We start from the raw sequence: 112,784 nt of genomic DNA, 5'->3' as shown, positions 1-112,784 counted from the left end.
CTTCCTGCTGCACCTGCAGCTCCTCGTTGAGCTGCTGGGTTTCGGCCAGCACCTTCTGCAGTCGCTGGCGGTAACGCGCCGCTTCGATGGCCGAGCCGATGCTCGGGGCGATGCGTCGCAGCAGCTCGCTGTCCTGCTCGCGCAGCGGTCGCAGGAAGCCCAGTTCGATCACGCCATTGAGCAGGCCGCTATCTTCCACCGGCACGATCAGCACCGCGCGCGGTGTGGTGTCGCCCAGCGCCGAGGTCACCTTGAGATAGCCGGCCGGCAGGTCTTCGAGCGCCATCATCCGCCGCTCCAAGGCGGCCTGTCCGACCAGCCCCGTACCGACCTCGAGGCTACGCGCGCTCTGCAGATGTTCCGGGTCGTAGGCGTATTCGGCGACGCGCTGCAGCTTGCCGTCCTGTATCACGTACAGCGCGCCGACGGCGGCGTCGATGTAGCGCGAGAGGAAGTTCAGCACGCCCTGGCCCAGCGCCGGCAGCGCCAGTTCGCCGATGATCGACTCGCTCAGCTGGGTCTGGCCGGTGCGGTACCAGGCCTGCTTTTCCAGCGCCTCGGCATGCGCCTGCTGCTTGCGCAGCGATTCGGAGTAGGTCGCCGACAGCGTGGTCAGGTCACGGCGACCGAGAAAGACCAGCAGGCCGCTGAAGATCAGGCTGAACAGCAGGAAGCCACCGATCAGCGCCGTGGTGACGATTTCCGAGGTGTCGGTACGCTCGGCACGCAGCTGGCGCTCGGTGGCAATGAATTCGTTGAGCAGCGTGCGGCGCTGGTTGGTCAGGTCGAGGCCGCGGCGGGTGCGCACGTACTCGACGATCGACTCGCCGGCGCTACGCCGCGCGATCCCTTCTTCGGCAAAGGTGAGCCAGAGATGATGCGCCGCCTCGACCTTCTGGATGCGCGACAGCTGCAGCGGGTTGTTGCCGGCGTAGCGCTTGAGCGCGTCCAGCTCCTCCTCGATCTGCTCAAGGCCCTGGCGGTACGGATCGAGGAACGGCTTTTCGCCGGCGATCAGGTACCCACGCAGGCCGGTTTCCAGATCGGCGACCAGGCGCAGCGCTTCATGGGCGTGGGCCACCCCCTTGACCGACTGATCGACCCAGTGGCTGACGCTCAGCAGGTAATAGACGATGGCACTGAAGAAGAAGGCGCTGAGGAAGCCGAAGCCCAGGGGCACGGCCACGTTGCGATTGAGGATGCGCCTGAAATTGTTCTGATCGATGAAGGACTCGCTCATCTGGTTTCCTTTCCGTGTACCGGGGCAGGTCTGACGCAGCGCGGGGGGCATCACCTGCGGGCGATGGCGCTCGGTTTCCGGCGTTTTCTTGAGTGTTTCGCGCCTAATAGGTTCCGTAGCGCAGGAGGCGCGACTCTACACGGCCAGCGGAGGGAGTTCAAAAGCGGGCCCGGCCGAGCCGGGCTCTGAGCGATCAGCGGCGGGCGATGATCCAGACGGCGTGAATGATGCCCGGAATGTAACCCAGCAGCGTGAGCAGGATGTTCAGCCAGAAGGCACCGGCAAAACCGACCTGGAGAAAGACGCCAAGCGGTGGCAGCAGAATCGCGAAGATGATGCGGATAAGGTCCATCAGGGTCTCCGTCAGTCAGGAATTGGCCATTACGAGGCTCACTGAATCGACCTGATCGACGCCAACGGGTTCCTTCGTCAGCGGGGCAGACCCGCCGCCCTCAGGGCAGCGGGAACGAGTCCGAAGGCGACCGGATAAGCCGCCGAGGGCATCTGATGGATGCACAGAGGGGGAAGACGCAGCCACCACGGTGGCATCGTTGCGTCATGCCGCTTCGCCTTTTGAGCCAAGGGGCGGCGCCAGCTATCGCTTAGCCTGCTAACCATCTCAGACCAAAGGAGTAGCCGCCATTGGCCATTGGTCGATAGCCGAGCGATCCACTGGGGCAAGCGGCGAACTCGGCCGGGCCTGGGCGGGTCGTCTAAGCAGCTGCGGGCCACCGAAAGCGCCCGTTCATTGCAATGACCAGAGGACTTCCCATGCCAGAACCAACCGCGGTGATCTGTGGCGCGACTGCCGGTGTCGGCCGCGCCAGTGCCGAGGCCTTCGCCAGAGCCGGCTACCGCGTCGCGTTGATCGCGCGCGGCGAGCAGGGCCTGAGCGACACCCAGGCGCAGCTCGAAGCGCTGGGAGCCCGTGTGCTGGCGATCGCCGCCGATGTCGCCGATGCCCCGGCCTTGGAAGCGGCCGCCACGCGCGTCGAGGCCGAACTGGGTCCGATCGACGTCTGGGTAAACGCGGCGATGGCCACGGTGTTCGGCCCGTTCTCGGCACTCACCCCCGAAGAAATTCGCCGCGTCACCGAGGTGACCTACCTGGGCAGCGTGCACGGCACCCTGACCGCCCTGCGCCACATGCGCCCACGCAACCGCGGCACCATCGTGCAGGTCGGCTCGGCGCTGAGCTATCGCGCGATTCCGCTGCAGTCGGCCTACTGCGGGGCCAAGTTCGCCATCCGCGGCTTCATCGACTCGCTGCGCTGCGAGCTGATTCACGACCGCAGCGGCATTCGCTTGAGCATGGTGCAACTGCCGGCGCACAACACGCCGCAGTTCGACTGGGCACGCAACAAGGTCGGCTGGCGTGCACAGCCGGTGCCACCGATTCATACACCCGAGGTCGCCGCCCGTGCCGTTCTGCGGGCGGCCCGGGAAGCGCCGAGGGAATTGTGGGTCGGCACCGCCAGCCTGAAAGCGATCATCGGCACGCTGTTCATGCCCGGGCTGCTCGACCGCATGCTGGCCCGCCAGGCCTGGGACGGCCAGCTGATCCCCGAGCGTGAGCCCGAGGGCCGCCCCGACAACCTGTTCGAGCCCGTAGAGGGGCTGCACGCCACCGAGGGTCGCTTCGGCGACCAGGCGAAACCGCGGGCGATCGCCTTGAGCGCGGCGAGCGTCGGCAAGCTGGCGCTGGGCGCCGGCGCGCTGCTGGCGCTGGGTGCGGGTTGGGCGCTGGGCCGCCGCGGCCGCTGAGCCGGCTCAGCCCTGTGGCGGTCGTGGCGCACGTTTACGGCGGATGTTGATCCAGGAAAGCACGGCCAGCGCCAGCATGGCGCCGGTCATGTTGTAGTTGCCGATTGCCGCATAGCCGAGCGCGGCCAGCGAACAGGCGCCGAAGCCGATCCAGCGCACGGCAGCCATCATCCGCTCCACCGCCCGGCTGCGTGGCGCCGCCATCAGTGCGCACCACGCTGCATGCGCGCCAGCTCCTGCGCGTCATGGCTGCAGAACAGCGTGACCTCGTCGCGGTGCTCCAGCGACAGCGTCCACAGCCGGTGCTGATTGGCCAGCCGAGCGGTGCGATCGACCTCCATCATGCGCTGGTAGAAGCGCAGCCCCGGCGTGCAATGGCGCTCGTTGCGGCCGACCTCCTCGCGGAAGAAATAGGCGTCGCCGGCATGCAGTAACCAGCCGCTGTCGGTCTGCACGGCGACCCCGGCGTGACCATGGGTATGCCCCGTCAGCGGGATCAGCTGGATTTCCGGCGGCAGCCCGCGCAACTCGCGAACGGCCTGGAAGCCGAACCAGAGATCGCCGCCCGGCTCGTAGAACTGCCAGTGGCGCACCTCGTCCCACTGCCGGTGACGGTAGCGGCTGTGGCCGATGAAGCTGCGTGTCGCCCGGGCGGCATCCATCTCGCGCTGCAGCACGTGCACCTGGGCCTGCGGAAAATCCGACAGCCCCCCGGCGTGGTCGAAATCCAGGTGGGTGAGCACGATATGGCGCACGTCCTCGGCCGCGAAGCCGAGCCGGTGCAGCTGTTCCAGCGCGGTGTAGCGCGGCTCCAGGCGGATGTTGTTGAGCGCCCGGAAGAACGGACTGAGCCGCTCGCCGGGGCGCCGCATGTCTTCGGTGCCGAAACCGGTATCCACCAGCACCAGCCCGTGCTGGTCGGTTTCCAGCAGCAGGCAATGGCAGACCAGCTGCGCCGTCAGGCCCTTGCTGAAACCATCGAACAAGGCCCCGCCGAGCGGACACATGCAGCCACAGTTCAGGTGATGGATGCGCATGAAGACTCCTCGATCGGCATGCAGGCCGCGAAGGCCGGCCCTTACTGGTTCTGAGGTCACTGCCGCGACTGGAGTTCAGCCCGGTCGGCGGATACGCGGCGTCCTGCCTCGCCGCGCCGCGACGGCGGTGGTCTAAGCTGCCAGCAAGGGCACGACACTGTGCCGTGCCGCTGCCAGAGGACATCCGCCATGCCTCGCCATCCCGCCCGCTGGCTGCTGGTCCTGCTGCTCGCGCTCGCGGTCCAGAGCGCGAGTGCCGCCGATCCGGTGACGCTGCTGCGGGTCGATGGCGCCATCGGCCCGGCCAGCGCCGATTACATTCTGCGCGGCCTGCAACACGCCCGCGACGAGGGCGCACAGCTGGTGGTGCTGGAACTGGACACCCCCGGCGGGCTGGACACCTCCATGCGCGCCATCATCAAGGCGATTCTCGCCAGCCCCATTCCGGTGGCCACCTATGTCACCCCCAGCGGCGCCCGCGCCGCCAGCGCCGGCACCTACATGCTCTATGCCAGCCATGTCGCCGCGATGGCGCCGGGCACCAATCTCGGCGCGGCGACGCCGGTGCAGATCGGCGGCATGCCCGGTGCACCGCCGGAGCAGCCGAAGGGCGAGCGTGAAGACGACGCCAAGGCCTCCGGCGACGCCCTCGCCCGCAAGCAGGTGAACGATGCGGCGGCCTATATCCGCGGGCTGGCCCAGCTGCGCGAACGCAACGCCGAGTGGGCCGAGCAGGCGGTGCGCGAGGCGGTCAGCCTGTCGGCCAGCGAAGCCCTGAAACTCAAGGTGATCGATTACCTGGCGCGCGACGTGGCCGACCTACTGCGTCAGCTCGACGGCAAGACGCTGGCCACCATCGAGGGCGAGGTCAGGCTGCAGACGGCCGATGCGCGCCTGATCGAACACGCGCCGGACTGGAGGGTGCGCCTGCTGGCGGTGATCACCAACCCCAGCGTGGCGCTGATTCTGATGATGATCGGCATCTACGGGCTGATCCTCGAATTCTCCAATCCCGGCATGGGCGCCGGCGGCGTGCTGGGCGGCATTTGCCTGATCCTGGCGCTGTATGCGCTGCAGCTGCTGCCGGTGAACTACGCCGGGGTGGCGCTGATCCTGCTCGGCATCGCCTTCATGGTGGCCGAGGCCTTCCTGCCCAGTTTCGGTGTGCTCGGCATCGGCGGGGTCGCCGCGTTCGTCGCCGGCGCGGTGATTCTGATCGACACCGAGGTACCCGGCTTCGGCATTCCACTGTCGCTGATCGTGCCACTGGGCTTCGCCAGCGCGCTGCTGGTGTTCGCCATCGTCGCCATGGCACTGAAGGCGCGCCGCCAGCGGCTGGTCGGCGGTGATGCCGAGCTGATCGGCAGCCTGGCGCCGGTCACCGGCATCTCCGCGCAGGACCCGCACAGCGGCTGGGTGCATCTGCAGGGCGAGAACTGGCAGGTACGCAGCGCCACCCCGTTGCAGGTCGGCCAGCAGGTACGGGTGGTCGCCCGGGAGGGTCTGCAATTGAACGTCGCGGCACAGCCATCAAGCAATCGAGAGGAGCTGAACCATGGGTTATGAAATGAGTTTTCTGGTGCTGCTGGTGCTGGTCGTGGGGCTGCTCGCCTCGGCGTTCCGCATCCTGCGTGAGTACGAGCGCGGCGTGGTGTTCATGCTCGGGCGCTTCTGGAAGGTCAAGGGACCCGGCCTGATCATGATCATCCCTGGGCTGCAGCAGATGGTGCGGGTCGACCTGCGCACCCTGGTGCTGGACGTGCCGACTCAGGATGTGATCTCCCGTGACAACGTCTCGGTGAAGGTCAACGCAGTGGTGTACTACCGCGTGCTGGACGCGCAGAAGGCGATCATCCAGGTCGAGGACTATCACTCGGCCACCAGCCAGCTGGCGCAGACCACACTGCGCGCAGTGCTCGGCAAGCACGAACTGGACGACATGCTGGCCGAACGCGAGCAGCTCAACAATGACATCCAGCAAGTGCTCGATGCACAGACCGACGCCTGGGGGATCAAGGTGTCCAATGTCGAGATCAAGCACGTCGACCTCGACGAATCCATGGTCCGCGCCATCGCCCGCCAGGCCGAAGCGGAACGCGAGCGGCGCGCCAAGGTCATTCATGCAGAGGGCGAGCTGCAGGCTTCCGAGAAGCTGATGCAGGCCGCCGAAATGCTCGGCCGGCAATCGGGCGCCATGCAGCTGCGCTACATGCAGACGTTGAGCAACATCGCCGGTGACAAGAGCTCGACCATCGTTTTTCCGTTGCCCATCGAACTGCTGCAGGGCATCAAGAACCTCGACAGGAAATCCTGAGTGCATCCATCCGCCACGCTCCACCTGCCATGGCAGCCGCTGCGTCTGCTGCTGATCGCCCTGCTCGCCCTAACCCTGGGCGCCTGCGCGGCACTGTCCCCGCGCGACCCGCTCAACGTTCAGGTCGCCGGCATCCAGCCGCTGCAGGGCGAGGGCCTGGAGGCTCGCTTCCTGGTCAAGCTGCGCCTGCAGAACCCCAACGAGGGCGCCATCGACTACAGCGGCGTCGCCCTCGACCTGGAAGTCAACGGCCGACGGCTGGCCAGTGGCGTCAGCGACCAGCGTGGCACGGTGCCGCGCTTCGGCGAGAGCGTGCTCGAAGTACCGGTGACCATCTCGGCCTTTTCCGCGGCACGCCAGGCACTGGGCCTGGCCGAGAACATTGGCATCGACGCCGTGCCCTACGTGCTGCGCGGCAAGCTCGCCGGCGGCCTGTTCGGCACCCAGCGCTTCGTGGAGAAGGGCACCATCGATCTGTCCCCGGCACTGACGTCCCCCTATCGCCGCCCCTGAGTCATACGACCACATCACTAAAAACGCCACGATTCTCCGCCAACGGAGCGTTCGCTGGCGGCACCGTGCAAACCCAAGCCGCCAGCCAATTCCTCACTCTACCGCACGGATACCGGCGCACCGGCTTTTATCGCTCCGACCTTAGGCGACGTTGACAAGCCGCATGCCATCGCCATAATGCCTGCAGTCATATGACAACTGACGTCATTAGACTAGCCATGAAAAGGCACAGACCACCGCCCGCACGGTGGCCACACCGGGGCGGCCCATCAAGCAAGGGAGCACAACAATAATGACCCCACGCACCCCCTCGTCCGTCGCGCTGTTCGCTGGCGGCTGCATGACCCTCGCATCGCTCGGCTTCAGCACCGGCGTGCAAGCGGAAGGCTTCATCGACGATTCGACGCTGTCACTGAACCTGCGCAACTTCTATATCAACCGCAACTTCGTGAACCCCAACGCCCCGCTGAGCAAGGCGGAAGAGTGGACGCAGAGTTTCATCCTCAACTTCCAGTCCGGCTATACCCCCGGTCCGATAGGGTTCGGCGTGGATGCCCTGGGCCTGCTGTCGGTCAAGCTCGACGGCGGTGGCGGTACCTACGGCACCGGCCTGCTGCCGGTGCATGGCGCACCCGGCGATCGGCATCCGCCGGATGACTTCGGCCGCCTGGCGGTCGCGGCGAAGGCCAAGCTGTCCGAAACCGAAGTGCGTGTCGGCGAGTGGATGGTGGTACTGCCGATCCTGCGCTCGGACGACGGCCGATCGCTGCCGCAGACCTTCCAGGGCGGAATGATCACCTCCAAGGAGATCAAGGGCCTGACGCTCTACGGCGGGCAGATGCGGCAGAACAGCCCGCGCGACGACGGCAGCATGGACGATATGTTCTACGCCGGCGTCAGCTCCGACCGCTTCAACTTCGCCGGCGGCGAATACGAGCTTGGCGCCAAGACCAAGGTGGGCGCCTGGCATGCCCGTCTGGAAGACATCTACCAGCAGAACTATTTCCAGCTGCTGCACACCCAGCCGCTCGGCGAGGGCATGGCGCTGACCGCCAACCTCGGTTACTTCACCGGCAAGGAAGAAGGCAGCGCGCTGGCCGGTGACCTGGACAACAAGACCTACTCCGGCCTGTTCGGTCTGCAGGTGGGCGGCAATACCTTCTACGTCGGCTTGCAGAAAGTCAGCGGCGACAATGGCTGGATGCGCGTCAACGGCACCAGCGGCGGCACCCTGGCCAACGACTCGTTCAACTCCAGCTACGACAATGCCAACGAGCGCTCCTGGCAGCTGCGCCATGACTACAACTTCGCCGGCATGGGTATTCCGGGCCTGACCATCATGAACCGCTACATCAGCGGCGACCGCATCGAGGCTGGTGGCGTGGATGACGGCAAGGAATGGGGCCGCGAGTCGGAACTGGCCTACACGGTACAGAGCGGGCCGTTCAAGAGCCTCAACATCAAGTGGCGCAATTCCAGCATCCGTCGTGACTTCAGCACCAACGAGTTCGACGAGAACCGGCTGATCTTCAACTACCCGTTGTCCGTGCTGTAAGCGGTAGCGCTGTACGCAACCCTCCTCGCTCCGGTTGCGATCACTTTCTTTGGCCCGCCTAGGCGGGCCTTTTTTTGCCCGCCGCAGCGACCGTTGCGACTACCAGAGGCCCGACAACGCCGCGCCGGCGGCCAGCAGCGGCATCAGTGGCAGCACCCAGCGCGCGCGCCAGGCCAGCAGCAACGCCAGCAGAACCCCCGCGAGCATGACCAGGCAGAGCCAGATCACCGCGCCGATTTCGCCGCCCTGACTGGCGATGCACAACCACAGGGCGATGCCGAAGCAAACGGCCGCCATCGAACGCAGGATCACGGCTGCCGGTACGCGCCGGTCGGCGCGAAGCAGCTCGCTGCGATGTCGATTCATCCCCAGGCAGAGCAACATCATGCCCAGATAGCTCAACGCAAAAGCCGATAGCAGCATGCTCATGCCTCCTGTACGCGCGGCGAGCGGCGGCGTATGACGGCCGGTGTGCCTGCACCGTCCAGGCGCCATGCACAGGCGGCGCAGACCAGGCCGGCAGCGATCAGGAACAGATCCACCGAGGCCAGCGCCCAGTCGCCACGCCCGAGGCTGGCAAGCAAATGACCGCCAGTGGTCAGCCCGTTGACGAGCGGCAGGCCGAGAGCAAGCAGGGCGCCGAGCAGCAGCTGCCCGCGCAGCAGACGCCGCCCCTGCTGACGCCGCAGCACGGACCAGAGCGCGACCAGCAGCCAGGCGCCGGCGAACACCCAGCCTTCGGCGACCGCCCGCTCGGCGAAACCGGTCGGGATCAGCCGATTGCCCCACAGCAGCGCCAGACTGGCCAGCGGCAGCCCACCGAACACCGCGCCGTTCAGCGCCCGTACCCAGGGCAGGCTGCGGTCGCCGCGCTGCTCGCGCTTGGCGAGCCAGACCTGCAGCCCGCCGATCAGCATGGCGCAGCCGGCCAGCCCCATCAGCAGATACAGCAGACGCACCAGGGTGCCGCCGAACTGCGCCATGTGCAGGCCGGCCAGCCAGAGGTAGGCACGATAGCCGGTGGAGGCGTCCTGGCGGTTGAGCAGTTCGCCGCTGGTGGCGTCGTAGGTCAGGGTGTCCTGCGGCGAGGCGATGCGCGAACGATCACGGCGACGGATATCCACCACCGCCGAAGCATCGTCGGGATGATGCACGCTGACCCAGCCCACCTCGCCGCCACCCCACTGGCGCTGCGACTCGGCGATAAGCGCATCCAGCGAAACCGGTTTGCCGGCCGGCTGATGCAGCTCGTCGCGGTGATAGCTGCCCATCACCTCGCCAAAGTACTGCATGACATTGCCGGCGTAGCTCACCTGGGCCGCGGCCGGCATGTACGAGGCGACGAAGATCGCCACGCCGGTATAAGCCAGCACCAGATGGAACGGAAAGCCCACCACACCGAACAGGTTGTGCGCATCGAGCCAGGCGCGCTGGCCATTGGCCCGGGGCCGCAGGGTGAAGAAATCCTTGAAGATGCGCCGGTGGATGATCACGCCCGACACCAGCGCGACGAGCATGAACATGCCGGCCAGGCCGACGATGTACATGCCGACGTCACCGGCGTGGAGGTTGTAATGCAGCTTGAAGAAGAACTCGCCGCCAACGGTTTCCGCCATGGGCGTGGCCTGGCGACTGCGCGGGTCGAAGGCGACGTTGTGGATGGTCTCGGTGCCATCGACTTCCCAACCCAGCCGCCAGTAGGGCTCGCGCTCGGTGGGGCCGTGCATCCAGAACGCATGCAGCTCGTCGCTGACGTTCTGCTGCAGCCAGCCACGCACGTCGTCGGCGCCCAGGCTGGACGCCACGCCGTCGTGCAGCGCGGGGCGCATCCAGCGCGAGAGTTCCTTGTCGAAGCAGGCAATGGTGCCGGCGAAGATGATCACGAACAGCAACCAGCTCGGCAGCAAACCGCCCCAGGTATGCAGGCCGGCCATGCTTTGGCGCAACTTCATGGACGAACCCTCCAGTCGCCGGAAAGGAACGCGGCCAGGCACAGCACCGCGGTAACGCCGATGATCGGCAGCCAGATGCGGCCGGCGCTGCGCGCGGCGAACACATAGATCACCACGGCGGTCCAGACGGCGAAGCTGGCCAGACTGGAGAACACCACGCGATCTGGACGCGCCAGCGGCAGATAGACCGCGAGAAAGGCAGTCACCGCATAGGCCACCGCATAGCCGCCGACCAGCGCGGCGAGCACGCGGGAGGCGATGCCCCAGCGATTGTTGGATGCACTGCGACTCACTTGGAAGGTCCCTCCGTTGCAGGCCGGCTGACGGCGTTTGGCTCAGCGGCGATCAAAAGCTGTAGCTCGCCGTCGCTGTCAGGGTGCGACGGTTGCCGGTGAAGCAGTCGCCGCGTGACAGGCAGGTGGTGTAATAGGTTTCGTCTTCCAGGTTGGTGGCGTTGAGCGTGAGCGACCAGTCCTGGTAGGCGTAGCCGAGCATGGCGTCGAACAGCGTGGTCGACGGTGTCTTCAGGCTGTCGGTGCCATCCCAGCTGGCGCCGACGTAACGCACTCCGGCGCCGGCACTGAAACCGGGAATGCCGGCGATGCTGAAGCGATGCTGCGACCACAGCGAGGCCATGTGTTCCGGGACGCTGGCGATGCGCTTGCCCTGCTGGGCGACCGGTCCCTTGACCACTTCGCTGTCCAGGTAGGTGTAGGTGCCGATCAGGTCCCAGCTCCGGTTCATCTCCACCAGCCCTTCCAACTCCAGTCCCTTGACTCGCGCCTCGCCGGCCTGGATGGTGCTCAGCGGATTGGCCGGGTTGGGCATCTGCCGGTTCTTCTCACGCAGGTCGAACACCGCGGCGGTCAGCAGGGTGTTGCTGCCGACCGGCTGGTATTTCACGCCGAGTTCCCACTGCTCGCCCTCGAGCGGCTTGTAGGACTGCTGAGTGACGGTATCCAGTCCGATGATCGGGGTGAAGGACTCGCTGTAGCTGAGGTAGGGTGCCACCCCGTTGTCGAACAGATAGGTCAGGCCCACGCGGCCGGTCACCGCATCGTCCTTCTGCCGGGTGCCCTGCTCAACGCGAGTGTCAGCCCAGTCCTTGCGCAGGCCCAGAGTTGCCAGCCACTTGTCGAGACGAATCTGGTCCTGAACATAGAGGCCCTGCTGGGCAACGCGCTGCTGCGGGACATCGGAAAGCGTGATGCCGGACGGATCGAATGTGCCGTAGACCGGATCGTAAAGATCCAGCGGGGTGGCGGTTCCGCGAGCGGTCCTGCTATCGGTGACGGCGTGCCGGTAGTCCACACCGACGAGCGCGGTGTGCTGCAGCGGGCCGGTGTCGAAGCGCGATTCGGCCTGATGATCGGCGCTCCAGATGGTCACTTCCGGCTTGGAAATGGACCAGACGCGATTAACCGTGCGGTTGTCCGCATTGAGCACAGGCCCCCGCAGCAGGTCCCAGCCATACATGGTCTGGTAGCTGACCTTGCTCTTCTGCCAGCGCAGGTTCTGCCGCAGTGTCCAGGTGTCGTCGACACGCCAGGTCATCTGCGAGGTCAGGGCCTTCTGCTCGGTGTCGTACTCGTCGAATCCGGGCTCGCTGACGAAGCGCTCGCTGCCGATCTCGCCATAGGGTGCGCTGAGCACGGTGCCGCGGTGCGGCAGGAAGGAGCTGGTGGTGCCACCGTCGTCCTTCTGCACGTTGGCCATCAGTGTCCATTCGAACTGCTCGTTGGGGCGCCAGGTAAACGACGGCATGAACAACAGGCGGTTGTCCTTGGTGTGATCGACCTGAGTCTGGCTGTCGCGCTGAATCGCCACCACGCGATACAGCAGTGTGCCGTCGTCATCGAGCGGGCCAGTGCTGTCGAAGGCGATCTGCTTGCGGTCGAAACTGCCGTACTGCAGCTGCAGCTCATTCTTCTGTTCCGCCTGCGGACGCTTGCTGACCAGGCTGAGCAGACCGCCCACCGAACTCTGACCGTAGAGCATCGACGACGGCCCCTTGAGCACTTCGATACGCTCCAGGGTAAAGGGGTCGGTGCGGGTGTTGGTGTAGGAGCCGACGCTCTGCTGCAGGCCGTCCAGGAAGATGGTCGGCGACACGCCGCGCACCAGCGAGAAATCACCGCGACTGTCGAAGCCATAGGCCTCGCCACGCATGCCCGCCACGTAGCGCAGCGAGTCCTGGATGGTCAGCGAACCCTGGTCGCGGATGCGATCGGCGGTGATCACGCTGATCGACTGCGGCGTCTCGATGATCGGCGTGTCGGTCTTGGTCGCGCTGACGCTACGCTTGGCGACGTAGCCTTCCACCGGGCCGTTGCCCCGCTCGGTCTCGCGCGACGCGGTAATCTGCTGTGCCTCCAGCTCGACCGCCTCCTGCGCCTCGACGGCGAAGCAGGCAACCAGCACGGGCAGACCCAGCACCAGCGGGCGCAACGAAAACGGGGGCGAAGCGACGGCGAGACTCATGGCGTTCTTCCTTGCTGTGCATAGAAACGCGCATGATATTGATAAATGTTTTCATTTAGAAGATGTGTTTTGTCTGATCATGGCCGTGTCGGCTTCAACGGAGCGTCCTGCCTTCGCTGATGGCGGGCGCCGACAGTCGCAGCGCACTCATTCGGCCGCTGGCGCGACAAGCAGTCGGCAATGACGAATCAGGGTCTGCCCGGGTGCGAGGACCTCCAGCCCTTCCCCGCCACGACCGAGCGCGCCATTGGCGTGGGATACCGGCTCCACGGCGATGAAGCCCTGGGCAGCCGACGGGGTGTAGACGACCAGGTGCTGCAGCCCTGGACCTGCCTCGATCGCCAGGCTTAGCCGCTGTGCTGGCCAGCGGAGCCGGGCCTGACCATTCCAGCCGACAAAATTGTTGTCCAGCCCCGGCTCGTTCACGGCGCGCAGCTGGCTGAAATCCCAGCTAGCCGGGATCGTCGTCTGGCGCAGCGGCAACTGCTGCTCGTCGGCCAGCCAGACCGCCTCGGCAGCGAACTGCAGCTCGACACCGGCATGCCGCGGAAAGTACGGGTGCCAGCCGAGCCCCGCCGGCATTGGCCGGCTGTCGCGGTTGTGCAGCCGCAGCTCCAGTGCCAGACCCTCGTCCAACAGCTGCAGCCGCTGGCTGAGGTGGAAGGCGAACGGCCAGTCCGCGGCGTTCTCGTCCTGGCTCGGTTCGTGAGTCAGGCTCAGCAGAAGGTGATCGGCACCCTGCTCGTCCAGCTGCCAGACCCGCTTCCAGGCCACGCCATGGATCGGCAAGGCGTGATCGGCCGAGTTGCGGCGCAGGTGATGGGCGCTGCCGTCGAAGTCGAAACGGCCGGCGGCGATCCGGTTGGAATATGGCGCCAGCACGAAGCAGCCCGTGCGCCGCACCTGCTCGCTGCCGTCCCAGGGCCGCAGCAGGTCGAAGCCCTCGAAGGCGAAACGGGTGATCGCCCCGCCCAGCGTTGGGCAGACCGCGAGCTGGAAACCGCCACGGGCAAGGTGGAGTTCATCGAGGACCAGCATGTCGTCTCTCCTGGCAATGGCGTAACGCGCCGGCACATCCGCTTTCATGGAAGCGGCCCGACCGCGAAAGGGCCGGCAAAGCCAGTCAGACCGGCGTCACCAGCTGCCCCTCGGCGAGGAAGCGTTGCAGATTGGCCAGCACCAGGTCCTCCATCGCACCGCGGGTTTCCCGGGTGGCGCTGCCGATATGCGGCAGCAGGACCACGTTGTCCATGCCCAGCAGCGCCTCGGGCACCTGGGGTTCCTGGGCGAACACGTCCAGCGCCGCGCCGCCGAGGCGGCCGGCCTGCAGCGCGTCGACCAGCGCCGGCTCGTCCACCACGGAACCACGCGCGACATTCACCAGCAGCCCTTCCGGGCCGAGCGCCTCGAGCACGTCGCGGTCCACCAGGCCGCGGGTCTGAGGACCGCCAACGCAGGTCAGCAGCAGCACGTCGGCCCAGCGCGCCAGCTCCACCAGGCTGCCGGCATATTCGTAGGGGCAGTCGGTGAGCGGCCGACGGTTGTGGTAACGCACCGGCATGGCGAAGCCCTCGGCGCGGCGGGCCACCGCCAGGCCGATGCGGCCGAGCCCGAGAATGCCGAGACGGCTGCCGGTGACCCGGCGTGCCAGCGGCAGGTTGCCGTTCAGCCAGCCGCCGGCACGGACGAAGCGATCGGCGCAGCTCAGCTGCCGGCGGCCGTCGATGATCAGCCCCATGGCGAGGTCGGCGACACAGTCGTTGAGCACCTCCGGCGTGTTGCTGATGGCGATGCCACGGGCCTGCGCCGCCGGCACGTCGATGGGGTCGTAGCCGACGCCGAAGCTGACGATGGCCTTGAGCGCCGGCAGCCGCGCCATCAGCTCGGCCGAGCAGCCGAAGCGCGAACCAGTGACCACCACTTCGATCGCTTCGGCCACTTCATCCAGGCGCGCGGCGGTTTCGTCCTGCCACAGCGGCAGAATGTCGTAGCGGCTGGCCAGTTCACGATCGAGCCGCGCCGACAGCGGCGCGACCTGCAGCAGATAAGCCATGGTGTTCTCCTCGCTGGGCCGGTTCACAGCACCTTGCCCGGGTTCATCAGCCCCTTGGGGTCCAGGGTGTCTTTGAGTGCGCGCATCAGCGCCTGTTCGAGCGGGTTCTTGTAGTGCCGGGCGGCTTCGCGCTTGGCCTGGCCGAGGCCGTGCTCGGCGCTGATGCTGCCGTTCAGCGCCAGCGTGGCGTCGAACACCTGCCCGGTCAGCTGCGGCGACTGCGCCAGGAAAGCGGCATCCTCCATGCCCGGCGGCTTGCTCAGGTTGTAGTGCAGGTTGCCGTCGCCGACATGTCCGTAGCAGACGATCCGCACGCCGGGCAGAGCTTCCTGCAACCGGGCGCCGGTGCCGGCGATGAACGCCGGGATGCTGCTGATGGGCACGCTGATATCGTGCTTGAGGCTCGGCCCTTCATGGTTCTGCGCCTCGGATATGCCCTCGCGCAGCCGCCAGAGCGCGGCGGCCTGAGCCTGGCTGGAAGCGATCACCGCGTCCTGCAGCAGCCCCAGTTCGACGCCCTCGCCCAGCGCGACCTGCAATGTCTCGTCGAGGGCGGCAGCGGCGGCCGGGTCGCTCAACTCGACCAGCAGGTACCACGGATAGACCGTATCGAACGGATCGACGCTGCCGGGTTGATGACGCAGCACGAAGTCGAGGCTCTGCCGCGACATCAGCTCGAAGCCACTCAGGCGCTCACCGCAGCACCCGCGCAGGGTGCCGAGCAGCGCCACCGCCGACTCGGCATCGGCCAGCGCCGCCCAGGCGGTGGCCCGCCAGCGGATCGCCGGATAGAGCTTGAGCACCGCCGCGGTGATGATGCCCAGCGTGCCCTCCGCACCGATGAACAGCTGCTTGAGGTCGTAGCCGGTGTTGTCCTTGCGCAGCCCGCGCAGGCCGTTCCAGATCTGCCCGTCCGGCAGCACCACCTCGAGGCCAAGGGTCAGCTCGCGCATGTTGCCGTAGCGCAGCACGGCGGTGCCGCCGGCATTGGTCGCCAGATTGCCGCCGACCGTGCAGCTGCCTTCGGCGCCCAGCGATAGCGGGAACAGCCGGCCGGCCTCGGCGGCGGCTTGCTGCAGCCGGGCGAGAATCACCCCGGCCTCGACGGTGACGGTGTCGTTGTGCACGTCCAGCTCGCGGATGCGCTGCATGCGCGCCAGCGACAGCACCAGCTGCTCGCCCGAGGCATCCGGGATCGAGCCACCGCACAGGCCGGTATTGCCGCCCTGCGGCACCAGCGCCCCGCCGGCCTGCTGGCACAGGCGCACCGCCGCGGCGACCTCGTCGGTGCTGGCCGGGCGCAGTACCGCCGCGGCCTTGCCGCGGTAGGCGTTGCGCCAGTCGCTGAGATAGGGCGCCATGCGCTGCGGGTCGCGCAGCAGGCCGGCATCACCAAGCACGGCGTGCAGGCGCTGGAGCAGTGCGTCGTCCACGGCCGTCTCCTTCAGGTGATGGGCGCCGGGTTGAACAGCACCAGGTCATTGTGCAGGCGGTGCCGTTCGGCCCAGGTCTTGCGGCGGCCGCTGGCGACGTCCAGGTAGTAGTGGAACAGTTCCCAGCCGAGCGCCTCGATGCTCGCGCGGCCGGTGGCGATGCGCCCGGCGTCGATATCGATCAGGTCAGGCCAGCGCTCGGCCAGCTCGGTGCGCGTCGCCACCTTGACCACCGGCGCCATGGCCAGGCCGTAGGGCGTACCGCGGCCGGTGGTGAACACGTGCAGGTTCATCCCGGCGGCCAGCTGCAGCGTGCCGCAGACGAAGTCGGACGCCGGGGTGGCGCAGAAGATCAGGCCCTTTCGCTCGACGCGCTCGCCCGGCCCGACCACGCCGTTGATGGCGCCACTGCCGGATTTGACGATGGAGCCCAGGGACTTCTCGACGATGTTCGACAGCCCGCCCTTCTTGTTGCCCGGCGTGGTGTTGGCGCTGCGGTCGGCGGCGCCGCGCTCCAGGTAGCGGTCGTACCAGCCCATCTCGGCGATCAGCGCATCGGCGACCTCCGGCGTTTCGGCGCGGGCGGTGAGCATGTACACCGCATCGCGCACCTCGGTGTTCTCCGAGAACATCACCGTGGCCCCGGCACGCACCAGCAGGTCCGCCGCATAGCCCAGCGCCGGATTGGCGGTAATGCCGGAAAAGGCGTCGCTGCCGCCGCACTGCATGCCGAGGATCAGCTCGCTGGCCGGCACCGTTTCGCGGCGGCGCTGGTCGAGCTTCTTCAGCCGCGTTTCGGCCAGGGCCATGATCTGCTCGATCATCTCGCCGAAGCCGCTGTTCGACTCCTGCAGGCGGTACAGCCAGGGGTCGCGCAGGTCCACCGAGGGATCGCCCTCGTGCATCACCTGCTCGGCCTGCAGCTTCTCGCAGCCGAGGCTGATGACCAACGCTTCGCCGCCGAGGTTCGGGTTGCGCGCCAGGTTGCGCACGGTGCGGATGGGGATGTAGGCGTCACGGGCGTTGATCGCCACGCCGCAGCCGTAGCTGTGGGTCAGGGCGACCACGTCGTCGACGTTCGGGTATCTGGGCAGCAGCTCATCGCGGATGCGCTTGACCGCATGCTCCAGCACGCCGGTGACGCACTGCACCGTGGTGCTGATGCCGAGGATGTTGCGCGTGCCGACGGTGCCGTCGGCGTTGCGGTAGCCCTCGAACGTGTAGCCCTCGAGCGGGTCGAGACGGGCCGGCACAGCGGTGGCACGCGGCAGGCTGTCCAGCGGCGGTGCACTGGGCATCCGCAACTGGGTTTCCTTGACCCAGCTGCCACGGCGCAGGGGTTCGAGGGCATAACCGATGATCTGTCCGTAGCGGCGCACCGGCTCGCCTTCACCGATGTCCACCAGCGCGACCTTGTGGCTCTGCGGAACGGCCTCGACCGTGACCAGCCCGCCCTCGAACTGCGCACCGACCGGCACGCCGCCGTCATTGACCACCACGGCGACGTTGTCCGCCTCGTTCAGGCGGATGCAGCGCGGAGAATCCTGGTGGGGAATCAGTTGCACGGTTTCGCTCATGTCTGCTCCGGTTGGTCCGGTTGTTGTTCTGTTCGGCGATCGCCGAGGATGCCATGCATGGCCGACCTCGGACGGCGGACGGCCGAAGCCGCCCGCCGGAGCCCGCCTGGCGAGCGCGCCTCAGCGCACCATGCACGGCTTCTTGTTGTTGAAGGTCCAGTTGGGGATCAGGTACTGCATGGCGATGGCGTCATCGCGGGCACCCAGGCCTTTCTCCTGGTAGTGGGCATGCGCCTGCTCCAGGGCATCCCAGTCCAGCTCGACGCCCAGCCCCGGCTTCTGCGGCACCGCGACCTTGCCGCCGACGATCTTCAGCGGCTCACGGGTCAGGTGCTGGCCGTCCTGCCAGATCCAGTGGGTGTCGATGGCGGTGACGCGACCCGGCGCGGCGGCCGCCACGTGGGTGAACATCGCCAGGGAGATGTCGAAGTGGTTGTTCGAGTGCGAGCCCCAGGTCAGGCCGAAGTCGGCGCACATCTGCGCCACGCGCACCGAGCCGGCCATGGTCCAGAAGTGCGGGTCGGCCAGTGGGATGTCCACCGAGTGCAGGCACACCGCGTGGCTCATCTGCCGCCAGTCGGTGGCGATCATGTTGGTCGCGGTGGGCAGACCGGTGGCGCGGCGGAACTCGGCCATCACCTCGCGGCCGGAATAGCCGTTCTCGGCACCGCAGGGGTCTTCGGCATAGGCCAGCACGCCGTGCAGGTCGCGACACAGGCCGATGGCTTCGTCCAACGACCAGGCGCCGTTGGGGTCCAGGGTCACGCGGGCGTCGGGGAAGCGCTGGGCCAGGGCGCGGATCGCCTCGACTTCCTCTTCGCCGCGCAGTACGCCGCCCTTGAGCTTGAAGTCCTTGAAGCCGTAGCGCTCGTAGGCCGCCTCGGCCTGGCGGACGATGCGCTCCGGCGTCATGGCCTCCTCGTTGCGCACGCGAAACCAGGCGTCGTCGGCACTGGATTCGTCGCGGTAGCCGAGGTCGGTCCTGTTGCGATCGCCGATGAAGAACAGGTAGCCGAGCATTTCCACTTCGTCACGCTGCTGGCCTTCGCCGAGCAAGGCGGCGACCGGCACCTCGAGGTGCTGGCCGAGCAGGTCGAGCAGCGCCGACTCCAGCGCGGTGACGGCGTGAATGGCGATGCGCAGGTCGAAGGTCTGCAGGCCGCGGCCGCCGGCGTCACGGTCGGCGAAGGCGCGGCGCACCTTGCCGAGCAGCGCGTTGTACTGGCCGATCGGTTCGCCGACCAGCAGGGCACGCGCATCGTCGAGGGTCTGGCGGATGGCTTCGCCGCCCGGCACTTCGCCGACGCCGACGTGGCCGGCGCTGTCCTTGAGGATGAGGATGTTGCGGGTGAACCAGGGCCCATGGGCGCCGCTGAGGTTCATCAGCATGCTGTCCTGCCCGGCGACGGGCACGACGGTGAGTTCGGTGATGCGGGGGGTGCCCGACATGGCGGTGGTCATGGGTGTCCCTCTGTTGTTCTTGTGGGGATGCGGCGCCCACCGGGGGCGCCGTGACGCAGTCTTGCGGCCGGACCTTTCGGCCGGCTTTCAACATCAGCCGATATAGGTGGTCTTCACCGTGGTGTAGAACTCCTGGGCGTAGCGACCCTGTTCGCGCGGGCCATAGGACGAGCCTTTGCGGCCGCCGAACGGCACGTGGTAATCCACCCCGGCGGTGGGCAGGTTGATCATCACCATGCCGGCCTGGGCGTGGCGCTTGAAGTGGTTGGCGTATTTCAGCGAGGTGGTGCAGATACCGGCGGACAGGCCGAACTCGGTGTCGTTGGCCATGGCCAGCGCCTCGTCGTAATCCCTGACCTTCACCACGTTGGCCACCGGGCCGAAGATTTCCTCGCGGCTGATGCGCATGTTCGGGTTGCTGTCGACGAACAGCGTCGGCGCCAGGAAGTAGCCGTCGGTGCCGCAGGTCACCTGCTCACCGCCACAGGCCAGGCGCGCGCCCTCCTGCTTGCCGATCTCGATGTAGCGCAGGTCCTGCTCCAGCTGGGCCTGGGACACCACCGGACCGACGTCGACGCCCTGCTCCAGCGCCGGGCCAACCTTGATCTTGCTGATGCGCTCGATCATCGCCTCGACGAAACGGTCGTAGATGCCTTCGGTGACGATGATTCGGCTGGAGGCCGTGCAGCGCTGGCCGGTGGAGTAGAAGGCGCTCTGGGTGCACAGCTCGACGGCGACCTTGAGGTCGGCGTCGTCCAGCACGATCTGCGGGTTCTTGCCGCCCATCTCCAGCTGCACCTTGGCGCCGCGCGCCACGCAGGCCTGGGCGATGCCGCGACCGACGCCCACCGAACCGGTGAAGCTCACGGCATCGACGTCCCTGGCGTTGACGATGGCCTCGCCGACCTCACGGCCGCGGCCCATCACCAGGTTGAACACGCCGGCCGGGAAGCCCGCCCGGGAGATGATCTCGGCGATGGCCCAGGCGCAGCCCGGCACCAGGTCGGCCGGCTTGATCACCACGCAGTTGCCGAAGGCCAGCGCCGGGGCGATCTTCCAGGCAGGGATGGCGATGGGGAAGTTCCAGGGGGTGATCAGGCCGACCACGCCCAGCGGCTCGCGGGTGACCTCGACGCCGACCCCGGGGCGCACCGACTGCAGCGTCTCGCCAGCCTGGCGCAGGCACTCGCCGGCGAAGAACTTGAAGATATTGCCGGCACGGGCGACTTCGCCGATGGCTTCCGGCAGGGTCTTGCCCTCCTCGCGGGCCAGCAGCGTGCCGAGCTCTTCGCGGCGGGCGAGGATTTCCAGGCCGACCTTTTCCAGCGCATCGGCGCGCGCCTGGATGCCGAAGCTGGCCCAGGCCGGGAAGGCGCGGCGGGCGGCGGCGATGGCCTGCTCAACCTGGGCGGCATCGGCCTGGGCGTATTCGCCGATCACGTCCGACAGGTCGGAGGGGTTGACGTTGGCCTGGTAGCGATCCGAGGCGACCCACTGGCCGTCGATGTAGTTGTCGTAGCGTTGTACGTCAGCCATACAAACTGTCCTCTGGTGATGCCCGGCGCGACCGTGCGGCACAGCGGCGCCAGGAGGTCGGAAAAGGCCGCGCTTACTGCGCGCCCTGCTGTTCGATCAGCACCGCCAGGCGCTGGTACTCGTCTGGCTTCAGCTCGGTCAGCGGTGCGCGGACCGGGCCGGCGTCGAAGCCGGAGATGCGGGCGCCGGCCTTGACGATGCTGACCGCATAGCCCTTGCAGCGGTTGCGGATCTCCAGATACGGCAGGAAGAAGTCATCGATCAGCTTGCCGACGGTTTCATGATCCTCACGGGCGATGGCCTGATAGAAATCCATGGCGGTCTTCGGAATGAAGTTGAACACCGCCGAGGAATACACCGGCACGCCCAGTGCCTTGTAGGCCGCGGCATAGACTTCCGCGGTCGGCAGGCCGCCGAGGTAGCTGAAGCGGTCGCCGAGGCGGCGACGGATCGACACCATCAGCTCGATATCGCCCAGGCCGTCCTTGTAGCCGATCAGGTTCGGGCAGCGCTCGGCCAGCTGCTCCAGGTGCGTCGCGGTCAGGCGGCAGACGTTGCGGTTGTACACCACCACGCCGATGTTGACCGACTTGCAGACCTGCTCGACGTGGGCGGCCACGCCTTCCTGGCTGGCTTCGGTGAGGTAGTGCGGCAGCAGTAGCAGCCCCTTGGCGCCCAGGCGCTCGGCCTCCTGAGCCATCTGAATGGCCAGCCGGGTGGGACCACCGACGCCGGCGAGGATCGGTACGGTGCCGGCGCAGGTGTCGACGGCGGTCTTGATGATCTCGCTGTACTCGCGCGGCTCCAGCGAGAAGAACTCACCGGTGCCACCGGCGGCGAACAGCGCCGAGGCGCCGTACGGCCCGAGCCACTCCAGGCGCTTGACGTAGCCGGCGCGGTTGAAGTCGCCCTGCGCATCGAAATCGGTGACCGGGAACGACAGCAGGCCGGAGGAAAGGATGGCCTTCAATTCTTGTGGATTCATTATTCGACATCCTGAATGCGTGTTGTGGAGGTACAAGGGCATCAGCCTTGAGATACGTTATCGTACAACTACAAATAGTCCAACCGTTTTTTCTTCGCATTTTTTCAAGCCTTGAAAGCTGACCGAAAGCTTGCTCCGCTCCACTGCCAGAGCCTTCGCATTAGCTGTGCATTAACTGTAGAGCGTATCCCTCCACGCGACATGACCTGCCAGTCAGCTGCCCCGCGAGCGATGACGATTTCGTTTGACAGGCGCCAGAACGGGCTGTAAAAAATCCTACATGTCGTACGACGACCTATGACCACAATAACAATAGCGAGGCCCCGGACATGTGCCGCAACCGCCCGATCCCTGCGCAGCCATCGGCTGCCGACGCCACCCGCCGCCGTACCGCCGCACCCGCACGGCAAGCCGCCGCAAGCCTGCTGACCGGCAGCCTCGGCCACGGAGGTCGCGCACGATGAACCTGCAGGCCCGTGCAACGCCCCGCGTCCAGAGCATGCAGGTCATTCCCGTGGCCGGCCACGACAGCATGTTGCTCAACCTCTGCGGCGCCCACGCCCCCTACTTCACCCGCAACCTGGTGCTGCTTACCGACGATGTCGGCAACACCGGCATCGGCGAAGTACCGGGTGGCGAAGGCATCCGCCAGGCACTGGAGCGCTGCCGGCCGCTGGTCATCGATCAGCCGATCGGCCTCTACAACCGCACGCTCAACCGTCTGCGGAATGCCATTGCCGGCAACGCCGCCGGCACCCCGCAGGCGACCCGCCACGAGGTGACCTCCGAAGCCGAGGCCGCCGTGCTGCGCCAGCCGCACGAGATCAACCTGCGCCTGGACAACGTCATCACCGCGGTCGAGGCCGCGCTGCTCGACCTGCTCGGCCAGCACCTGCAGGTGCCGGTAGCCGAGCTGCTGGGCAGCGGTCAGCAACGTGACGCGGTGCCGATGCTGGCCTACCTCTTCTATATAGGCGATCGCCAGCGCACCGACCTGCCCTATCTGGCCAGCACCGGTGAGGATTGGTATCACCTGCGCCATCAGCAGGCGCTGACCCCTGATGCGATCGCCCGTCTGGCCGAGGCCGCCGCAGCGCGCTACGGCTTCGCCGACTTCAAGCTCAAGGGCGGCGTTATGCGGGGCGCGGAGGAGATGCAGGCGATCGCCGCGATCAAGGCGCTCTTCCCCGATGCCCGCGTCACCCTCGACCCCAACGGCGCCTGGTCGCTGGACGAGGCCATCGCCCTGTGCAAAGGCCAGGGTCACCTGCTGGCCTACGCCGAGGACCCCTGCGGCCCGGAAAACGGCTACTCCGGCCGCGAGATCATGGCCGAGTTCAAGCGCGCCACCGGCATTCCCACCGCCACCAACATGGTCGCCACCGACTGGCGGCAGATGGGCCACTCGCTGCGCCTGGAGTCGGTGGACATCCCGCTGGCCGACCCGCACTTCTGGACCATGCAGGGCTCGGTGCGCCTGGCACAGATGTGCGAGCAGTTCGGCCTGACCTGGGGCTCGCACTCGAACAACCACTTCGATGTTTCGCTGGCGATGTTCACCCACGCCGCAGCTGCCGCGCCGGGGCGCATCACCGCCATCGACACCCACTGGATCTGGCAGGAGGGCCAGGAGCGCCTGACCCGCGAGCCACTGCAGATCGTCGGCGGCCAGGTCCGCGTGCCCGACCGCCCGGGCCTGGGCATCGAGCCGGACATGGATCGGATCATGGCCGCCCACGAGTTGTACAAGAAGGTCGCCAGCGGCGCCCGCGACGACGCCATGGCGATGCGTTACCTAGTGCCTGGCTGGACCTACGACCCGAAGAAACCCAGCCTCGGCCGCAATACCTGAACCCGCTGCCCAAACCCGGAGAACTCCAATGAAAACAATATTCCGCGCCTCCCTCCTTTCCGCCCTCGTTGGCATTGCCGGTCTCGCTGCTGCAACCACCACGATGGCCGCCGAGGTGAAATGGCCGACCCGCCCCGTGCAGGTGGTGGTGATCGCCAACCCTGGTGGCGACACCGACTTCAATGCCCGCACCATGGCCAAGTACTTCAACCAGATCACCGGCAAGAGCATGGTGGTGACCAACATCGCCGGCGGCGGCGGCACCCTTGCAGCCGAGCAGGTCAAAGGCGCGGCGGCCGATGGCAACACCATCCTCTTCACCCACCCGGGCCAGCTGATCGTCAACGAGGTTGCCGGCCTCACCGAGGACAGCTACGAGACCTTCGACGTGTCCTGCATCGCCGGCGTCGACAAGAGCACGGTGTTCGTCGCCTCCAAGCAGTCCGGCGTGACCAGCATGCAGGACCTGATCGACAAGTCGAAGGCCAAGCCGGGCAGCATCACCTACGGCACCGAGATGGGCAGCTTCTCCCACGTGCAGGGGCTGATGCTGGAGAAGCTGACCGACATCAAGCTGAAGATGGTCGACGGCGGCACCGTGTCCGACCGCGTGGTGGGCATGCTCGGCGGCCGCCTGGACCTGGGCGCGATCACCTACGGCTCGGTGCAGGACTACGTCAGCGGCGGGCAGATGGTCGCCCTCGGCCAGCCCAACGACGAGCGCAACCCGCTGCTCGGCGACGTGCCGACGCTCAAGGAGCAGGGCCTGGACATCACCATGGACAAGCCCTACGTGGTGGCCTTCCCGAAGGGCACCGACCCGGCCATCGTGAAGAAGATGGCCGACGTCATGAAGCAGATCACCGAAATCCCCGAGTACGCCGAGGACCTGAAGAAGTTCAAGCAGCCGGTGGCCTACTACGGCACCGACGAGGCCAAGCAGATCCTGGCCAAGACCCGCGAAGACTTCATGCAGTTCAAGGACGAGCTGCGTCAGGCCAAGAAATAAACCCGACGCAGCGCCAGCCGGCCGCACGGGCCGGCTGGCCGCTCCGCTTCGCGTACGGAGGTTTGCCATGACCACTGCGAACAAGAAAGAACTGATCATCGGCGTGGCCATGCTCGGCGCCAGCGCCACCTACATGGTGATGGCCTATCGGCTGCCCGGCCACGAAGGCATCGATGCCGCCACGGTCCCCTTCCTGCTGGCCGCCCTGCTCTCCCTGCTCGGCGTCTTCCAGGTCGTCAGCGCGTTCGCCAGCAGAACCCAGCCGGCGAGTGATAGCAGCGCCGCCACGCAGGACGAACCCGCGCCCACCGTGATCGAGCCCGCCACGGTGCTCAAGACCCTCGGTCTGATCCTGCTCTACGTGGTGCTGCTGGGACCGGTGGGCTTTCCCATCATGACCACGCTCTACCTGTACCTGCAGTTCATCGTGCTGACGCCGGTGGATCGCAAGATTCGCCACCTGCCCTATGCCGGCATCGCGCTGGTCACGTCCATCGTCATCTATCTGCTGTTCCGCGAGGCCTTCGATCTGTTGCTGCCCGCCGGCCTGCTGAATTTCCTCTGAGGAATCGACCATGCTCGAATTACTGCAGCAAGGCTTCGGTGCCGTCTTCTCGCTCAACATCCTGATCCTGATGTTCCTCGGCGTCGCCGTCGGCATCGTGTTCGGCGCCGTGCCCGGTCTGTCCGCGACCATGGCGGTCGCCCTGTGCCTGCCGCTGACCTTCACCATGGGTCCGCAGGCCGGCCTGTCGTTGCTGGTTGCCCTGTTCATCGGCGCCACATCCGGCGGCCTGATCTCGGCGATCCTGCTGAAGATTCCCGGCACACCATCGTCCATCGCCACGGTGTTCGATGGCGGCCCGCTGATGGAGCAGGGCCTGGGCGTGAAGGCGCTCGGCGTCGGCATCGTGTTCTCCTTTCTCGGCACCATCTTCAGCATCATCGCGCTGATGTTCATCGCCCCGCAGCTGGCCAAGGTGGCGCTGAGCTTCGGCCCGCACGAATACTTCGCCATCGCGGTGTTCTCCCTGACGCTGATCGCCACCCTGTCGGCCGGCTCCATGGTCAAGGGGCTGTTCGCCGGCACCCTCGGCATCGCCGTGTCCACCGTCGGCATCGCGCCGGTGGAGGCGGTGCGCCGCTTTACCTTCGGCCTCAGCGAACTGAACGGCGGCTTCTCCATGCTCACGGTGATGATCGGCATGTTCGCCGTCGCCGAGGTCATCAAGCTCGCCGAAACCGGGCGGCACGCCGCGCGCAGCAAGGTCGGCTCGGTGAGCATGAAGCACATCAAGGGCTTCGGCTTCTCGCTCAGGGAGTTCCGCCAGGAGCTGCCCAACGCCAGCCGCTCGGGCCTTATCGGCTTGGCGGTGGGCATCCTGCCGGGCATCGGCGCCGGCACCTCCAACCTGCTCTCCTACATCGTCGCGAAGAAGCGCGCCAAGCAGCCGGAAACCTATGGCAAGGGCAACATCGGCGGCGTGGTCGCCAGCGAGACCGCCAACAACGCCGGCATCGGCGGCGCCATGATGCCGCTGATGACCCTGGGCATCCCCGGCGACACCACCACGGCGATCCTGCTCGGCGGCTTCCTGATCCACGGCATCCAGCCCGGCCCGCTGCTGTTCGTCAGCCAGGGCCCGCTTGTCTACACCATCTTCGCTGCGCTGCTGGTGGCCTCGGTGATGATGCTGTTCATGGAGTTCTACGGCCTGCGCCTGTTCATCAAGCTGCTCGACGTGCCCAAGCACATCCTCCTGCCGATCATCCTGGTGCTCTGTGTGGTCGGCGCGTTCGGCCTCTCCAGCCGGCTGTTCGACGTCTGGTCGATCCTGCTGTTCGGGCTGCTCGGCTACGGCTTCGTCAAGGCGGGGATGCCGGTCGCGCCCTTCATCATCGGCTTCATCCTCGGCCCGATGGCCGAAACCAACCTGCGCCGCGGCCTGATGCTGTCCGATGGCAACTTCGCCGCCTTTGTCAGCAACCCCATCGCCGCGACCTTCCTCGGCCTGGCCCTGGCCTTCGTGCTCTGGCAGCTGTACAGCGCCGTGCGGCCACGCAGCGGTGCCATCGCCCAGGCCCTGCGTACCTGAACCGACGCCCCTCATCCGGCCGGAGGAGGGGTTTGGCTCAGCCGCGCCGACCGAACGCATCGCTTGCCAGCGTCCAGCCCGCCACCCGCTCGCTGAGGCTCAGCCCCAGTCCGAGCTGGGTCGGCACCTGGATGCAGCCCCCGCTGATCTCGAGCCGCTCCTCGAACAGCGGCTCCAGCCATTCGAAGTGTTCGACCCAGGCCACGTGTTCGTAGGCGGCCGCGAGGTGGATATGCAACTCCATGACGAAATGCGGCGCCAGCACCAGCCCACGTCGCCGCGCCGCCTCGGCCACCTGCAGGAACGGGGTGATGCCGCCGATACGCGGGGCGTCGTGCATGATTACATCCACCGCGCCGCGCTCGACGAAGGCACAGGCGTCGGACGCACTGGCGAGCATCTCGCCGCTACCGACCGGGGTGACCAGCTGCGCGGCCAGGGCGGCATGGCCGTCCAGATCGTGGGCATCCAGTGGTTCCTCGATCCACGCCAGCTCCAGCTCCTCCAGCGCGCGCCCCATGCGCAGCGCGGTGGTGCGGTCCCATTGCTGGTTGACGTCGACCATCAGTGCCACATCCGCCCCCAGCGCCTCGCGCAGCGCCCGCACGCGGCGCAGGTCCTCGCGCCGGTTCGGCTGGCCGACCTTGAGCTTGATGCCACCGATGCCGCGCGCCAGCGAAGCCTCTGCGCGCTCGATGACCTCCTCGATGGGCGCCTGCAGATAGCCACCGGAGGTGTTGTAGCAAGGCACCGCATCGCGCTGGGCGCCGAGCAGCTTGGCCAGCGGCAACCCGGCGCGGCGCGCCTTGAGGTCCCACAGTGCGGTGTCGAAGGCGGCGATGCTCTGCAGCGCCAGGCCGCAGCGGCCGATCGAGGCGCTGGCCCAGCCCAGCCGGCCGCACAGACGGGCAATGTCGTTGGGGTCTTCGCCGAGCAGCAGCGGCGCCAGCTCGCGGGCATGAATGTATTGCGCCGGTCCGCCGGTACGCAGGCTGTAGCTGAACCCCAGCCCCGCGTGGCCCTGTTGCGTCTGCAGCTCGACGATGAGCAGGCTGACCGCATCCAACGGCTGCTGGCGACCGGTGGCAACCTTGGCATCGCTGACCGCCCGGGCCAGCGGCAGCTCTACCGCACGCAGGCCGATCCAGCTGATGCGGTCCGCTTCATAGAAGTCGCTCATTCGTGCCGCCGTTTCGCCAATCTGGGGATGCGCTGGATAATCCCTCTGCGGATTGATACGGTCCAATTCATTAACGCACTCGATTGATACCAGGAACGGATCAATGTTCGAACTCGCCCAGCTGCGCTGCTTCACCACCCTGGCCAGCGAACTGAATTTCCGCCGTGCCGCCGAGCGCCTGAACATGACGCAGCCGCCGCTGAGCCGGCAGATCCAGTTGCTGGAGCATCAGCTCGGCGTCGCGCTGTTCACCCGCAGCACGCGCTCGGTGGCGCTCACCGCCGCCGGTCGCGCCTTCTTCGTCGAGGCACAGGCGTTGCTCGACCAGGCCCACCGCGCGGCTCAAGGCGCGCGGCTGGCTGCACTGGGCGAGAGCGGCTCGCTGACCATCAGCTTCGTGGCCAGCGCGGTCTACGACTTCCTGCCGCGCGCGATCACACAGATACGCCGGGAACGGCCGGGCGTGGCCATCAACCTGCTGGAAACCACCACCTTCGAACAGCTGCAGGCTCTGCGCGGGCGCCGGGTCGACCTGGCGGTGGTGCGCGAGCCGTTGCAGCAGCCGGGGCTGGTCAGCGAATGCCTGCTGCGCGAGCCCTTCGTGCTGGCCGCGCCGGTCGGGCATCCGCTGGCGCAGCATCCGGCGCCGACCCTGGCGATGCTCCACGGCGAGCCGTTCATCCTCTATGCCCACGGCGCCTGGCAGCCGTTCAACGAGCTGCACACCGGGCTGTTCCGGGCCAGCGGCATCCAGCCCGACTACGTGCAGTCGCTGGGCTCGACGCTGACCATCCTCTCGCTGGTGAACGCTGGCCTCGGCCTGGCGCTGGTGCCGCGCGGGGCCAGCGCGATCCGCTTCCAGCAGGTGTGCTTTCGCGAACTGCCGCTGCCGGCGGGCATCTGCGCCGAGCTGCACCTGGCCTGGCGCGATGACAACGACAACCCGGCGCTGGAGGCCGCACGCGATGCCGTGCGCCAGGCGGCCGGCGACATTGCCCAGGGCCATGCCTAAGCGCGCTGGCCGATCTCGGCCTGCTGCACCGTCCAGCCCGCGACCCGCTCGCTGAGGGTAAGCCCCAACCCCGGCCGGTTCGGCACCAGCATGCGCCCGTCGCGGATCTCCAGGCGCTCCTCGAAGAGCGGCTCGAGCCACTCGAAATGCTCGACCCAGGGTTCGCGGCTGTGGGTCGCGGCGAGGTGCACATGCAACTCCATGGCGAAGTGCGGCGCCAAGGTCATGCCGGCCTGCTCGGCGAGGGTTTGCACGCGCAGGTACGGCGTGATGCCGCCGACCCTTGGCGCATCGGGCATGAGGAAATCGGCGGCGCGCTGGCGGATGAACTCCCAATGCTCGGCCGGGCTGGTGAGCATCTCGCCGGTGGCGATCGGCGTATCGAACTGGCGCACCAGCTCGGCATGCCCCTCGGCGTCGTAGCAGTCCAGCGGCTCCTCGATCCAGACCAGGTCGAAGGGCTCCAGGCGTCGGCACATGCGCCGCGCCATCGGCCGGTCCCACTGCTGGTTGGCATCGACCATCAGCGGAAAGGCCTCGCCCAGGTGCTGGCGCACCGTGCCGACGCGGTGCAGGTCCAGCGCCCAGTCGGGCTGGCCGACCTTGAGCTTGATGCCGCCGATGCCCTTGTCCCGGGAAATCTCGGTGTTCCTCAGCAGCTGCTCGAGCGGCGTATGCAGAAAGCCGCCGGAGGTGTTGTAGCAGCGCACCGAGTCGCGCTGGGCACCGAGCAGACGCGCCAGCGACAGCCCGGCCCGGCGCGCCTTGAGATCCCACAACGCCACGTCGAAGGCCCCGATGGCCTGGGTCGCCAGCCCGCTGCGCCCCACCGATGCGCCGGTCCAGCACAGCTTGTCCCATAGCCGGGCGATATCGCTGGGGTTCTCGCCGAGCAGGTTCGGCGCCACCTCCAGCGCGTGGGCGAACTGGCCGGGGCCACCGGCGCGCTTGGAATAGCTGAACCCCAGGCCGCGCTGGCCGTCACGGGTCTCGACCTCGGCGATCAGGATGGCGATCTCGGTCATCGGCTTCTGCCGGCCGGTGAGCACCTTGGCATCGCTGATCGGGTTGGCCAGCGACAGGGCCACCGAGCGCAGGCGCAGCCAGGCGATGCGGTCGTCGTCGGCAGTGGTAATGACGGGTTGGTCGGTCATGGAGCCTCCTCGGTATGAAAACCGACGGCTCGCAGGACCGCCGGAAATGGACAGTCCGAGTCAGGCTACGATGATTGCGCAATCATTCAAGCAGGGCTGACGCAGGTGAACGCGGCTGGCGTATGCCCGTCGCCCGGCCACTGCGAAGCCGACCTGCAGGGGTCTCAGCCAGACGGCCGCTGCGCCTGCACATCCTCCGCTTCGCGCAGCTGAATGCTGAGCCCATCGCAGCTCGCCGACCACTCGCGCAGCCATTGGGGCAAGGGCGGCGACTGCTCGTCCAAGCCAAGTTCCCGGGCGAACTCGCCAGGCGCAACGACACCCTTGCGCCCCCTGAACAGCCCGCGCATGACCACCACGGCGATTACCCGCTGGTCCTTGACGAAGCGGTGCTCGACGAAACTCCATTTGGCGTCCCAGCCGATCATCCGCGTGTGGATCTCGAAGCGCTCGAACAGCTTCAGTTCGCGGCGGAACTTGCCGCACACGTCACCCACGATCGGCAATGCGCGATGCCGAAGGGCCACACGATAAGCGCCGCTGCGAAGCACGTAGTCCATGCGACCGACATCGGCCAGGGTGAAATAGCGGCCATTGGTGACATGCCGGTTGAAATCCAGATCCAGAGGCCAGACACGCAGCCGAACGACGGTGGTGGCGAGTCCCGGTACCGGCTTTCGCCAAGGGCGGCGCAACAACATCAGCAGAAGACGAAACCACAGGTTCATGTGAGCAGATCCGGTTGGCATGACAGATGCCGCACTCTAGGTGGCGCGCTCGGGGTAAGGTAGATGCAGAAATGACCAATACCATGCGATTTACGCAATCACCTGCCATGCACATAACGCTTTTGCTTGCCGAGCACAGCTCCCAGGCCTCCGCCACGCTGGCGCTTGAAGTACTGGATGCAGCAAACCGCCTGGCCGCGCCCTCCGCGGTGCCGTTTGCGGTTGTTGTCGCGTCACTCGATGGGCTGCCGGTGAAAAACGCCCTGGGCCGTACGATGGCCGTGGACGTCGCCCTCGACGCGCTCGATCACACCGATCTGGTACTCGTTCCCGGTTTTCTGTTCAGCCTGCGCGAGGCGCTGCCCGCCTTCGGCCGATATCGCGACTGGCTGTGCCGTCAGCATCGGCAGGGCGCCGTCATCGCGTCGATGTGCACTGCCACCTTAATGCTCGCCGAAGCGGGGCTGCTCGACGGCGTGCAGGCCACCACCCACTGGGCCTTCGCCGACCTCATGCGCCGGCGCTATCCGGCGGTACGCCTGGACGAACGACGCATCCTCTGCGAGGACGGCCGGCTGATCAGCAGCGCGGGCGCGAGCGCGGCCATGGATCTGCTGCTGCACCTGATCCGCCGCTTCGCCTCACGCGAACTGGCGCAGCTGTGCAGCCGCTACCTGCTGGTGGACGGGGTCCGCAGCGAGCAGTCGGTGTACATCAAGTGGTCGATGCCCCGCGATCATGCCGACGAGGCAGTAGCACGGGTCCAGGACTGGCTGGAGTCCAACTTCACCGCCCCCGTCGGCATCGACGAACTGGCTGAGCGCTTCGGTTTCGGTGCGCGCAACTTCAAGCGGCGATTCAAGGATGCCACCGGCTACACATCACTCGCCTACCTTCAGGCCCTGCGCCTGGAAAGGGCCAAGCACCTGTTGGAAACCACGCGACTGGGGTTCGACGCGATCACCACCCGCGTCGGTTACGAGGACGGCAACTCGTTCCGACGCCTGTTCTGCCAGCGCGTCGGCATCTCGCCGGCCGCTTTTCGCAAGCGGTTCCTGCGCCTCCCGGCCGCCCAGCCCGAGCCGAGCCGCTGACACCCCATCGCCCCCTGTTCCGGGGCGCAACGGCCCGGCCAGGGGCGTCGCGTGAATCTGTACCGCACGATCAGACGCCAACTGCGCTGTTCCGTCGCAGCTACACCCCCTAATCTGGCTGGCTGGACATTGATTGACGTCGTCGATCCGGCGCTGCCACCTGGAGGACTCGTGCATGACTGACGCGGATAACGAGCTGCATCATTTCGACCGGCGCATGGTCTGGGCCGGTTTTCGCCAGCTCGCGCCGATTTCCATCTTCGTCACCCTGTTCGGTGCCGCCTTCGGCCTCGCCGCGGTGCAGACCGGGCTGGACGACTCGGTGATCCTGGCGATGAGCGCGCTGGTGTTCGCCGGCGCCTCGCAGTTCGCCGCGCTGGAACTGTGGGGCCCGCAGGTGCCTCTGTTCACCCTGATGGTCACGGTGTTCGCCATCAACGCCCGCCATCTGCTGATGGGCGCCACGCTCTACCCCTGGCTGCGCCAGTTGCCGCCCGGCCGGCGCTACGGGGTGATGCTGATCGCCTCGGACGCCAACTGGGCAATGGCCATGCAGGCGTTCAACCGCAACCGCCCCGGCTTCGGCCTGCTGCTCGGTGGCGGCCTGGCGCTCTGGTCGTTCTGGGTGCTCGGCAGCTGGCTGGGCATCCATTTCGGCAGTGCGGTCAGCGATCCGAAGCGCCTGGGGCTGGACATGGTGATGGGCTGTTTTCTGCTGGCGATGGTGGTGGGCGGCGAGAAAAACCTGCGCATGCTGGTGATCTGGAGCGTTGCAGCCGCTGCCTCGCTGCTCGCCTTCCGCTACCTGCCGGAGAACAGCCATGTGGTGGTGGGTGCCCTGGCCGGCGGCGCGACGGGGCTGCTGTGGAAGGAGCACGCACGTGAATCTTGATGCGACGGGCGCCGGCGCGCTGGCCGTGGTGCTGGTCATGGCACTGGTGACCCTGGCGACGCGCTGGGGCGGCGTGTTCGTCATGGCCTTCGTGCCCATCAGCAACCGCGTCCGGCAGTTCATCACCGCCATGTCCGGCTCGGTGCTGGTCGCGATCGTCGCGCCGATGGCATGGCAGGGCGACGCCGGCGCCCGACTGGCGCTGCTGGCCACGGCCGCGACCATGCTGGTGCTGAAGAAACCGCTCCCGGCGATCGCTGCCGGTATCGCGGTGGCGGCGCTGGTCAGGCAGTTCTGAGCGCGACCGCTCAGGCACTGCCGCGCTCGACCACCTCGAATCCCACATCCAGCCGCAACGGCGTGCGCGCCAGGGCGGGCTCGGCGATGCGTGCCAGCAGGGCTTCGGCGACGGCGTTGCCGATGCGCGGACCGTCGATGCGCACCGTGGACAGCGGCGGATGGCAATGCGCGGCGCAGGACAGGTCGCCAAAGCCCATCACCGCGAGGTCGTCCGGCACGCGCACGCCGCGGCTGGCGGCTTCGGCCAGCACGCCCTGGGCCAGGGTGTCGGAGCTGCACACCACCACCTCGCCGGCCGCGCCCGCATCGAGCAGGCGGGCAAGGCCCTCACGACCGACGGCGAGGGTCGCCGGTGCCGGCAGGAGCGCCGTGGCCAGCGGCGCCACGCCGTGCGCTGCCAGTGTCGCGATCAAGCTGTTGCAACGGCGCAGGCCACGGGGATCGTCAAGGCTGACCAGCGATACGCGGCGATAGCCCTTGCCCAGCAGATACTGCGCAACGGCCGCGCCAACCGCTTCATGGGAAAAGCCCACCAGCATGTCCAGCGGCTTGGCGCAGAGGTCCCAGGCTTCCACCAGCGGAATGCCGACACGCGCCAGGCGTTCGCGGCTGACCTGGCTATGCTCGGTACCGGTGAGCACGATGCCGTCCGGTCGGCGTCCGAGCACCGCCTCGAGCAGGCGTTCCTCCTGCTCGGCGCTGTAGCCGGTCAGCCCCAGCAGGGTCTGGTAGCCGGCGACGGCCAGCCGCTCGGTCAATGCCTGAACGGTATCGGCGAAGATGGAATTGGCAATGGTCGGCAGAAAGATCGCAACCAGTCGGCTGCGGCTGGACGCCAGCGAGCCGGCTGCCAGATTGGGCACGTAAGCGGTGGCTCGCACCGCCTCCAGCACCCGCCGGCGCGTCGCCGGTGCCACTGCCTCGGGCCGACCGAGGGTGCGCGACACGGTGATCGGCGAAACACCGGCAACCCTGGCCACGTCGATCAGCGTCGGCGTGGCCCCTGCACGGGAACTGCTGCAGCGTTTGGCCATCAATGCTATCTCCGCCGGGGTGCGGCTAGCGCAACGAATAGGGACAGGTTCTTTTTTGCATGGTCATCATACAACCTCATGATGCGCTGCGGTGCCTCGCCGTGTCATCCGCCCGCTGCCAGCGTTTGCGCCAAGAACGCCGTGCCATCGCGCTTTACAGGTGCGAGCGCCTGGCATTTGCAGCAATGAGCGTGCACAAGGCGATAAATACGACTTTAAGCCTGTTGACATCCGCCGAGGCAGATGCTGATATTTCGCAACATGTCATATGACAACAGATGACTCCAAGAACAATAACGACAGGCACTCCGATGACAACCACTCCGACACCCCCATTCGGCCGCCTTCTGCTCACCGGTGCAGCCGGCGGCCTCGGCAAGGAGCTGCGTGCACGCCTGCAGCCCTACGCCCGCATCATCCGACTGTCCGATATCGCGCCGATGGCCCCGGCAGCCGGCGAACACGAGGAGGTCGTGCCTTGTGATCTCGCCGACAAGGCGGCCGTGCATGCCCTGTGCGAAGGCGTAGATGCCATCGCCCATTTCGGCGGCGTCTCCGTCGAGCGGCCGTTCGAGGAAATCCTCGACGCCAATATCCGCGGCACCTTTCACATCTATGAAGCAGCCCGCCTGCACGGCATCAAGCGCGTAGTCTTCGCCAGCTCCAACCATGTGATCGGCTTCTACCCGCAGACCGAAACCCTGGACGCCCACGCACCACGGCGCCCGGACGGCTACTACGGCCTGTCCAAGTCCTATGGCGAGGACATGGCGAGCTTCTACCACGATCGCTACGGCATCGAGACCGTCAGCATCCGCATCGGCTCCTCGTTCCCCGAGCCGGCCAACCGCCGAATGATGAGCACCTGGCTGAGTTTCCGTGACCTCACCGAGCTGATGCGCTGCGCGCTGTTCACGCCAGCGGTCGGCCATACGGTGGTCTACGGCATGTCCGCCAACCGTGATGTGTGGTGGGACAACCATCTGGCCGCGCACCTGGGCTTCCAGGCGCAGGACAGCTCCGAAGCGTTCCGCGACAAGGTCGAGCAGCAACCGCCCTACAGCGCCGACGACCCGGCCGGCATCTATCAGGGCGGCGCCTTCGTCGCGGCCGGCCCCTTCGACTGATAGCCCCCCTTCGCCCGCGTACAACAACAAAGAGAAACGCAATGGCCAGTGAAGCTGAACTCATCGCCGATCTGCGCTGCGCCACCGGTGAAAGCCCGGTCTGGGTCGCCGCCGAACAGGCGCTGTACTGGGTCGACATCCCCAACCGCGAGCTGCTGCGCTGGAGCGCTGCCGACGGCCAGCATTCCCGCTGGCAGGGCGAGCAGATGCTGGCCTGCATCGCCCGCCACGGCGACGGCTGGGTGGCCGGCATGGAGAGCGGCTTCTTCGCCCTGCAGACAGGCCCGGACGGCCGGCTCGACAGCCGCCCGTTGGCGACTATCGATCACCAATTGCCCGCGATGCGCATGAACGATGGCCGCTGCGACCGCCAGGGCCGCTTCTGGGCCGGCAGCATGGCGCTGGACATGGCCGCCGGGCATCCGGTCGGCGCGCTGTACCGGCTCGATGACCAGGCCGCGCGCGGCCCGCTGGTGCCGCAGCTGGACGGCTTTATCGTGCCCAACGGCCTGGCCTTCAGCCCGGACGGGCGAACCATGTACCTGTCCGATTCACATCCCGGCGTGCAGAAGATCTGGGCCTTCGATTACGACACCGACAGCGGCACGCCGAGCCGTCGCCGCCTGTTCGTCGACATGCTCGAGTACCCCGGCCGCCCGGACGGCGCCGCTGTGGATGCCGAGGGTTGCTACTGGACCTGCGGCAACGACGCCGGGCTGATCCACCGCTTCACCCCGGACGGCCGGCTGGATCGCTCCCTCGCCGTGCCGGTGAAGAAACCGACCATGTGCGCCTTCGGCGGGCCACGGCTGGACACGCTGTATGTCACCTCGATCCGACCTGGCGGCGACCTCGCCGATCAGCCGCTGGCCGGCGGCCTGTTCGCGCTCAACCCCGGCGTCACCGGCCTCGAGGAGCCCGCCTTCACCCGGCACTGATCCACCCCGGGCCGCTCGCGGCGCCGGTCAAGCACTGCTGTTCACCTACAACAACAAAACGGAGTTTTCCATGAACCTCAAACGCAAGCTGCTTCTGGCCACACTTCCGCTAGCCCTCGGCCTGTCTTCGCTGGCACAGGCCGAGATGACCCTGAAGATCGCCGAGATCCACCCCGCCGGCTACCCCACCGTGGTCGCCATGGAAAACCTGGGCAAGAAACTGGAAGCCGCCACCAACGGCGAGATCAAGTCACGCATGTTCGCCGGTGGCGTACTCGGCTCGGAGAAGGAAGTGATCGAGCAGACCCAGATCGGCGCCGTCCAGCTGACCCGCGTCAGCCTCGGCTCGGTGGGCCCGGTGGTGCCGGCCACCAACGTGTTCAACATGCCCTTCGTGTTCCGCGACGTCGACCATATGCGCAAGGTGGTCGACGGCGAGATCGGCCAGGAAATCCTCGACGCCATCACCAACTCGGACTTCAACATGGTCGGCCTGGCCTGGATGGAAGCCGGCAGCCGCAGCCTCTACACCAAGAAGCCGGTGCGCAGCCTGGATGACCTCAAGGGCATGAAGATCCGCGTGATCGGCAACCCGCTGTTCATCGACACCCTCAACGCCATGGGCGCCAACGGCATCGCCATGGACACCGGCGAGATCTTCAGCGCCCTGCAGAGCGGCGTGATCGATGGCGCCGAGAACAACCCGCCGACCCTGCTCGAGCACAACCACTTCCGCGCCGCCAAGTACTACACCCAGACCCATCACCTGATCCTCCCCGAGCCGCTGCTGATGTCCAAGACCACCTGGAACAAGCTCAGCCCCGAGCAGCAGGAGCTGGTCAAGAAGCTGGCCAAGGAAGCCCAGCTGGAAGAACGCGAGCTGTGGGTAGCCAAGGAAAACGCCAGCAACGAGAAGCTCAAGGCCGAGGGCGTCGAGTACATCGAAGTCGACACCAAGCCCTTCTACGACGCCACCGCCCCGGTCCGTGAGAAGTACGGCGCGCAGTTCGCCGAGCTGATCCAGCGCATCGAAGCCGTTCAGTAACCCTCGCGCAAGCGCGCGGCGCCGGCCACCCGCCTGCGCCGCGCAACCGGTGAAGTCTCATGAAAAACCTGGTTCTGGGCGTCAACGACGCCATCTACCGCGCCTGCGTCATCGTCGCCGCCCTGGCGATCGTGGTCATGGCGACGATCATTCCCTGGGGCGTGTTCAGCCGCTATGCACTGGGCCAGGGCCTCGGCTGGCCCGAGCCGATCGCCATCCTGCTGATGGTGCTGTTCACCTTCGTCGGCGCCGCCGCCAGCTACCGCGCCGGCGCGCACATGGCGGTCCAGGTGCTCAGCGAGCGCCTGCCGGCCACGGCCCAGCCCTTTGTCACCCTGTTCGTGCGCCTGGCCATGGCCGCCATCGCCCTGTTCATGCTGATCTGGGGCTACAAGCTGTGCGTCGCCACCTGGAACCAGTACCTCAGCACCCTGACCTGGATGCGGGTCGGCATCAGCTATGCGCCGATTCCCCTGGGCGGCCTGATCACCCTGCTGTTCGTCATCGAGCAGCTGCTGTACGGCGACCAGAGCAAGCGCCGGGTCGTCGATTACGAAGCCCGCGAAGAGTCCAAGGAGTCCGTGTAATGGATGCCGTCATCCTGCTGGGCAGCTTCATCGTCCTCATTCTGCTGCGCGTTCCGGTCGCCTATGCCCTCGGCCTGGCCACCCTGGTCGGCGCCTGGTACATCGACATCCCGCTGCACGCCGTGATGATCCAGATCGCCGGTGGCGTGAACAAATTCTCCCTGCTGGCCATCCCCTTCTTCGTCCTGGCCGGCGCGATCATGGCCGAAGGCGGCATGGCGCGGCGCCTGGTGGCCTTCGCCGGGGTGCTGGTGGGCTTCGTTCGTGGCGGCCTGTCGCTGGTCAACATCACCGCGTCGACCTTCTTCGGCGCCATCTCCGGCTCCTCTCTGGCCGATACCGCCTCGGTGGGTTCGGTGCTGATCCCGGAGATGGAAAAGAAGGGCTATCCACGCGAGTTCTCCACCGCCGTGACCGTCAGCGGCTCGGTGCAGGCGCTGCTCACCCCGCCCAGCCACAATTCGGTGATCTACTCGCTGGCCGCCGGCGGCACCGTCTCCATCGCCGCGCTGTTCGTCGCCGGGATCGGCCCGGGGCTGCTGCTCAGCGCCACCATGGCCACGCTGTGCCTGCTCTTCGCGCGCAAGCGCAACTACCCCAAGGGCGAGGTGATCCCGCTGCGTCAGGCGCTGAAGATCTGCGTCGAGGCGCTGTGGGGCCTGATGACTATGGTGATCATCCTCGGCGGCATCCTCAGTGGCGTGTTCACCGCCACCGAGTCGGCGGCCGTGGCCGTGGTCTGGGCCTTCTTCGTCACCATGTTCATCTACCGCGACTACAAGTGGAGTGAACTGCCGAAGATGCTGCACCGCACGGTGCGCACGCTTTCCATCGTGATGATCCTGATCGCCTTCGCCGCGAGCTTCGGCTACATCATGACCCTGATGCAGATACCGGCGAAGATCACCACGGCATTCCTGACCCTGTCGGACAACCGCTACGTGATCCTGCTGTGCATCAACTTCATGCTGCTGGTGCTGGGCACGCTGATGGACATGGCGCCGCTGATTCTGATTCTCACGCCGATCCTGCTGCCGGTGGTGACCTCGTTCGGCGTCGATCCGGTGCACTTCGGCATGATCATGCTGGTCAACCTTGGCATCGGCCTGATCACCCCCCCGGTAGGTGCGGTACTCTTCGTCGGTGCCGCCATCGGCAAGGTCAGTATCGAGAGCACCGTCAAGGCGCTGCTGCCGTTCTACGCTGCGCTGTTCGCCGTGCTGATGGCCGTGACCTATATCCCGATGATCTCGCTGTGGCTGCCGAGCGTAGTGCTCTGAATGCAGACAAGGGACGAGGACGCCGCCCACCCGGGCGGCGTTTTACTTTGCACACTGACGCAGACACCGCCCTGATCAGGCCGCCTGACCCAAGGTCGTTGTGCAATCGAACGCGTAGAACTCTGTACAGGCACTAGAAGGACTGGATTTCATGCAAGCTGCCGCGCCGTTTCCCCGCCATATCGCCGTGCTGATCCTGGCGACCCTGGCCTGCTCGTTCGCCGGCAACCACATCGCCGCCCGCATCGCCTTCGATCACGACACCGGCCTGCTGCTGGCCATGCTCTGCCGCGCCGGCGTGACGCTGGTGGTGCTGGCGGCGCTGGTGTTCTGGCGGCGCGAGTCACTGCGCCTGAGCCCGGCCACCTGGCGCTGGCAGCTTCTGCTCGGCCTGCTGATCGCGGTGCAGAGCTTCTGCATCTATTCGGCTGTGGCGCGCATCCCGGTGGCGCTGGCGTTGCTGGTGGTGAACCTCTCGCCGATCCTGCTGGCGCTGCTCACCTGGGTGCTCGGCGGCCCGCGGCCGACCCGTCAGGCGCTGGCGATCATGGGCCTGATCCTGTTCGGCCTGGTGCTGGTGCTGGATGTGCCGGCGCGCCTGCTGAGCACCGAGGCACCGGATGGCCAATGGGTCGCCGGCATCCTGTTCAGCCTGACGGCCGCCGCGGTGTTCGCGGCGGCTTTGTGGGTGACCGAGCACAAGCTGTCGAACATGGCCGGTTCGGTGCGCAGCATGCTGACCCTGATCGTGGTGTTTCTCGCCTCGGCCCTGCTCGGCAGCAGCGGCCTGATTCCCGGCGGGCTCGACCTGCCCAGCGCCACTGCCGGCTGGATCGCCCTCGCCTGCCTGGTGCTGCTCTATGGTGCGGCCTTCTCGACGCTGTTCATCTGCATGCCGCGGCTGAACATCGCGCGCAACGCGCCGGTGATGAACATGGAGCCGGTCGCCGGCATGCTGCTTGGCTGGCTGGTGCTCGGCCAGCTGCTCGGCCCCTCGCAGGTGTTCGGCGGGCTGATCGTGGTCGGCGGCATTGTGCTGCTGGCCTACCGCCGCTAGGCCTCGCCGAAGCGCTGCCCGCCGCGGCGGGTTGACGAGGCGCGGCGGTCAGCCGACCTTGCTCGCTTCCGCCTCCTCATGCGCCTGGCGCAGCCGCTCGCGGCTGTTGGTCAGATGCAGGCGCATGGCAGCGCGCGCCGATTCCGGGTCCTGCCGGGCGATGGCCTCGTAGATCTGCTCGTGCTCGCGGCCCAGACGGGCCTGGTAGTGCTGCTGGTCGTCATGGGCCAGGCGCGCCGAGTTCACCCGGCTGCGTGGGATCAGGGTGGTGCCCAGGTGGCTCATGATGTCGGTGAAGTAGCGGTTGCCGGTGGCCTCGGCGATCTGCAGATGGAACTGGAAGTCCGACGCCACCGCATCGCTGGAGTGGGCCGCGCTCTGGTTCAGCTGATCGAGAAAGGCGCGCATGGCCGCCAGCTGCTCGGGCGAGCGGCGCTGCGCGGCCAGACCGGCCGACTCCACTTCCAGGCTGATGCGCAATTCGAGAATCGCCAGCAGATCGCGCAACGTGCCGATGGTCGCCGGGTCGATGCGCAGTCCGGTGGTGCTGGGGGTGTCCAGCACGAAGGTGCCGATACCGTGCCGCGTTTCCACCAGCCCCGAGGCCTGCAGCCGCGAGATCGCCTCGCGCACCACGGTGCGGCTGACGCCCTGGGCCTGCATGATGGCCGACTCGGTAGGCAGCTTGTCGCCCCGCTTGATCACGCCATCGCGAATCTGCTGCGACAGTTCGGCGACCAGTTCCTGGGCAAGACTGCGATGTTTGCGGCGGGCGCGCGGTTGTGCGCTCTGGTTTTCCATGGATGGCGATCTCTGAAAGCGGAAGCGACGCTCATCATAGCCCAGCAGTTGTACGATAACTATTGATCCATGGCATCCGTGTGGAAATACCCCACCGCGCCGGCGGCCGGCGCCTAGGACGCCACGCTCCGGCAATGCCCCGCACGACAGCGGTTGGCCTCGTGATTGGGGTCTTCCTGCATCAACTTGCGGGTGACGCCGTTGGTCCAGCCGAAGCCGTCCTGCAGCGGATACTCGCCGCCGCCGGCGTGCTCGGTACAGGGTCGCAGCACGTACTTCTCCACCAGCTTGTTCTCGCGCTCGAACAGGTGGCTGACGATAGTCAGCCAGCGCTCCTCGATGTCCAGCGCCAGCGCATCGTGGCCGTAGTGCTGCAACCCACGAATGCCGATCCACTGCAGCGGTGCCCAGCCATTGGGCCGATCCCACTGCTCGCCGCTGCCACCGATCTCGGTGGTGGCCAGGCCGCCTGGCGCCAGCAGGCGCTCCTGCACCGTCGCCGCCACCGCCGCGGCCTGCTCGGCGCTGGCCATGCGCACGAACAGCGGGGCCAGCGTCGCGGCAGTGAGATTGTCGCGCTGCCGGCCGCGCTGCCAGTCGTAGTCGAAATAGGCGCCAGCGCGGGAATTCCACAGGTACTGATCGATGGCCGCCAGGCGCGCCTCGGCACGGCGGGCGAAGGCTTCGGCACAGGCGTGCTGGTTCTTCACCGCAGACAGCTCGGCGATTTGCCGCTCCAGCTTGTAGAGCAGCGCGTTGAGGTCGACCGGCAGGATGCTGGTGGTGCGGATGGTCGCCAGCCGGTGGGCGTCGTCGAGCCAGCGCGAGCTGAAATCCCACCCCGACTCGGCACCGGCGCGCAGGTCGCGATAGACCTCGTGCCGCGGCCGGCAGCTGGAGCGCGCGGTTTCCACATCCTCGCGGTAGGACTCCTCGCGCGGCGTTGCGCGCTCGTCCCAGTAGCGGTTGAGCACCATTCCATCGGCCAGACACACGCAGCGTCGATGCGCCTCGCCCGGCCGCAGCACGTCGGCACCCTCCATCCAGAAGGCGTATTCCTTGTGCAGTTGCGGCAGGTAGTCGCTGGCGCGATGAACGCCGGTTTCCTCGAACAGCTCGGTCATCAGGGCGAACACCGGCGGCTGCGAGCGGCCCAGATAGTAGGTGCGGTTGCCGTTGGGCACGTGGCCGTAGGTGTCGATCAGGTAGGCGAAGTTGTCCGCCATGGCCCGCAGCAGGTCGCAATGCCCGCTCTCGTCCAGGCCGAGCATGGTGAAATAGGAATCCCAGTAGTACAGCTCGGTGAAGCGCCCGCCCGGCACCACGTAATCGTGCGGCAGCGGCAGCAGCGAGGAGTGCTCGGGGTGGTCCTGAGGGTGGCGGGTGAGGATCGGCCAGAGCCGGTCGATATGCTCGGCCAGGCTGTCGTCGGGGTTGGCGACGAACGCCTTGACCGGCATCTCGTACAGGCTGAAATGCTCATGGACGAAGGCCTCCAGGTCGAAGCCCGGCTCGCCGCAGCGGGCGCGATAGTCCTCGAGGATGGCTTCGGGGTGCCGACGCGGCGCGCAGTCGACGAAGGTCTTGCTGTCGGGAAACACCCGCTGCATCTGCACCGCGACGAAGAGTTCCTGATAGCGCTCGGCAGGCGTGAGCGTGTCGGCCCGCGAGATGGCGCTGGTGTCGTGGCTGAACGGCTGGCACGGCGGGATATCGGTCATTGCTCGCTGTAGTTCCATAGCAGGCCGCCATCGACCACCAGTGTAGTCCCGGTGATGTACTCGGCGTCGGGTGAGGCCAGAAAGGCAACGACGCCGGCGACGTCGTGCGGGCGGCCGAGACGGCCGGCAGGGATGTTCTGCAGCAGGTTGGCGAGCTTGTCCGGCTGATTCATCAGCTCGCGGTTGATCGGCGTTTCCACCGCGCCGGGCGCCACGTTGTTCACCGTGATGCCCAGCGGCGCCAGCTCGATGGCGATGTTGCGCATCAGCATCTTCAGTCCGCCCTTGCTCGCGCAGTAGGCGGTGAAGTTGGGATGCGGCAGCTCTTCGTGCACCGAGCTGTTGTTGATGATGCGTCCGCCGCGGCCCTGCTCGCGCAAATGGCGGGCAAACGCCTGGGCGAGGAAGAACGGCCCACGCAGGTTGACGTTCAGCACCTGATCATAATCGTCCGCCTGCGCGTCGAGGAACGCCGCGTGCCGCTGCACACCGGCATTGTTGACCAGGATGTCCAGCTGCCCCATCTGCGCGATGCTCTCGCGCACCAGCCGATGGCACTGCTCGACGTCACCGACATCGGCGGCGATGAAGCACACCCTCCGGCCCAGGGCGCGGACCTGCTCGAGGCTCTCGCGGGCCTGTTCGTCGTTCTCGCGGCCGTTGATGACAATGTCGGCGCCCTCTTCAGCCAGGCGCACGGCAATGCCGCGGCCGATGCCCTGGGTGCTGCCGGTGACCAGAGCCACCTGATTCTGCAAGCGCATTGCCACCCTCCGCACGCGCCGATCCGCGTGCTGCCGTTTCGATTAGCGATGCAGATGAGACGAGCACAAGCCGCCGAGCGTTCCCCCGTTTCTGACCAATTGGGCAGCCCGTCGCGCGGCGCCGCTCTGTTAGCTGACTAACCTTTCTCTCCTCTGGCCAAAGGCGCAAAATGGCCGGCTCTCCGCTGCTCGTCGAAGGACGTCATGGCTACCGCCAATCTGCGCAAGGGTTATCTGCTGGGGCTGGCCACCTTCAGCATCTGGGGCATGTTCCCGCTCTACTTCAAGGCACTCGAACAATACGGCGCGCTCGAGATCGTCACTCAGCGCGTGATCTGGTCGGCCGTGTTCGGCTCGCTGGTGCTGCTGGTCTGGCGTCATCCGGGCTGGTGGCGCGAACTGCTGGCGCATCCACGTCGCCTCGGCGTGCTCGGCATCTCCAGCGTGCTGATCGCGGCCAACTGGCTGATCTACGTCTGGGCGGTGAACCACGACCGAATGGTCGAGGCGAGCCTTGGCTACTACATCAATCCGCTGGTCAACGTGCTGCTCGGCATGCTCGTGCTGCGCGAGCGGCTGCGTCCGCTGCAGTGGCTGGCCGTGGCCATGGCCACCGTCGGCGTCAGCCTGCAGCTGCTGATGCTCGGTGAATTTCCCTGGATTTCCCTGGTGCTGGCGCTGAGCTTCGGCACCTACGGCCTGCTGCGCAAGCAGGCGCCGGTGGCCGCGCTGCCGGGGTTGGTAGTGGAAACCTGGCTGCTGCTACCGGTGGCGCTGATCTGGCTGTTCTGGTTCGGCAACGGCGCGAGCACGGAACCGGCGTTCTGGACCAGCACCGATGCGCTCTGGCTGATGGCGGCAGGCCCGGTGACCCTGATCCCGCTGCTCGGCTTCAACGCCGCCGCGCGCCACCTGCCCTATTCGACCCTGGGCTTCCTGCAATACCTGACGCCGACGCTGCTGCTGATCCTCGCCGTGCAGCTGTTCGGCGAGCCATTCCCGGTCGATCGCCAGCTGGCCTTCTTCTGCATCTGGGCCGGCCTCGCGGTATACAGCCTGGACGCCTGGCGGGTGATGCGCAAAAGCACCGGCTGAGTGCTACGCCTGCTCGGCCGGCTGCAGCTTGAGCTCCACCATCAGGTCGTCGGCGAGGGTTTCCAGGCGCTCCTGCAGCCGCTCCAGCGACAGTTCGCTGGGCACCGCCAGCCGTACTTCGGCACGAAACAGCAGCTCGCTGCTCATCGGCGCCGGCAGCACCTCGGTATCCAGGCTCTCCAGATTGACGCCGTGCTCGGCGAGCAGGTGGGTGATGTCGCGGACGATGCCCGGCCGGTCGTTGCCCACCAGCTCAAGCTGGATTTCCTGCCAGCTCGCCGTCGGTTCCGCGCCGCTGTGAGCCAGCAGCACGCGTATGCCCTGCGCCTGCAGGCCTTCCAGCGCGGCTGTCAGCTCGGCATGGGCATCCGCCGGCACCGCCACCCGCAGGATACCGGCGAACTGCCCGGCCATGCGCGACATGCGGCTCTCCAGCCAGTTGCCGCCGTGATCGGCGATGCACTTGGCCAGTCGTTCGACCAGACCGGGCTGATCGTCGGCGATGACGGTGAGAACGAGGTGATCCATGGACGGGCTCCTGTAGTGAAGAAAGCGCCTGCGCAGGCGACAGCCCATTAGGTATAGCAGGCGGGCCGGGCAACGGCAGGCCGCGGCACTGGCGGGCCGCTTCGCACGGCCGAGGCAACCGGCCCTTTCAGCGGACTGATTTTCCCCGGCGCTTCATGTAGTATCCGGCGACCTCGGACTACAAAAAGCGAAACCGTCCGGCGAATTAGAAGAACCAAGTGAGGCGAGTAATGACTGAGCGCGTTCAAGTCGGTGGCCTGCAGGTCGCCAAAGTCCTGTACGACTTCGTGAACAACGAGGCGATTCCCGGTACCGGCGTCGATGCCGCCGCCTTCTGGGCTGGCGCCGACAGCGTGATCCACGACCTGGCGCCGAAGAACCGCGCCCTGCTGGCCAAGCGCGACGAGCTGCAGGCCAAGATCGACGCCTGGCACCAGGCCCGCGCCGGCCAAGGCCATGACGCCGTGGCGTACAAGGCCTTCCTTCAGGAAATCGGCTACCTGCTGCCGGAAGCCGAAGACTTCCAGGCCACCACCGAGAACGTCGACGAAGAAATCGCCCGCATGGCCGGCCCGCAGCTGGTGGTGCCGATCATGAACGCGCGCTTCGCCCTGAACGCCGCCAACGCCCGCTGGGGCTCGCTGTATGACGCGCTCTACGGCACCGACGCCATCTCCGAAGCGGACGGCGCCACCAAGGGGCCGGGCTACAACGAGATCCGCGGCAACAAGGTCATCGCCTATGCGCGCAATTTCCTCAACGAAGCTGCACCGCTGGAAACCGGCTCGCACGTCGATTCCACCGGCTATCGCATCGAAGGCGGCAAGCTGGTCGTTTCGCTGAAGGATGGCAGCACCACCGGCCTGAAGAACCCGGCCCAGCTGCAGGGCTTCCAGGGCGACGCCAGCGCGCCGATCGCCGTGCTGCTGAAGAACAATGGCATCCACTTCGAGATCCAGATCGACCCGGCCAGCCCGATCGGCCAGACCGATGCCGCCGGCGTGAAGGACATCCTGATGGAATCGGCACTGACCACCATCATGGACTGTGAAGACTCCATCGCCGCCGTCGACGCCGACGACAAGACCATCGTCTACCGCAACTGGCTCGGCCTGATGAAGGGCGATCTGGTCGAGGAGCTGGACAAGGGTGGCAAGCGCATCACCCGTGCCATGAACCCGGACCGCGTCTACACCAAGGCCGACGGCAACGGCGAGCTGACCCTGCACGGACGCTCGCTGCTGTTCATCCGCAACGTCGGTCACCTGATGACCAACGACGCCATCCTCGACAAGGCAGGCAACGAAGTGCCGGAAGGCATCATGGACGGCCTGTTCACCAGCCTGATCGCCATCCACAACCTCAAGGGCAACACCACCCGCGCCAACAGCCGCACCGGCTCGATGTACATCGTCAAGCCGAAGATGCACGGCCCGGAAGAAGTCGCCTTCGCCACCGAACTGTTCGGCCGCGTCGAGGACGTTCTCGGCCTGCCGCGCAACACCCTCAAGGTCGGCATCATGGACGAGGAGCGTCGTACCACGATCAACCTCAAGGCCTGCATCAAGGAAGCGCGCGAGCGCGTGGTGTTCATCAACACCGGCTTCCTCGACCGCACCGGCGACGAGATCCATACCTCCATGGAAGCCGGCCCGATGGTGCGCAAGGCGGCCATGAAGTCCGAGAAATGGATCAGCGCTTACGAGAACAACAACGTGGACGTGGGCCTGGCCTGCGGCCTGCAGGGCAAGGCGCAGATCGGCAAGGGCATGTGGGCCATGCCTGACCTGATGGCCGCCATGCTCGAGCAGAAGGTCGGCCATCCGCTGGCCGGCGCCAACACCGCGTGGGTACCGTCGCCGACCGCAGCCACCCTGCACGCGATGCACTACCACAAGATCGACGTGCAGGCGCGCCAGGCCGAACTGGCCAAGCGCGAGAAGGCTTCGATCGATGACATCCTCACCATCCCGCTGGCACAGAACACCAACTGGAGCGAGGAAGAGAAGCGCAACGAGCTGGACAACAACTCGCAGGGCATCCTCGGCTACATGGTGCGCTGGGTCGAACAGGGCGTTGGTTGCTCCAAGGTGCCGGACATCAACGACATCGCGCTGATGGAAGACCGTGCCACCCTGCGCATCTCCAGCCAGCACGTGGCTAACTGGATGCGCCACGGCGTGGTAACCAAGGACCAGGTGATCGAGAGCCTCAAGCGCATGGCCCCGGTGGTCGACCGCCAGAACCAGGGTGACCCGCTGTACCGCCCGATGGCGCCTGACTTCGACAACAGCGTGGCCTTCCAGGCTGCGCTGGAGCTGGTCCTCGAAGGCACCAAGCAGCCCAACGGCTACACCGAGCCGGTCCTGCACCGTCGCCGCCGCGAGTTCAAGGCCAAGAACGGCCTGTAACCGCCAGCCGCGACAGAAGAACCGCCCTTCGGGGCGGTTTTTTTATGCCCGCAAATCCGCCGGGCGGCGCTCAAGTTCAATCTGTTACAACCGATAACGTGACCCGAATGGCATTTTCAGTCACACTCGCCCCGCCAAATGGCATTTGGCCATCAATGCTCTCCGCCGTAACCCTGCCGCTTCTGGAGTCGATGCATGCTGAAGAACTTCTCGCTGACCGCCAAGCTTTCGCTGGTGCCGGCAGTGGCCCTGCTCGGGCTGATCCTGTACGTCGGCTATACCTCGCTGCAGCTCTCGGCGACCGACTCGCGGCTGGTATTTCTGGAGAACCGCGGCTACCCGACGCTGGAAAAGGCCGATGCGGTGATCTTCCAGTTCTCCCGCGTACCGGCGCTGCTGAACAATGCCGTGGCTGCGGGCGAGCCCGGCGTGCTCGACGAGGCCCGGGAGGTGCTGCAGCAGATCGATACGCAGCAGCAATCCCTGGCGGCCCTGCTGAGCGATCAGCGCCAGCAGCATCAGGCCCTGGGTGACTGGCGCAAGGCCGTGCGCGACTACGCCGACAATGCGCTCGCCGCCTCGAGCAAGCTGATAGACGGCAGCGCCTCGTTCGATGATCTGCGTCCGAGCCTCGATCGCATGGCCAGCGATCTGGCGCAGGCGCAGAAGCTGGGCAGCGATTTCCGCGCGCAGGCCTACGACAGCTTCCAGCAGACCCTGGTAGAGACCCGCGAAGCCAACGCCAACACCACGCGACTGGGCATCATCCTCAGCCTGGTATTGGTGATTCTGGTCAGCCTCGGCGCCTGGCTGGTCATACGCAGCGTGATGGTCAATATCCGCGGCGTGATCGCTTCGCTGCAGTCGATCGCCCGCGGTGACGGCGATCTGACCCAGCGGGTGAACGTCGAATCCAACGACGAGATCGGCGCCATGATCGAGCTGTTCAACAGCTTCCTTGACAAGCTGCAGCGCACCATCCGCCAGATCATCGATGCCGCTGCCCCGCTGGGCCAGGTCTCCAAGGACCTCTACCAGCTCACCCAGGGCTCGGAGGAAAACGCCAAGTCGCAGCAGCATCACACCGACTCGATCAGCCGCGACATCCTGACCATGACCGGCAGCATCCAGGAGGTCGCGCAACGTTCACGGCAGGCGTCCGACGAGGCCAATTCCGCGGCGCGCCAGGCGGCGACCGCACGCGAGCACGTCGGCAGTCTTTCGACCGGCATCAACGACCTGGGTGACAGCGTGATGGGCGCGGTCAAGGCCATGGAACAGCTGGAGGAAGAAACCCAGGAAGTCGGCTCGGTACTGACCGTGATCCGCAGCATTGCCGAACAGACCAACCTGCTGGCCTTGAACGCCGCCATCGAAGCCGCCCGAGCTGGCGAGCAGGGCCGCGGCTTCGCGGTGGTTGCCGACGAGGTGCGCAATCTGGCGCAGAAGACTGCTGCCTCTACCGCCGAGATCCAGCAGATCATCCAGCGCCTGCAGAACAGCGCCAACACCGTACTCAACGTAATGACCAGCAACGGCGAGAAATCTCGCGCCAGTATCGAACGCTCCATCGAGGCCACTCAGCTGCTGGAAGCCATCGCACGCACCGTCAACCAGATCGACGAACTCAACGCCGGCATCGCCCAGTTCACGCAGGAGCAGATCGGCCTGTCGAGTTCCATCCAACAAGAAACCCAAGTGTTGCAGCAGGACGCACAAGCAACCGCAAACGGCGCCGAAGCCACCGCCCGCCTTGGCGAACAACTGGTGAGTACCGGAGACCACCTGCGCGCGGCTACGGGCCAATTCCGTGTTTAACGATTCCTGGAGCATCAAATGACTGCACTTCGTGTCGCCGGCCTGGCAGCTGTCTGCCTGGCCGCAACTCCTGCCTTCGCCCTGGAACAGGGCGAACACCGCTTCAACGGTTTCGGTACCGTCGGCTTCACCCACCTGGGTGGTGAAGATGACGGTCGCAGCTACGGCATTCAGGGCCAGACCAACGACTCCTGGCGCGGCGATCAGCTGTCCAAGTTCGGCGCCCAGCTGAGCTACGGCATCACCGATACCCTCGGCGTGACCGTGCAGGGCACAGCCAAAGCCCAGCAGGATGAGTGGAAAGCCAACCTCGAGTGGGCCTATCTGTCGCTGCAGGCCAACGACCAGCTGATGCTCCGCGCCGGCCGCCTGCGCAGCCCGGTGTACATGTATTCCGAAAGCCTCGACGTGGGTTACAGCTACCCCTGGCTGCGCCTGCCCGACGAGGTCTACAGCCAGGTGCAGGTCACCAATTACGAAGGCATCGATGCGGTGTACACCGTACCGCTGTCGTACGGCTCGGTGACCTTCCAGATCGCTGGCGGCCAGGCGAAGAATCGCGATTACTACGCCTACGACGAGCAGTTCGATATCGACTACGGCAAGCTGTTCGGCGCCAGCGTCAGCCTGGCCACCAATGACTTCGGCACGCTGCGTATCGGTTATGTCGAAGCGGATATCAAGACCGATATCACCGGCAACGTGGTCAGCGTACTGCCGCAGCCCTATGGCCCGGGCGTTGGAGTCGCCGAGCAGCGCTCGCTGCTGCAGCTGAACAAGGAGAAAGGCAAGTTCACCTCGATCGGCTACCAGTACGACAACGGCACCTGGATCAGCAGCAACGAGTGGACTTCGCGCCTGATCGAGAACGACGGCATGGAAGCGATCGACTCCTTCTACCTGATGGGTGGCCGCCGCTTCGGTGATTTCCTGCCGCATGTCACCTATGCGCAGCTGGACGACAACGGTGGTCGCCAGAGCTCCTGGACCCTGGGACTTAACTACCAGGCCACGCCGACCGTGGTGGTGAAGGGCGAGTACAAGCGCGTCGACACCAAGAACGGCTACGATGGCGTGTTCACCCGCAACGCCCAAGAGCTTTACGAGAACGAGGCGTTCGCACGAACCGGCGTAGCCGGCACTCCGGCCCGCAACTACGACGGCGACATCGTTTCCGTCGGCGTCGATTTCGTATTCTGAGGAGCGCACCGATGAAAGCATCCATTCGCATCCTCTGCGGCGCCGCCGTGCTCGGTCTGGCCGCCATGGCCCAGGCCGAGGTCGCCGTGATCGTCAATCCCGCCGCAGCCAAGGCGCCCTCGCAATCGGATGTCGCCAACATCTTCCTGGGCAAGGACAAGTCCATGAAAGGCATCGACCAGGCCGGCTGGACGCCAGCCAAGGAAGCCTTCTATGCCGGCGTGACCAGCAAGAACGAATCCCAGCTCAAGTCCTACTGGTCCGGCCTGATCTTCACCGGCAAGGGCCAGCCTCTGCCCAGCGTCGCCGACGACGCCGCGGTGATGGCCAAGGTGGCGGCCGAAGCCGATGCCATCGGCTATGTAGACGCCTCCGCCGTGAACGGCTCGGTCAAGGTACTGTTCACCTTGCCCTGAGTCGCGCCGCGTTACGAAACCGCCCTTCGGGGCGGTTTTTTTATGCCTGCGCCCTCGCAACAGCCCGAAACACCGGGCTGACCCTGATCAGCTTCCGCAGCGCCCGGCCTGACTAGACTTACGTCCAATTGGGTCCGACCGACCCGCAGCCCACCATGAACAAAAAATGGAAGCCGACCATGAGCACACCTGACGCCTTCGCCCAAGCTGGGAAGACGGCCGTACTGCAGAACATCCACGGCACCATGGAGTTCCTGCGCAAGTACGCCCCCTTCAACCAGATGGAGCCGGCCCACCTGGCCTATCTGGTGGAGAACTGTGAGCTGCGCTTCTATGCCGAAGGCGACTGCATCATTTCTCCCGAAGACGGCGTGGTGCAGCACTTCTATATCGTCAAGCAGGGCCGCGTGCACGGTCAGCGCCCGCACACCGCCAAGCGCGGCACCGATACCACCTTCGAGGTCATCGTCGGCGAGTGCTTCCCGATGGCGGCACTGATGGGCGAGCGGGCGACCCGTACCGCACACCTGGCTGCCGAGGACACCTTCTGCTTCCTGCTCAACAAACCGGCCTTCGTCAACCTGGTGTCCAACTCGCCGGTGTTTCGCGACTTCGCCATGCGCGGCGTGAGCAGCCTGCTGGATCTGGTCAATCAGCAGGCGCAGATGCGCGCGGTGGAGAGCCTCGGCGAGAACTTCTCGCTGGAAACCAGCATCGGCGAGCTGGCCCTGCATCATCCCGTCTCCTGCCTGCCGTCCCGCCCGCTCAACGAAGCGGTGGCGATGATGCAGGAGGAGAACGTCGGCAGCATCGTCATCGTCGACGAAGCGCTGCATCCGCAGGGCATCTTTACCCTGCGTGACCTACGACGAGCCATCGGTACGGGCACCACGGACTTGAGTCAGCCGATCGCCCAGTTCATGACTCACGATCCGTTCTACCTGCCGCCGGACGCCACCGCGTTCGATGCGGCCATCGCCATGACCGAGCGGCATATCGCTCATGTCTGCGTGGTGGACAACGGCCTGCTGCGCGGTGTGATCTCCGAGCGCGACCTGTTTTCCCTGCAGCGCGTGGACCTTGTGCATCTGGCCCAGACCATCCGCCACGCCGATCGCGTCGACGCCCTGGTGGTCATCCGCAACCGCATCAAGCAGCTGGTCGACAACATGCTGGCCCACGGTGCCTCGTCGACGCAGATCACCCGCATCGTCACCCTGCTCAACGATCACACGGTGTGTCGGGTCATCGAACTGGCCATCGCGCATATGGGCGATCCAGGCGTGCCGTTCACCTGGCTGTGCTTCGGCAGCGAAGGGCGCCAGGAGCAGACCCTGCACACCGACCAGGACAACGGCATTCTCTTCGAGGCCGCCGATGCCGCCGAGGCCGCGCACATCCGCGGTCGCCTGCTGCCGCTGGCCGAGCGTATCAACCGTGACCTCGACACCTGCGGCTTCACCCTGTGCAAGGGCAACATCATGGCCAGCAATCCGCAGCTGTGCCTGTCGCGGCAGGAATGGAGCCGCCGCTTCAGCTCCTTTGTCCGTGAGGCGACGCCGGAAAACCTGCTCGGCAGCACCATCTATTTCGACCTGCGCAGCATCTGGGGCCCGGCCGAAGGTTGCGAGCAACTGCGCCAGGATCTGCTCGACGAGATCAAGGACAACAGCCTGTTCCAGCGCATGATGGCAGACAACGCCCTGCGCCATCGTCCCCCGGTCGGCCGCTTCCGCGACTTCGTGGTGGCACGCAAGGGCGAAGGCAAAGACACCCTGGACCTGAAGGTGCAGGGACTGACTCCGTTCGTCGACGGCGCACGCCTGCTGGCGCTGAGCAACGACATCGGCACCTGCAACACCCTCGAGCGCCTGCGCAAGCTGGTGGAAAAGGGCGTGATCGAACCCAAGGATGGCGCGGCCTACGAAGAGGCCTACCACTTCATCCAGCAGACCCGCATGCAGCAGCATCAGCAGCAGGCACGCGATGGACTGCCCTATTCCAATCGCCTGGATCCGGATACGCTCAATGTGTTGGATCGACGCATCCTGCGCGAGTCCTTTCGCCAGGCCCAGCGTCTCCAGGCCAGCCTCGCGGTGCGCTATCAACTATGAGCATGTTCTGGTTCAACCCACGCGGTCCGAAGTTGCCTCCCGAGCAGCAGCAACGCGTTGCCGAGCTGCCGCGCCCGGAACTGCCGCAGCCCGTTCCGCTACGCCAGCAACGACTGGTGGTGCTGGATCTGGAAACGACCGGGCTGCACCTCAAGCGCGACCTGGTCATCGCCATCGGCGCGGTGGTCATCGAGGACGGCGCGATCGATTATTCGCAGCAGTTCGAATGCACGCTGTGCCGTCAGGTCAAGGTCAATGAAAGCGTGCTGATCCATGGCATCGCGCCTAGCGAACTGGCCAACGGGCTGCCGCCGGCCGAAGCGCTGCTCAGCTTCATGGAGTTTGCCGCGGGCAGCATCGTCCTGGCCTTTCACGCCCCGTTCGACCAACGCATGCTGGGCCGCGCGCTGAAGAACGAGCTGGGCTATTCGCTGGAGAACAGCTTCCTCGACGTGGCCGACCTGGCCCCGATGCTGTTCCCCGAAGCGATGATCCACCGCGGCAGCCTGGACCACTGGCTCGACTACTTCAACATCCATATCCCGCAGCGTCACAATGCGTCCGCCGACGCCATGGCGACAGCCGAGATCGCGCTGATCCTGCTCAATCGTGCCCAGCGCATCGGCCTGACCACCTTCGACGAGCTGGCGCAGCGCCTCAGGTGCTGGCAGCGCGCCCGCAAGGCCGCATTCAATTCGATCTGAACCTGACGACACGACCGCGGCCGTTCGGGCCGCGATGACGGACACAGATGCAGCCATGCCCGAAAGGACAGGACGACCCAAATCTCGGGCCGCCCACGCATGAAGTGACGGTGCGCATCAGATCACGCTGATGCGCGTACGGAATCAGCGCCCGCTTTCGCAGATGGACCGATACAGCGGCGAATCCTGCTGGAGCTGGGTCAGTGTCTCGACCTTCGCCTCGCCGGCTTCATTCAACCGGAACATCGCCTTCTCTCTGCACAGCAACTGATAGCGTCCACTTTGCACGGTGGACATCAGGCTGGTCTTTTCGAAGCGATACAGCACGAAGCGGGCAACGCGACCCTGCTCGGTGTCCTGAATCTGCGCATTGGCTTCATCCAGCACGGTGTAGGCCAGCGGCATCGGGAACGCCAGGGTCCAGGGTCGCCAGAGCATGTTGCCTTTCTCGCTCGATACCACCACCGAACCCTCCGGCAGACGGGCCTGGGTGCTCTCGAACCAGGTGTATTCGTAGTGGATGGTGTACGCCAGCATGCCCAGGCCAGCACCTACCGGAATGATCCACTTCGGCAGGCGCTTGCGCATCAAGGAGCGCAGCGCCAGTGCAATCCCCGCACCCGCCGTACCGGCGACAATTGCAGCAATCAGATGCCAGAACATATACAACTCCCCTAAAAAAATCGGGCTTCCAATTGGAAGCCCGACTTCTACCTCAACCTTGTTTCAGACAGGGTCTGATGTCTGGTTGCATTATCGATCAGTGATCAAGCGCAGCGCCAGCACCTTTCGGGGTACGCACGCTCTCGACCAGATCCTGGATTTCCTGCGGCGGAGCCTGAGTCGCCAGGGACACGGCATAGGCCACGATGAAGTTCAGGATCGCACCCACGGCACCGAAGGCCTGCGGGGAGATACCCATCCACCACTGATCAGGCGTGTTGGCCAGGCTGTTGGTGCCAGGGATGAAGAACCAGCCCAGGTACAGGAAGATGTACACCGCGGTGGACACCACACCTACCAGCATACCGGCCACAGCACCTGCGCTGTTCACGCGCTTGGAGAAGATACCCATCATCAGCGCCGGGAACAGGCTCGCTGCAGCGAGACCGAACGCCAGTGCCACTACCTGAGCCGCGAAGCCCGGCGGGTTCAGACCCAGATAGGTCGCCAGGAGAATGGCTGCCGTCATGGACAGACGAGCGGCCAGCATCTCGTTCTTCTCGCTGATCTTCGGATTGATGAGCGTCTTGATCAGGTCATGACTGATTGCCGAGGAGATCGCCAGCAGCAGACCAGCCGCAGTGGACAGCGCCGCCGCGATGGCACCCGCCGCGATCAGACCGATGACCCAGCCTGGCAGGTTGGCGATTTCCGGGTTGGCCAGAACGATGATGTCGTTGTTCACGGTCAGCTCGTTGCCGTTCCAGCCACGCTCCTGCGCAGTCGGAGTGAAGGCAGCGCTGGCGTCGTTGTACATCTGTACGCGACCGTCGCCGTTCTTGTCTTCCCACTTGATCAGACCGGTACGTTCCCAGGTCTGCACCCACTCAGGACGATCTTCGTAGCGGATTGCTTCAGCCTGCGGGCCTTCCGGATAGATGGTCTGAACCAGGTTCAGACGAGCCATGGAGGCAACAGCCGGAGCGGTGAGGTACAGCAGGGCAATGAACACCAGAGTCCAGCCAGCGGACCAGCGAGCGTCAGCTACCTTCGGTACGGTGAAGAAGCGGATGATCACGTGCGGCAGACCAGCGGTACCGATCATCAGCGACAGGGTGAACAGGAACATGTTCAGCTTGTTGTCGATGTCGGCGGTGTAGGCAGCGAAGCCCAGGTCGGTTACGACCTGATCCAGCTTGTCCAGCAGCGGCACGCCGGAGTCGACGTGAGTGCCGAACATGCCGAGCATCGGGATCGGGTTGCCAGTCAGCTGCATGGCAATGAACACGGCCGGAATGGTGTAGGCGATGATCAGAACGATGTACTGAGCCACCTGGGTGTAGGTGATGCCCTTCATGCCGCCGAATACCGCGTAGGCGAACACGATCGCGGCAGCGATCCAGATACCAGCGGAGTTGCTCACTTCCAGGAAGCGGGAGAACGCCACACCAGCACCGGCCATCTGACCGATTACGTAAGTAACGGAGATGAGGATGAGGCAGATGACGGCTACCAGGCGCGCACCACGGCTGTAGAACCGGTCACCGATGAAGTCCGGTACGGTGAACTTGCCGAATTTGCGCAGATAGGGGGCCAGCAGCATGGCCAGCAGCACGTAGCCACCGGTCCAGCCCATCAGGTACACGGAGGTGGCATAACCGCCGGAGGCGATGATACCGGCCATGGAGATGAAGGATGCCGCAGACATCCAGTCTGCCGCAGTCGCCATACCGTTGGTTACAGGGTGAACGCCACCGCCGGCGACGTAGAATTCCTTAGTCGACCCGGCGCGAGCCCAGACCGCGATCCCGATATAGAGCAGGAACGAGGCGCCCACGAACAACATGTTGATCCAATATTGGCTCATGGTGGTTACTCCTCAACCCCGAATTCCTTGTCCAGTTTGTTCAGCCGCCACGCGTAGTGGAAGATGATCGCAATGAACACGATGATGGAACCCTGTTGAGCGAACCAGAAGCCAAGATCCGTTCCCCCTACAGGGATACCGGATACCAGCGGACGCAGGAGGATACCGAAACCATATGAGACAAGAGCCCAGACCACTAAGCTCCAAGTGATAAGGCGAACATTCGCCTTCCAGTACGCAGCAGCATTTTCTTTATCGTTGTCGGCCATTGACGTTCTCCGCCTTATTTTTATTGCGTGTGAAGGGAACCCACATGCTGAATTTAACAGGGCAGGGTTTATGAATGAAAGCCCCGACTTTAGTCTGACAAACAACCCGCAAAGACCAATCCAGATGCCGAAAAGCGCCGCCGCAAAGCGTCCCAGGCTGGCGATTTGCCATGAATCGACCTGCTCGCCGTAACCTTTGTGGCAGACGGTTTTGACGCATGCAGGTGCGGCGGGCTGACGCGGCGCTCCTCCCACCTTCGGGCAGTCGCCTCGGACGCATATCGAGACCGACCGGTCACGAAATTAAATTCACCGCGTAATTATCATCCCCAAGTTCGAAAAGTATAACTTGGAGATTGAACTCTTAATGAAAGATAAATATTTAAAAAACAAGAACAATGAACTTAAGAAAACGATGTAATTAACTTATCGTCAGTTCATTGCCTTTTGATGGCAAACGAAGCGGCCACCACACTCCATCGAGGCAGCCTCCTTCAAGCAGGTTTCCAGAGGTCGTGCCGCGCGGATAGACGGACGTCGAGCCGCACGTCGACGCCCACATGCCAGCAGCGCCCTGCGGGCACCCTCGAGCCTGGCTCGGAGCCGAACAGGGCTGGTTACGGCAGGCCTTGCGGCCTATCGGCAGGCGCGAAGCGGAGAGACGACCTGGCCGGACAGATGCCGTTCGACGCAGGTCGCGTGCAGTTGGCGACCTGCGTCTAGCAGGCAGGCTGACCCGCCGTGTATTTCTCGGTCGGGTAGATCGCCGCGTTGAGATCACGAATGGTCTCTGCGCCGATCAGCAAGGGGTAACTGAAGTGCGTCCGGTCGGTGAGGTTGACCTGCACCTCGCGCAGCTGATCGCCGATGCATAGCTGCATGCCCACGACGGGGCGCTCGGCCCGCGGCGGCTCGCTGTCGCGATCGACGTTTCCGGCCTCCTCGGCGCGGGTCTTGATACGACTGATACCGAGCAGCCGCTGCTCATAAAGGGTGTCATCGGCACCATCGACGGCCAGACGGAAGCGCACCCAGTCCTCGCCATCGCGCTTGAACTGTTCGATGTCGCGGGCCGACAGCGATGCGGTCATGGCACCGGTATCCATCTTGGCGGGCAGGATCTTGCCGATCTCTTCGACCTTGATGTGCTCGTAGCGGCCATAAAGGGTGGGTTCGGCCGCGAACGCCGGTAGCGCCAACAGCCCGGCAAGGAAAAGAACGCGAGACAAAACAACCTCCTGGGAGCGAATGATGGACAGTTTTCGATCAGCCGCCCCCCGCAGGGTTCAGTCTTCGCGCCTTTCAAAACGTTTCACCAGGCAGGCAGATAGCCATGCCGACCGCGCCCAACGCTCCTGCCGGCAGCCTGATAGACTGCAGACCGATTTCCATCCGAAGGCTCCAACCGTGTCCAGTCCCGCCTTTTCCACCATGCCCCTTTCCGCCGCCATGCTGGCCAACCTCGAAGCCCTCGGCTACGCGACGATGACGCCGATCCAGGCGCAGAGCCTGCCGCTGATGCTCAAGGGGCACGACCTGATCGCCCAGGCCAAGACCGGTAGCGGCAAGACCGCAGCCTTCGGCATCGCCCTGCTCGACCCGCTCAATCCACGCTATTTCGGCTGCCAGGCGCTGGTACTTTGCCCGACCCGCGAGCTGGCCGATCAGGTCGCCAAGGAGCTGCGCCGACTGGCGCGGGCAGCGGACAACATCAAGATCCTCACGCTGTGCGGCGGCGTCTCCATCGGCCCGCAGATCGCATCGCTGGAGCATGGCGCCCATGTGATCGTCGGTACGCCGGGGCGGGTGCAGGAGCACCTGAAGAAAGGCACCCTCAAGCTCGACGGCCTCAACACCCTGGTGCTCGATGAAGCCGACCGCATGCTGGACATGGGCTTCTACGACGCCATCGCCGAGATCATCGGCCAGACCCCAGCCAAGCGGCAGACGCTGCTGTTCTCGGCCACCTACCCCGCCAGCATCGAGCAGCTTGCCGCCAGTTTCATGCGTGCGCCGCAGCAGGTGCGGGTCGAGTCACTGCACACGGACTCGCAGATCGAGCAGCGCTTCTACGAGATCGACCCCGAGCAGCGTCTGGATGCGGTGGCGCGCATGTTGGCCAGCTTCCGCCCGGAAAGCTGCGTGGCCTTCTGCTTCACCAAGCAGCAATGCCAGGAGCTGGTCGAGTACCTCAACGCCAAGGGCATCTCGGCAGCGGCACTCAATGGCGATCTGGAGCAGCGTGATCGGGATCAGGTCCTGGCGATGTTCGCCAACCGCAGCCTGTCGGTGCTGGTGGCTACCGATGTCGCCGCCCGCGGGCTGGATATCGACGCATTGGATATGGTGATCAACGTCGAGCTGGCCCGCGATCCGGAAATCCACGTCCACCGCATCGGCCGGACCGGACGCGCCGGCAACCAGGGCCTGGCCGCGAGCCTGGTGGCCCCGGCCGAAGCCCATCGTGCCCAGGCCATCGAGAAGTTGCAGAAGTCGCGGCTCAACTGGCATTCCCTGGACGAGCTGAAAGCCGGCGCGGGTGCGCCGCTGCAACCGCCGATGGTGACGCTGTGCATCGCTGCCGGGCGCAAGGACAAGCTGCGCCCGGGCGACATCCTGGGCGCCCTGACCGGCGACGCCGGCCTGCCGGGCAGCCAGGTCGGCAAGATCGCCATCTTCGACTTCCAGGCGTTCGTGGCGGTCGAACGCGATGCGGCCAAGCAGGCCCTCAAGCGCCTGAACGAAGGTAAGATCAAGGGCCGCTCGCTGAAGGTCCGCGTGCTGCGCTGAAGCCAGCCGCCGCCAAGCCGATAGCAAGCAGGCCAGCATCAGGCGGCCGGAGGGTTGAGCCCCGGCCGCGGCCGTGACAGCGTATGCGCTGGCGCTGCCCTATCTGCCCGTCCCCAACCGGATCGCTCCATGCCGCAACCCTCGCTCAGCCAGTACTTACGCCGCCTCTGGGCGCTGGAGAAGTTCGGCTACAGCCTGCGCGTGCTGATCGCCATGGCCGGCAGCATGGGCCTGGCCTGGCACCTCGGGCAGCCATCGCTGATCATTCCGCTGTTCCTCGGCATCATCGCCAGCGCCCTGGCGGAGACCGACGACAGCTGGCTGGGCCGGCTCAGCGCCCTGCTGGTGACTTTGCTGTGCTTCAGCATCGCCGCGGTAGCCGTCGAGTTGCTGTTTCCCTATCCGTGGCTGTTCGTTGCCGGCCTGGCGTTGTCCACCTTCGCCCTGGTCATGCTCGGCGCGCTCGGCGAACGCTACGGCGCGATCGCCCAGGCCACGCTGATCCTCTCCATCTACAGCATGATCGCCGCCGACCAGCGCAACGGCGAGCTGCAGCAGTTCTGGCGCGATCCACTGCTGCTGGTGGCCGGCGCCGCCTGGTATGGCCTGCTGTCGGTATGCTGGAACGCGCTGTTCGCGCACCAGCCGGTGCAGCAGAGCCTGGCGCGGTTGTATCGCGAGCTGGGCCTGTACTTCCGCTACAAGGCAGCGCTGTTCGAACCGGTGCGCCAGCTGGACGTCGAACAGCGCCGGCTCGAGCTGGCGCAGCAGAACGGCCGGGTGGTCAGCGCCCTGAATGCGGCCAAGGAAACCCTGCTGCACCGCCTGGGCAGTGGCCGCCCCGGCAGCAAGATCAATCACTACCTGAAGCTTTACTTCCTCGCCCAGGACCTGCACGAGCGTGTCAGCTCTTCGCACTACCCTTACCAGGCCCTCGCCGAAGCCTTCTTCCACAGCGACGTGCTGTTTCGCTGCCAGCGCCTGCTGCGTCTGCAGGCCAGCGCCTGCGCCGAACTCGGCGAGGCCATCCAGCTGCGCCAGACGTTTCGCTACAGCGATGCCAATGCCCAGGCACTGGAGGACCTGCAGGCGTCGCTGGAGCACCTGCGCGAGCAGAACAACCCGGCCTGGCGCGGCCTGCTGCGCTCGCTGCGGGCGCTGTCGAGCAACCTCTCCACCCTGCAGCGCCAGCTCGCCAGTGCCAGCGACCCCGCCGCGCTGGAAGGCACGCAGGACAGCAGCCTGCTGGATCGCCAGCCGCAGACGCTGCGCGAGGCATTCAACCGCATCCGCCTGCAGCTGACGCCGACGTCCCTGCTGTTCCGCCACGCCTTGCGCATGGCCATCGCCCTGGTCGCGGGTTACGCCGCGCTGCACGCCATCCACCCCGAGCAGGGCTACTGGGTGCTGCTGACCACCGTATTCGTCTGCCAACCCAACTATGGCGCCACCCGGATCAAGCTGGTGCAGCGGATCAGCGGCACCGTGCTGGGCCTGGTGGTCGGCTGGGCGCTGTTCGATCTGTTCCCCAGCCAGCCGGTGCAGGCACTGTTCGCCGTGGTCGCCGGAGTGGTGTTCTTCGCCACCCGCAGCACGCGCTACACCCTGGCCACGGCCGCGATCACGCTGATGGTGCTGTTCTGCTTCAACCAGGTCGGCGATGGCTACGGGCTGATCTGGCCGCGCCTGTTCGATACCCTGCTCGGCAGCCTGATCGCCGCCGCCGCGGTGTTCCTGATCCTGCCGGACTGGCAGGGCCGGCGTCTGAATCAGGTGGTCGCCAACACCCTCAGCTGCAACAGCGACTACCTGCGCCAGATCATGCGCCAGTACGACAGTGGCAAGCACGACGACCTGGCCTACCGCCTGGCCCGGCGCAACGCCCACAACGCCGATGCCGCGCTGTCGACCACCCTCTCGAACATGCTTCTGGAGCCCGGCCACTTCCGCAAGGATGCCGAGACCGGCTTTCGCTTTCTGATCCTCTCGCACACCCTGCTGAACTACCTGTCCGGCCTCGGCGCCCATCGCGAAAGCCTGCCTGACGATGCCAGCGATGCGCTGCTCGAGCGCGCCGCGGAGCAGCTGGCGGCGAGCCTCGACGATCTGGCCACGGCGCTGGCACAGAACAAGCCGGTGGCCATCTACAGCGAAGAGGAAGAAGCGCTGGCGCAGCAGCTCGAACAGATTCCGGAGGAGATGGACGATGCCCATCGCCTGGTGCAGACCCAGCTCGGGTTGATCTGCCGTCAGCTGGCACCGCTGCGCAGCATGGCCGCGCACCTGATCAAGCAGCAGCCGGTCCAGCGCTAGTACTGGGGCAACGCGTCCGGGGCGGGCATGGCGTGGCGGCGAAAGATCGCCGCGTAGCTGCCGTCCTCGACCATCGCGGCGATCTCGCGCTCGAAGGTCGCCACGATGTCGGTCGCCTGCGGGTGGTCGCTGCGCACCACCAAGGACAGCCCGGCCCGCCTGAACTCACCGGGGACGAAGGAAAGCTCATCCCGCTCATGGCCCAGCTCGCGCTCGAGATGGAACAGTACGGTGCGCTCATCCTCCAGCGTCAGGTCGACACGTCCGGCGAGCACCATCGCCGCCGCCTGGACGAAACTCGCAGCGTAGCCCTTCTGCAACCGTGCGTTGTCGTCCAGTTCGTCGCTGTACATGTAGCCCCGGCTCAAGGCGATCGGGTGGCCGATCAGGCTATCGAGGCCGTCATAGCGAAAGTCGTTTCCGCGTCGCTGGACCCAGCGCATCCGGTTGACCAGAAACGGGCGGGAGCTCAGCGTGTAGTCGACGCGCTTGAGCGTAGGCCAGCCATTGACCATGTCGTAGCTGCCGTTGCGCAGGCCGAACAGAGCGCGCTCCCAGGGCACCTCGATGTACTCGACCCGGTAGCCCCCGCGCTCCAGCGCGGTGCGGATCAGCTCGACGGACAGCCCCTCGCCGGGCAGGCTCTTGTCCGTATAGGGCGGCCAGATGTTGCCGGCCAGCCGAAGCACTTCGGCGGGCAGCGAAGCGCTCGCCAACAGCAGCATCAGTCCGAACAATCGTCGCATGGCCATCACGTCCACCCGCCCCTCTGGCAAAGCGCTATCAGCCCATCAGAACACAATGCAGGTCGATTGACGTCGGCGCCTCGTCGGATGCCTGGCTGCAGCGAAACCGCGAGCGGAGTACCATCGCGCGTTTTCGAACGAGGTATGCATTGGTGCAGACTGACGTGGTGGTAATCGGCGCCGGTGCCGCCGGCCTGATGTGTGCATTCACCGCCGCCGCGCGCGGCCGCCAGGTGCTGCTGCTGGACCACGCCAACAAGGCGGGCAAGAAGATCCTCATGTCCGGCGGCGGGCGCTGCAACTTCACCAACCTCTATACCGAGCCGGCCAACTTCCTTTCCAGCAACCCGCACTTCTGCAAGTCTGCCCTGGCGCGCTACACCCAATGGGACTTCATCGAGATGGTCAGCCGCCACGGCGTGCCCTATCACGAGAAGAAGCTCGGCCAGCTGTTCTGCGATAACAAATCCAGCGACATCCTGGAGATGCTGCTGGACGAGTGCGGGCGGGCCGGGGTCGATCTGCGCCTGGACACCGCCGTGACGGCGATCGAGCGGCTCGATCAGGGGTATGCGCTGCAGACTGGCATCGGCGCGGTGCGCTGCCAGTCGCTGGTGATCGCCACTGGCGGGCTGTCGATCCCGACCCTGGGCGCCAGCGGCTTCGGCTACCAGATTGCCCGTCAGTTCGGCCACAACGTGCTGCCGACCCGCGCGGGCCTGGTGCCATTCACCATTACCGAACCGCAGCTCAAGACCCTGTGCAGCGAACTGTCCGGCACCTCGGTGGAGGATTGCCTGGTCAGCTGCAACGGGCAGAGCTTCCGCGAGAACATCCTCTTCACCCATCGCGGGCTGTCCGGCCCGGCGATCCTGCAGATCTCGTCCTACTGGCACCCGGGCGACGTGGTGCATATCGACCTGCTGCCGCACCTGGATCTGGTGGAATGGCTGACGGCGCAGCGACAGGAACGCCCCAACATCGAGCTCAAGACGCTGCTGGGGGAGGTTTTCACGCGCAAGATGGCCGGCCTTCTGTGCGAGCAGTGGTTCAGCTCACGGCCGCTGAAGCAGTACGGGCCCAGCGAGCTGGAAGCGATCGCGAACAAGCTGGCGGACTGGCAGGTGGTACCCGCCGGAACCGAGGGTTACCGGACGGCGGAGGTCACGCTGGGCGGTGTGGATACGCGGGAAGTGTCGTCCAAGACCATGGAGTCGCAGAAGGCGCCAGGGCTGTACTTCGTCGGCGAGGTACTCGACGTCACCGGCCATCTGGGCGGCTTCAACTTCCAATGGGCCTGGGCGTCGGGCTACGCGGCCGGACAGTTCGTCTAGCCGGCGCAGCGCCGGAACCGCTACTCGTTGGTCCGGTTGGACGGCGGCGAGATTTCCCGCGGGCCGGCGGGATCGGTAGCGGTGTTCTGGTATTCCTGCTGGTTGCGGCTGTTGTTATCCAGCGCAGACTCCTCGTCGTCCGGCGAGCAACCCACCAGCGCAAGGGCAGCCAGTGCACCAGCCAAGATAAAACTCGACTTCATCGCTTTTCTCCTGCGCATGACACCCTGAGCCCGCGGCCCAGGGTGCCGGGCCGCGCTTACTGCGAAGTGCCGGTGCCGGTGCCGGTGCCGGTTCCAGTGCTCGGCGCGGTACCGGAGCCGGACTCGGTGCCCATGCCGCTGCCATTGTCGGCAGGCGGAGTGGCCATGTCGCCCGAAGTACCGGTGCCGGTGCCCGTTCCGGTGCTCGGTGCAGCGCCGGTACCGGTGCCGGTTCCAGTGCCTGCAGGCGGCGTGGTGGTGTCAGTGGAGGGTGCGGCCGGCTGCTCGGTGGTGGCCGGCGGCGGGGTCGGCTCGCGGTCGCGGTCTTCGTCCGGGCCGCAACCGACCAGCAGAAGTCCGAGTACGGGGGGCAGCAGATAGGTAAGACGCATGGTTAACCTCCTTCAGAGTGATCCGGCGGGTGGCCGGAGAATTCTTGAATCGTCAGATTCACAGAAGGTTGACCTTGTTAAGGCGCAAGAGTGCCCCAGCCGTCTCATTCCTGGCGGCGCGCAGATACCGGTCAGCCAGGCAGACAGGCCGGGAGCGGGTCGTTCAGCGTCGTCCCGGGCGTGACCGGATGCAATGCCCAGAGCTCGTCGAAACGATGCTCGCGATCGAACATCCGCTGCAGTTCTGCCGCCGAGCGCGGAGGACTGAACCAGTAACCCTGCACCAGCTGACAACCCTCGGCGCCGAGAAAGGCCACCTGTTCGGGGCGCTCCACGCCTTCGGCGACGACCGCCAGGCCGAGGCTCTGGCCGAGCCCGATGACGGCGCGACTGATGGCCACCGAGTCGGGATCATCCGGCGCTGCGGCGATGAAGCTGCGATCGACCTTGAGCACGTGCAGCGGATAGCGTTTGAGGTAGCCGAGCGAACAGTAGCCGGTGCCGAAATCATCCAGGGCCAGGCGCACGCCGAGCGCCGCGATCTCGTGCAGGCTGCTCATGGTCGCCTCGCTATCCTGCATCAGCAGCGTCTCGGTGATCTCCAGCAGCAGGCTGTCCGGTCGCAGCCCGGTCTCCCGCAGCACGCGCGCCAGCAGATCGGTGAAACCGGGCTGCTGCAGCTGACGTATCGACAGGTTGACCGCGCAGTACAGTTGCGTCTGACCGGCCTGCTGCCAGCGACGGACCTGGCAGCAGGCCTCGCGCAGCACCCACTCGCCGACGCGAACGATCTCGCGCGACTCCTCCAGCACCGGAATGAACTCGTGCGGCGCCACTGGCTTGTCGTTGAAGCGCCAGCGCAGCAGCGCCTCGACGCCGACGACATAGGGTCGGCCCTGCTCGACGCGGCAGATCGGCTGATAATGCAGGGCGAATTCCCGCCGCGTCAGCGCCTGGGCCAGCGCGCTCTCCAGTTCCAGCTGACGGGCCGCCTTGGAATGCAGGCCGTCGCAGAACAGGGCGAACTGGTCCTTGCCCGCACTCTTGGCGCGATACAGGGCCAGGTCGGCCGCCTGCAGCGCATTCAGCGCCTGACCATCACGCTGCAGCGGCGCGATACCGATGCTGGCGCTGACCGACAGGGTGCGCTCGCCCAGCTGCAGCGGTTGGCGCAGGGCCACCAGCATGCGCTGGGCGACGCGCTCGGCATCGGCTTCGCAGGCCAGATCGCCAAGCAGGGCGACGAATTCGTCGCCGCCGAAACGGGCCAGGTGGTCACCCGGCCGCAGACATCTCAGCAACCGCTGCGCCACTTCCACCAGCACCTGGTCGCCAGCGCCGTGGCCGAGGCTGTCGTTGATCAGCTTGAAGCGGTCCAGATCGACGAAGAGCAAGGCCGCGGCCCGACCGTGCGGTCGCTGCTGCACCTCCTTGAGCAGTTCGTCCAGGTGCAGACGGTTGGCCAGGCCGGTCAGGGCATCGTGGCGTGCCGCATGGCGCAGGCATTCCTCGGCGGCCTTGCGTGCGCTGATGTCGGTCTGCGAACCGGCCATGCGCAGAGTTCCCTGCTCGCAGCGCTCGGCGACGCCGCGCACCAGCACCCAAAGGTAGTCACCGCCCTCGATGCGCACGCGGTATTCATGGGCCAGCGACGGCGTTCGCCCGTTCAGGTGATCGGCGATCGCCTCGCGCAGCCCAGGCAGGTCGTCCGGATGTACCCGCTCGAACCAGCTGCGGCTGGTATAGCTCGGCTGCGCAGGCATGCCCAGCATGGCGGTCCAGCGCTCGGACAGGTGCAGCTGGTCGTGCTCCACGTTCCATTCCCAGATGCCGTCCTCCGAGCCGCGCAGCGCGCGCGTCAGCCGCGCCTCGCTGTCCTCCAGGGCGTGCCGCTGAGCGGCGCTGTAGGTGTCGATGGCGAGGATCATGTCGAAGAAGACGATCTTCAGCAGGCTGTCGTACAGCCTGTGCTGCTCGTTGTCGCCGAGCAGCGTGCGCAGCATTTCCGACAGGTAGAAGCGATAGGCACCGAGGTACCATTCCAGGTCGACGCCGACCCGCTGATGGACCAGCCCCACCAGCAGGCGGTCACGCACGTAGTCGCGCTCGTAGGGACCGTTCCACAGGCGCCGGTAGTATTCCTGCTGGCGCTGCTTGAGCCGCGTCAGCCCGGCGCAGTCACTGTGCAGGGTGGCTGGCTGGCCGAAGTCGGCGAGGTGTTCGTAGAGCTTGTCGATGAAGGCGCGATGAGCCGCGTCCAGCTCGGCCGCGGCGCGGTTCAGGCGCAACGCGTCGCCGGTCTGCCACTGCAGGAAGCGCTTGCGGGTCAGGATCTGTTCGAGGCCCAGCCCCACTCGTTGCAGCAACGCCTTCAGCTCGTCTTCCATCCACGCCCCTTGCTTCCCTGCCGCACCCATGCGCCTGAGAACATCATCCAGGCCTGAGCAACGGAAGTTGATACTAGAAAGCCATCAAGGGTCGCAGCGACGCCTGGTCGCACTATTGATGCACGTCAGCAAAGATGCAGGTGCCGCGGGGCGGAAGCAGAGCGGACCGGGGCGGGGAGCCCCGGTGGCCGGTAGGCGAGGTTCAGGCTGCCTGCTTGGCAGTGAACTCCTTCTTCAGACGATTGCGCAGCTCGATCATCTGCGCACCCATTTCCTCGAGGCGCTTGGCGTCGAACAGTTCGCGCGCCTGCGGGAACATTTCCGATTCCTCTTCCTCGATGTGGTGCTCCAGCAGCTCCTTGCAGACCTTGGCCCGTCCGGAGAACTGGACGCTGCCCGGATCGGTGGCCTTCAGATCCGGCAGCACCAGCGAATCCACGGCTCGGTGCTCTTCCTTGGCCTCGTGATACATCTTCAGCTCTTCCTTGCCGCCGGCTTCCTTGTAGGCGGGGTAGAGAATCTGCTCTTCCAGCTGGGTATGGATGGTCACTTCCATTTCCAGCTTGCTGAGCAGCTCGGTGCGCGTCTTCACGGCGCGCTCGGTGGATTCGGTCAGGCGCGTCAGCAGGTCCTTAACGCGCTCATGATCCTCGATCAGCAGGTCGATGGCGTTCATGTGGCTGTCCTCTTCGGCTTCACGGGCTTGATGACCGGGCTCTGGCGGCCCGGTTTGCTACGGCTGCGGCATGGGCCGCAGCCGTAGGGCTCAGGCGTACTCGTAGGTCGGCAGTGCGGTACGGCTCTGGCTCTGCAGATGGGCGATGGAAGGCGACATGCCGGCTTCCAGTGCCAGATCACGGCGAACCGAGCTGACGACCCATTCCAGCTGAATCCGCGTCTGAGTCTGGCCTTTCGACAGCGCGCGCTTTACCAGCGTGCGGTCGTCGTTGCGCAGGGTCAGCAGCAGGCCGCCATCGGGACGGGGCTCGGTGAGCACTTCGAACTCAGGGAATGCGGCAGTAAGAAATTGTTGTGCAGCGGTCATTGTTCTGTACTCCAAGAAAGTTCCAGCGAACATTAAAGGAGCAGCGTTCGTGCCAACCTGCAAAACAATTAATTTTCCTTTAATAACAAATACTTAACTAAAATCAGCTAGGAATTAGACCGTGCAAAACGCAATACAAAGCGTGACGCAGGTTGCATTCTGCGGCCTGCGTCAGCCGCGAGAAGCCTTGCGCCAGACACTGGCGAGCCAGGGTTGCTGGGCCAGAGGCAGCCCGGCAGGACGATAGTAGTGCTCCAGTTCGACGAAGCCGGCGGCCAGCAACCGCGCCCGCCAGCTTGGCCAGCTATACCAGACACCGTAGCGGTCACCGCTCCAGCCCTCCTCGTCCTGACCGCGGGGATTGGAGCAGAACAGCACGCCGCCCCCTTTCAGCGCCTCGTGCAGACGGGCCAGCACGCCGGACAGCTCCGCGCTCGGAACATGGAACAGCACGGCGTTGGCGAAGATGCCGTCGAAGCTCTCCGTCGGCAGCTGCAGCTGCAACAGGTCCTGCTGCCAGACCTCGCAGCCGCTGTCCGCTCGCGCCATCTCGACAAATGCCTCGGTGCCGTCGAGGCCCACCGCGACGTGCCCTCGTGCGGTCAACGCCTTGAGATCGCGTCCGGGCCCACAGCCGAGATCGAGAATACGCAGCGGCGCCGGCGCCTGAATGTGACGCAGAAGGGCATCGATGTTCTGACTGACGTCGTGGTCGCGGGTGCCGTCGCGAAAAGCCTCGGCGTTGAGGCGGTAATAGTCGAGGGTGCGCTGTGCCGCGCGGTCCGGATCGCTCATGGCATTCATCTCCTGCAGGGCATCGCCCACCCTAGCGTGCATGCGCGCCAGCTGCCAGCCCATGGCCCCGGCGAAGGTCGGCATTGAGTCGCGCGCTGGAAGCGGCGAGGATAGCGGCGACAAAACCGTGCGTTACTGCACAGCAGTGGACGGAAAACGACGACCGTCCGGCCGCAGGACTGAAACTTGCAGCGTGCAACCTGTCGAAATCCTGTCCGGCCCCATGACGGCGGGCTGGATATGCAGCACGTAACGCAACATCGAGATCCATCATGAACCACGCACTGCCAAAAATCGTTCTGCTCGTCGAAGACGAGCCGCATATCCTCAGCCTGCTCTCGGACTATCTGGCCAGCGAGGGCTATCAGGTGCTGGAAGCGGACAGTGCGCCCAAGGCTTTCGAGATCCTGGCGACCAAACCGCATCTGGATCTGCTGGTCACCGACTTCCGCCTGCCGGGCAATGTCTCCGGAGTGATGATCGCCGAGCCCGCACTCAAACTGCGGCCAGAGCTGAAGGTGATCTTCATCAGCGGCTATCCCATCGAGATCTACGAATCCGGTAGCCCCATCGCCCGCTCGGCACCGGTGCTGGCCAAGCCCTTCGCGCTGGACACCTTGCGCTGCCAGATCCAGGACCTGCTCGCCAGCTGAGCACGCATGCAGCGCAGAAACGAAAAAGCCCGCAAACGCGGGCTTTTTCATGTCCGATCGATCAATTGATCTTCGGATCCAGCTCGCCGTTGGCGTAGCGCTGGAACATGCCTTCCAGCGAGATCGGCTTGATCTTGCTGGCATTGCCGGCGGTGCCGAAGGCTTCGTAGCGGGCGATGCAGATGTCGCGCATGGCGGCGACGGTCTTGGCCAGGTACTTGCGCGGGTCGAACTCGCTGGGGTTCTTCGCCATGAACTCGCGGATCGCGCCGGTGGAGGCCAGACGCAGGTCGGTGTCGATGTTGACCTTGCGTACGCCGTACTTGATGCCCTCGACGATCTCCTCGACCGGCACACCGTAGGTTTCGCCGATCTCGCCGCCGTACTCGTTGATGATCTTCAACCACTCCTGCGGCACCGAGGAGGAACCGTGCATTACCAGGTGGGTATCCGGGATGCGCGCGTGGATTTCCTTGATGCGCTGGATCGACAGCGTGTCGCCGGTCGGCGGCTTGGTGAACTTGTAGGCGCCGTGGCTGGTGCCGATGGCGATCGCCAGGGCGTCGACCTTGGTCTTGGCGACGAAGTCGGCGGCTTCTTCCGGATCGGTCAGCAGCTGGCTGTGATCGAGCACGCCCTCGGCGCCGACGCCGTCTTCCTCGCCGGCCATGCCGGTTTCAAGGCTGCCCAGGCAACCCAGCTCGCCTTCCACGGAGACGCCACAGGCATGGGCGAAGGCCACGGTCTGCTGGGTCACGCGCACGTTGTACTCGTAATCGGCGGGGGTCTTGCCGTCTTCGCGCAGCGAGCCGTCCATCATCACCGAGGAGAAGCCGAGCTGGATCGAACGCTGGCAGACGTCCGGGCTGGTGCCGTGGTCCTGGTGCATGCACACCGGGATGTGCGGGAATTCTTCGATCGCCGCCAGGATCAGATGACGCAGGAACGGCGCACCGGCGTATTTGCGCGCACCGGCGGAAGCCTGGACGATCACCGGGGAATCGGTCTTGTCGGCCGCTTCCATGATGGCGCGCATCTGCTCGAGGTTGTTGACGTTGAAGGCCGGCACGCCGTAGCCGAACTCGGCGGCGTGGTCGAGCATCTGGCGCATGCTGATGAGTGCCATGTTTTCCTTTCTCCCGGTCTGGGTCGTTTGATCGTGTAGAGCCTGCCGCAGTGGCCGACGCTGTTCAAGCGCCGCACGCTGGGCGCGGCATTGTAGAGGCGGGAGCGACAAATGCCAGCGTCCCGCCAGCGCTTTAAAAAACGTAGCCTCGCATCGCGAGGCCGCAGTAACCGATGGTCCGCTAGATACTGATGAGCGACGCGCTGCAGCCGTGGGCCAGCACCTTGTCATCGGCGACGCGATACACCAGCGCCTCGTTGCCCTTGTCATGGAAGGCAACTACGCCATCGCTATAGAAAGTGCCATGCGTTGCAGGTTCCTTGCGCAACGTATGAACCTGCTCGCTGTTGCCGATCTTCAGGTCGATGGCGTTGCGCTGATCATCGGCGTAGCGCCAGGCGATGTGCTGCTGGCTCTGGCACTTCCAGCGCACGAACGGCGCGTCCGGGCCGGACTGCCAGTGGCCGCAGCCGCCGAGCAGCAGCGCGGCGAGCAGCATGGGCAAGCCTTTGTTCATTCCATCTCCTTGGGAGTCAGTCGGGGCAGTCCTGCAGGCCACCCTGGGCGACGGTCGGATCGCCGGTGGCCTGCATCTCAACACGCTGGTCGTGTTCGGCGGTCGGGCCAAGCACCGGCGGCGGGTCGAGCACCTGGCAGGCGGTATCCGGCGAACTGCCGGCGCAACCGGCCAGGCCCAGGCAACAAACGGCAACAGCGACGTAACGCATGGCGAATCCCCTTTCCTTGTTCCGATAAGAACAGAGACCACGGCGAGCCGCCGGGGTTGCCGTCTGCATCAGCGGGCTGCCAGCGCCGAGGGCGCCGCCGGCAGCCCGCCCGGCCATCAGCTGGCGCGTTGCTCCAGTACCTCGACCGCCGGCAGCACCTTGCCCTCGACGAACTCGAGGAAGGCGCCACCACCGGTGGAGATGTAGGAGATCTGCTCGGCCACGCCGTACTTGTCGATGGCCGCCAGGGTGTCGCCACCGCCGGCGATGGAGAACGCCGGGCTCTGGGCAATGGCCTGGGCCAGCACCTTGGTGCCGTTGCCGAACTGGTCGAATTCGAACACGCCCACCGGACCGTTCCAGAGAATGGTCTGCGAAGACTTGAGCATCTCGCCGAACATGGCTGCGGTCTTCGGCCCGATGTCCAGGATCATGTCGTCGTCGGCGACGTCGGCGATGGCCTTGACCGTGGCCTCGGCGCTCTCGGCGAATTCCTTGGCGACCACCACATCCACCGGCAGCGGCACGGCGACCTTGGCCGCGATGGCCTTGGCGGTGTCGATCAGATCGGCCTCGTGCAGCGACTTGCCGACCTTGTAGCCGGCCGCGGCGAGGAAGGTGTTGGCGATGCCGCCGCCGACGATCAGCTGGTCGCAGATGTCGGCCAGCGAGGTCAGCACGTCGAGCTTGGTCGATACCTTGGAGCCGGCGACGATGGCCACCATCGGCCGCTGCGGCTTGTCCAGCGCCTTGCCCAGCGCGTCCAGCTCGGCCGCCAGCAGCGGGCCGGCGCAGGCGACCTTGGCGAACTTGGCCACGCCATGAGTCGAGCCCTGGGCACGGTGGGCGGTGCCGAAGGCGTCCATGACGAAGACGTCGCAGAGGGCAGCGTACTTCTGCGCCAGCTCGTCGGTGTTTTTCTTCTCGCCCTTGTTGAAGCGCACGTTCTCCAGCAGGACCAGCTCACCCGGCTTGACCTCGACACCGTCCAGGTAATCCTTGACCAGCGGCACCTCACGGCCGAGGGCCTTGGACAGGTAATCGGCGACCGGCTTGAGGCTGTCTTCCTCGCTGTAGACGCCCTCTTCCGGACGGCCCAGGTGCGAGCAGACCAGCACCGCGGCGCCTTTTTCCAGCGCCAGCTTGATGGTCGGCAACGAGGCCAGGATGCGTGCATCGCTCTTCACCGCGCCATCCTTCACCGGCACGTTGAGGTCCTCGCGGATCAGCACGCGCTTACCCTGGAGGTCGAGATCGGTCATCTTCAAAACGGTCATGTTGGTCTTCCTTAAGGTCGAGAAGCAGCGATGTTCCAAGCGCGTGCCACTACGGGCGATGGGCCACGCGCAGGTAATGGTCGGTGACGTCGAGCATGCGGTTGGCGAACCCCCATTCGTTGTCGAACCAGGCCAGCAGATTCACCAGGCGCGGGCCGGAGGCACGGGTAAGGCTGCCGTCGACGATCGCCGAATGCGGGTCGTGGTTGAAGTCGCAACTGGCATGCGGCAACTCCGTGTAGGCCAGCAACCCCTGCAAGGGGCCGCTTTCGGCGGCCTCGCGCAGCACCTTGTTGATGGTCTGCGCATCGGTATCGCGCGCCGTCTGCAGCGTGATGTCCAGGCAGGAGACGTTCACCGTCGGCACCCGCACGGCTTTGGCCTGAATCCGCCCGGAGAGTTCCGGCAGCAGGCGTTCGATACCCCGGGCGAGCCCCGTGGATACCGGAATCACCGACTGGAAGGCCGAGCGGGTGCGGCGCAGGTCGTCATGGTGGTAGGCGTCGATCACCGGCTGGTCGTTCATCGCCGAGTGAATGGTCGTGATGGAGGCGAACTCGATGCCCACCGCGTCATTGAGCAGCTTGAGCAGCGGCACGCCGCAGTTGGTGGTGCAGGAGGCGTTGGACACCAGCCGCTCGGTGCCGCTCAGCTGCCCCTGATTGATGCCCATCACCACGGTGGCGTCGACATCCGCCGCACTGGCCATCGGCTGGGAAAACAGTACCCGCGGCACACCCGCCGCAAGGAAACGCTCGCCATCGGCACGGCTGGTGTAGGCGCCGGAACATTCCAGCACCAGATCGACGTCGAGTGCCCGCCAGTCGATGGCTTCCGGCGTCGATGCACGCAGCACCTTCACACAGTCGCCGTTCAGGTGCAGGCAGTCGCCCTCCACGCCCACGTCGCCGGGAAAGCGGCCGTGAGTGGAGTCGAAGCGGGTGAGGTATTCCAGGCTGGCCATGTCGGCCAGGTCGTTGAGGGCAACGAACTGAAAATCGAAGGCGGCGCCGCGCTCATAGAATGCACGCAGCACGCAACGGCCGATGCGGCCGTAGCCGTTGAGCGCGACGCGATAGGGACGGGCGTTGGCCATGGGTTCTCGTCGGTCCTGCAGGTGGAAAGCGGCAGTTGGCTCTCCACCCTACGCGGATGGGGCTTGATGGGATGGATGACCGCAGCCATCCACCCATCGTCGCGATCAGTCCTCCAGCAGCTCTTCGGCGACCGCGAGGATGTTGTCGACGGTGAAGCCGAATTCCTCGAACAGCTGGCCGGCCGGAGCCGACTCGCCGTAGGTGGTCATGCCGATGATGCGACCGTCGAGGCCGACGTACTTGTACCAGTAGTCCGCATGGGCCGCCTCGATGGCGATGCGCGCACCGACTTCAACCGGCAGTACCAGCTGCTTGTAGGCCGCGTCCTGGGCGTCGAACACGCTGGTGCAGGGCATGGAGACGACGCGCACCTTGCGGCCCTGCTCGGCCAGCTTGTCGGCGGCCTGTACCGCCAGGCTGACTTCCGAACCGGTGGCGATCAGGATCAGCTCCGGCTCGCCAGCGCAGTTCTTCAGGATGTAACCGCCGCGGGCGATGGCCGCTTCGGTTTCGTTGTCACGCACATGGAACGGCAGGTTCTGCCGCGAGAAGATCAGCGCGCTCGGACCGTCCTTGCGCTCGACCGCATGCTTCCAGGCCACCGCGGACTCGACCGTGTCGGCCGGACGCCAGGTATCCAGGTTCGGCGTGGTGCGCAGGGCGACCAGCTGCTCGACCGGCTGGTGGGTCGGGCCGTCTTCGCCGAGGCCGATGGAGTCGTGGGTGAACACGTAGATCACCCGCTGCTTCATCAGCGCCGACATGCGCACGGCGTTGCGTGCGTATTCCATGAACATCAGGAAGGTCGCGCCGTAGGGGATCAGGCCGCCGTGTAGGGCGACACCGTTCATGATCGCGGCCATGCCGAACTCGCGCACGCCGTAATACATGTAGTTGCCCGAGGCATCCTCGGCCACCACCGGCTTGCAGCCCTTCCACAGGGTCAGGTTGGAGCCGGCCAGGTCCGCCGAGCCGCCGAGCAGCTCCGGCAGCAGCGGGCCGAAGGCGTTCAGGCAGTTCTGACTGGCCTTGCGGCTGGCGATGGTTTCGCCCTTGGTGGCGACTTCACGGATGAACTCGCTGGCCTTTTCGGCGAAGTCCGCCGGCAGCTCGCCGGCCATGCGTCGCTTGAACTCGGCAGCCAGCGCCGGGAATTCGGCCTCGTAGGCGGCGAAGCGCTTGTTCCACTCGTTCTCGGCGTCGGCGCCCTTCTGCTTGGCGTCCCACTCGGCGTATATCTCGGCCGGGATTTCGAAGGGGCCGTGCTTCCAGCCCAGCACCTCGCGGGTCAGGGCGATTTCGGCCTCACCCAGGGCAGCGCCGTGGGATTCTTCCTTGCCCTGCTTGTTCGGCGAGCCGAAGCCAATGATGGTCTTGCAGCAGATCAGGGTCGGGCGGTCGCTTTTGCGCGCGGTCTCGATGGCCATCTGAATCTCGTCGGCGTCGTGACCGTCGACGTTACGGATCACCTGCCAGCCATAGGCCTCGAAGCGGCGCGGGGTATCGTCGGTGAACCAGCCGTGGACTTCGCCATCGATGGAGATGCCATTGTCATCGTAAAAGGCGATCAGCTTGTTCAGGCCCAGGGTGCCGGCCAGCGAGCAGACTTCGTGGCTGATGCCTTCCATCATGCAGCCGTCGCCGAGGAACACGTAGGTGTTGTGATCGACGATGTTGTGGCCGGGGCGGTTGAACTGCGCCGCCATGACCTTCTCGGCCAGGGCGAAGCCCACCGCGTTGGCCAGGCCCTGGCCCAGTGGCCCGGTGGTGGTCTCGACACCGGCGGTGTAGCCGAACTCCGGGTGGCCAGGGGTCTTGCTGTGCAGCTGGCGGAAGTTCTTCAGGTCGTCGATGGACAGGTCGTAGCCGGTCAGGTGCAGCAGCGAGTAGATCAGCATCGAGCCGTGGCCGTTGGACAGCACGAAGCGATCGCGGTCGGCCCACTGCGGGTTGGTCGGACTGTGCTTCAGGTGGTCGCGCCAGAGCACTTCGGCGATGTCCGCCATGCCCATGGGGGCACCCGGGTGGCCGCTGTTGGCTTTCTGCACGGCATCCATGCTGAGGGCGCGGATGGCATTGGCTCGCTCACGACGGCTGGGCATCGCTGAATCTCCTGCGGGGGTGTACGTAGAAAAAGGCGGCCATTTTCCCCTACCGAGGGTGGCCGGGGCAATGACTGAATCGGCCGTCAATCCAACAGTTCGACGCCTTGGCGGGTCACATCCGGCAGGTGCTCGAGCAAGTAATCGCGCATGCGCGCAAGCGTCGCCGACTCGCTGCCACCGCCTGGCCACACCAGGTAATAGCTGTCGCCGGAGCGCACCGCCTGACGCAGCGGCAGCACCAGGCTGCCGCGCTGCAGTTCGGCACCGACCAGGGCCAGATCGCCGATCGACACGCCATGGCCCTGGGCGGCGGCGGAGATGCCCAGTTCGAGGGTGTCGAACAATTTGCCCTGCTGCCAGGCGACCTCATCCACGCGCCCGGTGCGCTGCAGCCAGCGCCGCCAGTCACGGCAGTCACGCGACGGGTGAATCAGCTCGGCCGCCGCCAGCTGCTCGGTGCTCCAGGGCGCCGCGCCGAGCAGTTCCGGCGCGCAGACCGGCACCAGCCATTCGTCGAACAGCTTGACCCGGCGCCAGTCGGCCGGAAAGCCGCCATTGCCCAGCAGGATCGCGCAGTCGAACGGCTCGCTGTGGAAATCCACCGCGTCCAGATCCATCCAGGCGCTGGTGAGCTGCACACGATTCTGCGGATGCGCCAGCTGAAAGGCGTTCAACGCGCCGAGCAGCCAGCGCATGGTCAGCGTCGAAGGCGCCTTGAGGCGAAGCGCGCCGCGCTGGCGCGTCACCGCGACGCAGGCGTTCTCGATGGTACGGAAACCGATCTTCAGCTCCTGCGCCAGCAGGCGGCCGGCATCGGTCAGCACCAGCCGTGAGCCATGTCGCTCGAACAGCTGGCAATCCAGATGCTCCTCCAGGGTCTTCACGTGCCGGCTCACCGCACTCTGGGTGATGAACAGGCTCTGCGCCGCCTGGGTGAACGAGCCGAAGCGCGCCGCCACCTCGAACGCACGCAGCGCATACAGAGGCGGCATGCGCGGTACTGCCATAACGGATTCCGGCATGACTAAAACTCATCCTTAGCGGCTGTTTTTTCCATTTTTCAATCCTCATGCACCTCCCAATACTGCGCCAGCTAAGGGTCGCAGGCCAACCCCGCCAAAACACCCATCACGCCAGCACATACAAAAGTCAGGGAAGGATGTCATGCACAACGATCATTACGAGACGCTTCTGGCCCGCGCCGTGACCAAGGGCGCGCTGCAGCATGAGCAGATTGGCGAGATCCTCAATTTCAGGCTGTTCGGCAACAAGCGCGGCTACCTGACACTGGAAAACCTGCCGGTCGGCGATATCCCGCCCACCCCGCCCAGCCGCGAACAGCTGAACAAGCCCGACGAGAGCAGCGAACGCCTGTTGCTGCAGGCGACGGCGCTGCTGGGCGAGCCGATCGGCTACCTGCAGGAGTCCGATGGCTGCATCGTCAACAACTTCTTCCCGCTGCAGACGCAGTCCCGAGCGGCGAACTCCGACAGCTTCGACACCGAACTGGATCTGCACACCGAAAATGCCTTCCACGCCGTGGTACCGGACTATCTGGTGCTGCTCTGCCTGCGCCAGGACCCCGCCGCCGAAGCGGTGACCTACATCGCCTCCATCGAGCGCATCCTCGAGCGTCTGACCTTCGAAGAGCAGGCCTTCTTCCTCACCGAGCCGTACAACTTCCTGTCTGACTACGGCCCCACCGGCAAGAACCAGCGCATCGACATCAACCGCCACCAGACCATCCTCTATGGCGATCCGGACGCGCCCTTCTTTCGCTTCGACCCGCAGTTCATGCTGGCTTTCAGCAGCCGCGCCCAGCAGCTGATGGACAAGCTGCGCAACATCGCCTGGGAAGTGGTCGAGCCCGTGCGCCTGAACCGCGGCGACATGCTGATCATCGACAACCGCCGCACCGCCCACGCGCGCAGCCCCTTCAGCGCGCGCTTCGATGGCAGCGACCGCTGGATCCAGCGCGCCTTCGCCATCACCAATCCCAACTTCTACGCCGAGCGGCTGGGCAAGCGCAGCCGCGTATTCGGCCTGGTGACCGAACTATGAACGCCACCTACCTCGCCTTCGCCGCCGCGGTCGCACTGCTGATCGCCTCCCCCGGACCGGTGGTCGCCCTGGTGGTGGCCGACGCCCGCCGCCGCTGGCCGCTGTGGACCATCCTCGGCGGCGCCGTGTCTGCGCAGATTTTGATGATCGCCGCGCTGGTGATGATCTACCTCGCACTGGACCTCGACCCGCTGGTGCTCGAGGCCGGGCAGATCCTCGGCGGGCTCTACCTCATCTGGCTGGGCTGCGACGGCCTCTGCGGCGGCGGCGGCGAAACCACCACGCCGCGCCGCAGTGAGGCGCACTATTTCTGGCGGGCCATGGCGGTGGGCCTGTCCAATCCAAAGGACATCCTGTTCTTCCTCGCCTTCCTGCCCGGCTTCATCCTGCCGGCGCAGCCGTTCGCTCCGCAGGCCACGGTCCTGATCGTGATCTGGCTGGTGATCGATCTGAGCATCCTGCTCGCCTACAGCCTGCTGTCGCGCCGCCTGGCCGGCGAGGGGCTGGTTCAGCGATTGCTGGATATCCTGCCCAACTACTTCCTCATCGGCCTGGGCCTGGTGTCCTGCACCCTGGGGCTGTCCCGCCTGCTGCAGTAACCCTGCACCCGCAAGGGCAATATCAAAACTTTTTGATACTGCCCTTGCTGTACGAAAAGTGACCGACTAGACTGCGCGGCCTATGAGCCTGCGCTTTCCCCAGATCCGTTACGACGCCAGCGACCAGCTCGCCGCCCTGTGCAAGGCCGGTGGCGATGCGCTGCGCCTGAACGTGCTGCGCGTGCTGGCCAGCGACTCCTTCGGCGTGCTCGAGCTGGCGCAGATCTTTGCCATCGGCCAGTCGGGGATGAGCCATCATCTCAAGGTGCTCACCCAGGCCGGCCTGCTGGCCACCCGGCGCGAAGGCAACGCGGTGTTCTACCGGCGCAGCCTGGCGCAGCTCGACAGCCCTGGCGGCCGGCTGCACGCGGCATTGCTGGAGGAAGCGGACCGGCTGGAACTGCCACGCGAGATCGACGCCCGCATCGCCGCCGTACACGCCCAGCGCAGCGCCGCCAGCGAGGATTTCTTCGCGCGCATGGCCGACAGTTTCCAGGCCCGCCAGGACCTGATCGCCGGCCTGCCACAGTACCGCGACAGCGTGGTGGCCCTGCTCGACGCGCTGAACTTCGACGCCGAAGCCACGGCGCTGGAAGTCGGCCCCGGCGACGGCAGCTTCCTGCCGGAACTGGCCCGGCGCTTCGCCCGGGTGGTGGCGCTGGACAACAGCCCGGCGATGCTCGACCTGGCCCGCGCCCATTGCGAACAGACCGGGCTCGGCAACGTCGAACTCAGGCTGGCCGACGCCTTGCACGATGACTGCCCGGCGGCCGACTGCGTGGTACTGAACATGGTCCTGCATCACCTGGCCGCGCCGGGTGAGGCAATGAAACAACTGGCGCGGCTGGTAAAGGCGGGCGGCAGCCTGCTGATCACCGAGCTGTGCAGCCACAACCAGAGTTGGGCCAGGGAGGCCTGCGGCGATCTCTGGTTGGGCTTCGAACAGGACGATCTGGCCCGTTGGGCCGATGCCGCGGGGCTCACGCCCGGCGAGAGCCTCTACATTGGCTTGAAGAACGGTTTTCAGATCCAGGCCCGGCACTTTTCCCGGCCCGCTCCTGACGACCGACTCACCCACCGGTAATAGGAAACCGATAGATGAGCGAATACTCGATTTTCACCTCCGAGTCCGTGTCCGAAGGGCATCCGGACAAGATCGCCGATCAGATCTCCGATGCGGTGCTCGACGCCATCATCGCCGAGGACAAGCACGCCCGCGTGGCCTGCGAAACCCTGGTCAAGACCGGTGTAGCCATCGTCGCCGGTGAAGTGACCACCAGCGCCTGGGTCGATCTGGAGCAGCTGGTCCGCGACGTCATCGTCGACATCGGCTACAACAGCTCGGAAGTCGGTTTCGACGGCGCCACCTGCGGCATCATCAACATCATCGGCAAGCAGTCGGTGGACATCGCCCAGGGCGTCGACCGCACCAAGCCGGAAGACCAGGGTGCCGGCGACCAGGGCCTGATGTTCGGCTATGCCAGCAACGAGACCGACGTACTGATGCCGGCGCCTATCCGTTTCTCCCACGCCCTGGTCGAGCGCCAGGCCGAGGCGCGCAAGAACGGCCTGCTGCCGTGGCTGCGTCCGGACGCCAAGAGCCAGGTCACCTGCCGCTACGAGAACGGCCAGGTGGTCGGCATCGACGCCGTGGTGCTGTCGACCCAGCACAACCCCGACGTCAAGCAGAGCGATCTGCGCGAAGCGGTGATGGAGCTGATCATCAAGCACAGCCTGCCGGCCGAGCTGCTGCACAAGGACACCCAGTACCACATCAACCCGACCGGCCAGTTCGTCATCGGCGGCCCGGTAGGCGATTGCGGCCTGACCGGACGCAAGATCATCGTCGACACCTACGGCGGCATGGCCCGTCACGGCGGCGGCGCCTTCTCCGGCAAGGACCCGTCCAAGGTCGACCGCAGCGCTGCCTACGCCGGACGCTACGTCGCCAAGAACATCGTTGCCGCCGGTCTCGCCGATCGCTGCGAGATCCAGGTGTCCTATGCCATCGGCGTGGCGCAGCCGACGTCCATCTCGCTGAACACCTTCGGCACCGGCAAGCTCGGCGACGACAAGATCATCGCCCTGGTGCGCGAGCACTTCGATCTGCGCCCCTACGCGATCACCCGCATGCTCGACCTGCTGCACCCGATGTATCGCGCCACCGCCGCCTACGGCCACTTCGGCCGCACCCCCTATGAGATGACGGTGGGTGCCGACACCTTCACCGCCTTCACCTGGGAGAAGACCGACAAGGCCGACGCCCTGCGCGCCGCCGCCGGGCTGTAAGCAGCCTCCGGTCAACGGAAAACCCCGCCGGCCTGAGCCGTGCGGGGTTTTCTGCTTTCTGGACCGGATGCATCCAGCGTCACGCAATCCGCACCAGGTCACGAAACCTGCATGCCAGCGCCTTTGCGCACCAGAAGCAAAACGCTATCATCGCCGCCCTTTTCGAACGGACTCGATCGATCACCTGTCGTGATCGACATTACAAGGAGCTTACCCATGCGTATTTCCCACCTCTTCGGCTGCGCCCTGCTCGCCCTCTCGAGCGCCTCGCTGCAGGCGGCTACCAGCGATGTGCAGGCCAAATGCGAACAACAGCTGAACGCCCAGCAAGGCAACCTGGAAACCGGCAAGCTGCTCGGCCAGATGCTCGGCAACGAGAAGCTCAGCAACGCCATCGCTCAGGTGGAGGGTGGCTGTGCACAACTGAACGGCGAAGAACTGGCGGCCAATGCCAACGCCACCGAACAGGGCGCGGCGATCGACGAGAAGGTCCAGGCCGTGACCCAGGCCAAGGATGCCGTGCTCGGCCTCGGCAAGATGTTCGGCAAGTAAGCTTCAAGTGCTGTAATTGAAAACGCCCGCATCTGCGGGCGTTTTCGTGTGCGGCTCAGTTCTTCAACCGATAGCCGGTCTTGAAGATCCACCACACCGCCAGCAGGCAGGCGGCGAGAAAGCCGAGGATCATCGCCAGGCTGATGCCGACACTGATGTCCGAGACGCCGTAGAAGCTCCAGCGGAAGCCGCTGATCAGGTACACCACCGGGTTGAACAGCGTGATCTTCTGCCACAGCGGCGGCAGCATCTCGATGGAGTAGAAGCTGCCGCCGAGAAAGGCCAACGGCGTGACGATCAGCGCCGGGACGATCTGCAGCTTCTCCCAGCCGTCGGCCCAGATGCCGATGATGAACCCGAACAGGCAGAAAGTAACCGCCGTCAGCACCAGGAACAGCGCCATCATCAGCGGATGCTGGATCTCATAATCGACGAACAGGCGCGCGGTAAGCAGGATGATCACGCCGAGAATCAGCGATTTGGTCGCTGCTGCGCCAACGTAGCCGATGACGATCTCGACATAGGACACCGGCGCCGACAGCACCTCGTAGATGGTCCCCGAGTAGCGCGGCATGTAGATGCCGAACGAGGCGTTGGAGATGCTCTCGGAAAGCAGCGCCATCATGATCAGGCCGGGAATGATGAAGGCGCCGTAGGGGATGCCGTGCATGGCCTCCATGCGCGCGCCAATGGCCGAGCCGAACACCACGAAGTACAGCGAGGTGGAGATCACCGGGGTGGCGATGCTCTGCAGCAGGGTGCGCCAGGTGCGCGCCAGTTCGAACAGGTAGATCGCGCGGATCGCGTAAACATTCATGCAGTTGTTCCTTCAGCGCCCGTGAACGAGGTTGACGAAGATTTCCTCCAGCGAGCTCTGGCTCGACTGCAGGTCCTTGAAGTCGATGCCGTGGGCGGCCAGGCGCTTGAGCAGCTCGGCGATGCCGGTGTCCTCGTGCTGGGCATCGAAGGTGAACACCAGCTGGTTGCCGGCATCGGTCAGCTCCAGCGGATAGCCGGCCAGCTCTTCCGGGATCGCCGTCAACGGGCGCTGCAGGTGCAGGGTCAGCTGCTTCTTGCCGAGCTTGTGCATCAGCACATGCTTGTCCTCGACGAGGATGATCTCGCCCTTGCTGATCACCCCGATGCGGTCGGCCATCTCCTCGGCCTCCTCGATGTAGTGGGTGGTGAGGATGATGGTCACGCCCCGTTCGCGCAGGCCGCGGACCATCTCCCACATGTCCCGGCGCAGCTCGACATCGACGCCAGCGGTGGGCTCGTCGAGGAACAGGATCGATGGCTCGTGGGACAGCGCCTTGGCGATCATCACGCGGCGCTTCATGCCACCGGAGAGTTCCAGAATCCGGGCATTGCGCTTGTCCCACAGGGACAAATCGCGCAACAGTTTCTCGAGGAACGAATCGTCCGGCGCCTTGCCAAACAGCCCGCGCGAAAAACGCACCGTCGCCCAGACGCTTTCGAACCCCTCGTTGAACAGCTCCTGCGGCACCAAGCCGATCTTCGAGCGGGCTGCGCGGTAGTCCTGGACGATGTCGTGGCCGTCGACCACTACGCGGCCGCCGCCGGGGTTGACGATGCCGCAGATGATGCTGATCAGCGTGGTCTTGCCGGCGCCGTTGGGTCCGAGCAGGGCGAAGATCTCGCCCTTGCGGATCTCGAGGTCGATGCGTTTGAGCGCGGGATGTCCGGACGCGTAGGTCTTGGTGAGCTGCTCGATGGCGATCACTGGGTACACGGGCTCGTCTCTTCGAGGAATTGAGGGGCGAATTGTAGATAAAAAGCGCGTCCTCCCGTGTCGCCGATTTCGGCCGACCGCTGTGCTACTGACCACGGTCATGGCAGTGGCATGGCAGCAGGGGGATGCTCAAGGAAGCTCGAAATAGGGATGTCAGCTGGGAGGCTTGCCCAAGATGAGACAGATAAAACTCACCTACGTCGCGCTGTTCGTCGGACTGACGCTGCTCTGGCTGCTGGTCGACAGCTTCGTCATGGCGCATTATCAGATCTGGCCGCTGCGCAAGGTGATGGTGCACTACAGCGGTGTGCTCGGCATCGCCGCGATGAGCGTGGCGGTGATACTGGCGGCGCGGCCACGGCGCTTCGAACGCTTCTTCGACGGCCTGGACAAGACCTATCGGCTGCACAAGTGGCTGGGCATCAGCGCCCTGGTGATCGCCATCTTCCACTGGGGCTGGGGCCAGATTCCGAAATGGCTGGTGGGTTTCGGCTGGCTGGAGCGACCGGCTCGGCGCGCCGGCGAGGGCCAGGCTCACGAAGGCATCTTCGCCCTGCTGCAACGCTTTCGCGGCATCGCGGAGACCATCGGCGAGTGGGCCTTCTATGCCGCGGTCATCCTCATCGTGCTGGCATTGGTCAAGCGCTTCCCCTACCGCTGGTTCTTCCGCACCCACCGCTGGCTGGCACTGGTCTACCTGACGCTGGTGGTGCACGCGGTAGTGCTGACGCCGCCGGTCTACTGGACCTCGCCGCTGGGCCTGGTGCTGGCCGTGCTCATGGCCGCCGGCTCGCTGGCCGCCTGCATCTCGCTGCTGCGCCGCATCGGCCGCAAGCATCAGGTGGTAGGCCGCATCGAAAGCCTGACCCATCACCGCGACAACCGCGTGCTGCGCGTCGACATCAAGCTCGATGGCGCCTGGCCGGGACACAAGGCCGGGCAGTTCGCCTTCGTCACCTTCGACGACAAGGAAGGGCCGCACCCCTTCAGCCTCTCCTCGGCCTGGTGCAACGACGGCCGGCTGGCCTTCTCCATCAAGGGCCTCGGCGACTACACCCGCACCCTGCCCCAGACGCTCAAGGTCGGCGACCCGGTGAAGGTGGAAGGTCCCTATGGCTGCTTCGATTTCCACAGCCGCAAGCCGCGGCAGATCTGGGTCGCCGGCGGCATCGGTATCGCGCCGTTCATTGGCCGCCTGCAAGCGCTGGCCGACAGCGGTAACGGGGACAACGTCGACTTCTTCTACTGCACCAGCGCGCCCGACCAGGGCTTCATCGAGCGCATCCGCGAGCTGGCCGAACGCGCCCGGGTGCGCCTGCACGTGCTGGTCGCCAGCGAAGGCGGGCGGCTGACGCCCGAACGCCTGCGCCAGCTGGCGCCGCAGTGGCAGGACAGTGACGTCTGGTTCTGCGGCCCTGCCGGTTTCGGTCAGGACCTCAGCCGTGACCTGCAGCGGCGCGGCCTGCCGGCGCGGGATTTCCATCAGGAACTGTTCAACATGCGCTGACGCACGGTCGGCTCGCGCCTGGCAGGCGACAATCCGGCATCGGTCCGCCGGCGTCGGCGGGCCGCGCCCCCGTCACCAGAGCAAGGATGCTCGCCATGCCACGCCTGATCGCGCTATCGCTGTGCCTGTTCGCCCCTGCCTGCCTCGCCGCCTGTCCGAACTGGGATGACGCGCGGGCACGTCAGGAAATCCACCAGCTGCAGGCGCAGCTCGCCCAGTGGGACGATGCCTATCACCGGCGCGGTCAGTCGCCGGTGGACGACGAGATCTATGACCAGAGCCGGGCGCAGCTGGACGGCTGGTGGCGCTGCTTCGTCGGCACCGGCGCGGCACCTGATCCGCTGCAGGATGCCGGCGGTCCGCTGCGCCATCCGATCAGACAGACCGGCCTGGTCAAGCTCGCCGACGAGCAGGCGGTTGCGACCTGGATCGCGCGGCGCCGCGACCTGTGGATTCAGCCCAAGATCGACGGTGTTGCGGTCACCCTGATCTATCGTCATGGCGCCCTGCAGCAGGCCATCAGCCGTGGCGATGGCCTTACCGGACAGGACTGGACAGCCAATGCCCGTAGACTGGCAGTGATCCCTGCGCGCCTGGCGGTACCCGACGAGGTCATCCTGCAGGGCGAGCTTTACTGGCGATTGGACCGGCATGTCCAGGCATCGCATGGCAGCGCGGGGGCTCGCGGGCGCGTGGCCGGCGCCATGGCCAGCAACGGCCTGGACAGGGATACTGCCGCGCGGATCGGCCTGTTCGTCTGGGACTGGCCGAACGGCCCGGACAGCATGAACGCCCGACTCGCGCAGCTGGCGGCACTCGGCTTCCCCGATACGCAGGCGTTCAGCCAGCCCGTGGAGACACTGGAACACGCCCGCCACTGGCGCGAGCACTGGTATCGCCAAGCGTTGCCGTTCGCCACCGATGGCGTGGTGCTGCGCCAGGAGCAACGTCCGCCGGCCGAGCGCTGGCAGGCCGAGCCCCACTGGGCCGCAGCCTGGAAGTACCCGCTGCGCAAGGCGCTGACCGAGGTGCGCGACGTCGAATTTCGCATCGGCCGCACCGGGCGGATCACACCGCTGCTGCAGCTCGCTCCGGTCCAGCTGGATGATCGACGCGTGCGCACGCTGAGCCTCGGTTCGCTGGATCGTTGGCAGGCGCTGGACGTGCGCCCCGGTGACCGGGTCGCGGTTGCGCTGGCCGGGCATAGCATTCCGCAGCTGGACAGCGTGGTCTGGCGTCACACGGAGCGGGCTCCGGTCGCCGCGCCCGATCCGCGGCGCTATCACCCCGACAGCTGCTGGCGACCAGCGCCCGGCTGCGACCAGCAGTTCCTCGCCCGTCTGGTCTGGCTGGGCGGCAGGCAAGGCCTGGCGCTCGAGGGCGTCGGCGCCGGCAGCTGGCAGGCATTGCTGGAGGCCGGTCTGCTACCCGACCTGCTCGCCTGGCTGGAATTGGATGCCGCCGCACTCGAGCAGGTGCCCGGCATTGGCAAGGCGCGCGCCAACAAGCTCGCCGCGAGCTTCGCCCGAGCCCGGCAGAGGCCGCTGGCGCAATGGCTGAAGGCGCTCGGCCTGCCGGCCAAGCAGCTGCCGCCCGCAGCGGACTGGGACGCGCTCGCCGCACGCGACCTGGCGCAGTGGCAAGCCGAAGCGGGAGTCGGTCCGGCGCGGGCGAAACAGCTGCAGGCGTTCTTCCGCGCGGCGGAGCTGCCCGCGCTACGCGAACGACTACGCGCCGTCGGGGTTCCGGGCACCTGAGGGACTTTCGCCCGAACCCTGCGGTCGATAGAAGCTGGATAACAACTATGGAGGCGTGGCATGTCTTTGCGACATCTGCCCATTGCCCTGCTGACCGCCTGCGCTGTCGTCAGCCCGCTGCTTGCCGCCGCCCCGCAGGCAGACCCTCAGTGCCATGCACAGCGCCAGGCGCTGCGCGAGCAGCTGCAGCAGGCACGCCTGCAAGGCGACAAGCTGCAGCAGACCCAGCTCAATGCCGAGCTGCAGACCCTGACCAAGCAGTGCCAGGGCCTGGTCGCGCTGCACCCGCGCCAGGTGGAATACGAGCACGTAAACCGCCAGGTGGAGCGTCGCGAAACCCTGCTCCGTGAAGCACTGGGCACCGGCAATGCGCAGCTGATCGAGCTGCGCCGCGATCAGCTGGCCAAATCCCGGGAAAAACTGGAAACCCTGCGCCGCTGAGCCGCCTCAGTAGGCGCGGAACTCCTTGTGGCAGGCCTCGCAGGCATCCTCGACACGCTGGAAGGCCGGGGCGACACGCTCAGCGGTCACCGGACCCGCGGTCGTCACCTCCACCAGCGCAGCCGTGTCAGCCTCCAGCGCGCGGGCCAGTTCCTGGAAGCGCTCCTGGCGCTGCCAGACATCGTCACGCGCGTCGCTCTGCTTTTCCTTGACCTCCGGGTAGTGCTGCCAGGGTTGGCGCGACAGCTCGTCGAGCTTGGCGGCGCCGCTGGTAAACGCCGTGCCGTCGAATGGGATGCGCCCGCGCAGCATGCCGCCGAGGTCTTCCTTGGTATCGAGCATCGCCTGATAGATCGCCTTGCGCTTGCCCAGCGGCGAGTCAGGGTCGACACGATCACAGCCTGCCAGCAGCAGCGCGGCGAACAGGGGAAGGCACAGCAATCTCAACGTCATGGTTCGGCCACTCACGGATACGAAGCGCGGGATTATCCCCGCCCGTGGGCGGTTGAACAAATCAGTCGGGCTTGGACTTCGTCAGCAAAGATTGCGCACCGCCTTTATTGCGACCAGCTGCCGCCGGCACTTTCGCAGTCGATCTTGGCCTGGGCGCGATCGCTGGCGTGATAGTGATACGTGACGATGGTTGCGTCCTCGCTGATCTGGGTCGGCAAGGTACCGTTCTTCGCCTGGGACCCGGTGGCGCGCTCGTTGGCGAGGGTTTCCGGGGTCATCGGCGCGGTACAGATGCCGAAGTGCCCGTCCGGACAGCTGTCACGGATCTCGCGGCGGGAGTTCTTCACCGCCTCGTTGTCCTGACAGACCCAGTTGATGGCGTCGTCCTTGTCCACGCCGTGGAACTCGAAGCACTGTTCGGTCACCACCGGCGCCGGTACCGCACCGGAGGTTTCGCTGTGGACATAGCAGGACTGCGCTGCGGCCGGCAGGCTGATCGCACCCACCAGCAGGAAGGGCGCAAGGCGAAGCATGGGGTTCATGGCGGTCTCCTGAAACGGTTTCGCCCGGCAAGGGTCACCGAACCTTCAACTTCGACCGTCCGGTCATCCGTGGAGTTCGCCGAGCAGCGGGCTTGGGATTGCCGGACGGCGCGGCTATAATCGCCGGGTTTCACCCGATCGACTCCGCTTCGATCGTGCCCGCCACCCACCCGAGGGGCGCTGCAGCAGGTTCCAGAACCTGTCAGGCTCGGATGGGGCGTTTCCTCGAACGCATCAACGGCGCCCATTCGCAACCATACGAATGGAGAACTCTTCGATGAGTGCTGTCATGACGCCTGCCGGTTTCACCGACTTCAAGGTCGCCGACATTTCCCTGGCCGCCTGGGGCCGCCGCGAGATCATCATCGCCGAATCGGAAATGCCCGCCTTGATGGGCCTGCGCCGCAAGTACGCCGCCGAGCAACCGCTCAAGGGCGCGAAGATCCTGGGCTGTATCCACATGACCATCCAGACCGCGGTGCTGATCGAGACGCTGATCGCCCTCGGCGCCGAGGTACGCTGGTCCTCCTGCAACATCTTCTCCACCCAGGACCAGGCCGCTGCCGCCATTGCCGCTGCCGGCATCCCGGTATTCGCCTGGAAGGGCGAAACCGAGGAAGAATACGAGTGGTGCATCGAGCAGACCATCCTCAAGGACGGCCAGCCGTGGGACGCCAACATGGTGCTGGACGACGGCGGTGACCTGACCCAGATCCTGCACGACAAGTATCCGCAGGTGCTCGAGCGCGTGCACGGCATCACCGAGGAAACCACCACCGGTGTGCACCGCCTGCTCGACATGCTCAAGGGCGGCACCCTGAAAGTGCCGGCGATCAACGTCAACGACTCGGTCACCAAGAGCAAGAACGACAACAAGTACGGCTGCCGCCACAGCCTGAACGACGCCATCAAGCGCGCCACCGATCACCTGCTCTCCGGCAAGCAGGCGCTGGTCATCGGCTACGGCGACGTAGGCAAGGGCTCGGCACAGTCGCTGCGCCAGGAAGGCATGATCGTCAAGGTCTCCGAGGTCGACCCGATCTGCGCCATGCAGGCCTGCATGGACGGCTTCGAGCTGGTTTCCCCCTACAAGAACGGCATCAACGACGGCACCGAAGCCAGCGTCGACGCCGCGCTGCTGGGTAAGATCGACCTGATCGTCACCACGACCGGTAACGTCAATGTGTGCGACGCCGGCATGCTCAAGGCGCTGAAGAAGCGCGCCGTGGTGTGCAACATCGGTCACTTCGACAACGAGATCGACACCGCCTTCATGCGCCAGAACTGGGGCTGGGAAGAGGTCAAGCCGCAGGTGCACAAGATCCACCGCACCGGCAAGACCGTCGACCCGACCAACGATGACTACCTGATTCTCTTGGCCGAAGGCCGCCTGGTGAACCTGGGCAACGCCACCGGCCACCCGAGCCGGATCATGGACGGCTCCTTCGCCAACCAGGTGCTGGCGCAGATCCACCTCTATAACGAGAAGTTCGCCGATCTGCCGGTGGCCGAGAAGACCCAGAGCGTCACCGTCATGGTGCTGCCGAAGAAGCTCGACGAAGAAGTGGCGCTGGAGATGGTCAAGGGCTTCGGTGGCGTGGTCACCCAGCTGACCGCCAAGCAGGCCGAGTACATCGGCGTTGCCGTCGAAGGTCCGTTCAAGCCGGACAGCTACCGCTACTAAGCAGGTCACGTCACAGGCTGCGAGGCGCCAGGTGCGCTCGCGGCCTGCGGCTTGCAGCTCAAGGAATTTCTGTATGACCTCTTCAAATCGCCCTTCCATCAGCTTCGAGTTCTTCCCCACCAAGACCGAAGCCGGGCATGAAAAACTGCTGAACGTGGCGCGCCAGCTGGCGGGCTACCAGCCCGATTTCTTCTCCTGCACCTACGGTGCCGGTGGCTCGACGCGCGACCGCACTCTCAACACCGTGCTGCAACTCGACGGTGAGGTGAAGATCCCCACCGCCCCGCACCTGTCCTGCGTTGGCGACACCAAGGCCGAGCTGCGCGAGCTGCTGAACCTCTACAAGAGTGCCGGCATCCAGCGCATCGTCGCCCTGCGCGGCGACCTGCCGTCGGGTATGGGCATGGCCAGCGGCGAGCTGCGCTACGCCAACGAACTGGTGGAGTTCATCCGCGCCGAGACCGGTGACCACTTCCATATCGAGATCGCCGCCTACCCGGAAATGCATCCCCAGGCGCGCAACTTCGAGGACGACCTGGCGAACTTCGTGCGCAAGGCCAAGGCCGGCGCCGACAGTGCGATTACCCAGTACTTCTTCAATGCCGACTGCTACTTCTACTTCGTCGAGCGCGTGCGCAAGCTCGGGGTTCAGACGCCGGTGGTGCCGGGCATCATGCCGATCACCAATTACAGCAAGCTGGCCCGCTTCTCCGATGCCTGTGGCGCGGAGATCCCACGCTGGGTACGCAAGCAGCTCGAAGCCTATGGCGACGACATACAGAGCATCCAGTCCTTCGGCGAGCAGGTGATCACCGAGATGTGCCAGAAGCTGCTGGCCGGCGGTGCGCCAGGCCTGCACTTCTACACGCTGAACCAGGCCGAACCGAGCCTGGCGATCTGGAACAACCTCGGGCTGTCGCGCTGAGTTCCGGCCAGCTCCGGGGAAATACGGAGCTGGCTAATGAACCCGTGACCTGCGACACTGTCAGAGCAATGCGGCGTTAACAGCCTCTGTTATACTCCGCGCTTCCGCCAGGCTTACGCCCGGATGCCGCCATCACCATTCGCGGCAGGACCGGACGGGATCGCACGCCAGTCGCGATTCGAGCCAGGCATGACCATCCCAGGGCCTCGCCCCTAACAAGACAGGATTACTCATGTCCTTTGCTTCCCTCGGTCTCTCCGAGGCTTTGGCCGGTGCCGTCGAGGCCGCCGGTTACACCCAGCCTACTCCCGTGCAACAGCGGGCCATTCCCGCCGTGTTGCAAGGCCGTGACCTGATGGTCGCCGCCCAGACCGGAACCGGCAAGACAGGCGGCTTCGCCCTGCCGGTACTCGAACTGCTGTTTCCGGGTGGTCACCCGGATCGTGAACACCGCTACGGCCCGAAACAGCCGCGCGTGCTGGTGCTGACACCCACCCGCGAGCTCGCCGCCCAGGTTCACGACAGTTTCAAGGTCTACGCCCGCGATCTGCCGCTGAAAAGCGCGGTGATCTTCGGCGGCGTCGGCATGAACCCGCAGATCCAGGCCGTGGCCAAGGGTATCGACGTGCTGGTCGCCTGCCCCGGTCGCCTGCTCGACCTGGCCAACCAGAAGGCCATCGACCTGTCGCACGTGGAAATCCTCGTCCTCGACGAAGCCGACCGCATGCTCGACATGGGCTTCATCCATGACGTCAAGAAGGTCCTGGCCAAGCTGCCGGCCAAGCGCCAGAACCTGCTGTTCTCGGCCACCTTCTCCAAGGACATCACCGACCTCGCCGCCAAGCTGCTGCAAAACCCGGAGCGCATCGAGGTCACCCCGCCGAACACCACCGTCGAGCGCATCGAGCAGCGCGTGTTCCGCGTCGCCTCCAGCCACAAGCGGGCCCTGCTCGCCCACCTGATCACCCAGGGTGCCTGGGAGCAGGTGCTGGTCTTCACCCGTACCAAGCACGGCGCCAACCGCCTGGCCGAGTACCTGGAGAAGCATGGCCTGCCGGCTGCCGCGATCCATGGCAACAAGAGCCAGAATGCCCGCACCAAGGCCCTGGCCGACTTCAAGGCCAACCAGGTGCGCATCCTGGTGGCCACCGATATCGCCGCCCGCGGCCTGGACATCGACCAGCTGCCGCATGTGGTCAACTTCGAGCTGCCCAACGTCGAGGAAGACTATGTGCACCGCATCGGCCGCACCGGCCGCGCCGGACGCAGTGGTGAAGCCATTTCGCTGGTAGCGCCGGACGAGGAGAAGCTGCTCAAGGGCATCGAGCGCATGACCAAGCAGCGCATTCCCGATGGCGATCTGCAGGGCTTCGACGCCAGCAGCATCGAGGCGGAGAAGCCGGAAGTCCGTGAGCCCCGCCAACCGCGCCCGCAGCGTGGCGAGCGCAAGGCACGTGGCGAGCGCGACAAGCCGGCGGAAAAGGGTGCCGAGCAGAAGGAGCGCAATCGCCGCAGCAAGAGCAAGACGCGCAAGCCGGCCCGCGATGGCGTGGCCAGCGAAGCTCAGGGCGTCGCCCGGCCGCCGCAACTGCCACCGGATCGTGCTCCGGACGAGTTCCTCGATGACGAAGTGGACAACTTCGGCAATCGCGTCGATTACGTCAGCCCCTATCAGAACAAGCAGAACCGCGGACGCCGTACCGGCGGTCAGGCCCAGCCGGGCTCCGCACTGCGTGCAGCTGGAGCTGGAGCTGGAGCTGCCCGCAACGGCGGTGGCGGCGCAGCGGGAAGCAAGGGCAAGCGTCCCGCCGCTGGCCAGGGCCAGGCTGCGCGCAACGGCCAGCCACGCAATGGTCAGCCGCGGCGCAAGAACGAGGGTCGCCGCATCGATGAGCCGGTCGTCACGCGTCAGGAAATGGCCAAGCCGCGCGAGAAGCAGCCGGTGATCATTCACAAGGAATCGAAGATCGATCGTCTGCCCAGCCTGGAGCAGCTCGAGCAGTTGCCGTCCCGCCCGCGTGGCGAGAAACCGGCCCTGCTGACGCGCAATCGCGAAGCCTGACGCGCCGGAACGAAAACGCCGCCCATTGGGCGGCGTTTTCGCATCTGCAGCACGGCGACGGCCTTTTCAGGGCTGCGTCGCCATGATCCTCAGCCCTCGGGGGTGGCCTGCATGGTCTCCTGCCAGCCGCCACCCAGCGCCTTGAACAGGTTCACCTCGCTGGTCAGCTGCGCCAGACGGTCGCTGATCAGCTGCTGCTGCACGCTGAACAGCTGACGCTGCGCGTCGAGCACGGTCAGGTAGCTGTCGACACCGGTGCGATAGCGACGCTCGGCGAGGTTGTAATAATCCTCGCTGGTCTGCAGCAGATCACGCTGGGCCTGCACCTGGCGCACATACGTGGCCTGGGCGGCGAGCCCGTCGGCGACCTCGCGGAACGCCGTCTGGATGGCCTGCTCGTATTGCGCCACCTGGATGTTCTTGCTGATCTGCGCGTAGTCCAGGTTGGCCCGAAGCTGGCCGGCGTTGAAGATCGGCACGCTGATGCTCGGTGAGAAGCTCCAGTAGCCGGAACCGCCGTCGAACAGACCGGACAGCTCGCTGCTGGCGGTCCCTGCCGCGCCGGTCAGGCTGATGCGCGGGAAGAAGGCCGCACGCGCGGCGCCGATGCTGGCATTGACCGCACGCAGCTGGTACTCCGCCTGGAGAATATCCGGGCGTTGCTGCAGCAGGTCCGAGGGCAACCCGACCGGCAACGTCGCCAGCTGGGTGCGCTCGAGACCTTCGCCGCTCGGCAGACCGGCCGGCAGGCTCTGGCCCAGTAGCAGGGTCAGGGCATTGCGGTCCTGCGCCACCAGGCGGGTGTACTGCTCGATACTCACCCGCGCACTGTCCACCGCACTGCGTGCCTGGCGCAGTTCCAGCGCCGAGGCGACGCCGACATCGAAGCTGCGCTGGGTCAGGCCCAGGCTTTCCTCGTAGGTCTTGAGCGTGTCACGGGTGACCTGCAGCAGCGCCTGATCGGCCTGCAGCGTCAGCCAGGCGTTGGCGACGCTGGCGATCAGGCTGATCTGCGTGCTGCGCTGAGCGGCCTCGCTGGCGAAGTACTGCTCCAGCGCCTGGTCGCGCAGGCTGCGCAGGCGGCCGAACAGGTCCAGCTCCCAGGACACGCCGAAGGTGGCGCTGTACTGGCTGCTGATGGCCGGCTCGCCGCTCATGTTCAGGTCGCCCGGAGTACGGCTGCGCGTGCCCGCCGCATCGGCGCTCACCGCCGGCAGCACATCGGCGCGCTGCACGCGGTACAGCGCACGGTAGGCATCGACGTTCAGCGCGGCGACGCGCAAGTCGCGGTTGTTCTCCAGCGCGACCTCGATCAGCTGCTGCAGCGCCGGATCACGGAAGAACTCGCGCCAGCCAAGCGCCTGCGCCCGAGCCTCGGGGGATGCCTTCGAATAGGCTTCGCCCTGCGGCCAGTCGGCCGGTACCGGCGCATCCGGGCGCTGGTACTCGGGGATCAGCGAGCAGCCGCTCAGCGCCGCCACGAGCGCGAGACTCAACAGAGACTTGTTCACAGCGACTCCTCCTTGGCTGCCTGATTGGCGGACGTCGTGCGGTCGAAGAACGTACAGATCATCACGTAGAACAACGGAATCCAGAAGATTGCCAGCACCGCCGCGGTGAGCATCCCGCCAATCACGCCGGTACCGATGGCGTGCTTGCTGCCGGCACCGGCGCCGGAGGCGATCGCCAGCGGAACTACACCGAGGATGAACGCCAGCGAGGTCATGATGATCGGGCGAAGACGCATACGGCAGGCCTGCAACGCTGCATCGGCATAGCTCATGCCCTGCTCGTGCAAGGCCTTGGCGAACTCGACGATGAGAATGGCGTTACGCGCGGACAGGCCGATGGTGGTGACCAGGCCCACCTGGAAGAACACCTCGTTGGACAACCCACGCAGCAATGTGAAGGCGAGCGCGCCGACGATCCCCAGCGGCACGACCAGCATGACCGAGAACGGAATCGACCAGCTCTCGTAAAGCGCAGCCAGACAGAGGAACACCACCAGCAGCGACAAGGCGTAGAGCGCCAGCGTCTGCGAGCCGGCCAGCCGCTCCTCGTAGGATTGCCCGGTCCACGAATAGCCCACGCCTGGCGGCAGCTGAGCGGCAATGCGCTCCACCTCGGCCATGGCATCACCGGAACTGTAGCCGGGTGCCGGCTCGCCGAGCATCTCGATGGCGCTTACGCCGTTGAAGCGCGACAGCTTCGGCGAACCGTACGTCCACTCGCCCGTGGCGAAGGCGCTGAACGGGACCATCTCGCCGTCGGCGTTGCGCACGTACCACTTCTGCAGGTCCTCGGGGTTCATCCGCGCACTGGAAACCCCCTGCAGATAGACCTTCTTCACCCGTCCACGATCGATGAAGTCGTTGACGTAGCGACCACCCCAGGCGATCGACAGCGTGCTGTTGATGTCGGCCAGCGAAATGCCCAGCACCCGGGCCTTCTCGTCGTCGATCAGCACCTGATACTGCGGCTCGTCACGCAGGGTATTGGGGCGAACCCGGGTCAGCACCGGGCTCTGGCTGGCCAGCTGCAGGAACTTGTCCCGCGCCTGCTGCAGCACCTCCTGGCCCACGCCTGCGCGGTCCTGCAGGAAGAAGTTGAAGCCAGTGGCGTTACCCAGCTCCATTACCGCCGGCGGCGCGAAGGCGAACACCTGGGCGTCGCGGAAGCTGGCGAAATGCTGCTGGGCACGCTGGGCCAGGGCGAACACGCTGTCGTCCTTGTTGGTCCGCTCGCTCCACGGCTTGAGACCGATGAACGCGATGCCCGAACTCTGCCCACGGCCGGCGAAGCTGAAGCCGGTCACGGTGAACACCGAGCGGACGATGTCGCCTTCCTCTTCCAGCAGATAGCTGCGCATGGCATCGATGCTCTGCTGGGTGCGTTCGGCGGTGGAACCCGACGGCGTCATCACCTGGGCGAACAGCACGCCCTGGTCCTCTTCCGGCAGAAAGGCGGTGGGGATACGGTTGAAGAGCACCACCATCACCGCGACGATCAACACATACAGCAGCAGGAACGGGGCCTTGCGCCTGAGCACGGCCTTCACGCCACGCTCGTAGCCGTTGACGCTGCGCTCGAAGGTGCGGTTGAACCAGCCGAAGAACCCGCGCTTCTCGTGATGCTCGCCCTTGTCGATCGGCTTGAGCAACGTCGCGCAGAGTGCCGGGGTGAAGATCAGCGCCATCAGCACCGACAGCACCATGGCCGAGACGATGGTGATCGAGAACTGCCGGTAGATGACCCCCGTCGATCCGCCGAAGAAGGCCATCGGCAGCAGCACCGCCGACAGCACCACGCCGATACCGACCAGCGCGCCCTGGATCTGGCCCATGGACTTGCGTGTGGCTTCCAGCGGCGAGAGCCCCTCTTCGCGCATCACCCGCTCGACGTTTTCCACCACCACGATGGCATCGTCCACTAGCAGGCCGATGGCCAGGATCATCGCGAACATGGTCAGCGTGTTGATGCTGAAGCCGAACACCGCCAGCACGCCGAAGGTGCCCAGCAGCACCACCGGCACCGCCAGCGTCGGCACCAGGGTCGCGCGGAAGTTCTGCAGGAACAGGTACATCACCAGGAACACCAGCACGAATGCCTCGAGCAGCGTGTGCATGACCCCGGTGATGGAGGCGGAAATGACCGGCGTGGTGTCGTACGGGTAGACCACCTCGACACCCGGCGGGAAGAACGGCTTGAGCTCGTCGATGGTCTTGCGCACGCCCTCTACGGTGTCCAGCGCGTTGGCGCCGGTGGCCAGCTTCAGGGCCAGACCGGCGGCCGGCTTGCCGTTGAAATGCGCGCTGACGGCATAGGTTTCACCGCCCAGCTCGACCTTGGCGACATCGCCCAGGCGCACCTGGGAGCCGTCGCTGTTGACCTTGAGCAGGATGTTGCGGAACTGCTCGGGGGTCTGCAGGCGGGTCTTGCCTATCACCGTGGCGTTGAGCTGCTGCCCGGGCAGTGCCGGCAGTCCGCCGAGCTGGCCGGAAGACACCTGGACGTTCTGCGCCTGGATCGCCGAGCTGACATCCACCGGCGTCAGGCTGAAGTTGTTCAGCTTGGCCGGGTCAAGCCAGATGCGCATCGCGTACTGGGCGCCGAACACCTGAAAGTCGCCCACGCCCTTGGTCCGCGAAATCGGGTCCTGCATGTTGGCGACGATGTAGTTCGCCAGGTCACGCTGGTCCAGGCTGCCATCGGTGGACACCAGACCGATGACGATAAGGAAGTTGCGCACCGCCTTGGTGACGCGAATGCCCTGCTGTTGAACCTCCTGCGGCAGCAGCGGCGTGGCCAGCTGCAGCTTGTTCTGCACCTGCACCTGGGCGATATCCGGGTTGGTGCCCTGGTCGAAGGTCACGGTGATCGTCATGCTGCCGTCGGAGTTGCTTTCCGAGGAGATGTAGCGCAGCCCGTCGATGCCGTTGAGCTGCTGTTCGATGACCTGCACCACGGTGTCCTGTACCGTCTGCGCCGAGGCGCCGGGATAGCTCACGGAAATGCCAACGGCAGGCGCGGCGATGCTCGGATACTGGTTGACCGGCAGCTTGAGGATGGACAGACCGCCGGCGAGCATGATCACCAGGGCGATCACCCAGGCGAAGATCGGCCGGTCGATAAAGAATCTGGACATGAGCTAGGAACCCCTCAGCCTTCTTGGCCTTGGGGCTGTGCAGACGCCCCACCGCGGTTATCGACATTGCCCGCCGGAGCCACTTCGACCTCGACGCCCGGCTGGATGAACTGCAGGCCTTCGGTGATCACCCGATCACCCGGTTGCAGCCCTTCGCCCACCAGCCAGCGATTGCCCACCGCGCGCTCGGTCTTGATCGGGCGCAGCTCGACCTTATTCTCTGCATTGACCACCATGGCGGTCGGTTCGCCCTTGGTATTGCGCGTCACGCCCTGTTGCGGCACCAGGATCGCCTCGCTCTTGAGACCGGCGACCAGCTGCGCATGGACGAACATGCCCGGCAGCAACACCTTGTCCGGGTTGGGGAACACGGCGCGCAGGGTCACAGAGCCGGTACCGGGGTCCACTGTCACTTCGCTGAACTCCAGTTTGCCTTCGTGGCCGTAGTCGCTGCCGTCCTCGAGCTTCAGGGTGACCTTGGCCGCGTTCTCGCCGGCCTTCTGCAGGCGGCCCTCGGCCAGGTCACGGCGCAGCGCCAGCAGGTCGCGGGCCGGCTGGGTCACGTCGACATAGATCGGGTCAAGCTGCTGGATGGTCGCCAGTTCCTGGGCCTGGCCATTGCTGACCAGCGCGCCTTCGGTCACTGCGGAGCGGCCGATGCGCCCGGAGATCGGCGCCAGCACCTTGGTGTAGCGCAGGTCGATGCGCGCCCGCTCCAGCTCTGCCTCGGCCTGCAGGCTGGCCGCACGCGCCTCGTCATAGGCCTGCTTGCTCACCGCCTGGTCCTTGACCAGTTCGGCGTAGCGGTCGGCCAGCGACTTGCTAGACGCCAGGCTGGCCTGGGCACTCTTCAGGGTTGCCTCGTACACCGCCGCATCGATCTGGTAGAGCTGCTGCCCGGCCTTGACCTCGCTACCCTCGGTGAACAGGCGCTTCTGGATGATGCCATTGACCTGCGGACGAACCTCGGCGATGCGGTAGGCGCGGGTACGGCCGGGCAGATCGGTGGTTACCGCAAAAGGCTCTGCCTGCAGGGTCACGACACCCACGGTGGGCTTCTGCTGCGCCGGGGGTGCTGCTTCTTCCTGACAGCCGGCCAGGAAAACAGCCACGGCGAGAATGGACATCAGGGCAGCGTTGGCTGACTTGATTGGCATGGAAAGACCTCTTGAAGACCTGGCAGGCGGGAATGGGCAACAGCGCGGCGCAGACGCCGCGTAGAGTGGACCGAAATATACTTACATCCATGACTGTCTGTAAACCGCCAAGGAGTCATAGTATGCGCATTAAATGTTGCGAAACATTCGCAACGAACGCTCGGCGCGGATGCCCCGCGCATGATTCGCATCGCTCCAACGCAGAACGCCGGCTGGCGGCCGGCGTTCGTGCTTCACACGTCTGGGCTTACTTGCGCACGCCTTCGACCGAGATGATCAGGTCGACGGTCTGCGACGCCGGCCCCAGGTCCATCTTGATGTCGAAGTCCTTCAGGGTCAGGGTTGTGCTGCCCTCGAAACCGGCGCGGTAGCCGCCCCAGGGATCGTCGCCCTCACCGATGAACTTGGCCGCGATCACCACCGGCTTGGTCACACCGTTAAGGGTCAGATTGCCGGTGATATCGGCGGTGCCTTCACCAGTGGACTTCACCGATGTCGATTCGAATGTGGCCGTCGGGTGCTTGGCGACATTGAGGAAGTCATCGCTGCGCAGATGCTTGTCGCGCTCGGCATGATTGGTGTCGACGCTGGCGGTCTTCAGCGTGACGTTCACCTTGCTCTGCTCCGGCTTGTCCGCATCGAAGCTGAAGCTGCCGTCGAAATCCTTGAAGGTGCCCCACAGCCAGCTGTAACCAAGGTGGCTGATCTTGAAGTTGACGAAGGCGTGCTGGCCTTGCTTGTCGATGGCGTAATCGGCGGCGAATGCCTGGCCGCCGACCAGGGCGGAGCCGAGGACCAGCGCTGCGAGCGTTTTCTTGAGCATCAATGACTCTCCTATCGGGGTGATTAATCGGTGCTGCGACCGAGCATGCGCATCAGCGTCGCGTCGCGATCGATGAAATGGTGCTTGAGCGCGGCGAGGGCATGCACGACGGCGAAGATCACCAATGCCCAGGCAGCGTATTCGTGAACCAGCCCGGCACTGTCGGCCTGGTTGGGAATGGAAGTGATCAGCGCGGGCACTTCGAACAGCCCGAACACGCTGATCGCGCGGCCGTCGGCCGTGGAAATCAGATAACCCGAGACCATCACCACGAACAGCCCGAGATAGAGCAGTCCATGGCCGAGCCTGGCGGCCGTTCGGGTCAGGCGGCCCTGGCTGGCCAGCGGTGCCGGTGCCGGGCTGACGAAGCGCCAGAGCACCCGCAGCAGCATGACCAGCAGCAACAGGATGCCGATACTCTTGTGCAGGTCCGGTGCGGTCCGGTACCAGCTGCTGTAGTAGTTCAGCCCGACCATCCAGAAACCCAGGGCGAACAGACCGAATACCGCCACGGCCACCAACCAGTGCAACACAATGCTGGTCAGCCCGTAATGCGTCGGGGAATTACGCCAGTGCATCGAATCCATCCTTCAATTTCGAGGGTTAGAAGCCTAGCCGGTTACCTATCGGAATAGAGCGCATTTTTTTGCTTTGAAACATCGAGCAAACCGATGAGTACCCCCATCGAGACGCGAGCGCCAGTTCTGCTAGGCTGCGCACCTCACCGCGCAAGGAGTCACCATGAGCCTGAACGACAGCTGGATGCAACGCGACCTCGCCGTACTCTGGCACCCCTGCACCCAGATGAAGGACCACGAACAGCTGCCGCTGATCCCCATCCGCCGCGGTGATGGCGTGTGGCTGGAGGACTTCGACGGCAAGCGCTACCTGGACGCGGTGAGCTCCTGGTGGGTCAACGTTTTCGGCCATGCCAATCCACGCATCAATCAGCGCATCAAGGACCAGGTCGACCAGCTCGAGCACGTGATGCTCGCCGGCTTCAGCCATCAGCCGGTGGTGGAGCTGTCAGAGCGTCTGGTCGCCTTGACGCCGGCCGGGCTGGAGCGCGTGTTCTACACCGACAACGGCTCCACCGGCATCGAGGTGGCGCTGAAAATGAGCTTCCACTACTGGCGTAACTGCGGCCGCGAGCGCAAGCAGCGCTTCGTCACGCTGACCAACAGCTATCACGGCGAAACCGTGGCCGCCATGTCGGTGGGCGACGTGGCACTGTTCACCGACACCTACAAGCCACTGTTGCTGGATACATTCAAGGTTCCGAGCCCGGACTGCTACCTGCGGCCCGAAGGCGTCAGCTGGGAAGAACACTCGCGGCAGATGTTCGCGCACATGGAGCAGACCCTGGCCGAGCATCACCAGGACATCGCCGCGGTCATCGTCGAGCCGCTGATCCAGGGTGCCGGCGGCATGCGCATGTACCACCCGATCTACCTCAAGCTGCTGCGCGAGGCCTGCGACCGCTACGAGGTGCATCTCATCCACGACGAGATCGCCGTCGGCTTCGGGCGCACCGGCACCATGTTCGCCTGCGAGCAGGCCGGCATCACGCCGGACTTCCTCTGCCTGTCCAAGGCCCTTACCGGCGGCTATCTGCCGATGGCCGCGGTGCTCACCACCGACCGCCTGTATCAGGCGTTCTACGACGACTACTCGACCCTGCGCGCCTTTCTTCATTCGCACACCTACACCGGCAATCCGCTGGCCTGTGCCGCCGCACTGGCGACGCTGGACATCTTCGCCGAGGACAACGTCATCGAGGCGAACAAGGCGCTGGCCGCACGCATGGCCAGCGCCACCGCGCACCTAGCCGAGCATCCACATGTGGCCGAGGTGCGCCAGACCGGCATGGCGCTGGCCATCGAGATGGTTAAGGACAAACCCAGCCGTACGGCCTACCCCTGGCAGGAACGTCGCGGGCTGAAGGTCTACCAGCATGCGCTGGAGCGCGGCGCCCTGCTGCGCCCGCTGGGCAGCGTGGTGTACTTCCTGCCGCCGTACTGCATCACCGAAGAGCAGATTGACTTCCTCGCCGCGGTTGCCAGCGAAGGGATCGATATCACCACCCGCGACACCGTCCAGGTGGCGATGCCGAGCGGCCTCTATCCGGGCTTCCGCGATCCGGGCTGAACACCACGCAGCGTGCGGCGGCCTGCTGAGCGGGCTGCCGATGCTTTAGACTTGCCGTTCCATCCACCACGCCCTGCCGTTGCCCTATGCGCCTATCCCGCTTCTTCATCGACGCCCCTCTTTCCCTCGGCCAGCATGCGTTACCCGAGGCATCGGCTCATTACATCGGGCGGGTCCTGCGCCTGTCGGCCGGCAGCGCGGTGCAATTGTTCGACGGCAGCGGTGCCGAGTACCGCGGCGAACTGCTGGAGGTGGGCAAGAAGAGCGTCAGCGTGGAACTGCACGAACGCCTGACGGGAATGCCGGAATCACCGCTGCGAATCCACCTCGGTCAGGGCCTGTCCCGTGGCGAGCGCATGGACTGGGCGATCCAGAAGGCTACCGAGCTGGGTGTCAGCGAGATCACCCCGCTGATCAGCGAGCGATGCGAGGTCCGCCTCAACGATGAGCGCGCCGACAAGCGCCTGGCCCATTGGCGACAGATCGCCATCAGCGCCTGCGAGCAGTGCGGCCGCTCGGTACTGCCGATCATCCATGCGCCGGTCACGCTGCGCGACTGGCTGGACGTCGAGGCCGACCTCAAGCTCGTGCTGCACCCGGTGGCCGAGCCGCTGGCGAGCCATGCCAAGCCGCAGAGCCTGGCATTTCTGATCGGCCCGGAGGGCGGCCTGAGCGATAGCGAAGTCGAGCTGGCCAGCGGCCAGGGGTTTCTGCCGGCCCGGCTCGGCCCGCGCGTATTGCGCACCGAGACCGCACCGGTGGTGGCGTTGAGCGTGGCGCAGCAGCTGTGGGGCGACTTCTAGCCGCGGACCGCAGTCAGATCAGGCCGGCGTCTGCCAGCTTCTGCTCCAGGCCGACCAGGTCGGGAATACGTGCCTGCACATCACCGAGGTTGACCGCATCCAGCTCCAGCGGTGCAAGTTCTACGTCCGCCCGCGCCAGGCTCGCATCGACCTTGATCGAATGCGGAATGCCCTGCACCAGCAGGGCAATGAACTTGACGTGATCGCGCCCGCCGACAGCGTTGAGCACGGCCACCCGCGCGGCGCTGCCCACCGGCTGCGGCTCGCCGCTGGAGGCGGCCTCGAATGACAGCAATGGCAGGCTCAGGTCGCGCCACTGCACCTGGCCGAGAAACCAGGCCGGCATGCCCTGTACCGCCTGTGGCGCACGGTACGGAATCAGCTCGGCTACCGCCACGTTGGGTACCAGCAGCATGCGATCGGCAAGCGGCATCAGCAGCCCGGTAAGGCTTTCCGCGTCCTGAGAAATGACCGTCTGACTCATGAATTATCCCGTTGAAAAGACGTGGTGGGCGCCCCGGCCTGGTTCACCAGATGATTGACCAGCGCCTGCGCCAGTTCTCGCGGATCACCGCTGTAGGAGCTGTAGCCGCCCTCGCGAAGGTTGTCCGGCATGCTCGAGCAGGCGCAGGAGTCGGCGCGCTGCGTCCATACCTTGCCGCCCTGACGCAGCACGTACGCCGCCGCGGCACTGCCGTCGCTACCCATGCCGCTGAAGGCGATGACACCGCAGCGGCCGCCGAACTGCTGGGCCAGGTTCAGCATCATCTGGTCGATCGAGGGGCTGTACGGCTCTGGCCAGCAGCGGCCGGTCAGGCGCGCGCTGCCATCGTCCTCGAACGCCAGCTCCTCACTGATCGGGGCGATTACCACCTCGCCGCAGCGAACCGGCTCGCCCGGGCGGACCTGCCGCACCTGCCACTGGCTATGGCGCCCCACGGCCTGGGACAGCGCCGACTCGAAGCTCGCCTCGATATGCTGGGCGTAGACGAAGCCCACCGGCAACCCGCCGGGCAAGGCATCCAGAAAGGCCTTCACCGCCTCCGGCCCGCCCAGCGAGGCTGCCAGCAGCCAGACCTGATGTGCCGGTTCTCCGGCACGCAGCGCGGAATCGGCCAGCACTGCAGGCAGCGTCAGTCGCTCCGGACGCTGCCCTTCGCCCTGCAACACGTCCAGCCGTGGCCCGACGGCACGCGACGGATCGCCCACCAGGCGCTTGAGCTTGCTGAACAGGCTGCGCTCCCAGCGTGGGTAGAACTCCGAATGGCGTTCCGGCGCATGCCCTTCGCCGAACAGCACTCGCGTGGTGTCGCGCTCCAGCAAGGCATCCACCAGCGGGGAGTCTTCGGTCTGGGCCAGATCCACCAGCCACAGGTCCGCTTCGGTACTATCCAGATCGGCAGGTTCAAGACGCGCCGGGTCGTTGTTCAGCACCACCTGATAGCCACTTCCGGTCAACGCCTGCTGCAGCACGTGACGCTGCAGCGAGGTATCGGCGAGTACCGCAATACGGGTGGAGAGCACTTCAGACATCGGCGTGGACCAGGCGCTGGATGGCCTCGAGCAGGACGGACTCCTGGTACGGCTTGCCCAGGTATTCGTTGACGCCGATGCTCAACGCGCGATCCCGGTGCTTCTCGCCGGTACGCGAAGTGATCATGACGATCGGCAGGTCCTTGAGGCGCTCGTCATGGCGCACCAGCGTGGCAACCTCGAAGCCGTCCATGCGAGGCATTTCGATATCCAGCAGCATGATGTCCGGCTTGCGCTCCTGCAGCTGGGTGATCGCATCCACCCCATCCTTGGCAGTCAGCACGTTCATGCCGTTGCGCTCCAGCAGGCGGCTGGTGACCTTGCGCACAGTGACCGAGTCGTCGACCACCATGACCAGCGTCGGCCGCTCGCTTTCCACCTCGACGGATTCGGGCAGCTGATCGATCAGCCTCGGCTGTTGCTGCTGAATGATCTGATGCGCATGCAGGACACGAATGGTGGCCAGCAGATCGAGAATCACCACCACGCGACCGTCGCCGAGGATGGTCGCGCCGGAGATGCCATGGACGCCGGCAAACTGCGGGCCGAGGCTCTTCACCACGATCTCGCGCGAGCCGGCCAGGCTGTCGACCTGCACCGCGACACTGTGCTCCTTGGAGCGCACCAGAATCACCGGCAGCGGCAGACTCTGTCCGACCAGCTTCGGCTTCTGCCCGTTGTTCAGCAGATCGCCGAGGTAACGCAGCTCGTAGGCCTGACCGGCATATTCGAAGCGCGGCGCATCCGGCTGGTAGTAAGCCTCCAGCTCGTACGGCGAAACCCGCACGATACCTTCGATGGTGTTCAGCGGGATCGCATAGAGGTCCTCGCCCGAGTAGACCATCAGCGCCCGGTTGACCGACACCGTGAACGGCAGGCGAATCAGGAAACGCGTGCCCTGGCCCAGCGTCGATTCGATGCTCATGGAGCCACCGAGCTGCTTGACCTCCGAATGCACGACGTCCATGCCGACACCACGGCCGGAGATCTGCGTGACGCGCTCGGCGGTGGAGAAACCGGCCTCGAGGATGAATTGCAGGATCTCGTGTTCGGACAGACCGCTGTCGGCGGACATCAGGCCGCGTTCGATCGCCTTGCGCCGCACCGCCTCGAGGTTGATGCCGCCACCGTCGTCCGTCAGCGTCAGGACGATATCGCCGCCTTCACGCGCCAGATCCAGGCGGATCGTGCCCTGCTCGGATTTGCCGGCGGCACGGCGCCGTTCGACCGACTCGATACCGTGGTCCACGGCATTGCGCAGCATATGCTCCAGCGGCGCGACGATTCGCTCGAGCACGCTGCGGTCCATCTCGCCGGTGGCGTTGCCGACCAGGAACTCGACCTGCTTGCCGAGTTCACCGGCCACCTGCCGGACGATACGACGCAGACGCGGCACCAGCCGCTCGAAGGGCACCATGCGCGTACGCATGAGGCCTTCCTGAAGCTCGGTATTGACGCGTGCTTGCTGCAGCAGCAGGGTTTCGGCATCGCGGTTACGCGCAGCGAGGGTTTCCTTCAGGTCGAGCAAGTCGGAGGCCGACTCGAACAGCGCCCGGGACAGCTGCTGCAGCTGCGAATGGCGGTCCATCTCCAGCGGATCGAAATCGTCATAGCCGGCCCGCTCGGCCTCGGCCTGATAACGGCTGAGAATCTGCGCCTGGGTTTCGGTATCCAGCCGGCGCAGCTGATCGCGCACGCGCTCGATGGTCGCTTCCATTTCGCCGAGCGTGAACCCGACGTCGCTGACTTGCTGCTCCACCCGACCACGGAAGATCGAGGTTTCACCAGCCAGGTTGACAAGCCCTTCCAGCAGTTCCGCCGGCACCTTGACCAGTTCCTGTGGTGCTCGACGCGCAGCGGCTTCCTGAGCGGCCTGCTGGGCGCGCCGAATAAACGGCAGGACCTTTGCCGGCGCAGCGCTTGGCGCCGGCTGGCTGCTCGCCGCAACGATCGGCTGCGGCAGTGTCAGCGGCTCGCTCGGCAACGGCGACTCGGTCTCCTGCAGCTCCGCATGCTGTGGCTCCGAATACAGCGGCTCGGCGCTATCGCTGGCAAGGCTGTCGCGCAACTGCTCGACGTCCTTGAGCAGCGCGTCATAACCCTGTTGTACATCGAGGAACAGACTGTCCGGCCAGGGGGCGCCCTGTTGCTGCGCCTCGCTCAGGCGCTGCTCCAGATCATGGGCCATGTTGCCCAGGGCAGTCTGCCCCGCCAGGCGTGCCCCGCCCTTGAGGGTGTGCAACACGCGAAGCATGTCAGCCAGGGGAGCCGCGTCCTCGCGGCCAGCATCCCAGCGGCCCAGGGCCGACTCCATCTCTTCCAGCAGGTCGTCCGCTTCCTCGACGAAGATATCGAGGATCTCGGCCTCGGCCGACTGCTGCGCATCCTCCTGCGCAGCCTTCAGCGATACGCTGCTGGGGATGCTCAGCTGTTCCTCGGGGTTGTTGCGAAATCGGCGAATCGTCTCGATCAGCGCATCACCGCTAGGGATCGGATTGTGCGCCCGCACCGCTTCGAGCATCTCCGCCAGACGGTCCTGGCAGGCCTGCAGGAGGCCGAACAGCTCGGAACTGGCTCGGTAGCTGCCAGCGCACAGCCCCTCATAGAGAAACTCGAGTTCATGGGCGAGATCACCGATCTCGCGGATATCCGCCATCCGTGCGCCACCCTTGAGGGTGTGCAGATCCCGCTGCAGTGCTTCAAGCTCGAAGCTGTTGTCGACATCCGCCATCCAGCGCTGCAACCCGCCGGCCGCGCTTTCGATAAGGTCGAAGCCCTCCTCCAGGAAGATCTCCACCAGCTCGGGGTCGCGATCTACCAGCTCTGGCTGATGATCGACCGATTCGGCTCGCGGGGCATCCGCGGCCACCTCGAACGACGCGGGCGCCTCTTCGATTTCAGGCAGTTCGAGCTCGATCTCGTCCTGCGCTTCGCTGAACGAGGCCTCGGAGGCTTCAACGTCCTCCAGGGGACTGACTGCTTCACCCTCTTCGCTGGTGAATGACTCATCGATGTCAGCCAGTGGCAGATCGATGACCTCCATGACCGGAGGCTGGTCCGGCACAGCGTCAAAAGCGTCCTCGCCCTCGAGTGGCTCCTCGAACGTATGGGACTCATTACCCTGATCCGGCTGCGCCTCGGCAACTACGTCCTCGGCTTCGAACGCAGGAAAAGCGCCCTGACGAAAGGCGCGCATCGACTCGATCAGAGCATCGGCGCAGCTCATCGGCAGCTGGCGTTGCAGTTGTTCGAGCTGCAGGGCCAAGTGATCGTGGCTGCGCTGCAACAGCGTCGCCAACTCGACGGAGTGGACGTAACGGCCGTCGGAGAGACCTTCATAGAGCGATTCAAGCTCGTGCGCCAGGTCACCGATCGGGCGAATGGAGGCCATCCGGGCGCCACCCTTGAGGGTATGCAGGTCGCGCAATAGCGCCGAGAGGGCCATCTGATTGGCGGGATCGGCAAGCCAGCGATCCAGCGCCTGGCCTGCGCTCTCCATGAGATCGACCGCCTCATCGAGAAATATCTCGACCATTTCATGGTCGAGATCATCCTGCGCTTCGTCAACCACAGGATCGGCCGGCCACGCTTCGGCTTCGGCTTCGGCTTCGGCTTCGGCTTGCAATTGTGTAACGGGCGCGGGCTCGGCCGCTGCAACCTGCGGCTCGGCAAATGACTGCGCAAGATCCAGCGGGTCTATCGCCTCGGCCAGCAACGCCTCCAGACGCGCCAGCAGTTCAGACTGCTCGCTGACCTGCAGCGCTGCCGCCACCTGGTCCATCATCCCGACCAGCGCTTCATGACCGCGCTCGACATCATCGAAGAAGCGCTCGCTGACGGCGAGTCGGCCCTCTTCGACGACGGCATACAGGCGCAGCAGGACCTGACACAGGGCCTCCATCTGCGGCAGATCGGCCATCTTGGCGCCCTGCCCGAGCGTGGTCAGCTCCTGCAGCAGGGCGGACAGCTCCTGGCGCTCGGCCGGATGCTCACGCCAGCTGCGCAACAAGTCTTCTGCGTCCAGCAGAATATCCATGCCTTCGGAGAGAAACAGCGCAATCATGCTCGGATCGCGCGCCTCGCCTGCATCGTTCTGCTGGCGGGCACCCGCCTCGACCAGTCGCGCCTGATGCAACGCATGCACCTTGGCCAGGAACGCGGGAGCCCCTTCGATCGGTGCCAGCGGTTCATGGTCGAGATTGACCAGCCCCTGCCGCAGCAGCGACTCGGCCTCGTGCAGCAACTCGGCTTCCGCCAGGTCCATCTGGATCAGGTTGGTCTTGAATTCCTTGACCATCTTTTCCAACGGCGTCGCGATTTCCGCAACGGGCAGGATGCCGGCCATGTGCGCACTGCCCTTGAGGGTGTGCAGCGCGCGCTGCAATGCATCGGTCACCGGTTGGGGCAGGCGCTGCGCGCAATCTGCGAGAAAGCTGACGAGCGTGGTCAGGTGCGACTCTGCCTCGTTGCGAAAGATTTCCAGCAACTGCGGGTCCAGCGCATCGTCATCGTTTTCAGGCAGAACCGCCTGAGGCGCTTCGGCGATCGGTGCGGGCTGTGGGTCCACGTCAGGCACAAAGGCCTCGACAACCTCAGCGACGGGCTGAGGCAGCGCTACCGACTGCCCCTTGGCCAGCGCATGTGCGGTGGCGGCCAATCGATCGACATCGTCACGCTGGCGCTGCGCCTTGGCGGCGAACTCCTCGACCAGCGCTGGCATCAGCTCGACGACGTCACGCACCACCTGCCTGACCGAGTCGCCGGCGACGATGGTGCGATCCAGGACGCGATTGAGCAGGTTCTCGATGGACCATGCGAGTTCGCCGATGATCAGCGCCCGCACCATCCGCCCGCTGCCCTTGAGGGTGTGGAATGCACGGCGGACTTCACCCAGTGCATCCTTGTCATCACTGTCGGAGAACCAGCGCGGCAGGTATTCACCGATGGTTTCCAGGACTTCAGCGGCCTCTTCGATGAAGACTTCAAGCAGGTCTTCATCGACCGGCTCCTCGTCAGCAGGCGGAGGCAGGAGGCTTGGCGGAACATCCTGTGCCGGCGGATTGATGGCGGTAACCGGCGCGGCCATCACCTGCTCCAGGCTGATTGCCGGCTCGGGTTCGACAACGGGAGCTGCTTCGGGCTGCGTGAAGTCAGGCAGGGTCACTTCGGGAAGATCGAGCTCGGCAACCTGCGCCACGCTCCAGTCGTCCAGGCTCGGCTCCTCGCCCGCCGTCTCGGCAAGAGCCGGAGCAGCCGACGACTCATGATCCGGCAGACTGAAGACGATCTCATCGTCCGCGGAGGTTGAATCCCCTAGCGTCCACTCGGGCTCGAATTCCACCGCCTCGATCTCGGGTTCGGCTTCCGCGGGGTCGAGCAGCAATTGCGACTCGCTGGCGAACGCCGGCTCCGATGCGTCCGGTTGTTCTTCTTCAGAGGACTCGACAAAGGCGAACGTCTCGGGACTCACCTCCGGCTCTTCCGGAAGCACTTCGATCTCGTCCAGCGGATCCAGCATCTCGGATTCGGCGATCTGCTCTTCCGGTTGCGGCTTCTCTTGTCCCAGCGAATAACCCAGGTTCTGCAGACTCTCCTCGGCCACATCGAGAATCAGGTCGCCTTGCGTCCCGCAGTCTTCCGACAGTCGCTCCAGGTAGTACTCGACGCTGGTGATCGCATCCGCCAGGGTGTCCAGGCTCTGCCAGTCGGGCACAGCTTGGCGGGCCAACAGCTGGTCCTGAATGTAGCTGTTACAAGCCTGCAGCAGCGCTGCAGCACGCTCCAGCGGAATCATGGCCAGGCCGCCACGGACCTGGGTCAGCAGATCGGGAACGCGCGCCAGGTGCTCGTGATTCCATTGCGAGGCGATGAACTCGATGATCGCATCCTTCGCCTGTTCCAGCCCGTTGCGCGCTTCGCGAATAACCAGCTGGTGAATCTGAGCCACATCGGTGGTCGGCAGATGATTCGCTTCGCTGCGCTCCTCCGCAGGGCCTCCGACCATGCCGGCGAGCGTGGCCTCGACATAGAGCAATGCTCCGGCGATATCCATCAGCACGGCGTCGTCGGGCGCCTGCCGTCCCTGCGCAACGGACTGGACCAGGGCGATCTGGTCGAGAATGATCTTGCGCGGCTGCGCGAAGCCGAGCACCGCCAGGGTGTCGGCGATCTGCTTGAGCGGCACTTCGAGGCTCGCAAGCTCGGAAATGACCTTGCGATCGCTGCGCACGAACAGATCAAGACTGTCCTTCACGCGGACCAGTTCTTCGCACAGTGCCGTGACCACCGAGCGCATCGCGCCTCGGTCCGGGCCAGCCAGCTGGGCGCGTTCCTGATCAACCACGGCGCTGTCCGGCAGCGCTTCATCGAGGCGATAGTGCTGCTTGAGCGTCTGGATGCGCGGCGTCTGCCCGGGCGCCTTGGCGACATAGAAGAGCAGATTCTTGATCAACTCATCAGGCGCAGCCTGGTTGATACCATCTGCGCCCTCCTCGACCAGCCGCTTGAGCTGCTTGTCCACCTGCCGCAGCAGGGTGCGAACCGATGTACCGTTGCTTACGCCACCACTGGCCAGCCCTTCGACCAGCCCCGACGCGATCTGCCAGAGCGCAGCCAGCGGCGCATCCTTGCAAAGCTGTTCCAGGCGGGCGAATACCCGAGCCATATAGCCCAGATTGGTCGGAAGATCCTGGTTGCGGATCACGCCCACCAGTGCGACTTGCAGCATCTGGCGCAGCTTGCGCAGCAATGCCGGCAGCTCCTCGGTGCGCAGGCGCTCGACGGACTCGCGGGAAAGCGCCGGGGTGCGCCCGGAGAGATCGGGCGAGAAAAGGCTGGTTTCCGAGAGCAGCTTTTCGCCACGGGCGGCACGCAGATCATTGAGTAACGGCAGGACGACCATCGGCAGGTCGCGACGGGCGCTCTGGATGCGATCCAGATAGACGGGAAGCTGCAGGATGGCCTGCATCATCACCTCGAGCGCTTCGCCCTGGTTGGCCACGCGGCCTTCGAGCAGCGCACGCGCGAGCTGCTCCATTTCCTCGGCGAGCAGTGCCGCGCCGAAGAACTCGACCATCTGCAGAGTGCCATGTACCTGATGCACATAGGTCAGGCAAAAGCTCATCCGAGTCGAGTCCTGTGGATTCTCGACGAACGCCTCCAGCGCCTGACGCGCCTGCTTAAGCGTTTCGGCAATCTCGCCTTTCACCCACTCCAGGGCGACATAATCGTGCCGATCACCCATAGCGACTCCGCTCATAAACTTTTCCGGGTAAAAGCCAGAACCTGATCATTGGCAACCGGAAGCAGATCCGGATGTTGCCAGCCGACCACCTCGCCTACGCCTATCACCAGCAGTCCCCCTGGGGCCAGGCACTCGGCCAGGCGATTGAGGATGTCGCGACGACGCCAGCGGCGGAAGTAGATCAACAGGTTCTGGCAAAAAATGACATCCATGCCGGAGATCGGCGAATTCGCCAGCTCCAGCACATTGAGCCTTGCAAAGCAAACGCGTGCAGCGAGATCAGGGACGACTTGAAAACGATCATCGGGTAACGACAGGAAGTAGCGCTCACGCAATGCCGGCTCGACCTGCTCCAGCCGACGGGCGCTGTAGACCGCCGCGCGACACTTGGCCAGGGCGCTGAGGCTGATGTCGGTGCCGGTAACCCCGAAACCCACCTTGACCGAGCTATGCGCCTGTGCCTCGGCAGCGGTCATCGCCAGCGAGTAGGTTTCCTCGCCACTTGCACAACCCACGCTCCATAACGTCAGCGGCCGATCGCCCGCCCTTTTCTCCAGACACTGGTCCAGATGAGCCTTCAGCAGCTCGAAGGAAGCGGGATGGCGAAAGAAGCGCGTCTCCTGGACCGTCAACCGATCCATGAGCGTCGACCATTCGACCGCACCTCGCGGACCGGACGTGACCTGACGATAGTAGGTGGCATAGTCGGGAGCCCCGACTTCGCGCATCCGTGCACTCAGGTTGGCCTGCAGGAAGCTGCGCCGCTGCTCGCTGACGACCATGCCGGAACGCTCTTCGAGAAGCGTCTGCCAATCATGGAATTCCGCCGGCGACATATCGGCCAGGGGCTCCAATGCCCAGTCCAACCTCGGCTGCATGCCCTGCCCCTCGCTCGTGATCATCGGCGGCAGCCATCAATGACTGCCGCACCCATCAAGTCAGGCCTGATCCTGAGCATCCGGCAGGGTAAAACCGGAAACGGAATGGCGCATCTCGTTGGCCATCTTCGCCAGGTTACCAATGCTCTTGGCAGTAGCGGTGGTACCCGACGACGTTTGCGAGGTGATCTCCTGGATCACGTTCATGGTGTTGGAGATGTGACCAGCCGAGGAAGCCTGCTGGCGTGCCGCGTTGGAAATGTTCTGGATCAGCGCCGCTAGGGTCTTGGATACCTTCTCGATCTCTTCCAGTGCCACCCCGGCGTCCTGCGCCAGGCGGGCTCCGCGCACCACCTCGGCGGTGGTCTGTTCCATCGAGATGACCGCCTCGTTGGTGTCGGTCTGAATGGTCTTAACCAGCGCCTCGATCTGCTTGGTCGCCGCCGACGAACGCTCCGCCAGACGCTGTACTTCGTCCGCTACCACCGCGAAGCCCCGGCCTGCGTCACCCGCCATGGAGGCCTGGATCGCCGCGTTGAGCGCGAGGATGTTGGTCTGGTCGGCAATGTCGTTAATCAGGCTGACGATGTCACCGATCTCCTGGGACGATTCGCCGAGACGCTTGATCCGCTTCGACGTGTCCTGGATCTGCTCGCGAATGTTGTCCATGCCGGTGATGGTGTTGTGCACCACCTCGTTGCCCTTGTTGGCAATGGCTACCGAGCGCTCCGCTACCGCCGACGACTCCGCGGCGTTGGCCGATACCTGGTCAATCGACACCGCCATCTCGTTGATTGCCGCCGACGCACCAGCGATCTCCTGCGCCTGATGCTCGGAAGCCTCGGCGAGGTGCATGGCCGTCGCCTGGGTTTCCTGGGCTGCGCCCGATACCTGCACGGCAGTCTGGTTGATGGTGGCTACCAGTTCGCGCAGCTGGTCGATGGAGTAGTTGATCGAGTCGGCGATCGCACCGGTGAAATCCTCGGTTACGGTGGCAGCTACCGTCAGGTCACCGTCAGCGAGGTCGCCGATCTCGTCCAGCAGTCGCAGAATCGCTGCCTGGTTACGTTCGTTCTTCTCGGCAGTTTCGCTCAGGCGGCGACGTGCCTCCTGAACCATCACCAGGCCGATGAGAATGATCGCTGCCAGTGCAAGCGCACCCAGCACGTAGCCGATGATGGTGTTGATGTAACGCGCATCGGCGCGATTCTGCAGGCCTTGCGACAGCGCAGAGGTCTTGTCCAGCAGGGTCTGGGAAACTTCGAAGATGCTGTTCGCCGA

Annotated in this window: 98 protein-coding genes and 1 riboswitch (2 of these 99 running past the window's edge); of the genes, 43 read left to right on the top strand and 55 right to left on the bottom strand. The window is 65.6% G+C overall.

What is annotated here, in order from left to right; translation table 11 throughout:
• Together ACVRRC_RS05200 and ACVRRC_RS05195 are read right to left on the bottom strand one after the other, a co-directional pair.
• Nucleotides 1-1,240 carry the 5' end (the start) of a response regulator gene (locus tag ACVRRC_RS05200; RefSeq protein WP_170799557.1) on the bottom strand. It extends 2,273 nt beyond the left edge of the window, so the window shows 1,240 of its 3,513 coding nt (coding positions 1-1,240); the start codon lies at nucleotides 1,238-1,240; the stop codon falls past the left edge of the window.
• A gap of 193 nt (nucleotides 1,241-1,433) precedes the next feature.
• Nucleotides 1,434-1,592: a YqaE/Pmp3 family membrane protein gene (locus ACVRRC_RS05195; protein WP_003286662.1), complete on the bottom strand. Its 159-nt coding sequence runs from the start codon at nucleotides 1,590-1,592 to the stop codon at nucleotides 1,434-1,436.
• 419 nt (nucleotides 1,593-2,011) lie between these two features.
• On the opposite strand from ACVRRC_RS05195, the gene ACVRRC_RS05190 reads away from it, so the two are divergent.
• On the top strand, nucleotides 2,012-3,004 hold the full coding sequence (locus ACVRRC_RS05190) for an SDR family oxidoreductase (protein WP_014597926.1): 993 nt from the start codon (nucleotides 2,012-2,014) through the stop codon (nucleotides 3,002-3,004).
• Nucleotides 3,005-3,010: 6 nt separating this feature from the next.
• Here the strand turns inward: ACVRRC_RS05190 and ACVRRC_RS05185 are convergent, their stop codons facing one another.
• Nucleotides 3,011-3,208 carry a hypothetical protein gene (locus tag ACVRRC_RS05185; protein ID WP_011914895.1) on the bottom strand — a complete coding sequence of 66 codons (198 nt, stop codon included), beginning with the start codon at nucleotides 3,206-3,208 and terminating at the stop codon, nucleotides 3,011-3,013.
• Complete coding sequence (locus ACVRRC_RS05180) at nucleotides 3,208-4,041, bottom strand: MBL fold metallo-hydrolase (protein WP_472996696.1); 834 nt, start codon at nucleotides 4,039-4,041, stop codon at nucleotides 3,208-3,210. Before ACVRRC_RS05180 ends, ACVRRC_RS05185 begins: the two co-directional genes overlap by 1 nt.
• Before the next feature lie 189 nt (nucleotides 4,042-4,230).
• Between ACVRRC_RS05180 and ACVRRC_RS05175 the strand changes: the two genes are divergently transcribed.
• From ACVRRC_RS05175 to ACVRRC_RS05160, 4 genes are all read left to right on the top strand, one after another.
• Nucleotides 4,231-5,607: an NfeD family protein gene (locus ACVRRC_RS05175; RefSeq protein ID WP_437234700.1), complete on the top strand. Its 1,377-nt coding sequence runs from the start codon at nucleotides 4,231-4,233 to the stop codon at nucleotides 5,605-5,607.
• Nucleotides 5,597-6,355 (top strand): slipin family protein, encoded by a 759-nt coding sequence (locus ACVRRC_RS05170; RefSeq protein ID WP_011914898.1) that lies wholly within the window; start codon nucleotides 5,597-5,599, stop codon nucleotides 6,353-6,355. Before ACVRRC_RS05175 ends, ACVRRC_RS05170 begins: the two co-directional genes overlap by 11 nt.
• A complete protein-coding gene (locus tag ACVRRC_RS05165; protein WP_014597929.1) occupies nucleotides 6,356-6,868 on the top strand; it encodes an LEA/WHy family protein in 513 nt (170 codons plus the stop codon).
• 292 nt (nucleotides 6,869-7,160) lie between these two features.
• Nucleotides 7,161-8,423 (top strand): OprD family porin, encoded by a 1,263-nt coding sequence (locus ACVRRC_RS05160; protein WP_048330087.1) that lies wholly within the window; start codon nucleotides 7,161-7,163, stop codon nucleotides 8,421-8,423.
• A 99-nt stretch (nucleotides 8,424-8,522) separates the two neighbouring features.
• Here the strand turns inward: ACVRRC_RS05160 and ACVRRC_RS05155 are convergent, their stop codons facing one another.
• The 11 genes from ACVRRC_RS05155 to kdgD all read right to left on the bottom strand — a co-directional run bounded on the left by ACVRRC_RS05155 (nucleotide 8,523) and on the right by kdgD (nucleotide 21,901).
• A complete protein-coding gene (locus ACVRRC_RS05155; protein ID WP_020305742.1) occupies nucleotides 8,523-8,846 on the bottom strand; it encodes a DUF3325 domain-containing protein in 324 nt (107 codons plus the stop codon).
• Between the two features lie 2 nt (nucleotides 8,847-8,848).
• Complete coding sequence (locus tag ACVRRC_RS05150; RefSeq protein ID WP_045159809.1) at nucleotides 8,849-10,375, bottom strand: PepSY-associated TM helix domain-containing protein; 1,527 nt, start codon at nucleotides 10,373-10,375, stop codon at nucleotides 8,849-8,851.
• The gene (locus ACVRRC_RS05145) at nucleotides 10,372-10,668 is read right to left on the bottom strand and encodes a DUF3649 domain-containing protein (protein ID WP_079329241.1); all 297 of its coding nucleotides are present in this window, start codon (nucleotides 10,666-10,668) and stop codon (nucleotides 10,372-10,374) included. The genes ACVRRC_RS05150 and ACVRRC_RS05145 overlap by 4 nt, the downstream gene beginning before the upstream one ends.
• A gap of 52 nt (nucleotides 10,669-10,720) precedes the next feature.
• The gene (locus ACVRRC_RS05140; RefSeq protein ID WP_472996695.1) at nucleotides 10,721-12,856 is read right to left on the bottom strand and encodes a TonB-dependent siderophore receptor; all 2,136 of its coding nucleotides are present in this window, start codon (nucleotides 12,854-12,856) and stop codon (nucleotides 10,721-10,723) included.
• Between the two features lie 147 nt (nucleotides 12,857-13,003).
• Nucleotides 13,004-13,894, bottom strand: a complete 891-nt coding sequence (locus tag ACVRRC_RS05135) for an aldose 1-epimerase (RefSeq protein ID WP_340067426.1) — start codon at nucleotides 13,892-13,894, stop codon at nucleotides 13,004-13,006.
• Between the two features lie 85 nt (nucleotides 13,895-13,979).
• Nucleotides 13,980-14,909, bottom strand: coding sequence for a 2-hydroxyacid dehydrogenase (locus tag ACVRRC_RS05130; protein WP_106442449.1), 930 nt, complete (start codon nucleotides 14,907-14,909; stop codon nucleotides 13,980-13,982).
• Between the two features lie 23 nt (nucleotides 14,910-14,932).
• Nucleotides 14,933-16,342, bottom strand: a complete 1,410-nt coding sequence (locus ACVRRC_RS05125) for an FAD-binding oxidoreductase (protein ID WP_472996694.1) — start codon at nucleotides 16,340-16,342, stop codon at nucleotides 14,933-14,935.
• An 11-nt stretch (nucleotides 16,343-16,353) separates the two neighbouring features.
• A complete protein-coding gene (garD, locus tag ACVRRC_RS05120; protein ID WP_045159882.1) occupies nucleotides 16,354-17,907 on the bottom strand; it encodes a galactarate dehydratase in 1,554 nt (517 codons plus the stop codon).
• A gap of 132 nt (nucleotides 17,908-18,039) precedes the next feature.
• On the bottom strand, nucleotides 18,040-19,380 hold the full coding sequence (gene gudD, locus ACVRRC_RS05115) for a glucarate dehydratase (RefSeq protein ID WP_019405479.1): 1,341 nt from the start codon (nucleotides 19,378-19,380) through the stop codon (nucleotides 18,040-18,042).
• Nucleotides 19,381-19,473: 93 nt separating this feature from the next.
• Nucleotides 19,474-20,916, bottom strand: a complete 1,443-nt coding sequence (locus ACVRRC_RS05110; RefSeq protein WP_472996693.1) for an aldehyde dehydrogenase family protein — start codon at nucleotides 20,914-20,916, stop codon at nucleotides 19,474-19,476.
• A 73-nt stretch (nucleotides 20,917-20,989) separates the two neighbouring features.
• The gene (gene kdgD / locus ACVRRC_RS05105; protein ID WP_014597942.1) at nucleotides 20,990-21,901 is read right to left on the bottom strand and encodes a 5-dehydro-4-deoxyglucarate dehydratase; all 912 of its coding nucleotides are present in this window, start codon (nucleotides 21,899-21,901) and stop codon (nucleotides 20,990-20,992) included.
• Between the two features lie 460 nt (nucleotides 21,902-22,361).
• Between kdgD and ACVRRC_RS05100 the strand changes: the two genes are divergently transcribed.
• The 4 genes from ACVRRC_RS05100 to ACVRRC_RS05085 all read left to right on the top strand — a co-directional run bounded on the left by ACVRRC_RS05100 (nucleotide 22,362) and on the right by ACVRRC_RS05085 (nucleotide 26,858).
• The gene (locus ACVRRC_RS05100) at nucleotides 22,362-23,753 is read left to right on the top strand and encodes an enolase C-terminal domain-like protein (RefSeq protein ID WP_472996692.1); all 1,392 of its coding nucleotides are present in this window, start codon (nucleotides 22,362-22,364) and stop codon (nucleotides 23,751-23,753) included.
• Nucleotides 23,754-23,781: 28 nt separating this feature from the next.
• Nucleotides 23,782-24,762, top strand: a complete 981-nt coding sequence (locus ACVRRC_RS05095; protein WP_014597944.1) for a tripartite tricarboxylate transporter substrate binding protein — start codon at nucleotides 23,782-23,784, stop codon at nucleotides 24,760-24,762.
• Nucleotides 24,763-24,829: 67 nt separating this feature from the next.
• On the top strand, nucleotides 24,830-25,327 hold the full coding sequence (locus ACVRRC_RS05090; RefSeq protein WP_472996691.1) for a tripartite tricarboxylate transporter TctB family protein: 498 nt from the start codon (nucleotides 24,830-24,832) through the stop codon (nucleotides 25,325-25,327).
• Nucleotides 25,328-25,337: 10 nt separating this feature from the next.
• Entirely contained in the window at nucleotides 25,338-26,858 is a 1,521-nt protein-coding gene (locus tag ACVRRC_RS05085) for a tripartite tricarboxylate transporter permease (protein WP_019405485.1), read from the top strand.
• 37 nt (nucleotides 26,859-26,895) lie between these two features.
• Here the strand turns inward: ACVRRC_RS05085 and ACVRRC_RS05080 are convergent, their stop codons facing one another.
• The gene (locus ACVRRC_RS05080; protein ID WP_472996690.1) at nucleotides 26,896-28,038 is read right to left on the bottom strand and encodes an L-talarate/galactarate dehydratase; all 1,143 of its coding nucleotides are present in this window, start codon (nucleotides 28,036-28,038) and stop codon (nucleotides 26,896-26,898) included.
• 103 nt (nucleotides 28,039-28,141) lie between these two features.
• Between ACVRRC_RS05080 and ACVRRC_RS05075 the strand changes: the two genes are divergently transcribed.
• A complete protein-coding gene (locus ACVRRC_RS05075; protein ID WP_472996689.1) occupies nucleotides 28,142-29,050 on the top strand; it encodes a LysR family transcriptional regulator in 909 nt (302 codons plus the stop codon).
• On the opposite strand, the gene ACVRRC_RS05070 is transcribed toward ACVRRC_RS05075, so the two are convergent.
• A complete protein-coding gene (locus tag ACVRRC_RS05070) occupies nucleotides 29,047-30,204 on the bottom strand; it encodes an L-talarate/galactarate dehydratase (protein ID WP_472996688.1) in 1,158 nt (385 codons plus the stop codon). The two genes, ACVRRC_RS05075 and ACVRRC_RS05070, sit on opposite strands and share 4 nt — an antisense overlap.
• 164 nt (nucleotides 30,205-30,368) lie before the next feature.
• A complete protein-coding gene (locus ACVRRC_RS05065; protein WP_472996687.1) occupies nucleotides 30,369-30,932 on the bottom strand; it encodes a thioesterase family protein in 564 nt (187 codons plus the stop codon).
• A gap of 107 nt (nucleotides 30,933-31,039) precedes the next feature.
• On the opposite strand from ACVRRC_RS05065, the gene ACVRRC_RS05060 reads away from it, so the two are divergent.
• From ACVRRC_RS05060 to ACVRRC_RS05050, 3 genes are all read left to right on the top strand, one after another.
• Complete coding sequence (locus tag ACVRRC_RS05060; RefSeq protein WP_472996686.1) at nucleotides 31,040-32,026, top strand: GlxA family transcriptional regulator; 987 nt, start codon at nucleotides 31,040-31,042, stop codon at nucleotides 32,024-32,026.
• A 175-nt stretch (nucleotides 32,027-32,201) separates the two neighbouring features.
• Nucleotides 32,202-32,918 carry an AzlC family ABC transporter permease gene (locus ACVRRC_RS05055; RefSeq protein WP_084903375.1) on the top strand — a complete coding sequence of 239 codons (717 nt, stop codon included), beginning with the start codon at nucleotides 32,202-32,204 and terminating at the stop codon, nucleotides 32,916-32,918.
• Nucleotides 32,908-33,216 carry an AzlD family protein gene (locus ACVRRC_RS05050; RefSeq protein ID WP_472996685.1) on the top strand — a complete coding sequence of 103 codons (309 nt, stop codon included), beginning with the start codon at nucleotides 32,908-32,910 and terminating at the stop codon, nucleotides 33,214-33,216. Before ACVRRC_RS05055 ends, ACVRRC_RS05050 begins: the two co-directional genes overlap by 11 nt.
• A gap of 10 nt (nucleotides 33,217-33,226) precedes the next feature.
• Here ACVRRC_RS05050 and ACVRRC_RS05045 read toward each other — a convergent pair whose 3' ends face one another.
• Nucleotides 33,227-34,252 carry a LacI family DNA-binding transcriptional regulator gene (locus tag ACVRRC_RS05045; protein WP_472996684.1) on the bottom strand — a complete coding sequence of 342 codons (1,026 nt, stop codon included), beginning with the start codon at nucleotides 34,250-34,252 and terminating at the stop codon, nucleotides 33,227-33,229.
• A gap of 311 nt (nucleotides 34,253-34,563) precedes the next feature.
• Between ACVRRC_RS05045 and ACVRRC_RS05040 the strand changes: the two genes are divergently transcribed.
• The 6 genes from ACVRRC_RS05040 (at nucleotide 34,564) to ACVRRC_RS05015 (ending at nucleotide 40,286) form a co-directional block, all read left to right on the top strand.
• Complete coding sequence (locus ACVRRC_RS05040) at nucleotides 34,564-35,379, top strand: NAD-dependent epimerase/dehydratase family protein (RefSeq protein WP_048330111.1); 816 nt, start codon at nucleotides 34,564-34,566, stop codon at nucleotides 35,377-35,379.
• A gap of 41 nt (nucleotides 35,380-35,420) precedes the next feature.
• Nucleotides 35,421-36,317, top strand: coding sequence for an SMP-30/gluconolactonase/LRE family protein (locus ACVRRC_RS05035; RefSeq protein ID WP_472996683.1), 897 nt, complete (start codon nucleotides 35,421-35,423; stop codon nucleotides 36,315-36,317).
• A gap of 70 nt (nucleotides 36,318-36,387) precedes the next feature.
• A complete protein-coding gene (locus ACVRRC_RS05030) occupies nucleotides 36,388-37,362 on the top strand; it encodes a TRAP transporter substrate-binding protein (RefSeq protein ID WP_014597957.1) in 975 nt (324 codons plus the stop codon).
• Nucleotides 37,363-37,421: 59 nt separating this feature from the next.
• On the top strand, nucleotides 37,422-37,949 hold the full coding sequence (locus ACVRRC_RS05025) for a TRAP transporter small permease (RefSeq protein WP_017245506.1): 528 nt from the start codon (nucleotides 37,422-37,424) through the stop codon (nucleotides 37,947-37,949).
• Nucleotides 37,949-39,229 (top strand): TRAP transporter large permease, encoded by a 1,281-nt coding sequence (locus ACVRRC_RS05020; RefSeq protein WP_434758135.1) that lies wholly within the window; start codon nucleotides 37,949-37,951, stop codon nucleotides 39,227-39,229. The genes ACVRRC_RS05025 and ACVRRC_RS05020 overlap by 1 nt, the downstream gene beginning before the upstream one ends.
• A 151-nt stretch (nucleotides 39,230-39,380) precedes the next feature.
• Entirely contained in the window at nucleotides 39,381-40,286 is a 906-nt protein-coding gene (locus tag ACVRRC_RS05015; protein WP_111481607.1) for an EamA family transporter, read from the top strand.
• Between the two features lie 48 nt (nucleotides 40,287-40,334).
• Here the strand turns inward: ACVRRC_RS05015 and ACVRRC_RS05010 are convergent, their stop codons facing one another.
• From ACVRRC_RS05010 to ACVRRC_RS05000, 3 genes are all read right to left on the bottom strand, one after another.
• Nucleotides 40,335-41,087 (bottom strand): FadR/GntR family transcriptional regulator, encoded by a 753-nt coding sequence (locus ACVRRC_RS05010; protein ID WP_013984272.1) that lies wholly within the window; start codon nucleotides 41,085-41,087, stop codon nucleotides 40,335-40,337.
• Nucleotides 41,088-41,200: 113 nt separating this feature from the next.
• Nucleotides 41,201-42,808: an alpha,alpha-trehalase TreF gene (gene treF, locus ACVRRC_RS05005; protein ID WP_061372889.1), complete on the bottom strand. Its 1,608-nt coding sequence runs from the start codon at nucleotides 42,806-42,808 to the stop codon at nucleotides 41,201-41,203.
• Complete coding sequence (locus ACVRRC_RS05000) at nucleotides 42,805-43,572, bottom strand: SDR family oxidoreductase (protein WP_011914902.1); 768 nt, start codon at nucleotides 43,570-43,572, stop codon at nucleotides 42,805-42,807. Before ACVRRC_RS05000 ends, treF begins: the two co-directional genes overlap by 4 nt.
• 204 nt (nucleotides 43,573-43,776) lie before the next feature.
• On the opposite strand from ACVRRC_RS05000, the gene rarD reads away from it, so the two are divergent.
• Nucleotides 43,777-44,667, top strand: a complete 891-nt coding sequence (rarD, locus tag ACVRRC_RS04995) for an EamA family transporter RarD (RefSeq protein WP_011914903.1) — start codon at nucleotides 43,777-43,779, stop codon at nucleotides 44,665-44,667.
• 3 nt (nucleotides 44,668-44,670) lie between these two features.
• Here rarD and ACVRRC_RS04990 read toward each other — a convergent pair whose 3' ends face one another.
• A complete protein-coding gene (locus ACVRRC_RS04990) occupies nucleotides 44,671-45,195 on the bottom strand; it encodes a glycine cleavage system transcriptional repressor (protein ID WP_125865979.1) in 525 nt (174 codons plus the stop codon).
• Nucleotides 45,196-45,425: 230 nt separating this feature from the next.
• Here ACVRRC_RS04990 and ACVRRC_RS04985 point away from each other — a divergent pair, with 230 nt between their 5' ends.
• From ACVRRC_RS04985 to ACVRRC_RS04960, 6 genes are all read left to right on the top strand, one after another.
• Complete coding sequence (locus tag ACVRRC_RS04985) at nucleotides 45,426-47,606, top strand: malate synthase G (RefSeq protein WP_472996682.1); 2,181 nt, start codon at nucleotides 45,426-45,428, stop codon at nucleotides 47,604-47,606.
• A 195-nt stretch (nucleotides 47,607-47,801) separates the two neighbouring features.
• Entirely contained in the window at nucleotides 47,802-49,424 is a 1,623-nt protein-coding gene (locus ACVRRC_RS04980) for a methyl-accepting chemotaxis protein (RefSeq protein WP_017245511.1), read from the top strand.
• Nucleotides 49,425-49,442: 18 nt separating this feature from the next.
• Nucleotides 49,443-50,624 carry a porin gene (locus ACVRRC_RS04975; RefSeq protein WP_048330124.1) on the top strand — a complete coding sequence of 394 codons (1,182 nt, stop codon included), beginning with the start codon at nucleotides 49,443-49,445 and terminating at the stop codon, nucleotides 50,622-50,624.
• Between the two features lie 11 nt (nucleotides 50,625-50,635).
• The gene (locus tag ACVRRC_RS04970; RefSeq protein ID WP_472996681.1) at nucleotides 50,636-51,040 is read left to right on the top strand and encodes a type 2 periplasmic-binding domain-containing protein; all 405 of its coding nucleotides are present in this window, start codon (nucleotides 50,636-50,638) and stop codon (nucleotides 51,038-51,040) included.
• A 179-nt stretch (nucleotides 51,041-51,219) separates the two neighbouring features.
• On the top strand, nucleotides 51,220-53,154 hold the full coding sequence (locus ACVRRC_RS04965) for a putative nucleotidyltransferase substrate binding domain-containing protein (protein ID WP_017245514.1): 1,935 nt from the start codon (nucleotides 51,220-51,222) through the stop codon (nucleotides 53,152-53,154).
• A complete protein-coding gene (locus ACVRRC_RS04960) occupies nucleotides 53,151-53,858 on the top strand; it encodes a 3'-5' exonuclease (protein ID WP_011914907.1) in 708 nt (235 codons plus the stop codon). The genes ACVRRC_RS04965 and ACVRRC_RS04960 overlap by 4 nt, the downstream gene beginning before the upstream one ends.
• Before the next feature lie 144 nt (nucleotides 53,859-54,002).
• On the opposite strand, the gene ACVRRC_RS04955 is transcribed toward ACVRRC_RS04960, so the two are convergent.
• From ACVRRC_RS04955 to rloA2, 4 genes are all read right to left on the bottom strand, one after another.
• Nucleotides 54,003-54,521, bottom strand: coding sequence for a hypothetical protein (locus ACVRRC_RS04955; RefSeq protein ID WP_013984278.1), 519 nt, complete (start codon nucleotides 54,519-54,521; stop codon nucleotides 54,003-54,005).
• 97 nt (nucleotides 54,522-54,618) lie between these two features.
• A complete protein-coding gene (locus ACVRRC_RS04950) occupies nucleotides 54,619-56,388 on the bottom strand; it encodes a sodium:solute symporter family protein (RefSeq protein WP_011914909.1) in 1,770 nt (589 codons plus the stop codon).
• A gap of 5 nt (nucleotides 56,389-56,393) precedes the next feature.
• Nucleotides 56,394-56,657, bottom strand: a complete 264-nt coding sequence (locus ACVRRC_RS04945) for a DUF4212 domain-containing protein (protein WP_017245397.1) — start codon at nucleotides 56,655-56,657, stop codon at nucleotides 56,394-56,396.
• Nucleotides 56,658-57,376: 719 nt separating this feature from the next.
• Nucleotides 57,377-57,886, bottom strand: a complete 510-nt coding sequence (gene rloA2, locus ACVRRC_RS04940) for a retropepsin-like aspartic peptidase RloA2 (RefSeq protein ID WP_106442468.1) — start codon at nucleotides 57,884-57,886, stop codon at nucleotides 57,377-57,379.
• Nucleotides 57,887-58,064: 178 nt separating this feature from the next.
• Here rloA2 and dbpA point away from each other — a divergent pair, with 178 nt between their 5' ends.
• A complete protein-coding gene (gene dbpA / locus ACVRRC_RS04935) occupies nucleotides 58,065-59,447 on the top strand; it encodes an ATP-dependent RNA helicase DbpA (protein ID WP_472996680.1) in 1,383 nt (460 codons plus the stop codon).
• A gap of 129 nt (nucleotides 59,448-59,576) precedes the next feature.
• Nucleotides 59,577-61,760, top strand: coding sequence for a YccS family putative transporter (yccS, locus tag ACVRRC_RS04930; RefSeq protein WP_472996679.1), 2,184 nt, complete (start codon nucleotides 59,577-59,579; stop codon nucleotides 61,758-61,760).
• On the opposite strand, the gene ACVRRC_RS04925 is transcribed toward yccS, so the two are convergent.
• A complete protein-coding gene (locus tag ACVRRC_RS04925; RefSeq protein WP_106442470.1) occupies nucleotides 61,757-62,521 on the bottom strand; it encodes a substrate-binding periplasmic protein in 765 nt (254 codons plus the stop codon). The genes yccS and ACVRRC_RS04925 overlap by 4 nt on opposite strands.
• Nucleotides 62,522-62,655: 134 nt before the next feature.
• On the opposite strand from ACVRRC_RS04925, the gene ACVRRC_RS04920 reads away from it, so the two are divergent.
• Entirely contained in the window at nucleotides 62,656-63,840 is a 1,185-nt protein-coding gene (locus tag ACVRRC_RS04920; protein ID WP_041755825.1) for a BaiN/RdsA family NAD(P)/FAD-dependent oxidoreductase, read from the top strand.
• A 20-nt stretch (nucleotides 63,841-63,860) separates the two neighbouring features.
• Here the strand turns inward: ACVRRC_RS04920 and ACVRRC_RS04915 are convergent, their stop codons facing one another.
• The 6 genes from ACVRRC_RS04915 to ACVRRC_RS04890 all read right to left on the bottom strand — a co-directional run bounded on the left by ACVRRC_RS04915 (nucleotide 63,861) and on the right by ACVRRC_RS04890 (nucleotide 68,746).
• Nucleotides 63,861-64,043: a hypothetical protein gene (locus tag ACVRRC_RS04915; RefSeq protein ID WP_011914916.1), complete on the bottom strand. Its 183-nt coding sequence runs from the start codon at nucleotides 64,041-64,043 to the stop codon at nucleotides 63,861-63,863.
• 56 nt (nucleotides 64,044-64,099) lie between these two features.
• Nucleotides 64,100-64,435, bottom strand: coding sequence for a hypothetical protein (locus ACVRRC_RS04910; RefSeq protein WP_013984285.1), 336 nt, complete (start codon nucleotides 64,433-64,435; stop codon nucleotides 64,100-64,102).
• Nucleotides 64,436-64,566: 131 nt separating this feature from the next.
• Nucleotides 64,567-66,822: a putative bifunctional diguanylate cyclase/phosphodiesterase gene (locus ACVRRC_RS04905; protein ID WP_061372883.1), complete on the bottom strand. Its 2,256-nt coding sequence runs from the start codon at nucleotides 66,820-66,822 to the stop codon at nucleotides 64,567-64,569.
• 202 nt (nucleotides 66,823-67,024) lie between these two features.
• The gene (locus tag ACVRRC_RS04900) at nucleotides 67,025-67,498 is read right to left on the bottom strand and encodes a hemerythrin domain-containing protein (protein WP_011914919.1); all 474 of its coding nucleotides are present in this window, start codon (nucleotides 67,496-67,498) and stop codon (nucleotides 67,025-67,027) included.
• A 90-nt stretch (nucleotides 67,499-67,588) separates the two neighbouring features.
• The gene (locus ACVRRC_RS04895; RefSeq protein WP_013984288.1) at nucleotides 67,589-67,867 is read right to left on the bottom strand and encodes a DUF3509 domain-containing protein; all 279 of its coding nucleotides are present in this window, start codon (nucleotides 67,865-67,867) and stop codon (nucleotides 67,589-67,591) included.
• Nucleotides 67,868-68,038: 171 nt separating this feature from the next.
• Nucleotides 68,039-68,746, bottom strand: a complete 708-nt coding sequence (locus tag ACVRRC_RS04890) for a class I SAM-dependent methyltransferase (protein WP_221292721.1) — start codon at nucleotides 68,744-68,746, stop codon at nucleotides 68,039-68,041.
• Nucleotides 68,747-68,934: 188 nt separating this feature from the next.
• Here ACVRRC_RS04890 and ACVRRC_RS04885 point away from each other — a divergent pair, with 188 nt between their 5' ends.
• The gene (locus ACVRRC_RS04885; protein WP_019405508.1) at nucleotides 68,935-69,315 is read left to right on the top strand and encodes a response regulator; all 381 of its coding nucleotides are present in this window, start codon (nucleotides 68,935-68,937) and stop codon (nucleotides 69,313-69,315) included.
• A gap of 61 nt (nucleotides 69,316-69,376) precedes the next feature.
• Here ACVRRC_RS04885 and fba read toward each other — a convergent pair whose 3' ends face one another.
• From fba to ACVRRC_RS04850, 7 genes are all read right to left on the bottom strand, one after another.
• Nucleotides 69,377-70,441, bottom strand: a complete 1,065-nt coding sequence (gene fba / locus ACVRRC_RS04880) for a class II fructose-bisphosphate aldolase (protein ID WP_013984291.1) — start codon at nucleotides 70,439-70,441, stop codon at nucleotides 69,377-69,379.
• 181 nt (nucleotides 70,442-70,622) lie between these two features.
• On the bottom strand, nucleotides 70,623-70,958 hold the full coding sequence (locus tag ACVRRC_RS04875; RefSeq protein ID WP_011914924.1) for an MliC family protein: 336 nt from the start codon (nucleotides 70,956-70,958) through the stop codon (nucleotides 70,623-70,625).
• A 16-nt stretch (nucleotides 70,959-70,974) separates the two neighbouring features.
• On the bottom strand, nucleotides 70,975-71,169 hold the full coding sequence (locus tag ACVRRC_RS04870; protein ID WP_014597977.1) for a hypothetical protein: 195 nt from the start codon (nucleotides 71,167-71,169) through the stop codon (nucleotides 70,975-70,977).
• A gap of 116 nt (nucleotides 71,170-71,285) precedes the next feature.
• Nucleotides 71,286-72,446, bottom strand: a complete 1,161-nt coding sequence (locus ACVRRC_RS04865; protein ID WP_106442474.1) for a phosphoglycerate kinase — start codon at nucleotides 72,444-72,446, stop codon at nucleotides 71,286-71,288.
• A gap of 49 nt (nucleotides 72,447-72,495) precedes the next feature.
• Nucleotides 72,496-73,542 (bottom strand): erythrose-4-phosphate dehydrogenase, encoded by a 1,047-nt coding sequence (gene epd / locus ACVRRC_RS04860; RefSeq protein WP_011914926.1) that lies wholly within the window; start codon nucleotides 73,540-73,542, stop codon nucleotides 72,496-72,498.
• Between the two features lie 105 nt (nucleotides 73,543-73,647).
• Nucleotides 73,648-75,645, bottom strand: coding sequence for a transketolase (gene tkt, locus ACVRRC_RS04855; protein WP_472996678.1), 1,998 nt, complete (start codon nucleotides 75,643-75,645; stop codon nucleotides 73,648-73,650).
• 86 nt (nucleotides 75,646-75,731) lie between these two features.
• The gene (locus tag ACVRRC_RS04850) at nucleotides 75,732-76,655 is read right to left on the bottom strand and encodes a LysR substrate-binding domain-containing protein (protein ID WP_013984296.1); all 924 of its coding nucleotides are present in this window, start codon (nucleotides 76,653-76,655) and stop codon (nucleotides 75,732-75,734) included.
• Between the two features lie 157 nt (nucleotides 76,656-76,812).
• Between ACVRRC_RS04850 and ACVRRC_RS04845 the strand changes: the two genes are divergently transcribed.
• From ACVRRC_RS04845 to ACVRRC_RS04825, 5 genes are all read left to right on the top strand, one after another.
• Entirely contained in the window at nucleotides 76,813-77,709 is an 897-nt protein-coding gene (locus ACVRRC_RS04845; protein WP_017245407.1) for a TauD/TfdA family dioxygenase, read from the top strand.
• Complete coding sequence (locus ACVRRC_RS04840) at nucleotides 77,706-78,308, top strand: LysE family translocator (protein WP_013984298.1); 603 nt, start codon at nucleotides 77,706-77,708, stop codon at nucleotides 78,306-78,308. Before ACVRRC_RS04845 ends, ACVRRC_RS04840 begins: the two co-directional genes overlap by 4 nt.
• Before the next feature lie 82 nt (nucleotides 78,309-78,390).
• Nucleotides 78,391-79,392 carry an ArsR/SmtB family transcription factor gene (locus ACVRRC_RS04835; RefSeq protein WP_013984299.1) on the top strand — a complete coding sequence of 334 codons (1,002 nt, stop codon included), beginning with the start codon at nucleotides 78,391-78,393 and terminating at the stop codon, nucleotides 79,390-79,392.
• Nucleotides 79,393-79,406: 14 nt separating this feature from the next.
• Nucleotides 79,407-80,597 carry a methionine adenosyltransferase gene (metK, locus tag ACVRRC_RS04830; protein ID WP_011914933.1) on the top strand — a complete coding sequence of 397 codons (1,191 nt, stop codon included), beginning with the start codon at nucleotides 79,407-79,409 and terminating at the stop codon, nucleotides 80,595-80,597.
• Nucleotides 80,598-80,813: 216 nt separating this feature from the next.
• On the top strand, nucleotides 80,814-81,149 hold the full coding sequence (locus ACVRRC_RS04825) for a hypothetical protein (protein ID WP_011914934.1): 336 nt from the start codon (nucleotides 80,814-80,816) through the stop codon (nucleotides 81,147-81,149).
• Between the two features lie 55 nt (nucleotides 81,150-81,204).
• Here ACVRRC_RS04825 and ACVRRC_RS04820 read toward each other — a convergent pair whose 3' ends face one another.
• Nucleotides 81,205-81,966, bottom strand: coding sequence for an ABC transporter permease (locus tag ACVRRC_RS04820; protein ID WP_011914935.1), 762 nt, complete (start codon nucleotides 81,964-81,966; stop codon nucleotides 81,205-81,207).
• A gap of 12 nt (nucleotides 81,967-81,978) precedes the next feature.
• The gene (locus ACVRRC_RS04815) at nucleotides 81,979-82,902 is read right to left on the bottom strand and encodes an ABC transporter ATP-binding protein (protein WP_017245410.1); all 924 of its coding nucleotides are present in this window, start codon (nucleotides 82,900-82,902) and stop codon (nucleotides 81,979-81,981) included.
• Between the two features lie 175 nt (nucleotides 82,903-83,077).
• Between ACVRRC_RS04815 and ACVRRC_RS04810 the strand changes: the two genes are divergently transcribed.
• The 3 genes from ACVRRC_RS04810 (at nucleotide 83,078) to ACVRRC_RS04800 (ending at nucleotide 86,607) form a co-directional block, all read left to right on the top strand.
• Complete coding sequence (locus ACVRRC_RS04810; RefSeq protein WP_285532518.1) at nucleotides 83,078-84,409, top strand: ferredoxin reductase family protein; 1,332 nt, start codon at nucleotides 83,078-83,080, stop codon at nucleotides 84,407-84,409.
• Nucleotides 84,410-84,504: 95 nt separating this feature from the next.
• Nucleotides 84,505-86,166, top strand: a complete 1,662-nt coding sequence (gene ligB, locus ACVRRC_RS04805) for an NAD-dependent DNA ligase LigB (protein WP_472996677.1) — start codon at nucleotides 84,505-84,507, stop codon at nucleotides 86,164-86,166.
• A gap of 60 nt (nucleotides 86,167-86,226) precedes the next feature.
• Nucleotides 86,227-86,607, top strand: coding sequence for a DUF1090 domain-containing protein (locus ACVRRC_RS04800; protein ID WP_011914939.1), 381 nt, complete (start codon nucleotides 86,227-86,229; stop codon nucleotides 86,605-86,607).
• Between the two features lie 6 nt (nucleotides 86,608-86,613).
• Here the strand turns inward: ACVRRC_RS04800 and ACVRRC_RS04795 are convergent, their stop codons facing one another.
• A complete protein-coding gene (locus ACVRRC_RS04795; RefSeq protein ID WP_013984304.1) occupies nucleotides 86,614-87,060 on the bottom strand; it encodes a c-type cytochrome in 447 nt (148 codons plus the stop codon).
• A 104-nt stretch (nucleotides 87,061-87,164) separates the two neighbouring features.
• On the bottom strand, nucleotides 87,165-87,602 hold the full coding sequence (locus ACVRRC_RS04790) for a hypothetical protein (RefSeq protein ID WP_013984305.1): 438 nt from the start codon (nucleotides 87,600-87,602) through the stop codon (nucleotides 87,165-87,167).
• A gap of 166 nt (nucleotides 87,603-87,768) precedes the next feature.
• Nucleotides 87,769-87,855: riboswitch (S-adenosyl-L-homocysteine riboswitch) on the top strand.
• A 24-nt stretch (nucleotides 87,856-87,879) separates the two neighbouring features.
• Here ACVRRC_RS04790 and ahcY point away from each other — a divergent pair.
• The 3 genes from ahcY to ACVRRC_RS04775 all read left to right on the top strand — a co-directional run bounded on the left by ahcY (nucleotide 87,880) and on the right by ACVRRC_RS04775 (nucleotide 92,273).
• A complete protein-coding gene (gene ahcY, locus ACVRRC_RS04785) occupies nucleotides 87,880-89,286 on the top strand; it encodes an adenosylhomocysteinase (RefSeq protein WP_472996676.1) in 1,407 nt (468 codons plus the stop codon).
• A 73-nt stretch (nucleotides 89,287-89,359) separates the two neighbouring features.
• Nucleotides 89,360-90,211 (top strand): methylenetetrahydrofolate reductase [NAD(P)H], encoded by an 852-nt coding sequence (gene metF, locus ACVRRC_RS04780; protein WP_108242408.1) that lies wholly within the window; start codon nucleotides 89,360-89,362, stop codon nucleotides 90,209-90,211.
• Between the two features lie 232 nt (nucleotides 90,212-90,443).
• The gene (locus ACVRRC_RS04775; protein WP_192475314.1) at nucleotides 90,444-92,273 is read left to right on the top strand and encodes a DEAD/DEAH box helicase; all 1,830 of its coding nucleotides are present in this window, start codon (nucleotides 90,444-90,446) and stop codon (nucleotides 92,271-92,273) included.
• An 89-nt stretch (nucleotides 92,274-92,362) separates the two neighbouring features.
• On the opposite strand, the gene ACVRRC_RS04770 is transcribed toward ACVRRC_RS04775, so the two are convergent.
• The 5 genes from ACVRRC_RS04770 to ACVRRC_RS04750 all read right to left on the bottom strand — a co-directional run bounded on the left by ACVRRC_RS04770 (nucleotide 92,363) and on the right by ACVRRC_RS04750 (nucleotide 99,476).
• Nucleotides 92,363-93,784, bottom strand: a complete 1,422-nt coding sequence (locus ACVRRC_RS04770) for an AdeC/AdeK/OprM family multidrug efflux complex outer membrane factor (RefSeq protein ID WP_014597985.1) — start codon at nucleotides 93,782-93,784, stop codon at nucleotides 92,363-92,365.
• Nucleotides 93,781-96,918, bottom strand: coding sequence for an efflux RND transporter permease subunit (locus ACVRRC_RS04765; RefSeq protein WP_045159845.1), 3,138 nt, complete (start codon nucleotides 96,916-96,918; stop codon nucleotides 93,781-93,783). The genes ACVRRC_RS04770 and ACVRRC_RS04765 overlap by 4 nt, the downstream gene beginning before the upstream one ends.
• A 14-nt stretch (nucleotides 96,919-96,932) precedes the next feature.
• Nucleotides 96,933-98,075: an efflux RND transporter periplasmic adaptor subunit gene (locus ACVRRC_RS04760; RefSeq protein WP_192475313.1), complete on the bottom strand. Its 1,143-nt coding sequence runs from the start codon at nucleotides 98,073-98,075 to the stop codon at nucleotides 96,933-96,935.
• 247 nt (nucleotides 98,076-98,322) lie between these two features.
• Nucleotides 98,323-98,898 carry a YceI family protein gene (locus tag ACVRRC_RS04755; protein ID WP_068506107.1) on the bottom strand — a complete coding sequence of 192 codons (576 nt, stop codon included), beginning with the start codon at nucleotides 98,896-98,898 and terminating at the stop codon, nucleotides 98,323-98,325.
• A 23-nt stretch (nucleotides 98,899-98,921) separates the two neighbouring features.
• Nucleotides 98,922-99,476, bottom strand: a complete 555-nt coding sequence (locus tag ACVRRC_RS04750) for a cytochrome b (RefSeq protein ID WP_011914948.1) — start codon at nucleotides 99,474-99,476, stop codon at nucleotides 98,922-98,924.
• A 163-nt stretch (nucleotides 99,477-99,639) separates the two neighbouring features.
• On the opposite strand from ACVRRC_RS04750, the gene ACVRRC_RS04745 reads away from it, so the two are divergent.
• Nucleotides 99,640-101,046 (top strand): adenosylmethionine--8-amino-7-oxononanoate transaminase, encoded by a 1,407-nt coding sequence (locus ACVRRC_RS04745; protein WP_472996675.1) that lies wholly within the window; start codon nucleotides 99,640-99,642, stop codon nucleotides 101,044-101,046.
• An 86-nt stretch (nucleotides 101,047-101,132) separates the two neighbouring features.
• Nucleotides 101,133-101,849 (top strand): 16S rRNA (uracil(1498)-N(3))-methyltransferase, encoded by a 717-nt coding sequence (locus ACVRRC_RS04740; RefSeq protein ID WP_106442481.1) that lies wholly within the window; start codon nucleotides 101,133-101,135, stop codon nucleotides 101,847-101,849.
• Between the two features lie 13 nt (nucleotides 101,850-101,862).
• On the opposite strand, the gene ACVRRC_RS04735 is transcribed toward ACVRRC_RS04740, so the two are convergent.
• The 5 genes in view from ACVRRC_RS04735 to ACVRRC_RS04715 are tightly spaced (at most 60 nt apart) and all read right to left on the bottom strand, a layout consistent with a single transcriptional unit that may run on beyond the window.
• On the bottom strand, nucleotides 101,863-102,333 hold the full coding sequence (locus ACVRRC_RS04735) for a chemotaxis protein CheW (RefSeq protein ID WP_472996674.1): 471 nt from the start codon (nucleotides 102,331-102,333) through the stop codon (nucleotides 101,863-101,865).
• Nucleotides 102,330-103,382 (bottom strand): chemotaxis protein CheB, encoded by a 1,053-nt coding sequence (locus ACVRRC_RS04730; RefSeq protein ID WP_014597991.1) that lies wholly within the window; start codon nucleotides 103,380-103,382, stop codon nucleotides 102,330-102,332. Before ACVRRC_RS04730 ends, ACVRRC_RS04735 begins: the two co-directional genes overlap by 4 nt.
• Nucleotides 103,375-110,625 (bottom strand): Hpt domain-containing protein, encoded by a 7,251-nt coding sequence (locus ACVRRC_RS04725; RefSeq protein ID WP_472996760.1) that lies wholly within the window; start codon nucleotides 110,623-110,625, stop codon nucleotides 103,375-103,377. Before ACVRRC_RS04725 ends, ACVRRC_RS04730 begins: the two co-directional genes overlap by 8 nt.
• An 11-nt stretch (nucleotides 110,626-110,636) precedes the next feature.
• Entirely contained in the window at nucleotides 110,637-111,503 is an 867-nt protein-coding gene (locus ACVRRC_RS04720; protein WP_011914955.1) for a CheR family methyltransferase, read from the bottom strand.
• A gap of 60 nt (nucleotides 111,504-111,563) precedes the next feature.
• On the bottom strand, nucleotides 111,564-112,784 hold the 3' portion of the coding sequence (locus ACVRRC_RS04715) for a methyl-accepting chemotaxis protein (RefSeq protein ID WP_020305670.1). It continues 828 nt past the right edge of the window; the window shows 1,221 of its 2,049 coding nt (coding positions 829-2,049); its start codon lies off the right edge, out of view — the gene reads right to left on this strand; it ends in the stop codon at nucleotides 111,564-111,566.

The sequence above is a fragment of the Stutzerimonas sp. LR2 genome, from assembly GCF_055755175.1.
Note: the sequence above shows the minus strand (reverse complement) of the source record. Positions and strands in the feature narration are given on the sequence as shown.

What these genes read in the sequence shown, in the direction of transcription:
- ACVRRC_RS05195 (WP_003286662.1), bottom strand. Translation starts at nt 1,592, where the DNA reads ATGGACCTTATCCGCATCATCTTCGCGATTCTGCTGCCACCGCTTGGC.
- ACVRRC_RS05190 (WP_014597926.1), top strand. Translation starts at nt 2,012, where the DNA reads ATGCCAGAACCAACCGCGGTGATCTGTGGCGCGACTGCCGGTGTCGGC.
- ACVRRC_RS05185 (WP_011914895.1), bottom strand. Translation starts at nt 3,208, where the DNA reads ATGGCGGCGCCACGCAGCCGGGCGGTGGAGCGGATGATGGCTGCCGTG.
- ACVRRC_RS05180 (WP_472996696.1), bottom strand. Translation starts at nt 4,041, where the DNA reads ATGCGCATCCATCACCTGAACTGTGGCTGCATGTGTCCGCTCGGCGGG.
- ACVRRC_RS05175 (WP_437234700.1), top strand. Translation starts at nt 4,231, where the DNA reads ATGCCTCGCCATCCCGCCCGCTGGCTGCTGGTCCTGCTGCTCGCGCTC.
- ACVRRC_RS05170 (WP_011914898.1), top strand. Translation starts at nt 5,597, where the DNA reads ATGGGTTATGAAATGAGTTTTCTGGTGCTGCTGGTGCTGGTCGTGGGG.
- ACVRRC_RS05160 (WP_048330087.1), top strand. Translation starts at nt 7,161, where the DNA reads ATGACCCCACGCACCCCCTCGTCCGTCGCGCTGTTCGCTGGCGGCTGC.
- ACVRRC_RS05155 (WP_020305742.1), bottom strand. Translation starts at nt 8,846, where the DNA reads ATGCTGCTATCGGCTTTTGCGTTGAGCTATCTGGGCATGATGTTGCTC.
- ACVRRC_RS05150 (WP_045159809.1), bottom strand. Translation starts at nt 10,375, where the DNA reads ATGAAGTTGCGCCAAAGCATGGCCGGCCTGCATACCTGGGGCGGTTTG.
- ACVRRC_RS05140 (WP_472996695.1), bottom strand. Translation starts at nt 12,856, where the DNA reads ATGAGTCTCGCCGTCGCTTCGCCCCCGTTTTCGTTGCGCCCGCTGGTG.
- ACVRRC_RS05135 (WP_340067426.1), bottom strand. Translation starts at nt 13,894, where the DNA reads ATGCTGGTCCTCGATGAACTCCACCTTGCCCGTGGCGGTTTCCAGCTC.
- ACVRRC_RS05130 (WP_106442449.1), bottom strand. Translation starts at nt 14,909, where the DNA reads ATGGCTTATCTGCTGCAGGTCGCGCCGCTGTCGGCGCGGCTCGATCGT.
- gudD (WP_019405479.1), bottom strand. Translation starts at nt 19,380, where the DNA reads ATGACCACCGCCATGTCGGGCACCCCCCGCATCACCGAACTCACCGTC.
- ACVRRC_RS05110 (WP_472996693.1), bottom strand. Translation starts at nt 20,916, where the DNA reads ATGGCTGACGTACAACGCTACGACAACTACATCGACGGCCAGTGGGTC.
- kdgD (WP_014597942.1), bottom strand. Translation starts at nt 21,901, where the DNA reads ATGAATCCACAAGAATTGAAGGCCATCCTTTCCTCCGGCCTGCTGTCG.
- ACVRRC_RS05100 (WP_472996692.1), top strand. Translation starts at nt 22,362, where the DNA reads ATGAACCTGCAGGCCCGTGCAACGCCCCGCGTCCAGAGCATGCAGGTC.
- ACVRRC_RS05095 (WP_014597944.1), top strand. Translation starts at nt 23,782, where the DNA reads ATGAAAACAATATTCCGCGCCTCCCTCCTTTCCGCCCTCGTTGGCATT.
- ACVRRC_RS05090 (WP_472996691.1), top strand. Translation starts at nt 24,830, where the DNA reads ATGACCACTGCGAACAAGAAAGAACTGATCATCGGCGTGGCCATGCTC.
- ACVRRC_RS05085 (WP_019405485.1), top strand. Translation starts at nt 25,338, where the DNA reads ATGCTCGAATTACTGCAGCAAGGCTTCGGTGCCGTCTTCTCGCTCAAC.
- ACVRRC_RS05080 (WP_472996690.1), bottom strand. Translation starts at nt 28,038, where the DNA reads ATGAGCGACTTCTATGAAGCGGACCGCATCAGCTGGATCGGCCTGCGT.
- ACVRRC_RS05075 (WP_472996689.1), top strand. Translation starts at nt 28,142, where the DNA reads ATGTTCGAACTCGCCCAGCTGCGCTGCTTCACCACCCTGGCCAGCGAA.
- ACVRRC_RS05070 (WP_472996688.1), bottom strand. Translation starts at nt 30,204, where the DNA reads ATGACCGACCAACCCGTCATTACCACTGCCGACGACGACCGCATCGCC.
- ACVRRC_RS05065 (WP_472996687.1), bottom strand. Translation starts at nt 30,932, where the DNA reads ATGAACCTGTGGTTTCGTCTTCTGCTGATGTTGTTGCGCCGCCCTTGG.
- ACVRRC_RS05060 (WP_472996686.1), top strand. Translation starts at nt 31,040, where the DNA reads ATGCACATAACGCTTTTGCTTGCCGAGCACAGCTCCCAGGCCTCCGCC.
- ACVRRC_RS05055 (WP_084903375.1), top strand. Translation starts at nt 32,202, where the DNA reads ATGACTGACGCGGATAACGAGCTGCATCATTTCGACCGGCGCATGGTC.
- ACVRRC_RS05045 (WP_472996684.1), bottom strand. Translation starts at nt 34,252, where the DNA reads ATGGCCAAACGCTGCAGCAGTTCCCGTGCAGGGGCCACGCCGACGCTG.
- ACVRRC_RS05040 (WP_048330111.1), top strand. Translation starts at nt 34,564, where the DNA reads ATGACAACCACTCCGACACCCCCATTCGGCCGCCTTCTGCTCACCGGT.
- ACVRRC_RS05035 (WP_472996683.1), top strand. Translation starts at nt 35,421, where the DNA reads ATGGCCAGTGAAGCTGAACTCATCGCCGATCTGCGCTGCGCCACCGGT.
- ACVRRC_RS05030 (WP_014597957.1), top strand. Translation starts at nt 36,388, where the DNA reads ATGAACCTCAAACGCAAGCTGCTTCTGGCCACACTTCCGCTAGCCCTC.
- ACVRRC_RS05025 (WP_017245506.1), top strand. Translation starts at nt 37,422, where the DNA reads ATGAAAAACCTGGTTCTGGGCGTCAACGACGCCATCTACCGCGCCTGC.
- ACVRRC_RS05020 (WP_434758135.1), top strand. Translation starts at nt 37,949, where the DNA reads ATGGATGCCGTCATCCTGCTGGGCAGCTTCATCGTCCTCATTCTGCTG.
- ACVRRC_RS05015 (WP_111481607.1), top strand. Translation starts at nt 39,381, where the DNA reads ATGCAAGCTGCCGCGCCGTTTCCCCGCCATATCGCCGTGCTGATCCTG.
- ACVRRC_RS05010 (WP_013984272.1), bottom strand. Translation starts at nt 41,087, where the DNA reads ATGGAAAACCAGAGCGCACAACCGCGCGCCCGCCGCAAACATCGCAGT.
- treF (WP_061372889.1), bottom strand. Translation starts at nt 42,808, where the DNA reads ATGACCGATATCCCGCCGTGCCAGCCGTTCAGCCACGACACCAGCGCC.
- ACVRRC_RS05000 (WP_011914902.1), bottom strand. Translation starts at nt 43,572, where the DNA reads ATGCGCTTGCAGAATCAGGTGGCTCTGGTCACCGGCAGCACCCAGGGC.
- rarD (WP_011914903.1), top strand. Translation starts at nt 43,777, where the DNA reads ATGGCTACCGCCAATCTGCGCAAGGGTTATCTGCTGGGGCTGGCCACC.
- ACVRRC_RS04990 (WP_125865979.1), bottom strand. Translation starts at nt 45,195, where the DNA reads ATGGATCACCTCGTTCTCACCGTCATCGCCGACGATCAGCCCGGTCTG.
- ACVRRC_RS04985 (WP_472996682.1), top strand. Translation starts at nt 45,426, where the DNA reads ATGACTGAGCGCGTTCAAGTCGGTGGCCTGCAGGTCGCCAAAGTCCTG.
- ACVRRC_RS04980 (WP_017245511.1), top strand. Translation starts at nt 47,802, where the DNA reads ATGCTGAAGAACTTCTCGCTGACCGCCAAGCTTTCGCTGGTGCCGGCA.
- ACVRRC_RS04975 (WP_048330124.1), top strand. Translation starts at nt 49,443, where the DNA reads ATGACTGCACTTCGTGTCGCCGGCCTGGCAGCTGTCTGCCTGGCCGCA.
- ACVRRC_RS04970 (WP_472996681.1), top strand. Translation starts at nt 50,636, where the DNA reads ATGAAAGCATCCATTCGCATCCTCTGCGGCGCCGCCGTGCTCGGTCTG.
- ACVRRC_RS04965 (WP_017245514.1), top strand. Translation starts at nt 51,220, where the DNA reads ATGAGCACACCTGACGCCTTCGCCCAAGCTGGGAAGACGGCCGTACTG.
- ACVRRC_RS04960 (WP_011914907.1), top strand. Translation starts at nt 53,151, where the DNA reads ATGAGCATGTTCTGGTTCAACCCACGCGGTCCGAAGTTGCCTCCCGAG.
- ACVRRC_RS04955 (WP_013984278.1), bottom strand. Translation starts at nt 54,521, where the DNA reads ATGTTCTGGCATCTGATTGCTGCAATTGTCGCCGGTACGGCGGGTGCG.
- ACVRRC_RS04950 (WP_011914909.1), bottom strand. Translation starts at nt 56,388, where the DNA reads ATGAGCCAATATTGGATCAACATGTTGTTCGTGGGCGCCTCGTTCCTG.
- ACVRRC_RS04945 (WP_017245397.1), bottom strand. Translation starts at nt 56,657, where the DNA reads ATGGCCGACAACGATAAAGAAAATGCTGCTGCGTACTGGAAGGCGAAT.
- yccS (WP_472996679.1), top strand. Translation starts at nt 59,577, where the DNA reads ATGCCGCAACCCTCGCTCAGCCAGTACTTACGCCGCCTCTGGGCGCTG.
- ACVRRC_RS04915 (WP_011914916.1), bottom strand. Translation starts at nt 64,043, where the DNA reads ATGAAGTCGAGTTTTATCTTGGCTGGTGCACTGGCTGCCCTTGCGCTG.
- ACVRRC_RS04910 (WP_013984285.1), bottom strand. Translation starts at nt 64,435, where the DNA reads ATGCGTCTTACCTATCTGCTGCCCCCCGTACTCGGACTTCTGCTGGTC.
- ACVRRC_RS04905 (WP_061372883.1), bottom strand. Translation starts at nt 66,822, where the DNA reads ATGGAAGACGAGCTGAAGGCGTTGCTGCAACGAGTGGGGCTGGGCCTC.
- ACVRRC_RS04900 (WP_011914919.1), bottom strand. Translation starts at nt 67,498, where the DNA reads ATGAACGCCATCGACCTGCTGATCGAGGATCATGAGCGCGTTAAGGAC.
- ACVRRC_RS04895 (WP_013984288.1), bottom strand. Translation starts at nt 67,867, where the DNA reads ATGACCGCTGCACAACAATTTCTTACTGCCGCATTCCCTGAGTTCGAA.
- ACVRRC_RS04890 (WP_221292721.1), bottom strand. Translation starts at nt 68,746, where the DNA reads ATGCCGACCTTCGCCGGGGCCATGGGCTGGCAGCTGGCGCGCATGCAC.
- ACVRRC_RS04885 (WP_019405508.1), top strand. Translation starts at nt 68,935, where the DNA reads ATGAACCACGCACTGCCAAAAATCGTTCTGCTCGTCGAAGACGAGCCG.
- fba (WP_013984291.1), bottom strand. Translation starts at nt 70,441, where the DNA reads ATGGCACTCATCAGCATGCGCCAGATGCTCGACCACGCCGCCGAGTTC.
- ACVRRC_RS04875 (WP_011914924.1), bottom strand. Translation starts at nt 70,958, where the DNA reads ATGAACAAAGGCTTGCCCATGCTGCTCGCCGCGCTGCTGCTCGGCGGC.
- ACVRRC_RS04870 (WP_014597977.1), bottom strand. Translation starts at nt 71,169, where the DNA reads ATGCGTTACGTCGCTGTTGCCGTTTGTTGCCTGGGCCTGGCCGGTTGC.
- ACVRRC_RS04865 (WP_106442474.1), bottom strand. Translation starts at nt 72,446, where the DNA reads ATGACCGTTTTGAAGATGACCGATCTCGACCTCCAGGGTAAGCGCGTG.
- epd (WP_011914926.1), bottom strand. Translation starts at nt 73,542, where the DNA reads ATGGCCAACGCCCGTCCCTATCGCGTCGCGCTCAACGGCTACGGCCGC.
- tkt (WP_472996678.1), bottom strand. Translation starts at nt 75,645, where the DNA reads ATGCCCAGCCGTCGTGAGCGAGCCAATGCCATCCGCGCCCTCAGCATG.
- ACVRRC_RS04850 (WP_013984296.1), bottom strand. Translation starts at nt 76,655, where the DNA reads ATGGCAGTACCGCGCATGCCGCCTCTGTATGCGCTGCGTGCGTTCGAG.
- ACVRRC_RS04845 (WP_017245407.1), top strand. Translation starts at nt 76,813, where the DNA reads ATGCACAACGATCATTACGAGACGCTTCTGGCCCGCGCCGTGACCAAG.
- ACVRRC_RS04840 (WP_013984298.1), top strand. Translation starts at nt 77,706, where the DNA reads ATGAACGCCACCTACCTCGCCTTCGCCGCCGCGGTCGCACTGCTGATC.
- ACVRRC_RS04835 (WP_013984299.1), top strand. Translation starts at nt 78,391, where the DNA reads ATGAGCCTGCGCTTTCCCCAGATCCGTTACGACGCCAGCGACCAGCTC.
- metK (WP_011914933.1), top strand. Translation starts at nt 79,407, where the DNA reads ATGAGCGAATACTCGATTTTCACCTCCGAGTCCGTGTCCGAAGGGCAT.
- ACVRRC_RS04825 (WP_011914934.1), top strand. Translation starts at nt 80,814, where the DNA reads ATGCGTATTTCCCACCTCTTCGGCTGCGCCCTGCTCGCCCTCTCGAGC.
- ACVRRC_RS04820 (WP_011914935.1), bottom strand. Translation starts at nt 81,966, where the DNA reads ATGAATGTTTACGCGATCCGCGCGATCTACCTGTTCGAACTGGCGCGC.
- ACVRRC_RS04810 (WP_285532518.1), top strand. Translation starts at nt 83,078, where the DNA reads ATGAGACAGATAAAACTCACCTACGTCGCGCTGTTCGTCGGACTGACG.
- ligB (WP_472996677.1), top strand. Translation starts at nt 84,505, where the DNA reads ATGCCACGCCTGATCGCGCTATCGCTGTGCCTGTTCGCCCCTGCCTGC.
- ACVRRC_RS04800 (WP_011914939.1), top strand. Translation starts at nt 86,227, where the DNA reads ATGTCTTTGCGACATCTGCCCATTGCCCTGCTGACCGCCTGCGCTGTC.
- ACVRRC_RS04795 (WP_013984304.1), bottom strand. Translation starts at nt 87,060, where the DNA reads ATGACGTTGAGATTGCTGTGCCTTCCCCTGTTCGCCGCGCTGCTGCTG.
- ACVRRC_RS04790 (WP_013984305.1), bottom strand. Translation starts at nt 87,602, where the DNA reads ATGAACCCCATGCTTCGCCTTGCGCCCTTCCTGCTGGTGGGTGCGATC.
- ahcY (WP_472996676.1), top strand. Translation starts at nt 87,880, where the DNA reads ATGAGTGCTGTCATGACGCCTGCCGGTTTCACCGACTTCAAGGTCGCC.
- metF (WP_108242408.1), top strand. Translation starts at nt 89,360, where the DNA reads ATGACCTCTTCAAATCGCCCTTCCATCAGCTTCGAGTTCTTCCCCACC.
- ACVRRC_RS04775 (WP_192475314.1), top strand. Translation starts at nt 90,444, where the DNA reads ATGTCCTTTGCTTCCCTCGGTCTCTCCGAGGCTTTGGCCGGTGCCGTC.
- ACVRRC_RS04765 (WP_045159845.1), bottom strand. Translation starts at nt 96,918, where the DNA reads ATGTCCAGATTCTTTATCGACCGGCCGATCTTCGCCTGGGTGATCGCC.
- ACVRRC_RS04760 (WP_192475313.1), bottom strand. Translation starts at nt 98,075, where the DNA reads ATGCCAATCAAGTCAGCCAACGCTGCCCTGATGTCCATTCTCGCCGTG.
- ACVRRC_RS04755 (WP_068506107.1), bottom strand. Translation starts at nt 98,898, where the DNA reads ATGCTCAAGAAAACGCTCGCAGCGCTGGTCCTCGGCTCCGCCCTGGTC.
- ACVRRC_RS04750 (WP_011914948.1), bottom strand. Translation starts at nt 99,476, where the DNA reads ATGCACTGGCGTAATTCCCCGACGCATTACGGGCTGACCAGCATTGTG.
- ACVRRC_RS04745 (WP_472996675.1), top strand. Translation starts at nt 99,640, where the DNA reads ATGAGCCTGAACGACAGCTGGATGCAACGCGACCTCGCCGTACTCTGG.
- ACVRRC_RS04740 (WP_106442481.1), top strand. Translation starts at nt 101,133, where the DNA reads ATGCGCCTATCCCGCTTCTTCATCGACGCCCCTCTTTCCCTCGGCCAG.
- ACVRRC_RS04735 (WP_472996674.1), bottom strand. Translation starts at nt 102,333, where the DNA reads ATGAGTCAGACGGTCATTTCTCAGGACGCGGAAAGCCTTACCGGGCTG.
- ACVRRC_RS04730 (WP_014597991.1), bottom strand. Translation starts at nt 103,382, where the DNA reads ATGTCTGAAGTGCTCTCCACCCGTATTGCGGTACTCGCCGATACCTCG.
- ACVRRC_RS04725 (WP_472996760.1), bottom strand. Translation starts at nt 110,625, where the DNA reads ATGGGTGATCGGCACGATTATGTCGCCCTGGAGTGGGTGAAAGGCGAG.
- ACVRRC_RS04720 (WP_011914955.1), bottom strand. Translation starts at nt 111,503, where the DNA reads ATGCAGCCGAGGTTGGACTGGGCATTGGAGCCCCTGGCCGATATGTCG.